This is a genomic window from Deltaproteobacteria bacterium, assembly GCA_019912665.1.
Taxonomy (GTDB): domain Bacteria; phylum Desulfobacterota; class GWC2-55-46; order GWC2-55-46; family GWC2-55-46; genus UBA5799.
Window position 1 is genome coordinate 743,325 of the sequence record JAIOIE010000018.1, and the last position, 115,343, is coordinate 858,667.

Annotated in this window: 96 protein-coding genes, 1 tRNA gene, 4 pseudogenes and 1 riboswitch (2 of these 102 cut by a window edge); of the genes and pseudogenes, 58 read left to right on the forward strand and 43 right to left on the reverse strand. The window is 54.3% G+C overall.

The annotated features are described in order from the left end of the window. From K8I01_08040 to K8I01_08050, 3 genes are all read right to left on the reverse strand, one after another. Positions 1–485, reverse strand: the start of a protein-coding gene (locus tag K8I01_08040) for an SEC-C domain-containing protein (GenBank protein MBZ0220366.1). 577 nt of this gene lie to the left of the window's left edge; the window shows 485 of its 1,062 coding nt (coding positions 1–485); its start codon is at positions 483–485; its stop codon lies beyond the left edge, outside the window. Between the two features lie 214 nt (positions 486–699). After that, positions 700–1,881, reverse strand: a complete 1,182-nt coding sequence (locus tag K8I01_08045) for a hypothetical protein (GenBank protein ID MBZ0220367.1) — start codon at positions 1,879–1,881, stop codon at positions 700–702. A gap of 173 nt (positions 1,882–2,054) precedes the next feature. After that, entirely contained in the window at positions 2,055–2,372 is a 318-nt protein-coding gene (locus K8I01_08050; protein ID MBZ0220368.1) for a helix-turn-helix domain-containing protein, read from the reverse strand. Positions 2,373–2,583: 211 nt separating this feature from the next. Between K8I01_08050 and K8I01_08055 the strand changes: the two genes are divergently transcribed. Both K8I01_08055 and K8I01_08060 read left to right on the forward strand, forming a co-directional pair. Next, positions 2,584–2,985 (forward strand): response regulator, encoded by a 402-nt coding sequence (locus tag K8I01_08055; GenBank protein MBZ0220369.1) that lies wholly within the window; start codon positions 2,584–2,586, stop codon positions 2,983–2,985. Positions 2,986–3,160: 175 nt separating this feature from the next. Beyond that, positions 3,161–3,382, forward strand: coding sequence for a hypothetical protein (locus K8I01_08060; protein MBZ0220370.1), 222 nt, complete (start codon positions 3,161–3,163; stop codon positions 3,380–3,382). Between the two features lie 363 nt (positions 3,383–3,745). Here the strand turns inward: K8I01_08060 and K8I01_08065 are convergent, their stop codons facing one another. Together K8I01_08065 and K8I01_08070 are read right to left on the reverse strand one after the other, a co-directional pair. Continuing rightward, on the reverse strand, positions 3,746–4,576 hold the full coding sequence (locus tag K8I01_08065) for a Fic family protein (protein MBZ0220371.1): 831 nt from the start codon (positions 4,574–4,576) through the stop codon (positions 3,746–3,748). 368 nt (positions 4,577–4,944) lie between these two features. Continuing rightward, the gene (locus K8I01_08070; protein MBZ0220372.1) at positions 4,945–5,256 is read right to left on the reverse strand and encodes a heavy metal-binding domain-containing protein; all 312 of its coding nucleotides are present in this window, start codon (positions 5,254–5,256) and stop codon (positions 4,945–4,947) included. A gap of 256 nt (positions 5,257–5,512) precedes the next feature. Between K8I01_08070 and K8I01_08075 the strand changes: the two genes are divergently transcribed. From K8I01_08075 to K8I01_08085, 3 genes are all read left to right on the forward strand, one after another. Continuing rightward, a complete protein-coding gene (locus tag K8I01_08075; protein ID MBZ0220373.1) occupies positions 5,513–5,719 on the forward strand; it encodes a helix-turn-helix transcriptional regulator in 207 nt (68 codons plus the stop codon). 101 nt (positions 5,720–5,820) lie between these two features. Further along, positions 5,821–6,921, forward strand: a complete 1,101-nt coding sequence (locus tag K8I01_08080; protein MBZ0220374.1) for an SIR2 family protein — start codon at positions 5,821–5,823, stop codon at positions 6,919–6,921. A gap of 2 nt (positions 6,922–6,923) precedes the next feature. Then, positions 6,924–8,663, forward strand: a complete 1,740-nt coding sequence (locus K8I01_08085; protein ID MBZ0220375.1) for an ATP-binding protein — start codon at positions 6,924–6,926, stop codon at positions 8,661–8,663. A 100-nt stretch (positions 8,664–8,763) separates the two neighbouring features. Here the strand turns inward: K8I01_08085 and K8I01_08090 are convergent, their stop codons facing one another. Then, positions 8,764–10,974 carry a DEAD/DEAH box helicase gene (locus K8I01_08090; protein MBZ0220376.1) on the reverse strand — a complete coding sequence of 737 codons (2,211 nt, stop codon included), beginning with the start codon at positions 10,972–10,974 and terminating at the stop codon, positions 8,764–8,766. Further along, positions 10,974–11,537: an ATP-binding protein gene (locus tag K8I01_08095; GenBank protein ID MBZ0220377.1), complete on the reverse strand. Its 564-nt coding sequence runs from the start codon at positions 11,535–11,537 to the stop codon at positions 10,974–10,976. Before K8I01_08095 ends, K8I01_08090 begins: the two co-directional genes overlap by 1 nt. Positions 11,538–11,637: 100 nt before the next feature. Between K8I01_08095 and K8I01_08100 the strand changes: the two genes are divergently transcribed. After that, a protein-coding gene (locus K8I01_08100; GenBank protein MBZ0220378.1) for an IS3 family transposase occupies positions 11,638–12,740 on the forward strand; the annotation gives its coding sequence in 2 pieces (ribosomal slippage) (positions 11,638–11,890 and positions 11,890–12,740; 1,104 coding nt in all). Positions 12,741–12,772: 32 nt separating this feature from the next. Here the strand turns inward: K8I01_08100 and K8I01_08105 are convergent. Next, positions 12,773–13,531, reverse strand: a pseudogene (locus K8I01_08105) (ATP-binding protein). Beyond that, a complete protein-coding gene (locus tag K8I01_08110; GenBank protein MBZ0220379.1) occupies positions 13,506–15,848 on the reverse strand; it encodes a TerB N-terminal domain-containing protein in 2,343 nt (780 codons plus the stop codon). Before K8I01_08110 ends, K8I01_08105 begins: the two are co-directional and overlap by 26 nt. Before the next feature lie 360 nt (positions 15,849–16,208). Between K8I01_08110 and K8I01_08115 the strand changes: the two are divergent. From K8I01_08115 to K8I01_08165, 11 genes and pseudogenes are all read left to right on the forward strand, one after another. Further along, positions 16,209–17,758, forward strand: a pseudogene (locus K8I01_08115) (type I restriction-modification system subunit M). After that, positions 17,748–18,860, forward strand: a complete 1,113-nt coding sequence (locus tag K8I01_08120) for a PDDEXK nuclease domain-containing protein (GenBank protein ID MBZ0220380.1) — start codon at positions 17,748–17,750, stop codon at positions 18,858–18,860. The pseudogene K8I01_08115 and the gene K8I01_08120 overlap by 11 nt, the downstream one beginning before the upstream one ends. A 540-nt stretch (positions 18,861–19,400) precedes the next feature. Then, positions 19,401–20,627, forward strand: coding sequence for a restriction endonuclease subunit S (locus K8I01_08125; GenBank protein MBZ0220381.1), 1,227 nt, complete (start codon positions 19,401–19,403; stop codon positions 20,625–20,627). Beyond that, complete coding sequence (locus tag K8I01_08130; protein MBZ0220382.1) at positions 20,624–21,172, forward strand: hypothetical protein; 549 nt, start codon at positions 20,624–20,626, stop codon at positions 21,170–21,172. Before K8I01_08125 ends, K8I01_08130 begins: the two co-directional genes overlap by 4 nt. A gap of 129 nt (positions 21,173–21,301) precedes the next feature. After that, positions 21,302–22,492: an ATP-binding protein gene (locus K8I01_08135; GenBank protein ID MBZ0220383.1), complete on the forward strand. Its 1,191-nt coding sequence runs from the start codon at positions 21,302–21,304 to the stop codon at positions 22,490–22,492. Between the two features lie 109 nt (positions 22,493–22,601). Continuing rightward, on the forward strand, positions 22,602–24,521 hold the full coding sequence (locus K8I01_08140) for a hypothetical protein (protein ID MBZ0220384.1): 1,920 nt from the start codon (positions 22,602–22,604) through the stop codon (positions 24,519–24,521). Positions 24,522–24,567: 46 nt separating this feature from the next. Next, positions 24,568–25,233 (forward strand): Fic family protein, encoded by a 666-nt coding sequence (locus K8I01_08145; GenBank protein MBZ0220385.1) that lies wholly within the window; start codon positions 24,568–24,570, stop codon positions 25,231–25,233. A 208-nt stretch (positions 25,234–25,441) separates the two neighbouring features. Continuing rightward, positions 25,442–28,516 carry a type I restriction endonuclease subunit R gene (locus tag K8I01_08150; protein MBZ0220386.1) on the forward strand — a complete coding sequence of 1,025 codons (3,075 nt, stop codon included), beginning with the start codon at positions 25,442–25,444 and terminating at the stop codon, positions 28,514–28,516. Positions 28,517–28,601: 85 nt separating this feature from the next. After that, positions 28,602–28,778, forward strand: coding sequence for an SEC-C domain-containing protein (locus K8I01_08155; GenBank protein ID MBZ0220387.1), 177 nt, complete (start codon positions 28,602–28,604; stop codon positions 28,776–28,778). A gap of 94 nt (positions 28,779–28,872) precedes the next feature. After that, positions 28,873–30,633 (forward strand): hypothetical protein, encoded by a 1,761-nt coding sequence (locus tag K8I01_08160; GenBank protein MBZ0220388.1) that lies wholly within the window; start codon positions 28,873–28,875, stop codon positions 30,631–30,633. A 463-nt stretch (positions 30,634–31,096) separates the two neighbouring features. Beyond that, positions 31,097–32,617 (forward strand): hypothetical protein, encoded by a 1,521-nt coding sequence (locus K8I01_08165; GenBank protein ID MBZ0220389.1) that lies wholly within the window; start codon positions 31,097–31,099, stop codon positions 32,615–32,617. A 211-nt stretch (positions 32,618–32,828) separates the two neighbouring features. On the opposite strand, the gene K8I01_08170 is transcribed toward K8I01_08165, so the two are convergent. After that, entirely contained in the window at positions 32,829–33,062 is a 234-nt protein-coding gene (locus tag K8I01_08170; GenBank protein MBZ0220390.1) for a hypothetical protein, read from the reverse strand. A gap of 482 nt (positions 33,063–33,544) precedes the next feature. Between K8I01_08170 and K8I01_08175 the strand changes: the two genes are divergently transcribed. Both K8I01_08175 and K8I01_08180 read left to right on the forward strand, forming a co-directional pair. Then, complete coding sequence (locus K8I01_08175) at positions 33,545–35,386, forward strand: hypothetical protein (protein MBZ0220391.1); 1,842 nt, start codon at positions 33,545–33,547, stop codon at positions 35,384–35,386. Positions 35,387–35,616: 230 nt separating this feature from the next. Next, positions 35,617–36,087, forward strand: a complete 471-nt coding sequence (locus tag K8I01_08180) for an SRPBCC family protein (protein MBZ0220392.1) — start codon at positions 35,617–35,619, stop codon at positions 36,085–36,087. A 69-nt stretch (positions 36,088–36,156) separates the two neighbouring features. Here the strand turns inward: K8I01_08180 and K8I01_08185 are convergent, their stop codons facing one another. The 3 genes from K8I01_08185 to K8I01_08195 all read right to left on the reverse strand — a co-directional run bounded on the left by K8I01_08185 (position 36,157) and on the right by K8I01_08195 (position 37,960). Continuing rightward, a complete protein-coding gene (locus K8I01_08185) occupies positions 36,157–36,702 on the reverse strand; it encodes a hypothetical protein (GenBank protein ID MBZ0220393.1) in 546 nt (181 codons plus the stop codon). Between the two features lie 162 nt (positions 36,703–36,864). Continuing rightward, the gene (locus K8I01_08190; protein MBZ0220394.1) at positions 36,865–37,545 is read right to left on the reverse strand and encodes a hypothetical protein; all 681 of its coding nucleotides are present in this window, start codon (positions 37,543–37,545) and stop codon (positions 36,865–36,867) included. A gap of 16 nt (positions 37,546–37,561) precedes the next feature. After that, positions 37,562–37,960 carry a response regulator gene (locus K8I01_08195; protein ID MBZ0220395.1) on the reverse strand — a complete coding sequence of 133 codons (399 nt, stop codon included), beginning with the start codon at positions 37,958–37,960 and terminating at the stop codon, positions 37,562–37,564. 246 nt (positions 37,961–38,206) lie between these two features. Between K8I01_08195 and K8I01_08200 the strand changes: the two genes are divergently transcribed. Next, the gene (locus K8I01_08200; GenBank protein ID MBZ0220396.1) at positions 38,207–41,269 is read left to right on the forward strand and encodes a sigma 54-interacting transcriptional regulator; all 3,063 of its coding nucleotides are present in this window, start codon (positions 38,207–38,209) and stop codon (positions 41,267–41,269) included. 93 nt (positions 41,270–41,362) lie between these two features. Beyond that, positions 41,363–41,554, forward strand: a riboswitch (cobalamin riboswitch). 150 nt (positions 41,555–41,704) lie between these two features. Further along, on the forward strand, positions 41,705–42,361 hold the full coding sequence (locus K8I01_08205; protein MBZ0220397.1) for an energy-coupling factor ABC transporter permease: 657 nt from the start codon (positions 41,705–41,707) through the stop codon (positions 42,359–42,361). 84 nt (positions 42,362–42,445) lie between these two features. Here the strand turns inward: K8I01_08205 and K8I01_08210 are convergent, their stop codons facing one another. The 5 genes and pseudogenes from K8I01_08210 to K8I01_08230 form a co-directional block, all read right to left on the reverse strand. After that, positions 42,446–45,019: an MEDS domain-containing protein gene (locus K8I01_08210; GenBank protein MBZ0220398.1), complete on the reverse strand. Its 2,574-nt coding sequence runs from the start codon at positions 45,017–45,019 to the stop codon at positions 42,446–42,448. Positions 45,020–45,194: 175 nt separating this feature from the next. Further along, on the reverse strand, positions 45,195–45,632 hold the full coding sequence (locus K8I01_08215; GenBank protein MBZ0220399.1) for a response regulator: 438 nt from the start codon (positions 45,630–45,632) through the stop codon (positions 45,195–45,197). A gap of 332 nt (positions 45,633–45,964) precedes the next feature. Continuing rightward, positions 45,965–46,447 (reverse strand): annotated as a pseudogene (locus K8I01_08220) (PAS domain S-box protein). 444 nt (positions 46,448–46,891) lie between these two features. Further along, positions 46,892–47,131 (reverse strand): annotated as a pseudogene (locus K8I01_08225) (MEDS domain-containing protein). Continuing rightward, entirely contained in the window at positions 47,050–47,427 is a 378-nt protein-coding gene (locus K8I01_08230) for an MEDS domain-containing protein (GenBank protein ID MBZ0220400.1), read from the reverse strand. Before K8I01_08230 ends, K8I01_08225 begins: the two are co-directional and overlap by 82 nt. A 360-nt stretch (positions 47,428–47,787) precedes the next feature. On the opposite strand from K8I01_08230, the gene K8I01_08235 reads away from it, so the two are divergent. Continuing rightward, positions 47,788–48,762, forward strand: a complete 975-nt coding sequence (locus tag K8I01_08235) for a glycosyltransferase (protein MBZ0220401.1) — start codon at positions 47,788–47,790, stop codon at positions 48,760–48,762. Positions 48,763–49,413: 651 nt separating this feature from the next. Here K8I01_08235 and K8I01_08240 read toward each other — a convergent pair. The 23 genes from K8I01_08240 to folD all read right to left on the reverse strand — a co-directional run bounded on the left by K8I01_08240 (position 49,414) and on the right by folD (position 75,738). After that, entirely contained in the window at positions 49,414–50,331 is a 918-nt protein-coding gene (locus K8I01_08240) for a lysophospholipid acyltransferase family protein (protein MBZ0220402.1), read from the reverse strand. Next, positions 50,331–51,395, reverse strand: a complete 1,065-nt coding sequence (gene lpxK, locus K8I01_08245; GenBank protein ID MBZ0220403.1) for a tetraacyldisaccharide 4'-kinase — start codon at positions 51,393–51,395, stop codon at positions 50,331–50,333. Before lpxK ends, K8I01_08240 begins: the two co-directional genes overlap by 1 nt. A 1-nt stretch (position 51,396) precedes the next feature. After that, positions 51,397–52,689: a 3-deoxy-D-manno-octulosonic acid transferase gene (locus K8I01_08250; protein ID MBZ0220404.1), complete on the reverse strand. Its 1,293-nt coding sequence runs from the start codon at positions 52,687–52,689 to the stop codon at positions 51,397–51,399. Between the two features lie 165 nt (positions 52,690–52,854). After that, a complete protein-coding gene (locus tag K8I01_08255; protein MBZ0220405.1) occupies positions 52,855–53,358 on the reverse strand; it encodes a lysophospholipid acyltransferase family protein in 504 nt (167 codons plus the stop codon). 100 nt (positions 53,359–53,458) lie between these two features. Continuing rightward, complete coding sequence (locus tag K8I01_08260; GenBank protein MBZ0220406.1) at positions 53,459–55,213, reverse strand: ATP-binding cassette domain-containing protein; 1,755 nt, start codon at positions 55,211–55,213, stop codon at positions 53,459–53,461. Further along, complete coding sequence (lpxB, locus tag K8I01_08265) at positions 55,210–56,394, reverse strand: lipid-A-disaccharide synthase (GenBank protein MBZ0220407.1); 1,185 nt, start codon at positions 56,392–56,394, stop codon at positions 55,210–55,212. The genes K8I01_08260 and lpxB overlap by 4 nt, the downstream gene beginning before the upstream one ends. Before the next feature lie 139 nt (positions 56,395–56,533). Further along, positions 56,534–57,490, reverse strand: a complete 957-nt coding sequence (locus K8I01_08270) for a Gfo/Idh/MocA family oxidoreductase (protein ID MBZ0220408.1) — start codon at positions 57,488–57,490, stop codon at positions 56,534–56,536. After that, positions 57,468–58,310, reverse strand: a complete 843-nt coding sequence (gene lpxA / locus K8I01_08275; protein ID MBZ0220409.1) for an acyl-ACP--UDP-N-acetylglucosamine O-acyltransferase — start codon at positions 58,308–58,310, stop codon at positions 57,468–57,470. Before lpxA ends, K8I01_08270 begins: the two co-directional genes overlap by 23 nt. 32 nt (positions 58,311–58,342) lie before the next feature. Beyond that, the gene (gene fabZ, locus K8I01_08280) at positions 58,343–58,816 is read right to left on the reverse strand and encodes a 3-hydroxyacyl-ACP dehydratase FabZ (GenBank protein MBZ0220410.1); all 474 of its coding nucleotides are present in this window, start codon (positions 58,814–58,816) and stop codon (positions 58,343–58,345) included. Positions 58,817–58,825: 9 nt separating this feature from the next. Then, on the reverse strand, positions 58,826–59,869 hold the full coding sequence (gene lpxD, locus K8I01_08285; GenBank protein ID MBZ0220411.1) for a UDP-3-O-(3-hydroxymyristoyl)glucosamine N-acyltransferase: 1,044 nt from the start codon (positions 59,867–59,869) through the stop codon (positions 58,826–58,828). A 13-nt stretch (positions 59,870–59,882) separates the two neighbouring features. Then, a complete protein-coding gene (locus K8I01_08290) occupies positions 59,883–60,407 on the reverse strand; it encodes an OmpH family outer membrane protein (GenBank protein ID MBZ0220412.1) in 525 nt (174 codons plus the stop codon). A 33-nt stretch (positions 60,408–60,440) separates the two neighbouring features. Further along, positions 60,441–63,161: an outer membrane protein assembly factor BamA gene (bamA, locus tag K8I01_08295; GenBank protein ID MBZ0220413.1), complete on the reverse strand. Its 2,721-nt coding sequence runs from the start codon at positions 63,159–63,161 to the stop codon at positions 60,441–60,443. 121 nt (positions 63,162–63,282) lie between these two features. Further along, positions 63,283–63,957: an ABC transporter ATP-binding protein gene (locus K8I01_08300; protein ID MBZ0220414.1), complete on the reverse strand. Its 675-nt coding sequence runs from the start codon at positions 63,955–63,957 to the stop codon at positions 63,283–63,285. 37 nt (positions 63,958–63,994) lie between these two features. Continuing rightward, positions 63,995–65,254 carry a lipoprotein-releasing ABC transporter permease subunit gene (locus tag K8I01_08305; protein ID MBZ0220415.1) on the reverse strand — a complete coding sequence of 420 codons (1,260 nt, stop codon included), beginning with the start codon at positions 65,252–65,254 and terminating at the stop codon, positions 63,995–63,997. Between the two features lie 69 nt (positions 65,255–65,323). After that, entirely contained in the window at positions 65,324–66,811 is a 1,488-nt protein-coding gene (lysS, locus tag K8I01_08310; protein MBZ0220416.1) for a lysine--tRNA ligase, read from the reverse strand. A gap of 201 nt (positions 66,812–67,012) precedes the next feature. Continuing rightward, complete coding sequence (gene ald, locus K8I01_08315; protein MBZ0220417.1) at positions 67,013–68,143, reverse strand: alanine dehydrogenase; 1,131 nt, start codon at positions 68,141–68,143, stop codon at positions 67,013–67,015. Between the two features lie 93 nt (positions 68,144–68,236). After that, a complete protein-coding gene (locus K8I01_08320; protein ID MBZ0220418.1) occupies positions 68,237–69,406 on the reverse strand; it encodes an acetoin utilization protein AcuC in 1,170 nt (389 codons plus the stop codon). After that, positions 69,399–70,607 (reverse strand): ABC transporter permease, encoded by a 1,209-nt coding sequence (locus K8I01_08325; protein ID MBZ0220419.1) that lies wholly within the window; start codon positions 70,605–70,607, stop codon positions 69,399–69,401. Before K8I01_08325 ends, K8I01_08320 begins: the two co-directional genes overlap by 8 nt. 38 nt (positions 70,608–70,645) lie before the next feature. Next, positions 70,646–71,308 carry an ABC transporter ATP-binding protein gene (locus tag K8I01_08330; GenBank protein MBZ0220420.1) on the reverse strand — a complete coding sequence of 221 codons (663 nt, stop codon included), beginning with the start codon at positions 71,306–71,308 and terminating at the stop codon, positions 70,646–70,648. Positions 71,309–71,342: 34 nt separating this feature from the next. Then, entirely contained in the window at positions 71,343–72,485 is a 1,143-nt protein-coding gene (locus K8I01_08335; protein ID MBZ0220421.1) for an efflux RND transporter periplasmic adaptor subunit, read from the reverse strand. After that, positions 72,482–73,975, reverse strand: coding sequence for a TolC family protein (locus tag K8I01_08340; protein MBZ0220422.1), 1,494 nt, complete (start codon positions 73,973–73,975; stop codon positions 72,482–72,484). Before K8I01_08340 ends, K8I01_08335 begins: the two co-directional genes overlap by 4 nt. A 138-nt stretch (positions 73,976–74,113) precedes the next feature. Continuing rightward, positions 74,114–74,791: a methylenetetrahydrofolate reductase C-terminal domain-containing protein gene (locus K8I01_08345; GenBank protein ID MBZ0220423.1), complete on the reverse strand. Its 678-nt coding sequence runs from the start codon at positions 74,789–74,791 to the stop codon at positions 74,114–74,116. 89 nt (positions 74,792–74,880) lie between these two features. Beyond that, positions 74,881–75,738, reverse strand: a complete 858-nt coding sequence (folD, locus tag K8I01_08350) for a bifunctional methylenetetrahydrofolate dehydrogenase/methenyltetrahydrofolate cyclohydrolase FolD (GenBank protein ID MBZ0220424.1) — start codon at positions 75,736–75,738, stop codon at positions 74,881–74,883. 321 nt (positions 75,739–76,059) lie between these two features. Here folD and K8I01_08355 point away from each other — a divergent pair, with 321 nt between their 5' ends. Beyond that, positions 76,060–76,371 (forward strand): hypothetical protein, encoded by a 312-nt coding sequence (locus K8I01_08355; protein MBZ0220425.1) that lies wholly within the window; start codon positions 76,060–76,062, stop codon positions 76,369–76,371. A 72-nt stretch (positions 76,372–76,443) separates the two neighbouring features. Next, the gene (locus tag K8I01_08360) at positions 76,444–78,429 is read left to right on the forward strand and encodes a cation:proton antiporter (GenBank protein ID MBZ0220426.1); all 1,986 of its coding nucleotides are present in this window, start codon (positions 76,444–76,446) and stop codon (positions 78,427–78,429) included. A 141-nt stretch (positions 78,430–78,570) separates the two neighbouring features. Here the strand turns inward: K8I01_08360 and K8I01_08365 are convergent, their stop codons facing one another. Together K8I01_08365 and K8I01_08370 are read right to left on the reverse strand one after the other, a co-directional pair. Next, positions 78,571–78,771 carry a hypothetical protein gene (locus K8I01_08365; GenBank protein MBZ0220427.1) on the reverse strand — a complete coding sequence of 67 codons (201 nt, stop codon included), beginning with the start codon at positions 78,769–78,771 and terminating at the stop codon, positions 78,571–78,573. A gap of 89 nt (positions 78,772–78,860) precedes the next feature. Then, positions 78,861–78,937: transfer RNA gene (locus tag K8I01_08370), tRNA-Arg, on the reverse strand. A 510-nt stretch (positions 78,938–79,447) separates the two neighbouring features. Here K8I01_08370 and K8I01_08375 point away from each other — a divergent pair. From K8I01_08375 to K8I01_08540, 34 genes are all read left to right on the forward strand, one after another. Further along, positions 79,448–79,702, forward strand: coding sequence for a SemiSWEET transporter (locus K8I01_08375; GenBank protein ID MBZ0220428.1), 255 nt, complete (start codon positions 79,448–79,450; stop codon positions 79,700–79,702). A gap of 169 nt (positions 79,703–79,871) precedes the next feature. Then, complete coding sequence (gene acpS / locus K8I01_08380) at positions 79,872–80,207, forward strand: holo-ACP synthase (protein MBZ0220429.1); 336 nt, start codon at positions 79,872–79,874, stop codon at positions 80,205–80,207. 196 nt (positions 80,208–80,403) lie between these two features. Then, positions 80,404–81,051: a response regulator transcription factor gene (locus K8I01_08385; protein ID MBZ0220430.1), complete on the forward strand. Its 648-nt coding sequence runs from the start codon at positions 80,404–80,406 to the stop codon at positions 81,049–81,051. A gap of 247 nt (positions 81,052–81,298) precedes the next feature. Then, entirely contained in the window at positions 81,299–81,661 is a 363-nt protein-coding gene (locus K8I01_08390; GenBank protein MBZ0220431.1) for a hypothetical protein, read from the forward strand. A 9-nt stretch (positions 81,662–81,670) separates the two neighbouring features. Further along, positions 81,671–82,255, forward strand: coding sequence for a polysaccharide biosynthesis/export family protein (locus K8I01_08395; protein MBZ0220432.1), 585 nt, complete (start codon positions 81,671–81,673; stop codon positions 82,253–82,255). After that, positions 82,245–83,375 (forward strand): hypothetical protein, encoded by a 1,131-nt coding sequence (locus tag K8I01_08400; protein ID MBZ0220433.1) that lies wholly within the window; start codon positions 82,245–82,247, stop codon positions 83,373–83,375. The genes K8I01_08395 and K8I01_08400 overlap by 11 nt, the downstream gene beginning before the upstream one ends. A 1-nt stretch (position 83,376) precedes the next feature. Further along, positions 83,377–84,885 (forward strand): hypothetical protein, encoded by a 1,509-nt coding sequence (locus K8I01_08405; GenBank protein MBZ0220434.1) that lies wholly within the window; start codon positions 83,377–83,379, stop codon positions 84,883–84,885. Further along, positions 84,882–85,922, forward strand: a complete 1,041-nt coding sequence (locus K8I01_08410) for a P-loop NTPase (protein MBZ0220435.1) — start codon at positions 84,882–84,884, stop codon at positions 85,920–85,922. The genes K8I01_08405 and K8I01_08410 overlap by 4 nt, the downstream gene beginning before the upstream one ends. Then, positions 85,919–86,905 carry a polysaccharide biosynthesis tyrosine autokinase gene (locus tag K8I01_08415; protein MBZ0220436.1) on the forward strand — a complete coding sequence of 329 codons (987 nt, stop codon included), beginning with the start codon at positions 85,919–85,921 and terminating at the stop codon, positions 86,903–86,905. Before K8I01_08410 ends, K8I01_08415 begins: the two co-directional genes overlap by 4 nt. Positions 86,906–86,922: 17 nt before the next feature. After that, complete coding sequence (locus K8I01_08420; GenBank protein MBZ0220437.1) at positions 86,923–88,311, forward strand: TIGR03013 family PEP-CTERM/XrtA system glycosyltransferase; 1,389 nt, start codon at positions 86,923–86,925, stop codon at positions 88,309–88,311. Between the two features lie 45 nt (positions 88,312–88,356). Beyond that, positions 88,357–88,845 (forward strand): hypothetical protein, encoded by a 489-nt coding sequence (locus K8I01_08425; GenBank protein MBZ0220438.1) that lies wholly within the window; start codon positions 88,357–88,359, stop codon positions 88,843–88,845. A gap of 135 nt (positions 88,846–88,980) precedes the next feature. Then, a complete protein-coding gene (gene asnB, locus K8I01_08430) occupies positions 88,981–90,957 on the forward strand; it encodes an asparagine synthase (glutamine-hydrolyzing) (GenBank protein MBZ0220439.1) in 1,977 nt (658 codons plus the stop codon). A gap of 29 nt (positions 90,958–90,986) precedes the next feature. Next, positions 90,987–91,241: an acyl carrier protein gene (locus K8I01_08435; GenBank protein ID MBZ0220440.1), complete on the forward strand. Its 255-nt coding sequence runs from the start codon at positions 90,987–90,989 to the stop codon at positions 91,239–91,241. Positions 91,242–91,246: 5 nt separating this feature from the next. Further along, entirely contained in the window at positions 91,247–92,815 is a 1,569-nt protein-coding gene (locus K8I01_08440; GenBank protein MBZ0220441.1) for an acyl--CoA ligase, read from the forward strand. Next, positions 92,812–93,810, forward strand: coding sequence for a hypothetical protein (locus tag K8I01_08445; GenBank protein MBZ0220442.1), 999 nt, complete (start codon positions 92,812–92,814; stop codon positions 93,808–93,810). Before K8I01_08440 ends, K8I01_08445 begins: the two co-directional genes overlap by 4 nt. A gap of 79 nt (positions 93,811–93,889) precedes the next feature. After that, entirely contained in the window at positions 93,890–95,440 is a 1,551-nt protein-coding gene (locus tag K8I01_08450) for an AMP-binding protein (GenBank protein MBZ0220443.1), read from the forward strand. A gap of 2 nt (positions 95,441–95,442) precedes the next feature. Beyond that, the gene (locus tag K8I01_08455; protein ID MBZ0220444.1) at positions 95,443–96,276 is read left to right on the forward strand and encodes a DUF3473 domain-containing protein; all 834 of its coding nucleotides are present in this window, start codon (positions 95,443–95,445) and stop codon (positions 96,274–96,276) included. Continuing rightward, positions 96,269–97,798: an exosortase W gene (xrtW, locus tag K8I01_08460; GenBank protein MBZ0220445.1), complete on the forward strand. Its 1,530-nt coding sequence runs from the start codon at positions 96,269–96,271 to the stop codon at positions 97,796–97,798. Before K8I01_08455 ends, xrtW begins: the two co-directional genes overlap by 8 nt. After that, complete coding sequence (locus K8I01_08465) at positions 97,795–98,631, forward strand: hypothetical protein (protein MBZ0220446.1); 837 nt, start codon at positions 97,795–97,797, stop codon at positions 98,629–98,631. Before xrtW ends, K8I01_08465 begins: the two co-directional genes overlap by 4 nt. Before the next feature lie 3 nt (positions 98,632–98,634). Continuing rightward, positions 98,635–99,675 (forward strand): FemAB family PEP-CTERM system-associated protein, encoded by a 1,041-nt coding sequence (locus K8I01_08470; GenBank protein MBZ0220447.1) that lies wholly within the window; start codon positions 98,635–98,637, stop codon positions 99,673–99,675. Between the two features lie 4 nt (positions 99,676–99,679). Next, positions 99,680–100,882: a DegT/DnrJ/EryC1/StrS family aminotransferase gene (locus tag K8I01_08475; protein ID MBZ0220448.1), complete on the forward strand. Its 1,203-nt coding sequence runs from the start codon at positions 99,680–99,682 to the stop codon at positions 100,880–100,882. A 2-nt stretch (positions 100,883–100,884) separates the two neighbouring features. After that, complete coding sequence (locus K8I01_08480) at positions 100,885–101,955, forward strand: GNAT family N-acetyltransferase (GenBank protein MBZ0220449.1); 1,071 nt, start codon at positions 100,885–100,887, stop codon at positions 101,953–101,955. A 1-nt stretch (position 101,956) separates the two neighbouring features. Beyond that, a complete protein-coding gene (locus K8I01_08485; protein ID MBZ0220450.1) occupies positions 101,957–104,092 on the forward strand; it encodes a GNAT family N-acetyltransferase in 2,136 nt (711 codons plus the stop codon). Positions 104,093–104,148: 56 nt separating this feature from the next. Beyond that, positions 104,149–105,135 (forward strand): polysaccharide deacetylase family protein, encoded by a 987-nt coding sequence (locus K8I01_08490; protein ID MBZ0220451.1) that lies wholly within the window; start codon positions 104,149–104,151, stop codon positions 105,133–105,135. A gap of 6 nt (positions 105,136–105,141) precedes the next feature. Then, positions 105,142–106,335, forward strand: coding sequence for an ATP-grasp domain-containing protein (locus K8I01_08495; GenBank protein ID MBZ0220452.1), 1,194 nt, complete (start codon positions 105,142–105,144; stop codon positions 106,333–106,335). Positions 106,336–106,338: 3 nt separating this feature from the next. Further along, on the forward strand, positions 106,339–107,094 hold the full coding sequence (locus K8I01_08500) for a PHP domain-containing protein (GenBank protein MBZ0220453.1): 756 nt from the start codon (positions 106,339–106,341) through the stop codon (positions 107,092–107,094). Then, the gene (locus tag K8I01_08505; GenBank protein ID MBZ0220454.1) at positions 107,079–108,239 is read left to right on the forward strand and encodes a glycosyltransferase family 2 protein; all 1,161 of its coding nucleotides are present in this window, start codon (positions 107,079–107,081) and stop codon (positions 108,237–108,239) included. The genes K8I01_08500 and K8I01_08505 overlap by 16 nt, the downstream gene beginning before the upstream one ends. A gap of 1 nt (position 108,240) precedes the next feature. After that, positions 108,241–109,053, forward strand: a complete 813-nt coding sequence (locus tag K8I01_08510; GenBank protein MBZ0220455.1) for an alpha/beta hydrolase — start codon at positions 108,241–108,243, stop codon at positions 109,051–109,053. After that, complete coding sequence (locus tag K8I01_08515; GenBank protein MBZ0220456.1) at positions 109,038–109,982, forward strand: hypothetical protein; 945 nt, start codon at positions 109,038–109,040, stop codon at positions 109,980–109,982. Before K8I01_08510 ends, K8I01_08515 begins: the two co-directional genes overlap by 16 nt. Before the next feature lie 38 nt (positions 109,983–110,020). After that, positions 110,021–110,869: a hypothetical protein gene (locus K8I01_08520; protein ID MBZ0220457.1), complete on the forward strand. Its 849-nt coding sequence runs from the start codon at positions 110,021–110,023 to the stop codon at positions 110,867–110,869. Then, positions 110,847–111,629: a class I SAM-dependent methyltransferase gene (locus K8I01_08525; protein ID MBZ0220458.1), complete on the forward strand. Its 783-nt coding sequence runs from the start codon at positions 110,847–110,849 to the stop codon at positions 111,627–111,629. Before K8I01_08520 ends, K8I01_08525 begins: the two co-directional genes overlap by 23 nt. Beyond that, positions 111,629–113,107, forward strand: a complete 1,479-nt coding sequence (locus tag K8I01_08530) for a lipopolysaccharide biosynthesis protein (protein MBZ0220459.1) — start codon at positions 111,629–111,631, stop codon at positions 113,105–113,107. Before K8I01_08525 ends, K8I01_08530 begins: the two co-directional genes overlap by 1 nt. A gap of 16 nt (positions 113,108–113,123) precedes the next feature. After that, positions 113,124–114,353, forward strand: coding sequence for a glycosyltransferase family 4 protein (locus K8I01_08535; GenBank protein MBZ0220460.1), 1,230 nt, complete (start codon positions 113,124–113,126; stop codon positions 114,351–114,353). Positions 114,354–114,398: 45 nt separating this feature from the next. Then, positions 114,399–115,343: the 5' portion of an O-antigen ligase family protein gene (locus K8I01_08540; GenBank protein ID MBZ0220461.1), read on the forward strand. Its footprint extends 348 nt past the window's final position; 945 of the gene's 1,293 nt are visible here — the first part of the coding sequence; it begins with the start codon at positions 114,399–114,401; its stop codon lies beyond the right edge, outside the window.

Genomic DNA, 115,343 nt, shown 5'->3' on the forward strand with positions numbered 1-115,343 from the left:
TGACAGAACTGCCGTGGTAGGTTACCCTTTGCAGTGGCCTTAAGTCCGTCCGTGCCTATAGCATCGGCAAGGAAAGAAAAGAGTTTCATGACAGGCGCTTCAGACTGACGGTCCAGTTCTTCGGCAAAGGAGGCAATGTCCGGAGAGGAAAAAGGAAAATCCAGAAACCTGTGCATCTGCTCGGGCGACAGGCCGGAGAATTCAACGAGGGGTGTCCGGTTCCTGCGTTCCATGACGCGATTGGCAACCGCCTGCGCCTCAGCGAGAGAGGCTGCCGGGCGGTCAGCGAATTCCTTCCGGATTTCCTCTGCTACTTCCTGAGCTCCTGGGAGTAGCGTCTTGGTGGCCTGTCCAGATATACAGCACTTCTTGAACTTCTTGCCGCTTCCGCAGGGACATGGGTCGTTTCTGCCTGCTTTCATGCGCCCCTCACCAATATGTTTTGGAATATTCAACCAAGGTCGGTTTTGTTGGTTGCCTATGATTCATCATTGAGTAGCATAAAGACTTTTGCTTTAAAGTCTTCAATACGGAAGATTCATCATGTCGCTTTTTTAGCAACCATTGTAGCTAAATCGGCAACATGGTCAAGTCTGGACTATATGAGAATATCTTTATGGTTTACGCAGACGCTGTCTGCGATTTTTTCTTAAGAGCCACTTAGGCGTTTGAAAGACATATCGGCGGCTGTTTTACCATTCACAATTCATCCTTATCAGGAATCGAAGGCCGGCTCTCCATTAAAGGATCAAGGCGGTCTGCCTGTTGGTTCGCCCAGGTAAGCCATTTGTCGAGTTCGCTTCCAGGTTCAATGCCGCCGTTCTTCCGGACGGCATCTTCTTTTACTGCCTGGATGTATTCCCGAATCTGTTTGCTCCTGTGCCAATTCTCTGTTTGATTCAGGAGTCTTTGAAGACGAGCTTCCTCCTCCCGCTTTCGTCTGGCGATCTCCTCCTGACGGCGTTGCTGCTCCTCTCTTCTGCGCGCCTCCTGTTCCCTTTCGATAGCTCTCGTCCTTAGCTCTACAGCATTCTTTATAAGTCCCACTATGAAGTCATTAAGACAGTCCTCAAGTTTTTTCTTTTCGGAATCAGCCCAATTCGTCCGGAGACATCCCCATGTTTTAATCTCAAACGTAAGCCTTCCGGAAGGATTGTGGCTGAATTCGAACTCATTAGCCCAAGGCCTGTCTTTTCTTTCGGCTGGCGAAAGTTTTCGCTTTGTTTGCTTGAGAAACTCCCGCAAACCGAACTCTATGGTCTCTCCAAGAACATACACACAGGTCTTATAAGATTTACGATAGGCGTATTGGTCTTCAGTCACAACGGAGATACGGAAGCCTCTTGCTTCGCATGCTTTGATCAAGGCGTTCATGATGCGTAATGCGCGGGGTAAGCTTTCCTTGCTGACACGCATATTAAGGCACTTATCGCCGTAACCGTTCAAAAGACCTTTGTCGGAACTAAATCGAGAAGGTTCTAAGTTTTTAAAATACTCCAGGGTTTGAGCAACGAGTGGGTGCGGAGACCTAAGGGTGGAAGACACATTTATTCGATTTGCATCGTCCCTTTCGAAAGCTATTCTATCTTCGGCTTCCTTATATTGCTCCTCGTCAATGGGGCGGTTATTCTCTTTCTCCAACTCTATATGGAATTCAATATCTTCGTTTCCATCAAAGGGCGGCAAGGGAGGGGGAGGAGCAGCTTTTCCGAACTCCTTTTTCTGCCAATAGCCGATTGGGGATACGGGGATATTCAACTTAAGACACCTTTTCCTGAGCCCTACATCTGATATTCTATATTTTTTGGCGAGCCGGGTCATGGGCTCAGTCCAAACCTGCTCGTATAGTTCTCTTCTGGTAATCCGTATTTTTTCTGGCATTTAAAAGCCCTACTAATTTACATGATTTATCGGGACTGGACCATAATTTTAGCTGCTTTGAGGCAAGTAACCCGATGCGGAACTGTCAAGGCATGCAGAAAGAAAGGGGGCGATATCCCCAGAGCAGAGGTTAAAGGGTGGAGTTGCCAGATAGTTCGAAGCAGACCACGATATTACCTTAACATGGCTCTTAGAACTTTCACAGTGAGCTTGATTTTTTCTTCATCAGCTTCCTTGATAAATTTCATCAGGGATTCCTTTATTTCTTTCTGACTCCCTTCATGCCCAAAGTCAAAAAGTTCCCACATCTCTACACCCAGCGACCTTGAAATCTTTATAAGCATCTCCAGGGTAGGATTTTCTGTACCCCTCTCCATGCGGCTGAGGTAATTAGGGCTTGTCTCGGCCTTTGCTGCAAGTTCTTCCTGGGATAGGCCCTTGTTTTTCCGAAGCTCCTTGATCCTGAGCCCAATCAACCTTTTTTCGTGCATTTTCATATCCTTGATATTTACCTTTTTTTGAATAAAAATGAATATCCTGTTGGGAACTTTTTATTGACAAAAGAATTCCCAACAGGTATAAAATATTCTTATTGATGTGGTTTTTTAGATATAAATGTGCCTGTAGGACATGATCTGGAGGGTCTGAGAGATTGGGTTTTGTTTTTAAAGCCAGCGCAGTATAATCCATTTGGTTCGCGCTATGGATAAAAACATGGAAGATGTGCGTAGAAAAATCCTCGTGGTCGATGATGAGGAGCTGATAGGCAAAGCGCTCAGGATAATCCTTGCGGAAGAAGGCGCAGTGGAATACGCCAGAAATGGCAGGGAAGCCCTTGGGAAGAGCGCTGTTACATCCTATGACGTATTCATCGTCGATATGAATATGCCTGTCATGAACGGCATGGACTTTTATAAAGAGGCTGTAAAGACCCTTTCCGGGATAAAAGAGAGGATTATATTTTTTACCGGGTCTTGTGAGGAGGATTATTTCTCCTTTTTCAGGAAAAATAATCTGAGATTTCTGGAAAAGCCTTTGGAGCCGAAGGAGCTCAAAGATCTTGTTCGACGGATACTGGAGAGTAAAGTATTGACCGAGCTATAAAAAAGTAAAACCGTCTGCCCAGGTTTTTTATCTAAGAGTTCGACCTTCTCCCATAGCTGCCTTTACCAAACAATATTGACTAAGTTAACCATAAAAACCCGCTCTACTTTGAGCGACGGCTTGAATTCCGATAACGAAGGTAATATCATTCAGGAATAAGCTGGAGGAGGTTCAGATGGGTATCGAATGCAAAACCCCTGAAGTCGATATTGAAGACAAAATGCTCGAAGATGTCTTGAACACTCTTCAGCCGAAGGACGTCGTTATAATCGATACTGACCATTGCAAAACCATCGAAGAGAACGAGTTCGAGATATTTGCCTCTCTCGTTGCACGCGGCAGGTCAAAAGAAGATGCTGCAAGAATCGCTAAGGCCATGGCTTGGGATGATGAGTAATAACAGCTCTCTTACAACTCTCCCTTTGAGAAATTTTTTTTTAAAAAAGGAGTGCGCGATTGGAGTCGTCCTTTAAACAGTCATTTGGAATGCTCAGTATAATTCAGCGGCTCAGTGCAATTTTAGTCTTCTATTAAAAGAAGGTGGCCGCCGAAGATTAATGGCCAAACATCTGCTCAAAGATTCAGTGCCTGTCCATCCTTAAGCGCGATTATTTTAACTATGAAAAAGGTCAGACAAGGTCTGGCCAGTCTTGAAATGCGCATAGTGAATCTCGCCATCAATCAGAATAAATTATCCTCGAATCCACTCGCTTTAATCAAAAATGCTAGCGTCGGGGGGACTCTTGCTTATATAAAGGGCTTACGGCAGTCGATACATCGTAGCCCTGGTCTGGCCCTCCCGGATTACGAGCCCTGTTTCTACGAGTGGTTTGATAATCTGGCTTACGCGCGCCCTTGTAAGGGAGAATGCCTTTTCTATTTCAGGAGCTTTGACGCGTCCCTTATCTCTTAAGAATCTTAAGATGTCTTCCTGCCGCTTTGTAAGCACCATTCGAGGAGCAACAATAGCTATCCTGAGCGAAAGTACGCGTTCCTTTACCGTATTTAAGGTCTCAACTACCCCTTCTGCGACATATTCGAGCCAGTAGCTTAGATCTTCGTCAAGGTCCCTTGCCTGCTGGATTTTCCGATAATAAAGCTGCCTCTCCCGCTCGAAGTACTCGTCGAGGGCGAAGAGATGATGGGTATCAAAGCCTCTTGAGTAAAGGAGCCATATTGCGAGCGCTCTCGAGATGCGTCCGTTGCCGTCAGAAAAGGGATGTATTGAGACAAGGCGGTGATGAGCTATTGCGCATGCAATAACAGGATGCAAGGCTTCCGCTTCCCTGAAATTTATCCAATCGAGCAGCTCCAGTGTGAACGGGCGGGCCTTATCCGGCGGAGGGGGAGTATAGATAGTTATGCCTCTGTGGTCGACTATTTTGTTTTGACGGGTCTTGTAATGCCCGGACTGCACATCTGGCAGGACTTTGCGCGTGAGTACCCGGTGAAGGCGCAAAAGGTCAGACTCCTTTATGGGGGTCTCGGCCTTTCTGTTCCAGACCCAGTTCATGGCTGTAAGGGCGTTGAGTATCTCCTGTTTATCCTTAGCTTTCGCACCGATTTCTTCTCCGCGAGCGAGAGCCTCCACCTCCGGAAGCGTCAGTGGGTTCCCCTCCGATGGCCGTCGAAGAATGGGCTAATCTCGCAGCAGTCTCGCGCTGAAGGATCGGCAGCCACGGAGCGTCCACCACAGCCGAGTTGATCCAGGCCCGGATTTCAGCTGCCTGCGTAACCAAGCTTAAGAGCCTTGGGCTTATATCGAAACGCAGCTTATACATGTTTTGGAATATAGCTTTATGTAAAGTTTATGTCAAGTTTTCTTTGTAAGGGGCCTTCGGGTGACGGCCAGTTCTTAATCATTAGGAAATCAGAAGGTGGACCTAAACGTAAATTACCCTGTTTATTACCCTCTATAATCCTTATTGCCCTTTCTCTGCCTGGTCTGCTTCTGATGTTTTAAACCCTAACTGCCGTCCCGTAATATACGACCTTCGAGACCATCCATTGTGAGCCCTGCTGCTCATAGCTTCCAGTGGTCATCTTGAGATCGACGATGGCGTTTGCGCCCAACTTAATCCCCTGGCGCATGATGTCAGCCAGCGCTTCTTTTTCAGCCTTCCTGAATCCTCTGTCGGTCGACGCAGCCGTTTCAGAGATGCCGGTTACGGTCCCAAGGGCTCCTTTGATATTCCTGTCAGGCAGACTGCTCGAAGTCACGACGGTTATACTGCTCCGGAGTTCATGAATATCTCTGTCGAGCTCGTCCAATGAAGTACGCTTCCGAAAGATGAGGGAGGAAAGAAGGAAAATCCCGACAATAACACCTACTACCAATAATATATCCATATCAACACCACTCCTTCGTTCTAAATGCAATTATTGTATTAAGAATAGCTTTATACCATATAAAATATAGTTGTCAATGATAAAATGTCATTTAACATGAAAAATCTTTCTATTGCATAAAAAGGATTGATGTTATAAAATCCGCCTAACTCATCGCAATATGGAGTAATTTCCCAAAATGATTAAATGCCATCTTTCAAGATTCATGGGCGAACGGAAGATCAAAATCGCCGAGCTTGCCCGGACAACAGGCATTCACCGAAATATGCTCACTCTTCTCTATTTCGAAAACGCCAAAAGAATCGAGTTCGACGTCATGGAAAAACTCTGCCGCTACTTCAATTGCTCGATACAGGATTTATTTGAAATAGTCGATGAAAAGTGAAGAGGGAGTTTACTAGGTGTGTTTGCCTAAATAGACTACAAAAGTAACTGTACAAGTTCTACGGAGGACAACTTAGCCACGATCACATTTGAGAGAATGAGATGACCTTGGAAACATTAACAGAAGACATAGCGATTGAGGGCTTACGGAACTTCTTCCGTGAGAAACCATTTCTTTTCTTTGGGACAGGGATGTCTTGCTCCTTGGACATGCGTTTGGGTATGCCCGCCCTGAAAGATGCCCTTATTGCTGAAATCAAGACTCGTCCTTTGCCTGTTGCACAGGCAAAGGAATGGAAACGTGTTGAAATTGCGCTTCAGACTGGTTCGGATTTAGAATCGGCACTCAATGAAATCAGCGAACAAGATTTGCTGAAAACGATTACCGAGGTTACGGGAGCTTTTGTTGCAACAGTTGATCGTGAATGTGCTTTTCGCATCGCCAAAGGCGAAGTCAAGTGGCCAGCGACCCAGTTCTTGAAAAAAATTGTTGATTCACTTCCGGAAAGCGACCGTATTCTTCACGCTCTAACGCCGAATTATGACATGCTTTTTGAATACGCATGTGATTCCGCACGTATTGCATACACCAATGGATTCTTCGGCGGAGTTGAAAAAAATATGGATTGGCATGCTGTCGATAGGGCTTTGCTCTTGCGGAGGTATGTTAATCAACGAAGGAAACGCAAGGCGGTCTATAAGCATCGGAAGCATGTTCGCCTGTATAAGGTTCATGGTTCCCTGAATTACTTTTTCCACAGAAGCGCAGTCATCGAAAACAACGCTTGGACGTGGGGACCACCTGATTTTGCTCAGCGCGTGATGATAACGCCGGGCTTGTCAAAATACGAAATGCTTCAATGCTACCGGCAGGAATTATTGAAAGCTGCTGATGCCGCGATTGATAGGGAAAACCACTTCCTGTTTCTAGGGTACGGTTTCAATGACAAACATCTTGAGGAATACATCAGACGAAAGCTGGTTACCCAAAGCTGCAAAGGGTTGATTATCACTCGGGACTGCAATTCACGCATTGAATCGTTGCTGTCAGATGCCGCCAATCTCTGGATAGTCTGTAAATCACAAGATGCAAGCTGCGAAGGCACGCGAGTTTTTAATAAGAAGTATTCTGACTGGCTGAACCTTCCTGACAAAAGACTTTGGGAGATAAGCGAGTTTACAACGCATATTCTTGGAGGCTAAACATGGCAATTTTTAATTTTGATAAGTCTCATTCTCTTGGAAAAGTTCGCGCAGTGGACACGCGTAGGGTAGACATCCAAGTGAACAGTGATGAGGACTTGAGAAAGGCGCGAGTCGGACAACTGGTCGCTCTTGCATTGCCTGGAGCGATTGAAGAATGGCTGATTGGCATCATTGATAAGGTGATCAAAACGCCTGTTCTCGAAGAGGATGATGAACTGGAAATGGAAGGAGCGGATGAGACAACCTCTCGGTCCCTTTCACGAGAAATCGTCCTAAATACAGTTAGATTGACTCTGGTTGGCACGGTGAGATTATCCACTGACAGCAGACCTCTTTTCTCACGATCGCTTGTTCAGGTTCCAGAGATTGATGGCACATGCCATATTCTGCGGGATGCTCAACTGCAAGCCTTTATGAGTTTGCTCTCGGTTGCAGGAAAGACGGACCATTCGCTGGAGATGGGCCGATACACGATAGATGAAACCGCAACTGCCTATCTGGATGGCAACAAACTTTTCCAGCGTCATGCGTCTCTTTTGGGTAGTACCGGTTCCGGTAAATCTTGGACGGTTGCTGCTATTCTCGAACAAGCAGCAAAACTCCCATCGGCCAACTTGATCGTGTTCGACCTGCATGGGGAATATCGGGAACTCACCTATGCACGGCATTTGCGTATCCCAGGCCCTGAGGAATTGGGCAAGGCTGATCCCTCATTGCTGTTTTTGCCTTACTGCCTCCTCAACGCCGAGGAGATGCAGGCCATGTTTATTGACCGCAGTGAATTCAGCGCACACAATCAGGTCATGGCATTTCAGGATACGGTGGTCGCTGAGAAGAAGAAGACGCTGGAAACGTTAAAGAAGAATGAAGTACTGAATGCCTTCACTCTCGATAGTCCAGTTCCATTTAAGATTAGCGATGTGCTCGCAGAATTGGATCGCTTGAATAAAGAGATGGTTTCTGGCTCTAGCGGAAAGGATAAGCAGGGGCCATTCTATGGCCAGTTTAGTCGATTGCTTGTTCGCTTGAACAGCAAGATTGGTGACAAGCGCTATGGTTTTTTGTTTCAGGCTCCGGATTCGGAATATGAATACGACGCCATGGCCGCTACGATGAAGCGGCTGATGGACTATTCCGAATCCAACGCCCAAATCAAGGTCATTGACTTCTCCGAGGTTCCTGCGGACATCCTGCCTGTGATTGTTGGACTCGTGGCCCGCATCATCTATCAGGTGCAATTCTGGACGGACCGTGGCAAACGCAAGCCTATGGCTTTTGTCTGCGACGAGGCGCATCTCTATCTACCTAAGAAGGACGGACGAAACCCCGTTGAGCAGCGTGCAATCGAAAACTTTGAGAAGATCGCGAAGGAAGGCCGGAAGTATGGCGTCTCATTGCTAATTGTCAGTCAGCAGCCTTCCGATGTGAGCACAACCATACTGAGCCAATGCAACAATGTCGTCGCCTTGCGCCTAACCAACGGCGACGACCAGGCCACGGTCAAGAGGTTCATGCCGGAAAGTCTTGAAGGACTGATGGACACGCTGCCCATTCTGGATGTTGGCGAGGCGCTGATTGTGGGTGACGCCGTGTTGTTACCGAGCAGAATCCGGATTCATCCCCCCAAAGAGAAGCCGCTCAGTGCGACAATTGATTTCTGGGATGAATGGAGCAAGAAGCCTGAAATTCCCGACTTAACCAAGGCCATCGAGAATATGAGAAGGCAGAATAGGAGTTGAATGGTAATTGTAATAAGACAATGACTGACGCCTTGTCCGACATAGCATTACGACAACGGTGTTTATATCACTAATTTCTGAGATAGATGTGCACCAACGACTAGTGAGCACCTATTATTTGTTTAAGCATGTACTGCGCTCCTTCTAAATCCATCTTTGATGAGAGATAGTCTGCGCACATAAGATCTTCAGAGAGAAAATTATCGTATTTTGCAGAGGGTTTATTTTTGATCGTCCTTGCCAGCTCCAATGCCTCTATTGATTCTTTTGCTACGTTTTTCAGATAGCCCGTGAGTTCTTCTTCGGTCGTATCAAGAACCGTTATAGCTATCCCGTCATTTTCTGCTTTAATGCCGTTATTTCTAAGCAAGGCTGTTATTGTATCCATAACCTTATCCCCTCTCCAGCAAAAGAAAAGCAAATTTTTTCCATTTTGGAGTATATGCTTATTCTCCAATCCGTATCGATTGAAGTAATACCTTGCCTCTCCAAGAAGCTCCTTTGCTGTTGGATCCAGAAAAACGGGGATGTCATTTTCTGTATAGATCTTATACATCTCCTGACGGATACTGTCATGCACCCATCCGGCTTGACCACCGAATGAAGGTGGCCGCCCACCCTTGGCTGGTATCAACTCAATTATTTTCTTTTGCTGATCGATACCAGTAACCTCCCAACGCCTGCCCCCGAATATCAAAAGTGAACCTTCGCTTAGTGGTCGGTCTATTGGCAGCGTCCCTAAAGTTTTTCCTCTTGTTATGAGTCTGTATTCCTCAGGCGTTATAAACGCAGTATAAAAAGAATAATGATTGACAATCTTCTCACCAAGTCTTCCATGCAGCAGCAGCCCATCGTTTGTCTGTGCAAGAAGGCCCTCATTCCCCATGCATCTTAAAAGCTCGATGAACTGTTTCTTATTTAGTAAATCGAATGGTCCATTATTGCAAAGTAAGTCCCAGGCCTGAGAGGCGGTAACACCTCCATATTGAGCGATGAGAGATAATATTTGTTGAATCAGGGTCGAGAGATGGAATGATTTTGCTGGCGGAGGCTCATACCATTTTAAAAGTAACAGTCTAACCATCGCAATGGATTGAACAAGATTGGCTCTTAAAGTGTCCTGGAGAGGGGTACTATTAGTAATCTCCTGCTCAGTAATATAAATTCGAAGAATCGCCGGGTCTCCGCGTCTGCCTGAACGGCCGAGACGCTGCCTCATGCTGGCAACGGATGGAGAAACGCCAATCTGGGCTATGCTGGTAACTGAGCCTATATCGATTCCCATCTCCAAAGTAGAAGTGCATACTATACTGACGGGACGGGATTTGTCCTTTATGGCCGACTCGGCTTCTTCGCGTAATTCCTTTGATAAACTCCCATGGTGAGGCCAGAATTCATTTGGGACCCTGTTTTCCTCACACATCCCGCGTAAATTGTCAGAATATGTCTCTACACTGGCGCGTCTATTCGCGAAAATGAGATTACTGGTGCCACGTAGGGTTTTAAAAAGCGACTCTGCAATGGAAGACTCAACGGATGAATCATCAAAAGTATCTTCCTTTAATTCATTTGAATTTTCGTCAATCTTAATCTCTTTTTCGACATAGCCTTTTAGAAGCAATTTCAATTCCTGGCCGCTTGAACGTGAAACAATCATCCTGACATCTTTACCTTGTCCTGGCCTTAAGAATTCAGCCGCAAGCAACATATCACCTATTGTAGCGCTCAGGCCGATCCTAGGAACCCTGCGTCTTATGGCGATTTCAACGCGGTGTAGTAATGACTGCAGTTGTATGCCTCTTTCAGAACCGATGAATGAATGGAGTTCATCAACTATGACATATAAAAGTCTGCTGAAAATCCTTTTAACATCATGCCCGTAGTTTACGAATATAGCTTCAAGAGATTCGGGAGTAATAAGTAAAATTCCCGCAGGCTCTTTTACAAAGCCCTTTTTTCTGCCAGAGCCTATGTCACCATGCCATGGATAAACTTTTATGTCGAGCTCCTTGCAAAGGTCGCTAATCCTGGAAAACTGGTCATTAATTAGGGCTTTTAGCGGACTAATATAAAGTATAGAGGCTTCAAAGTTATCTGTTTTAAGAAGCCTTGAGCAAATTGGAAGGAATGCTGCTTCGGTCTTGCCGCTTGCCGTTGCAGCGGCTATTATTACATCTGTTTTGCCTTCCAGTATGGGTTGAATGGCCTCTTCCTGGGCTTCGCGCAGCTCTGTCCAGCCTTGCTGCCATATCCATCGCTGAATCTTCTCGTCAAGAAGATAGAACGCTTTTGTCTGCTCGATGTTTTCCATCAAAGTTTGAACTTGGCGAGATCATCATCTCTATTGTCTATTTTGGTCAAATCAGCGGTGGTTTCAGGATTTTCTGATTCCTCTTCAAAAAAACTAAGGTCCGGCATTGTATCAGGGCGAATCTCTACTGTGCCAAGCAGGTCTTGCCATTTTGCATCTCTATTTTGTTCTAAAACAGCTAATAGATTGATGAACGAAGTGATCGTGGTGCGAGGTGTGCGGAAATAGGCGTCTCCGATGCGTTTTGAGCAGTGCTCCATGAACGCCTTAAGGCCTTCATCGGGGAGAAGATATGCCGAAATGTCGCCAAATGCGAACACATGTCTGAGTTTCCCTGTCAGTATATAGAAGTCCTCTTGGGTCAAGTTGTCGAGTCTTAATACCGGGCCGCTGTAATCGGTGAGGCCCTTGACCGCAAAGGTATTTTCAGCAAGCCTGCTCTGAAGAGCCTGATAACTGTAGAGGCCCCTCCTCGTATCCATCAAAAATTCAGGGGTTCCGCCCATGATTATACCAAGACTGGCCGCAGTTCCTTGCAGGCAGTCATTCAATATGCGCAGTATCTGTTCATAATTCGAGTTCCTTGGACCTGCCCCCCGTAAACTGTGCCACTTGTAATTAGAATGGGGTCGTAATAAAACATTCTAAACAAGGAGGCTGGGTATGAAGAAGAGCCGGTACACGGAGGAGCAGATTGTAGGGATTTTGAAGGAGGGGGAGGCCGGTATCGCGGTGTCTGACCTGTGCCGCAAGTACGGGATGAGCGACGCCACCTACTACAACTGGAAGGCCAAGTACGGCGGCATGGCAATAAGCGATGTCCGGCGTCTCAAGGCGCTTGAGGACGAGAACAGGCGCCTTAAGCATCTGGTTGCCGACCTCACGCTCGATAACCAGGCTCTGAAGGCTGTCGTTGCAAAAAACTTCTAAAGCCCAAGGCGCGGCGGGCAGCGGCTCAGTTTGTCGTTGAAAGCTTTGGGCTGAGTCAAAGGCGAGCAAGCGTCCTGACCGGGATAGGCAGGAGCACCTACAGATACCAGCCGCAACCTGATCAGGATGAACAGATTCGCAAGAGGATGAAAGAGCTTGCCGATTTAAAGAAGCGCTTTGGGTGCCGGAGGCTACACTTATTTCTCAAGCGCGAAGGGCTTGTTGTCAATCATAAGCGCACGGAGCGGATATACAGAGAAGAACGTCTCTCACTGCGGATCCGTAAGCGTAAAAAGAGAGCCGCTCAGGTAAGGGTTGAGTTGCCGAAGGCGACGCGTCCCAATGAGCTCTGGGCCATGGATTTCGTGCAGGACACCATGCATAACGGTAGGAAGTTCCGGCTGCTTACCATGCTGGACACGTTTACAAAAGAAAGCCTCAAGATCGAGATTGATACGTCGATTGGCGGCAAACGGGTTGCCGCTGTTTTAACCGAGGTAGGGTCTGTACGCGGGCTTCCTGAGAGCATAGTGGTTGACAACGGCCCTGAGTTCATAAGCAATGCTCTGGATGCATGGGCCTACACGCAGAAGGTGAAGCTGCACTTCACCCGTCCAGGCAAACCCGTTGACAACGCCTATATTGAGAGCTTCAATGGAAGGCTCAGGGACGAATGCCTCAACCAGCACTGGTTTCTTTCACTTGATCATGCACGCAGGATTGTTAATGAATGGCGCAGGGACTATAACGAGGATAGGCCGCACAGTTCACTCGGAAACCTTTCTCCGAATGAATTCGCAAGGCTTCAACAGGAGAAAATGGCTGCATTAGTCTAATTACGAATGGCATTATAGATGGGGGCAGGTCCCCTTGCCTGTGTGTTTGACAGCTTATAAAGATTTACAAGCTCATCAATGCATACAAGAAGACCTTCGAATCCGGCAAGTCTTACGAATCTCGCCATAAGTTTGAGATGGTCATATACTGTAGCATCATCTATTATTGTCCTTACTCCAAGGGCGGTTCTGGCTTCGGTTTTAGTGGAAAACTCGGCCCTCAGCCAGCGTATTGCATCCGATTTAAGCTGCTCGTTCCCCTGGTCATGCCCTTTCCAATATTCGGCAATGACATGGGCGAAGTCATAACCGCCTACCATCTCAGTGAGCTCTGCGAGACGTTCATGTATGATTATTTCAGGCCCTTTGCCTGTCGAGCGAGCCTCTTTCAAAGACTCGGTTACGAACCTCTCGACGATGCTTTGGAGGGCTCCACCTTCCGGTTTTGATCTTGTGGCGATATTACGCATTAGTTCAGCGTATAACGAGCGAGCCTTGCCGCCTGTCGCATGAATGCGCCTGTCAGGGGTCAAGTCGGCGTGGACTGTTACGAGACGCTTTTCAAGGGCGATAGCCCTTATTAAATTCAGAAAAAATGTTTTTCCCGAGCCGTATTCACCAATAACAAATCTTATCGTAGACCCTTTATCGGCTATCCTGTTTATATCGTTCAGGAGGGCTTCGACCTCTTTAACACGACCTACTTGTATCAGGTGCTGTCCAAGACGCGGCACAACCCCGGCCCTTAGAGACTGAATTATGGCGTCACGTTCCCTTTGACGTATTTTCATCTGCAATCTCCCTGGCTATTGTTGGATTAATCTCGATAGGGTCTTCGCCTTCAAAGAAAGGTTCCCCGTAGGTTTCATAAGAAGCGTCATTGATGCTATCAAGAGCACCGTCAAGCATTAGATTCATTGTTGCAGCAATTTTCTCAAGTTCTTCTCTCGACCATGTATCTTTTCCGGCAAGTTTTAACATGAGTCTGGAATTTTCTACATCAAGTCCGGCCACCGTCTTTTCTTTTATATTTTTGGAAGTCTCAACCCGAGCGGTAGAAGAGGCTTCCTCATCTTCCTCGACAAAGATATTACTCAAGAGCGCAGAAACGGCGGCTGTCTCGGCAAGCTTTGCTTCGATGGTTTCCATATCAAGGGAAACAGCGGCTTTTTTCTCAGGGGCTGACGGCAAAGCGTACTTCTTTTCCGCAGATTCCTTTGGTTTTACAGTTACAGGTTCTATAGCAGCCTTATGAGCGTGGCTGTACAGGTCCTGGGCGTTGAGCCCCAATAAATTATAGATTTTACTCAATAACTTTATTTCGTTCGGGTCTATGCTTCCGTCACTCTGGGCTATACCCACCAAAAATCTTCCAATGGTCTCGCGTTCATTTGCATCCAGAGGTTCTATCCGCTTTTTAATTCCCGTAATGCCAGGAGGCGCTGCGAGCAGACATTTGGTATAAGCTTTCAGTCTCACCTTTTCATCCATGCTCAAATGCAATAAGGATTCAAGGTGCTCTTCCAGATGTTTTTCCTCATCAACAGAGATGCTCCCATCAGCATTTGCCACCGCAGCCGACAGGTGAAGAATGCTTGCGGCAGCAAGGTACTCGGAAGTTGGCGCATTGGCGGAATCTTTCTGTACTCTAAACAGGACTGCTTTTTGTTCTGGTTTCGGCAAAGAGCTACCGAATCTTACGTCGGGTTCGATGCCTATGCCTATCTTCGAAAGTAGCTGGGCTAAAGCTACCGATTCACGCTTTGTAAATTTTTCAGTAGCAAAAGAAGGGAAAAGGCCGATAATGGTTTTTAAATCAAATATTGCGGTTTCTTGCGGTAGATTTTTATCAAGCCAGTCAAAGATGTTTTTCAACTCCTCGCTTTGATGTTTGTCTAATAGACAGTCCGGCAATAAAGCGAGCGCCTCATGCGAACTTTTTTCATCAGGATATCTTCCTATAAAGCGGCTATATGCATCCAATTCATCGACGCAAGAGTTGGCGATCTCACGCAATCTTTTAATAGGTCCGGTAACGGCTGTAACATCAGGCAGGTCGGTTTTTATTTCATATTCTTCCGCCCCAGACAATCCCGAACTCGCTGGATGATAGCCGATCTTGAGCTTTGTCTTGTTAGGTTTAAGTTTCAGTCCATCCCCAATTTCGTCTGAATAGCGAATGAGGAACAATCTCCTGAACTCTTCTTTACAACGATATGCTGGCGTCCTTAGTCTGTTTTCAGGGTCGTTTTCAACCCATGCCAGAGCCCAGTCCGCTGGCAGTGGCATGCCATCTATGGCGAGTTGCCCAAGACCAATCTTAAAACTTGTATAGTCTAATTCAATGTCTAAGTTAATAGGGTTCTTGTAAAATTTTGTTTTTAAACCTCTGGCTTGTGCAAAGCTCAGAAGCCCTGTAGCATATCTGTTAAACGAAGCATTATGGCCGTAAATTGAAAGAAGCCGGCTAATTTCGGCTGCTATAAGGTCGGCTTCTTTTCTAGCAGATTCGCTTTTTTCAAAATCAGACAGCAGGCGGCGCTCCAGGCCATAGTAATAAAGGAAGACGTAGCCGATATTTATATCAGGATTCTTCTTGCCATTTGCAAGCCATTCAAGGTAAGCACTGCGAGATTGAGTCGTTATTTCTGAATAAGAAGGCCAATATCTTAAATCCCGTCCCTCTTTATCAGGTGATCCTTTATCTACTGGCAAATCAGGATTGATTAGAGCCGGCTCAACACCCCATTTTGCAACGCTCTTCAACCCTGTTCCGAAATAAAGCAAACCTTCTTTTATTTTATAGCCCTTAACATCGACATACATGCCTGCCGGAGTCCATACGGAATCTGGCGAGACATCCTGTGAGAAATTAGTTGATCTTTCGGCAGGGGTATAACTCGTAGAAACTGTTATGGTAAAAGAAGGTTCGGCCTCATGCTGGCGCTCCCATATTGGGTCTTGAAGTGTATTTGATGCTTTGTGGGTTGAAGGGGCTCCGTTGTTATAGGTTGTCTTAGATTGATTCGGCTTTTTATTTCTAAGAAGGAGAGACCAAATAAGAATCCCGAATACTATCGCAACTATGACAATAAAAATAAATTCCATATTTACGCGATTTGAATTCCATGTTTGATTTTATCAAAATAATTACAATTTTTATGTGTTTTGTCAAATTAAAATCAGAAGGCAAGGCCTAAATCTAAATTACTCTTTTTATTACCCTCTTATGAGCCTTATTGCCCTTTCTTCATCCCGATCTGAAGCATTCAATTATTCATTATCTTTTGAAGGTCCTCTGCTCATTAGACGATAATATCTCCGGTTCTTACAGGTATGAGCCGTTCCGGTATCTGGCAGTATAAATTTATCCGTTAAGACATCAACTGCTGCCCTTTTTGTCTTGCCCTTTTCCTTTAAAATTTATATATTTAAAATGTATTAAACCGTTAATTAAGGAAGATTTTCATGGCACGTCAGACAAAAGACAAAAAGACCCCCAACGGCGGCAATCTCGGCTTTGAGGAAAAGCTCTGGCAGGCCGCTGACAAGATGCGCGGCCATATGGATGCTTCGGAATACAAGCATGTAGTCCTCGGCCTCATCTTCCTTAAATACATATCAGACGCCTTCGAAGAGAAGCATCAGAAGCTTATGGAAGATAAATTTGCCGACCCTGAAGACCGCGACGAATACACCGCTGATAATATCTTCTGGGTTCCGAAGGGTGCCCGCTGGTCTTATCTGCAGGCGAACGCCAAACAACCAACTATCGGCAAGCTCGTTGACGATGCGATGGTTGCCATTGAAAAGGAAAACTCCCAGCTTAAAGGAGTCCTCCCCAAAGACTACGCACGCCCGACCCTTGATAAACATACCCTAGGCGAACTCATCGATTTAATCGGCACTATCGGCCTTGGCGATGCTGAGAGCCGCTCAAAAGACATACTTGGGCGTGTATATGAATACTTCCTTGGACGCTTTGCCGCAGTTGAAGGTAAAAGTGGTGGCGAGTTTTACACTCCTCAGTCCGTCGTAAAAATACTGGTAGAGATGATAGAGCCTTATAAGGGTCGTGTCTTTGACCCATGTTGCGGTTCGGGCGGTATGTTTGTTCAATCGGAAAAGTTCGTCGAGGCCCACGGGGGCAGGAAGGGGGATATCTCCATCTACGGACAGGAGTCAAACCCCACGACATGGCGTCTGTGCAAGATGAATCTTGCGATAAGAGGCATTGACGGCAATATCGGGCCTCACCATGCGGACAGCTTCAGGCAGGATATCCATAAAGACCTTAAGGCGGACTTTATCCTTGCAAATCCTCCCTTTAACATAAGTGACTGGAAAGGCGAGCTCCTGATGTCAGATGGAAATACGGCGCTCCTCCCGTGGGCAACGCGAACTTTGCCTGGGTTCAGCACTTTATCTACCATCTTTCCCCAAGTGGTGTGGCCGGTTTTGTTCTTGCGAACGGGTCCATGAGTTCAAATACAAGCGGCGAAGGCGAGATACGAAAGAACATAATCGAAGCCGACTTGGTAGATTGCATGATAGCTCTACCCGGACAGCTCTTCTATACAACGCCGATTCCTGTGTGCCTCTGGTTTGTAGCCCGTAGTAAGAAAAACGGCAAGTTCCGTGACAGGCGCGGCCAGACGCTCTTTATCGATGCCCGAAAAATGGGCTATTTGATAGACAGAACACACAGGGAATTGTCCGATGAAGAGATTCAACGGATAGGTAAGACCTACCATGCCTGGCGAGGTGAAAAGGAAGCCGGAAAGTATGAAGATATCCCCGGCTTTTGCAAAAGCGCCACAATCGAGGAGATACATAGTCACGGTCACGTCCTCACGCCAGGCAGATACGTCGGAGCCGAAGAGGTAGAGGATGACGGCGAGCCGTTTGAAGAGAAGATGAAGCGCCTTACCGCAAAGCTGAGCGCGCAGTTTAAGGAATCGGAGGGGCTGGAAAAGATTATAAAGGCGAACCTGAAGAGACTGGGGTATGGCGGATAAAAGAAAAACAAAAAAATCCAAATCTGAAATTGTGCAACAGGCTGCTGCACAATTGCTATCAACGAGCTACGCTGAATTGCTCGAAGACCTCAAAGCGCGGATTCGCGCCGCGCAGATCCGCGCAGGTCTTGCAGCCAATAGTGAATTGATCCAGCTCTACTGGAATGTTGGACAGCAAATATTGCTCCGACAACAAAAAGAGGGATGGGGTGCGAAAGTCATTGACCGCCTTGCCCGTGATTTACGCCGTGCATTTCCTGATATGAAGGGATTTTCTCCACGCAATCTCAAATACATGCGGGCGTTTGCCGAAACATATCAGGACAAACAATTTGTGCAACAGGTTGTTGCACAAATCCCCTGGGGGCATAATGTCCGTATTCTTGACCATGTAAAAGAATCGACTCAGCGCGAATGGTATATCCGACAGACCATCCAGCACGGCTGGTCACGAGATATCCTTATCCACCAGATAGAAAGCGGTCTCTACAGGCGGCAGGGAAAAGCCATTACCAATTTCGACCGCACCCTACCCACGCCTCAATCCGAGCTTGCCCGGCAGGTCTTGAAAGATCCGTATGTCTTCGACTTCCTGAGTATCGGTGAGGAGGCAAAGGAACGGGATCTGGAAAAGGCCCTCTTGGAGCAGATAAGGGCTTTCCTGCTTGAGTTGGGCGTCGGGTTTGCCTTTGTCGGTAGTCAGTACCATCTGGAGGTCGGCGGTGAGGATTTCTATATAGACCTTCTATTTTATCATCTCCACCTGCGCTGTTTCGTAGTCATCGAGCTTAAGATTGGGGAATTTCAGCCAGAATACGCTGGCAAGATGAACTTTTATCTTTCGGCGGTGGATGACCTCCTGCGCCATAAAGACGATCATCCGAGCATCGGCATAATCCTGTGCAAGGCCAAAAATAAGGTGATTGCGGAATATGCGCTCCGCGATACCAGAAAGCCGATCGGCGTTTCCGGATACAAACTTACGGAAACCTTGCCGAAGAACCTTAAAGGTGAACTGCCGAGCATTAAGGAACTGGAGGGGTCAATTTCGGCGTCTACTTCTGTATCAGGCTCGCTTACAATAACCAAAGGTGATTCCTGAGGTGATTGACATAATGGATTTGTCACATAAGAAACGGATTTGCGTATCGTAAATTGCAATTTGCCATACACAAGCTTGTTTGTTGTTATCTGACGATACACAATGATTGACCTATAAGGTCACGAATTGTGACCATATAGAAAGGCCGCGGGACGCATCGCAAATACCTGCCTTATGTGTTTTTCCAGAGCAGAGAGTCGCCATGCTTTCCAGCGTACTGAACAGCAAAAGAGCGGTAAAGATAAACATTGAGATTATGCGAGCGTTCGTAGGCTTCGCCAGATGTTCGCTTCTAACGCCGAGTTGATGCGAAAGATGACCGAACTTGAAAAGAAGTATGACGAGCAGTTCAAGGTTGTTTTTTAGGCCATTTATGAATTGATGCAGCCGCCGGGGCCAAAGAAAAGGCAGATCGGGTTCAAGGCCGGGAGTAAAGAGTAGTCTTGAAGTGCCGATTTGGCATTTTAAAACGGCAATGCCTGGTTCGCTATTTATAAGGGATGCCGCAAACGAACAATTCCTATTTGGAAGATTTGAAAGATGCAAGATAAAAGCCCGATGACCCATTTAGAAAATATCTGTGAGATTATCATGGGGCAATCTCCAAAGGGAGAAACATATAATACTATAGGCAACGGGACACCTCTTTTGAATGGTCCAACAGAGTTCGGAGAACATCATCCCAAGCCTGTTTTATATACTACCTCACCTACCAGGCTATGTAAAAAAGGTGACCTGCTTTTCTGCGTTCGCGGTTCGACGACAGGTCGTATGAATTGGGCGGATGCTGAATATTGTATAGGGCGCGGTGTAGGGGCTTTCCGAGCCAAGAGCGATGAAATCGATACTCGATTTATTTATTATACTTTGGTATGTGAATTGCCAAGGCTCCTGTCTCGATGCGCTGGCTCAGTTTTTCCTAATTTATCCCGCTCTGATTTCGAGACTTTTGATGTCGTGTGGCCTGATAGGAACATACGATCAGCCATCGCCCATATCCTCGGTGCGCTGGATGACAAGATAGAGCTTAACAGGCGAATGAACGAGATGCTGGAGGCAATGGCTCGGGCAATCTTCAAGTCCTGGTTCGTGGACTTCGAGCCAATCCCCGGCTTCGGCCCTCACAAAGAATGGCAGGACTCCCCAATCGGCAGGATTCCAAAAGGGTGGGATATTGCCACGCTCGGCGACTTCTCCTCATTGAATCCTGAGGTGTGGTCGAAGGAGACGCGCCCGGATGTAATCAATTATGTCGATCTCTCGAATACGAAATGGGGCCGAATTGAAACAGTCACAATATATGCGAAAGGAGAAGCACCGAGCCGAGCCCAACGTGTATTGCGAGCACAAGACACCATCGTCGGTACCGTGCGCCCCGGTAACGGCTCGTATGCTTTCATTTTAGAAGAAGGATTGACCGGAAGCACCGGGTTCGCAGTACTGAGACCCCTAAAAGCCGAGTATGCTGAGATTGTATATCTCACCGCCACAGCTGCCGACAATATCGAAAGGCTTGCGCACTTGGCGGACGGTGCAGCCTATCCGGCGGTGCGGCCTGATGTCGTTGTTGCAACGCAAATAGTTAAGCCAGTCGATAAAGTACTGAGGGCATTCTCTCACATTGTAGCACCATTGCTTGCCAAGATGTTTGTCAATGAACGAGAATCCCGTACCCTCGGCGCTATCCGCGACGCACTGTTGCCCAAACTCCTATTGGGCGAGATAAGAGTTAAGAATGGGGAGAAGTTTATAGTGGAGCGGACGTGATATTAGAATCTGCACCTTGGAAAGATGAGTTGCTTAAAATCGCTTTTCGTTTAGAAAAACGAAAACAGCAGAGAAGGTGGCTTGAAACTTCATTTGCAAAGCTGGAAATGGAAGTCTTTATTGCAGCTTACTGTATAAGGAAGCTTTTTGAGGCTGCAAAGACTTCCAGTAGTACCACTGCATACCAGTTCAATGTGAAGGCATATCGTTTTATCGGTACGAATATAACAAAAATCAACTGGCATGAATTTGACGAGCATTATGACCTTAGAAAGCCAAAGATCTTCAGGAAAGACGCCTTGTTTATCTGTAACCAGCTTGTCCACAGTTATGTATTTGCACCGGACCTTAAACGAACTGGAGGATTAAGGGGGATTTTCTTCTGCTCTGATCGGGAGCGGCACAGTTGGCTATACCTGCTTGCTATTGACGAATTGATACGATATCTGAAGAAAGTAGGCCGAGATTATCCTAACTACAGTTCATCATGCTTCGACCCAAAAAGGCGTGATTATGTCATCACCCATCAAGAGATGCTTAAATGAAATGAAAGATAAACTCACAGAATCCATCATCGAAGTCGCCCTCGCCGCCATCAGCGATGCCCTGTTGCCAAAGCTCCTGTCGGGTGAGATAAGAGTTAAGTATGCAGAGAAGTTTGTGGAGGCTGTATCATGATTCCCAAAACTTTTGATGCCATCTCAAAGTCTGACATAGAGGCACTTGTCGAAAATCAGGTGAGAGAAGGACGTACTATCGAGTACAAACAGGTTCTTCTTGGTAATTCAGACGAGGAGAAACGGGAGTTTCTATCCGATATCTCATCTTTCGCAAACGCGGGCGGAGGTGATTTGTTATATGGCATTTCGGCAACGGATGGCATCCCACAGGATGCTTTAGGCCTGGAAAGCAATCTCGATGCTGAATTGCTTCGTTTGGAGAACCTAATCCGAGACAGTCTTGACCCTCGTGTGCATGGATTGCGAATGAGAGCGATTGATGGATTCGCAAAAGGTCCTGTCCTGCTCATCCGCATTCCAAGGAGCTGGGCAGGCCCACACATGGTCACATTTAAGAACCTGTCGCGCTTCTTTACACGAAATAGTGCAGGGAAGCATCAAATGGATGTATTGGAGATAAGATCCGCCTGTTTGCTTGCAGATGCCTTGCCTGAAAAGATGAGACGCTTTCGTGACGAACGGCTGGGGAGGATAATCGCAAGCGCGACGCCCGTTCGCATGTTTGAGGGTGCAAAACTTGTGCTCCACATTTTGCCAGTTGCTGCTTTTACGTCGGACGCGAGCATTGAAGTGGCTGTCTTAAAGGCACGCTCTATGAGCAGTCTACGACCTATTGGAGCTTCAGGGTGGAATGACGGGTACAATCTGGACGGCTTTCTTACCTATAGCGGCCCGTATGATAGCGCTGGATCAAGGGCATATTCGTTACTATTCCGAAAAGGGCAAATTGAGGCTGTTTTTGCGGATTTAGTAAGAGAGCGCGATGATCGGAGGTTTATTCCGAGCGTAGCCTATGAAGAATATATTATTCAAGGGGTCTTAGGTTATTTAGGCGTTTTGAAATCGTTAGAGATTCCGAGCCCGCTGGTGCTCTTTGTCTGCATGACAGGGGTGGCAAATGTGCATATGGGTGTTGACACCTTTTATTTTTCACATGGCGGCAGCCCCATAGACCGCGACACGCTGGTTCTGCCTGACATCCTTGTTGATGATTACGAATCCATAAATGATAAAAATGCGGTAGCCGGCGTTCTTCGACCGATTTTTGACGCCGTTTGGAATGCATGCGGTTTTGAGCGCTCTTTCAATTTTGACGATAAAGGAAATTGGAAACCACGTAGATAAAAAGAGCTGGAAAAAACTCTCGCCGCCATTCGCGATGCGCTTTTGCCAAAGTTGCTGTCGGGCGAGATAAAGGTAAAGGATGCGGAGAAGCTTGGGGAGGTAGTTTGACATGGCATTCACGGAGACACTGACAAGCTTAGCAATGCTAAAGGTCAACATTGATCAGGGTAAGGACTACCTCGAATATCTGCGACCTTTTATTCTGCAGATACTTATTGACCAGAAGCCCGACCCCGTGACTGATGTGGTTGTCCGTGATCATCTTCGCACACAATTTGGCCTTGAGATTCCGGAGCGTGTTGCTCAGATTCTATTGAAGCGCATCTCTCGGTCGTATCTACTAAAGCGTGAAACTGGGGTATATCGAATCACGGGTACTTTACCAAACCCTGGGATTACTGCAAAGAAAACTGAAGCAGATCGACACATCAAGGCAGTGGTCTCAAGTCTGATAGAGTTCTCAAAGAACACCGCTAAGCCGATTACAACCGAAGATGAGGCGGTTACAGCCATTTGCGCATTCCTGGCAGAGTTCAATATCCCTTGTCTTCGTGCATACTTGAGAGGTACGGCCATTCCAACTGTCGAGGGCAAACACCATAGCCACATTGTGCTGGTCAGTGAGTATGTCGTACATCTGCAACGCACCAACCCTGAACGTTTTGAAAGCTTCCTCGTGGTGGTTCAAGGGCACATGCTGGCAAACGCCTTGCTTTGCCCAGACCTCCAAAACGCCCCAAAGTCATACAAGGGCGTCACTTTTTATTTAGATACCCCATTGTTGATACGACGGCTTGGGCTTGAGGGTAATCCAAAGCAGGCGGCGGCAGTAGAGCTAATCCGACTGCTGAAGAATCTTGATGCGGCCGTTGCTACGTTCGCACATTCGCGTGATGAACTGGATCGTGTGATCAGGGGCGCAGCCGATCATATAGAAGCACCGAGCGGCCGCGGGGCCATTGTTATGGAAGCAAGACGCAAAGGCACGACCAAATCTGACCTACTGCTCTTGGCAGGACAAATCGATGAGAAGCTCGCCGACTCTGGAATTGAGGTGAAGTGCACACCGAAATATATTGCAAACTTTCAGATCGATGAAACAGCTTTCGCTAAGGTACTTGAGGATGAGGTGTCATACTTTAACTCGCGTGCCATGGATTATGATATCAACTCTGTGCGAAGTATCTATGCACTTAGGGTAAATTCGTCCCCCACGATTGTGGAAAAGTGCGGAGCAGTTCTCGTCAGCAGTAATGAAGGTTTTGCACGGGCAGCATATGAGTACGGACAGCGGCATGAAGAGTCGCGCGAGGTGTCAAGCGTGATCACCGACTTCAGCCTGGCAAACATGGCTTGGTTGAAAGCTCCGATGGGTGCGCCGTCTCTACCGACCGCTGAGATACTCGCATTCTCTTATGCAGCACTTCAGCCCTCAAAGGAGTTGCTTGACAAGTTTTTGGATGAGATGAATAAGTTGGAGAAACAAGGCAAGATTACTGCACGCGATCATCAGCTCCTCAGGAGTAGCACACTTGCACAAGAGGAGATGATGAGCCTGACGCTGGGAGAAGAGACAGCGCTTACCGAGAAGACGGTCACCGAGACACTGCGGCGCGTTTCAGAAGAAATCAAGAAGGAGGAAAGCGAGAAGCTTACAGCCGAGCAAATTGCTCATCGCAAAACTCAAGTTGAGCTTGATGCCGAACGTGTGACGAAAAAGCAAATTCAGGAACGGTTTTTCTGGCGATGTCTGAAGAATGCACAATACTGCGCGTGGGGGATTTCAGGGTTTATCTCTATTCTCATAATTGGTGGCATCATTGCCGGATTCGGGCTCAAAGCGGCAAATCCTGCTCTTGGCTGGGTGCTTCTCGTAGGTTTGTCTGCACTGGCAATTGCGACAATAGCGAATCTTATTTTCGGTGCTACTGTCCAGCAATTGCACAACTACATCGAAGAACGATGTCTTAAATTCTTTTTAAAACGCGTGTTTAAATCAAGCGGGATTGACATCGAGAATAGACTATGACCCCTTCAAGAATCACTGAATCTACCGCTGAAGAGGCTCTTTACGGTTGGCGAGATTGATTATAAAAAAATCTAATCGCTATGACACCTCTGGCTTAACAGAGGCACAGTTTGAGCCTGGTTCGGGTCGGCGTGTGCTCAAGAATTTGCTCGGAATTAAGAGCAAGCGGGAGATGGACCGCATCGAAGCACTTGTTCAGCTTCCTGTTCTGGAGGAACTATCCAGCATCTATGATAAAGACCATAGGTTCACCGCCGCTGATATATGCAGGATTCACGAGATCTGGCTTGGGAGAATATATGAGTGGGCTGGACAATACAGGAGAGTAAATGTCAGCAAGGGAGACTTCCCTTTCGCAGCCGCCGGACATATACCAAGTTTAATGTCAGAGTTTGAAAAGAAGCTTCTTAAGAAATACACTCCTTGTCTTTACTCAGCACATAAAGACATAGTCAAGGCAATTGCTGTTGTCCATACAGAACTGGTTTTGATTCACCCCTTTCGCGAAGGGAACGGCAGGGTTGCCCGTATACTAAGTGCCCTGATGGCGTTACAGGCAGGATTGCCGTCACTGGATTTTACTGGAATTAAGGGGAAGAGAAGACAAGAATACTTTGCGGCGGTAAGGGCTGGTATGGATAATAATTATGAGCCTATGGAAAAGATTTTTAACGCCGTGATTTCCCGGACACTACGGATTCAGAAAGGATAGCTATCTTGCCGGGCTCTTTAACAGCCTTGATTGCTTTGTCGACTGCCGCGTGGACACCTTCGATAGCGGTTGAAGAAGATACAGTAGTATAGAACATGGCTTTACGCTTCTCAGGGTCTTTCAGATAAGGATTCGTTTTTATTAAAGGTTTTTTTACCATATTTTAAGTATACACTAAAAAACCATAGAAATCACCGGGATTTTTAAAATGACCTTATCAAGAATCACCGAATCAACCACTGAAGAAGCTACCCTCGACTGGTTCAATGAACTGGGTTACTCTATCCTCAGCGGCCCTGATATTGCCCCTGGTGAACCGCTCGCCGAAAGGTCGGGTTATGGCGATGTCGTTTTAGAGGGCCGGCTCCGTTCTGCTTTATCCAGAATAAATGCCGCCATTCCTTCAGAAGCTATAGAAGATGCCATCCGTAAGCTCCTGCGAGCTGTCCATGAGTCCCCCCTTCTTTACATCAATAATCACCGCTTCCATAAGGTCCTTACCGATGGGATCGATATTGAATACAAAAATTCTGAAGGACGGATTGTTGGGGACAAAGTCTGGCTCATTGATTTCAATAATCCTGGTAACAACGACTGGCTGGCGGTCAATCAGTTTACGGTTGTCGAGGGACAAAGCAACAGACGCCCTGATGTAGTGGTTTTTATCAACGGGCTCCCTTTAGGGGTTATTGAGCTAAAAAACCCGGCAGACGAAAACGCCACGATAAAGAATGCTTTTAATCAGCTTCAGACTTATAAAAACGAAATCCCCTCCCTTTTTTCCTATAACGAAATTCTTATAGTCTCAGACGGTCTTGAGGCGAGGACTGGCACCCTAACTGCCGATTGGGAATGGTTCATGCCGTGGCGGACTATTGAGGGTGAGGATTTGGCGCCCAAAGGGATGCCGGAGCTTGAGGTGTTAATCAAGGGGATATTCGACAAGTCGAGATTCCTGGATATCCTCAGATACTTTGTTGTTTTTGAGACGGACGGGGCGCTTGTCATAAAGAAGATGGCCGCCTACCATCAGTTCCATGCAGTAAACAGGGCTGTAGACTGCACATTGACTGCGGCTTCTCCGAGGGGAGACAGAAGGGTTGGAGTAGTCTGGCACACGCAGGGAAGCGGCAAAAGCCTGACCATGACCTTTTATGCTGGAAAGATTATTCAGCGCCATGAGATGGAAAACCCCACCCTTATTGTCCTTACTGACAGGAACGACCTTGACGACCAGCTGTTCGGCACTTTTTCAAGGTGTCTGAGCCTCTTGAGGCAGACCCCTGTCCAATCCCGGAGCAGAGAGCACCTTAAAGAACTTTTGAGTGTCGCTTCGGGCGGGGTTGTTTTTACCACTATACAGAAGTTTCTCCCCGAAAAGGGGCTGGATTACCTAAGACTTTCGGATAGAAGCAATATAATCGTCATCGCTGACGAGGCCCACAGGAGCCAATACGATTTCATAGATGGTTTTGCAAGGCACATGAGGGACGCCGTGCCCAAGGCGTCCTTTATCGGCTTTACCGGCACACCCATTGAAGCTGACGACAGAAACACGCCCGCCGTCTTCGGCAACTATATAAGCATATATGACATCCAGCGGGCCGTTGAGGACGGAGCCACTGTGCGTATCTACTATGAGGCGCGCCTTGCGAAGCTTGAGCTGAAGGCAGAGGAGCTCCCCAGGATAGACCCTGAGTTTGAGGAAATAACGGAGGGCGAGGAAGAAGCGACTAAAGAGAAACTCAAGCGGAAATGGGCGCAGTTTGAGGCGATGGTGGGGACTGAAAAGCGCATCGGTCTTGTGGCAGAGGATATTGTTGAGCACTTTGAAAGCAGACTTGAAGCCATGGACGGCAAGGGGATGGTAGTCTGCATGAGCCGCAGGATCTGCATTGACTTGTACAACGCTATTGTGAAACTGCGGCCAGAGTGGCACAGCGAGGACGACGACAGAGGGTTTTTGAAAATTGTAATGACCGGGTCCGCAAGCGACCCTGCGGACTGGCAAAGCCATATCAGAAATAAGGCGCGCAGGGAATCCATGGCCAAGAACTTTAAAAAACCGGACAACCCCTTTAAGTTAGTTATAGTCCGGGACATGTGGCTTACCGGGTTTGACGCCCCCTGCCTCCATACAATGTACATAGATAAACCGATGCGCGGACATGGACTCATGCAAGCGATAGCCCGTGTGAACAGGGTATTTAAGGATAAGCCTGGCGGGCTTGCTGTGGATTATCTTGGCATAGCGGATGAACTCAAAAAGGCCCTTTCGAATTACACTGAAAAAGACCGCGATATTACCGGCATCCCGCAGGAAGAGGCTGTCGCTGTGATGCTGGAGAAATTTGAGATAGTCTCGGCGATATTGCATGGTTTTGACTATTCAGGGTTTCTCAAAGGCGCTCCATCTGAGAAACTGACAACCGTAAAGGAAGCGCTGGAGCATATCCTTGCTCTCGAAGACGGAAAAAATAGGTTTATGCAGGCGGTTACGGAGCTTTCAAGGGCGTTTGCGCTTTCAGTGCCACATGAAAAAGCGATGGCTATTAGGAATGACGTCGGGTTTTTCCAAGCGTTAAGGGGAGCCTTTGCCAAGAATACCGTGACCGACGGCAAAAGCCCGGAGATGCTTGATTCGGCAATACGGCAGATCGTCTCAAAGGCTGTGGCATCCGGAGAGGTAATCGACATCTTCTCTTCAGCGGGCCTCAAGAGGCCGGACATCTCGATTCTGTCGGATGAGTTCCTGGAAGAGGTCCGCAATATGCCGCAGCGTAACCTCGCCTTAGAACTTTTAAAAAAGCTGTTGAACGATGAGATAAAGGCACGCTCCAAAAAGAACCTGGTGCAGGCAAGATCTTTTGCGGAAATGCTTGAGGAAACCGTAAGGAGGTATCAGAACCGTGCCATCGAGGCCGCCCAGGTCATAACCGAGCTTATCGATCTTGCAAAAGACATGAGGGAAGCCCACAAGCGGGGTGAGAAGCTTAATCTTACCGAAGAAGAGGCCGCCTTCTACGATGCACTTGAGACCAACGACAGCGCGGTCCATGTCCTCGGCGACGAAAAGCTGAAAATAATAGCCAGAGAGCTGGTCGAGACTGTAAAAAGAAATGCGACGATAGACTGGACGGTCAAGGAAAGCGTTAAGGCTAAGCTTAGGACTATGGTAAAGCGTATACTCCGGAAATACGGCTATCCACCAGATATGCAGGAGAAGGCGACAAAAACCGTTTTGGAGCAGGCGGAGCTTCTTGGCGCTAACTGGGCAGCGTAAGTAAAGCGATAGTGGACGGCACAGGATTGGATTGCGGTTTTCAAAAGGGGTAATACACTGGGGAAGCGCATGAAAACAGTTTAAAATGACCTTCTGTCCATGCGGAAGTGTTAAGAAGTTTAAGAAATGCTGTATGTCTGGACAGGCCAGCAGGTCTGGGCTCCCTGGGATGCAGGAAATCACAGATGAAATTAAGAAGGAATTCGTGACCACCCTGCAGGCTCTCTCGCCGAGACTCAGGTGGTTGCCAATCGCTTCATAGACGCGTAGGAACAGATCTGACTTGTTGAATTCTCGGATTGTCACCTGAGCAGATGCTAAAGTTTCTGGGTGTTTTTTCTTATAGGAGGCTGTTGATGGCTATTGATATAAATTGGTTTTTGATGACGGATATAAAAAAACGTTCTTTAATCAAGGCATCCTGGACTCCGTTATGCGCGTATGATGAACATACAATAAATGGAGAACCTGGCCATATTGGATATGAGAGAGAATATTTTGGATCGGTTGGTCTTATTTTCCCTATTGATCAGGCACGAGAAGCATTCTTGCTTCAATGGGATGAAGTTATCCCAAAATGGGGGCATAAGCCTTGCGTTGAAAACGGGAAATATTTTCCTGCGGATGTTTATTCTTTTTGCAATGGCTTGCTAGGTACCTATCCTGTATTACAACAGTCATTTGATAGCGGTGAGCCTTGTGTATGGCATCTGTCGCAAGACATCATTTTAGGGCTTGGATTATTACGTGAAAGAGATGGCTGGGTTCGTCCCCAAGAAGACTATTTGGAAGTTGCTCGGCTTAAGCGCATTCAGGAAGGAAAGCCTGTGCGCTTTGAAATACGAACGGAGCATCTCCGCGATTTTCTTTGCGCCAGGGAATCCGGGATATTAATTGTCACATATCATTTGAGAGAAATAATCGTGGACTCTGCACCAGATTTTGGGTGGAAGAACGGAATCGCAAATGAGACTGGAGAAAATTATCATTGGAATGGACATATTCATCCTATTCACGAAGGTGGATTCCCATTCGGAGAAAAGATAGCAGTCTTCCACATGGGTAGAACTAATATCGATCCTAATGACGATATACCGACCTTTGGCATGCCTGGAGAAGATGAATACAAGTCGAGCTCTTGGGTAAGGACGCCTACTGGTCGGCAGCTTTTTAGCATTACGGGTGAAATGTGGAGGACCGAATGGATTCCTCCATTAGAGACTAGTCCTCGGGTCAGAGGTGATAAGGAAGAGTCACACATATCGTTTCAGATCGACAGTGCTGGAACCACTTTAGCTGGTAAGAAGCTTTATGACCATAGAGGATGGATCTGGTTCAAGCCATCAATAATTCGCACTCTGCTGGAAAAGCGAAACGGGGTTCTCGAATGGTATACCGATGAGACTGGTTGTGTTGGCCCTGCTCCTAATATGGGAGTACATTTTGGTGTCAACGAGCTTGGCTTAATTAATGTATTGGCAAAGGATATAGCCTCATTACCAACTATCTATCAGCGCGTATGGGTGGCACACAATATACCTCCTGACGGCCGAGTTTCAAAAGAATTACTAAAGTCGCAGATGGAGGCGGAACCAGCCGATACAAAAGCTCCGGAAGTCATACTAAAAAAGGCGATTGAACATCTTCAGAAAGCGTCCACTTATTTTCTTGGTCGGCCCATGCTCAAAGAGCATCACATTTCAACGAAAATCGATCGTGAAATTCATAGATTCCATGGACAGAGCATGGAAGGCTTGTTTTTTCTTTGCAAAGAGTTGACAAGGTTAATAGTAGAGCGAATAGATGTCGATTTATTAAAGGAGCTTGACCCCGCTGCTGACAAAAAATTAGGCTCTATTAAGCGGCTGGAATATTTCCTTAATTCTAAAGGTTTTGAAGGACGTAAAATCATGGCAGCACTGGCTGGTGTTTACGACTTACGTATAGGGGACTCTCATTTGCCTTCTACAGAGATTACGGAATCTTTGAAACTGCTGGGCATTGGAGACACTGGTGATTACCAGAAAATGGCGAAACAAATAATTCTTTCCGTTGCGTATTCTATAGGGACAATAGGAGATATCATAATAAAGTCTAGCAAAGACAATAGGGCTTAGTTGTCTAAAGCCTTATTAGCACCAGGGGATGAATGGACTTCAATTTAATTCTGAGTAGCTATTAGCGTAACCAAAACGTAACCGAAATCGTCAAAAAAGGCCTTAAACGGCGGAAAATACGTAAAGGACGGAAGGCCGAAAAACATTTATTTTTCAACTATGTGCAGGTAAAAGGCCCGGTTATGATTTTTGATTTAACGCGCTCATAACCCGAAGGTCGCAGGTTCAAATCCTGTCCCCGCTACCAAATTAAACCCCTGAAATCTAAACGGATTTCAGGGGTTTTTCTTTGAAAACTGATTTTCTCTGAATCAACTTGGTTCTGTTTTTAATCTTTAAATAACTAATATAATTTCAAATCCATTTTAACTAAACCTATTCAGATAGGTTTAGTATTTACAAAAAATTATTATTGAGTTATAACAGGTTGCCTTTAAATTTTAATTTCTACTTGGAGACGGTGATGAAAAAGAACACGCTATGTCGATTTTTAAAGAAAGCAAGTTTAATCCTTTCCGCGCCTTTCATAGCATTGGGATTTATGGCAACGATGATGGCCGGGTGTGGCGGCGGTGGCTCTTCAAGCAGTGGCGCAGCTACCGCAACGGGCCTCTTGGTAGATAGCGCCGTTCAAGGGGTAAGCTATGTGTCCGGCGGCCAGTCCGGCGTGACCGGGGCTGACGGCTCTTTTACATATGAGGTCGGGAACACGATTACATTCTCAATAGGCAATATCGTACTCGGCAATGTAGGTATAGAGCCAAAGGGGATCATGACGCCGCTCGATCTGGCGGGAGCAGTAGACGCGACAGACACGGCAGTAGTGAACCTGGCCATTTTTCTTATGACCCTGGACAGCGACCAGGACCCCTCGAACGGGATAGAGATCGAACCGGACGTAAGGACCGCCGCCGCCTCCCCATCTGTCACGCAGATAGATTTTTCTACTGCTAACGTGGGTGATCTTACATCCTTACTAGGCGTGCTCACATCAAGTCCCGTTGTAAGCGCTGAGGATGCTTTGTCCCATGTGTCTGGCAGCATACTTAATCTCTATGCGGGATCGTACACTGGCACATTTGCCGGCGATGATTCAGGGACCTGGAGCGCGACCATCGACTCGGATGGAGTAATAACCGGGACCTTTACCGGAACTAGCAGCGGCACCCTCAGCGGCAGTATCGACACGAGCGGAAGCATGTTCTTCTCTACCAGCGGGAACACTTCCGAAGGCACTGTATTCAGCGGCACCATTGACATTTCTACCGGTTCGGCGGCGGGCACCTGGAGTGATGATGAGGACTCCGGGACGTATGCGGGCAATAAAATATCCTCGATTATAGGCTCTTGGTACAGCGGCACGGGTCCTGACGACCTGGTCGTACTCACCTTTTTTGAAGACGGGACCTACATGTTCTCCCAAGACGGGAATGCCGCGCAGCATGGAGATGAAGGCCAGGATGGAATGGAGCGCGGCACGTATGCCTGGGATTCCAGCACCGGAGCCTTCACGGCATCTCCGGCTGTAGACACAAGCGGTGACTGGGGGCTCTCACATCCTCAGGGCACCGTGACCGTACAGATCAACGGCAATGTAATGACAATGACCGATTCCGTAGAGGGCATATATACCGCAGTTCGCGTTACAAACGGCAGCGGCTCGATTGTCGGCAGCTGGTATAATGGCAGCACCTCTCAGACCAATAATCTTGTCATACTGACTTTTTTTGAGGACGGCACCTACATGTTTTCCCAGGACGGGAATGCCGCGCAGCACGGAGATGGGGGGCAGGATGGAATGGAACGCGGTACTTATGCCTGGGATTCCGGCACAGGGGCCTTCACGGCGACCCCGGCTGTAGACACAAGCGGTGAATGGGGGCTTTCACACCCCGATGGCAGCGTGACGGTGCAGGTCAACGGCAATAATATGACTATGACCGATTCAGGAGGCGGCATTACCGCAACGCGTATCCTGCCATAGCGGTTCAGGTAAATTAAGTTAAGCGGGTTCATATCTGGCACAATAACCAGAGCTCGAGGTTCAACTCCTCTCTCCGCTACCAAATTAAAGCCCCCTGAACCTTTTGGTCCAGGGGGCTTTTGTAATTTCAGGGAGTTATTACAAATGGATGTCGCTGCCTCTATTCTGATTTGTTAGGCTGAGTTCCGCTACTCCCTGCCTTCGGCCTTACTTACGAATCGAGCGAGGATTTTCCCGTATCGCCGCGCATGATCCAGGCGAGCAAGCCTTCCTTGTTCTGGCGAAGCGCGTTCAGAAGCTCTTCGGCTTCCTGCTCCGGCACCTCCTCATTGAATTGAGCGGCATCGGGCAGGTTTTTTACGATCTCGAACCTTTTCAGGAATTCATCTTTTCTCTCGGGGGCGGCCTCCAGGAGGGCCTTAAGAAAGATGTCGCCGTAGGTCATTAAAAGTCTCCTTTGCGGTTTTGGCGCCGGGATTCTTCGCTTTGCTCAGAATGACAGGCTAAAATAGCTTTTCAGCAATTCGCCGATTGATAACTGAGAATAACACTGCGGCAATGCTTTATCAACGATATCGTAATCGGACTATGCGCCAGAGGACTGAAAGAAACCGATCGAATTCCCTGCAATAACAGCCGCAAAAAAAGTAACGGAGCGCCCCGGCTGCCGAATCCGCCACTAAAAACAACATGATGACTACGGCGTGAGCCGTAATAACCTGTTGCATTTCAGGGCTGGATTTCGTATATTGCTTTAAACGCCATAGCCCGGATTACCTGAATTGTTGGGTTAAGCTACGCTTGACCCCAACCTGCGAACATACAACAACCAGGGCCGTTCGATGCTGAAGGCCCTGGTCCGTTGAGAAAATCCCCAAAGTAATTGAAGGACGACATCCGGGCCGGTAATCGCCAGGAGCAGCAGCATTGAGCCGAAGGTTGATTCGATTCGCTATCATTGCCGCCGTCTTTGTCGCGGGCATACTGGGCGGCACGTTTCTCTGGGACAGGATAGTTATTCCCTTCGAGAACCCCTGGGGCGTTATGGGTCCCCTGACCTTAATCTCCTACAACCCGGCCAACAACGTCGTCAGATTCCTTGTTTTCGTCTTCTGTCCGCTCCTCCTGCTGGGGGCCGCATACCTGCTCTCGCCCGGGCGGGTGCGGGGCCTTCTCTTTACGTCTTCGCTCCCGGAAGACAGCGTTCATGGAAGGGGCGGCCGGGGGGCGTTCCTGTTCCTGATGGTCTTTTCGGTGCTGCTTGCTATCTTCCATCCTTTTAACTACTACGGCAAACTCGACACCTTCCACGAGGGGGAGACCCTCGGTGCTGCGGTCGCATACGAGGCGGGGCAGGACCCGTACGAGGACTACATATCCGCCCACGGCGTGTACCAGGACACCCTGCGCCCCCTTATCGCGTTCAAGCTCTTCGGGCGCTCGATAAGCGCGGCGCGCACTTACGAGGGGCTTCACGACATCCTTTCCTTCTCGCTCCTCGGGCTGGTCGCATGGAGGCTCTTTTCGGGCAATGTCGCCTTTGCCTTCGCCGCCGTGCTCCTCGCCTCCGTTTACGTATTCGTGGAGCCCTCGCACGTCCTCATACCGCCACTCCTCGTATGGAGGCAGGCCCTGACTCTCTCCTTCATCCTGGCCGCCCTTTCATTGAACTCGCGGATGCGCAGGGGCGAGAAGGATGGCGCAGGCCTCTTCACGGCCGGTTTTCTCTTCACCTTCATACCGATAGCCTCTTTCCTCTGCTCGATCGACAGGGCGTTCTACATAACGGCGGCATGCGCCGTCCTGCTGCCGTTCCTCTATTTTTTCGGGTTCAGGAGGTCAAGGGCCTTTCTGGCGTCCACGGGATTCGGGGTCCTCGCCGGAGCCGTTCTGCTCGTCGCCACGCTCCAGTCCGGCATCGACGACTTCTTCGAGTTCGTATTCCTGATAATGCCGAGATACAAGGAACTGATGGACGGGCTGGTCTTTCCCTTCAAGATGCCTTCGGCGTACCTCCTGTGCGTCCTTTTGGCCTTGAACGCGTTCTGGGTTGCGTGGAAATTCTTCGGCTGCTTGCGCGTCCACGGGAAGAAAGCGCCGGGGGTCTTCTTCAGGAATAATTTCGCCGGGGTCCTGCTCCTTCTCATCTCACTGGCCGCGTTCAGGGGCGCGCTCGGCAGGGCCGATCTGCCGCATATAGCGTACAGCTCGTACTTCGCCTACCTGCTCCTGATCTATCTTATCTTCACCGCCCTGGCCGCGACTATGCGTGAAAGGATCGGCATGTGGCGGGGCTTGAGCACCGGGGCTGTCGTCCTGGCCGCCGCGGTCTCCGCCTTCGGAGTTTACAAAATATACTCCTACGACCTCCTGAGCCACAAATTCCCCTTGCATGTAAGCGACTCCGAGCTGATACCGGACAGCTATGAAGAGGCGATAGAATACCTCGATGACAATCTCGGCCCGGACGAGTACTTCTTCACCCTAACAAATGAGGGTATCTGGTATTATTTCCTCGACAGGCCCGCCCCCACGCGCTTCCATCTTGTATGGTTCGCCATGCCCCGCTTTTATCAAAAGGAGATAGTAGAGGACCTTAAGGAAAAAGATGTAGAGTTCATTATCGTGTCTAATTCCAACTGGTCCAGCAGGATAGACCTGATAAGCAGCATGAAAAGGCTTCCGATAGTCAGGAAATACATTCTCAAGAATTACGAATACCACGTTGAGATAGACGGCCACGAGATCTGGAGGAGAAAGGATTCTTGACGGGATTTTTAACCAGCCGGCGGGCTGTGAAGAGGTGCCCCTCCTCAGAAAGAGCTTACTTGCTTAATTCCCGAAGAGGATGAAGACTGCGAGGGGCGGTGCGAGTGATGGTTTTGCATTCGGATTCTAAAAAAAACAATTTAAAAATGCATTCCAGCGAGCCACTACCAAACTACCCCCTTAAATCCGCTGTAGTTACAATTTAAACCCGAACAGAAAGGATTTCTCATATGGAGTCCGAGAAACCTCTTCGCGTGAGGCACTGCTATGTCCAGTCCATTTCCGCGCCTCCCGAAAAGGTGTTTCCGCTTTTGTGCCCTGTCCTGGAAGAAAAATGGGTGCCGGGCTGGGCGCCCATGAAGGTGATCACTGAATCAGGCTTTGCCGAAAAGGACTGCGTCTTCATCACGCCGGGAACGCCGCGCCCCTCCATATGGGTCGTCACGAAGCACGACCCCGTGGATTTCGCCCTTGAGATGTACAAGATCACCCCCGAACATACGGTCGGGAAGCTGGAGATAAATCTAAAGCCGAACGGCACCGGCACAGAGGCGCGCGTCTCCTATGATTACACGGCAATAGGCAAGGAGGGCGAAGGCTTTCTCGCGGGTTTTACGACCGAGTGGTATCTTGAGTTCATGAAGCGCTGGGAAAAGGCGATGAACCATTTCCTGCTGACCGGCAGCAAGATCAGCGGCTGATTTTTCCTATTTCCCGCTCGGATTAAAAAGGGGTTACGGCTTTGCCGTAACCCCTTTTTTTAAGCGCCTCTAATGCCCTCGGTGCTCCCGTCTTTCCTTTTCCATTTCCCGGTGGTGCTCCCTTCTGTCCTTCTCCTTTTCTCTCCGCTCTTCCCTTATATCCTTTTCACGTTCACGCCGTTCTTCCCTTACCTTGCTCGCGCGCTCCCACCTCTTCTCTTTTTCCCACTGTCGCCAGTGCTTCTTTAGCTGGCCGTAGGGTATCCTCTCGTGGCCGGGAGGGACGCGCCTGTAATCCGGGGGGAGCTTCAGGAGCACCCTGGGGACGCTTCCTATCTCTATTACGACCCAGGGGTCGCCGAACTCCACGGCCCTGTACCACCCGCCCCTGTGCGGCCTCCACCAGTAGCCGCCGTAGAAGAAGACGTCGTCTATATCAGGGGCGAAATATATGTAAGTGCCGGGGATGACGACAACGGCCGGAGGGGCCTTGACCACTATGGCCGGCGGCGGCGCGTTTATGCCTATGTTTATATTTATTTCCGACAGGGCTGCGGAAGGGGCGAACAGCAGGGCTATTCCGGCGGTTGCGAGCGCAAGCGATAGTCTTTTCATCCATGCCTCTCAGGGTTTATTTTTGTGAAGAATATACCAGCTCGGAATACCACAATTCTGTATCAAAAGCTACATCGGGCGGTCTGGAACGAATTCTTTTCCCTGCGGGAAAGGTTTTTAGCAAGGGGGTAAGCGGGCGGCAGACCAGGTAGTTTTCTGAAACTATTCCCCGGCAGAGGGCTGGAACGGGGCCCCAATTATCCAGCCGTTCTCCCTCGCGCTGAAATGCCTGTTCGCGCCTATTATGATGTGGTCGTGCACTATGAGGTTTACGGCCAGGGCCGCGCCGTCGAGCTCGCGAATGAGGCGCACGTCTTCCATCGACGGCGTGAAATCCCCGCTCGGATGATTATGGGCGAATACCACCGAGCGCGCGTTATGGAGAAAGGCCCTCTCTATCGCCTTTCTCGGATACACCGCGCCCCTGCTTACGGCCCCCTCGTGCAGGGTCTCGACGGCCAGGACCTCGTTTTTCGAGTTCATGTATATGGCGACGAACTTCTCAACCCGTTCGGCGGAAAGGCTGAACTTCAGATAAGCAAGGACGTCCTTCTTGCACCTTATGGCGTCCCTTCCGACTATCTTCTCTCTCAGGATGCCCGAGGCGAGGTTCCTTATGGCTACTATGAGGCAGGCGGGCTTTTCGCCGAGCCTGCCGAGCTCGATGAGCTGCTCAAATGACGCGCCGAAGACCCCCCGCACGCCGCCAAACTTCTTGATTAGCGGCTCCACGGTCTTCTCATCGCCCTTCCCGAATCCGGAAAGCTGAAAGACGACCTCCAGCATCTCGCCGCTTTTCAGGCCTTCTGGATTTTCCTTGAATCTTTCAACGAGGCTCTTCATCAACTGCTTCTGTGAATCAGTCCGGCCCTTTCAATAATAATTGGTATTCCTGGCGCTTCAGTATGGCTTCGACATACTCGATAAGAGAGCTTATCGGGAAGGGCTTCCGCATGAACCGCCCCTTCATAATGGCCCGCTCCCTCATGTCCCCGGGTTCGTTATTCCCGATATAGATGAATCTGTTTTCCAGCTCCGGCCATCTTTCCACTGCCCGGAGGTAAAGGTCAGCTCCCCTCAAATGCGGCAGGTCCAATTCCGTAATCACCATATCGTAAGGCCCGGCTTCGAGCTTCTTCATCGCGCTGAGCCCGTTGGTCACCAGGTCCACGGAAAAACCATGGATCCCAAGCGCCTCGGCGTAGATGGATCCCGTCTTTATGTCGTCGACTATAAGGACCCTTTTCAAATCCCCCATAACCCAGCCCCTTTTTTTCCAAATAAAAGACGACTATCAGATAATACAAGATCCATGCCACACCGAGAGCTGGGCATAACCTTCTTTTTGCATTGAAAATCAGGTATTTTCATTTTTAAACCTAACCCACCGGATTTTTAGTTGTGTACAGGGTTACACCTCCGGTGCTACACTCTGTGTAACACTGTTACACTTCGGACAGGCGGTAATTTATTTTCCGCATTGACGAGAAGCATGAGGGACACTATGGACGTTAAAAAAATGCCGGAAGACACATTCGCCCTGGCGCAAAGGGTGGCGGAACTGGAGGCCAGGCTCGCCGAACGCAGACGTGCCGAGGAAGAGCTCGAGATATACAAGGCGCTCTTCGACGACATAACCGACCTGGCATATATCTGCGACGACAGGGCCAATATACTTTATGTAAACAGGGCCTTTTCCAGGATGACAGGAAAAAGGATCGAAGATTTTATCGGCAGGTCCTTCGCCCCCCTCTTTGACGAAGAAAACCTCAAGGCAGCGATTGCGAACTACTCGAAGACCCTCGAAGGCGAAAGCCCCGTATTCGAGCTCCGCTTCAAGGACACGGGCATCCTCTGCGAGTACAAGAACCTTCCCATGCGGGACGGTAAAGCCAACATCATAGGCGTCATAGGCACTGCCAGGGACGTAACGGAGAGGAAAAAAACGGAGCTGGTTATAAGCCAGAGGGACCGCGTACTCGAAGCCATAAGGTTCTTGACAGAAGAGCTCCTTGAGACGAGCTCCCTTGAAAAGGCCTTTGACGAGATACTTAAGAGGCTCGGCGAGGCCATTGAGGTGAGCAGGGCCTATATATTCGAGAACCACACGGACAGGGACGGCGCCCTGCTTACGAGCCAGCGTTACGAATGGGCCGCGCCGGGCATCTCGCCTCAGATAGAGAACCCGACCCTGCAGGCATATCCATTTCATGAGAACGGGTTTTCAAGATGGGTGAAGGCCATGGAGCGCGGCGAGGCGGTCCAGGGGCACATAAGCGGCTTCCCTGAAAGCGAAAAACCTTTACTGGAAAATCAGGGGATCAGGTCCATAGCCGTTGTCCCCATATTCGTTGAAAACAGGTGGTGGGGCTTTATCGGCTTCGACGAATGCGAAAAGGAACGGGAATGGGCCCCTGTGGTCATCGACGCGCTGAAGGCCGCTGCCGGCGCAATCGGCTCGGCCATGCAGCGGAGGCTCATGGAGGAGCGCCTGAAGAAAACCGCCGCCTCGCTTGCCGAGGCACAGCGGCTTTCATCCATCGGGAGCTGGGAGTGGGACATCTCCAAGGACGTAATCTCCTGGTCAGAGGGCCTTTTCGAGATATTCGGCATAGGGCCGGAGCGGCTGGAAAAAGACGCGTACATCGCCTTCCTTGAATGCATCCACCCCGGGGACAGGGAGGCCGTGGACCGGGTAATCCGGAACGCGTTCGCGGATAAAAAACCCTTCGAGTTCGAAAGCAGGATCATCCGCCCTTCGGGGGAGGTAAGGAGTATACTCTCGCGCGGAGAGGTCTTCTGTAACGACTCCGGCGAGCCGGTAAAGATGCTCGGCACGGGACAGGACCTGACTGAAAGGAAACTCGCGGACGAGCGGCTCAAGGAATCGGAAGAGAAGTTCAGGGTCATGTTCGAGAACTCGAATGACGGGCTCCTCCTTGCAGACCCGCAGACCCTAAAGTTCTATGTCGGGAACAAACGGATCCGCGAAATGCTCGGATACAACGAGGAGGAACTCCTGAGGCTCGGCGTCTTCGACATACACCAGGAGAAAGACTACCCGTTTCTGGCCGGGGAGTTCGAGCAGATAAGGAATGGCGCCACCCCGGTAGCAAGGAGCGTTGCGGTAAAAAGAAAGGACGGGAGCATCTTCTACGCCGATATCATCACCTCTCATATCAGGCTCTCCGGCAGGCATTTCGTCCTGGGGGCGTTCAGGGACGTGACCGACCGCATGGCCACAGAGGAAGAGCTCCATAAATATAAGAGCAACCTTGAGGCGATATTCAGGAGCGTGAAGGAAGCCATAATATCCGTCGACCTGGAGATGAGAGTCACGGAGGTGAACGAGGCCGCCGGAGATATCTGCGGGATTACCCGCGCTGGCATCGGAAGCGGCCTTAAAGGCCTGGCCGGGTCCTGCTCGTTCAAGTGCATGGGTGCCCTCGAAGAGACTATAAGGACGAAAAGGCCCGTCGAGCTATTCCGGCTTGAATGCGGCAGGGCAGGCAAGCCCCGCCAAACCGTAACGCTCAACACCTACCCCCTTATCGACGGCTCCGGACAGTTTGCCGGGGCGGTACTGGTGGTGAGCGACGAAACGAGGCTTGCGGACCTCGAAAAGGACCTCGGCGAGAGGAGGCAGCTCCATAAGATAATCGGTAAAAACGAGAGGATGATGGAGCTCTTCCGACTCATAGAAAACCTCGCCGACATCGACACGACCGTCCTCATAACCGGCGAGAGCGGGACGGGCAAGGAACTGGTCGCCGAGGCTCTTCATTATACGGGGATACGGAGCGGCAAGCCTCTCGTAAAGGTAAACTGCTCGGCCATCCCGGAGCACCTCCTCGAAAGCGAGCTCTTCGGGCACATAAAGGGCGCCTTCACCGGGGCCGTGAAGGACAGGGCCGGCAGGTTCGAACTCGCGGACTGCGGCACCATCTTCCTGGACGAGATAGGCGACATTTCCCCAGGCACGCAGCTCCGTCTTCTCCGGGTCATACAGGAAAAGGAGTTCGAACGCCTCGGAGACTCCACTACCATCAGGATGGACGTAAGGGTCATAGCCGCGACGAACAAGGAGCTGGCGGAAAAGGTCCGGAGAGGGGAGTTCAGGGAGGACCTCTATTACCGCCTCAAGGTGGTCGAGCTCACGGTGCCTCCCCTCAGGGAGCGCCTTGACGACCTTCCGCTCCTCGAGGAGCATTTCATCCGGAAATTCAATAAGAAGTTCAAGAAGGAGATAACGGGCCTCTCTCCCGATATCCATAAGATATTCATGGAATACCCCTGGCCCGGGAACATCCGCGAGCTCGAGCACGCGTTCGAGCACGCATTCATCGTATGCCGCGAAAATATCATCTCGACAGGCGACCTGCCGCAGGCGCTTCGCGACTACTCCAAGAACAGGGCTCCTTTCAAAAAATACGACAAGGCCGATGAAAGGGACTTCATACTGAAGACCCTTGAGGACACGGACTGGAACAAGCAGAAGGCCGCCGGAAGGCTCGGCATGAGCAGGACGACCCTGTACCGTAAACTCGAAAAATACCGGCTGGGATAATAGTCCCTTGCTGGGGGGCATTTTTTACGCATTGACCGCATTTTTCCTTGTAGAAAAAAAGTGCCTTGACAACCTGTCCGGCTTTAGCGTAGACTTGCCACCTAAAATCTGGGCGGCCCTGCAGGGCCTTAATAGGGAAGAACGGTGCGAAACCGTCGCGGACCCGCCGCTGTAACCGGGGACGAAAGCCGCAGTCAAGGAAGCCACTGTCCGGAAAGGACGGGAAGGCGCGGCGAGTAGGACGAACTGGGAGCCAGAAGACCTGCCCCGATAATCATAGACATGCCCGCCTCCGTGGTTGGAGGCAAGGCTTATATTCGAGGATGAAAAACGGCATCCCGGACCTCTTGCCATGAGGTCCGGGATTTTTTTTAAGTACGGAGGGGGAATAGACGTTTTCGGCTCATATCCAACCACAAGAAAGGGGAAATTGAAATGCACATCGAACCGGGGTTTGTATCGGCTGCAAAGGTAATGGGGGCGAACGCCGCCGCATTGGGCCTCCTTGGCCTCTATCTGAAAGGCCTGGTCCGTCAGCCGATGGATATCGTAAAGGCCCTGCTGGCTGCGGTCTTCTTTTCCATCTTCATGCAGAGCTTTCACCTGAGCGTGGGCCCTTCGGAGCTTCACTTCATAGGCGCCATGTCCATATATCTTACGCTCGGTTTTTTACCGACGATGTTCGGCTTCGCCGTGGGGCTCCTTTTCCAGGGGCTCGTTTTTACGCCTACCGACCTGCCGCACCTTGCGGTCAATTCCCTATCTCTCATAGCGCCTCTCATGGCTGTCCACTATGCTGCGGGGAAGGATCTCTTCGAAGGACCTTCCGGGAAAAGGCTCTCCTGGCCTGCGATTTTGAAGCTCGACGGCATCTATTACGGCGGGGTCACGGCAATGGTGGGCTTCTGGCTCTTTATCGGCGAGGTAGAGACGCCGTTTTCAGCCTGGCTCTCTTTTGCGGCCTCGTACCTTGCGGTCGTAGCCGTTGAGCCCTTTATCACTCTCTTGACCATAAAAACCCTCAAGAGATACGAGAGCGCACCGGTTGTAAGGAGCCTTTTTGTTGCGCATAAATTAAGGCTCGGGGCATAGGGCGGAAAAGGAAAACCGGGGAAGACGTATTCTCCCCGGTTTTTTAGTAAATCGCGAGAAAAAAACTCCAAGAGGGACCCTGGCTCAGGCGGCAAGCACCCCCGCCTTCCCGACATTTTCCTTTTCGGGGATGGTAAAATAGAAGCTCGCCCCCTCCCCGGGCGCGGATTCCACCCAGATCCTGCCGCCGTGCCTGACGATGATCTTCTTGCAGATGGCCAGCCCGATGCCGGTGCCCGGATATTCCTTGCCGTGCAGCCGCTGGAATACCTTGAAGATCCGGTCCGCGGACCCGGACTCCATTCCTATGCCGTTGTCCTTCACGCAAAAAACCCACTCGCCATGCTTCTGACTGGCTGATATTTCGACTACAGGCGCCTGTCCCGGTTTCCTGAACTTGAGGGCGTTTTCGATAAGGTTCTGAAATACCCTCACGAGCTGTGTTGCGTCTCCGCGCACGGTCGGGAGGACCCCTATCCGCCTTACATCGGCCTTGGATTCCCTTATCGCCGCCGCGAGGTTCGAAAGCGCCGTTTCGCAGGCCTCCATGCTGTCTATTTCCTCCAGCGGCCTGGCGCGGCTCGTGACCCTCGAATACGCCAGTATGTCATTGATCATCGCGCTCATGCGCTTTGCGCCGTCCACGGCATAATAGATATATTCGTCCGCGGTATGGTCAAGATTCGACTTGTAGCGGGATTCGAAGAGCTGCATGTAGCTCGCGACCATCCTGAGCGGCTCCTGAAGGTCGTGGGAGATGACGTACGCGAACTGCTCAAGCTCCTTGTTGGAGCCGGCTAGCTTTTCGAGGGCGCTTAAGAGCTCGGCCTCTGTCCCTTTCCTCGTGGCCACCTCTTTCCTGAGCGATTCGTTAAGGTCGGAGAGCTCCGCTGTCCTTTCGAGGACCCTCTGTTCGAGCTCGTCCTTTGCTTTCCGGAGCTCCTCTTCCGTCCGCTTCCTTTCGGTAATATCCCTCAATATCTCGAGCTTGGATATGCTGCCGTCCTGGTTTCTCAAAGGAGTATCGAGCAGGTCGAATGTCCTTCCGGTATTCGGGTCGGTCCATTCCCAGTGTACCGTCTCTCCTTTGAAGACGCGCTCATTGGGGCACCAGGGGCAGACGCTCTGGCGCCCGTGGAAATATGAATAGCATTTCCTGCCCTCTACGGGCCCGAACTGCTTAAGGAGCACCGGGTTTATGTACTCTATATCGAAACCCCTGTTCGTGATGTAGACGCCGTCGTCCATGGCCTCCAGGATGCTCAGGAGCCTGTTCCTCTCGGATTTCGCGGCCTCTTCCGCCTTTTTCCTTTCGGTTATATCGGTGAAGATCGTGACGAAATATTGCGGCCTCGGGCTGTATGCGGATACTGAAAACCATTTGCCCAACGCCTCGCCGTAGGTCTCGAACTCCCTTCCCTCCCCGGTCAGAGCGATTTTCCCGTATATGTCGATGAAATCGGGTTTTGCCTCCCTGAAGCCCGGGACGACTTCGGTCACCCTCCTCCCTATCACGTCCTCCCTCTTGAGGCCCGTTATGCGCTCGAACGCCCTATTCACGTTCAGGAAAATGTAATCGACCGGCTCGTTGTGTTCGCCGAGGATTATCCTGTGGTAGGCCGCCCCGTCGATCATGTTGTCGAAAAGCGAATGGTACTTCGCCTCGCTCTCCTGCAGAGCCTCCTCCTGGCGCTTCCGCATGGTGATGTCCCTGTAGACGCAGTAGAGGTACTGCTTCCCGGCGATCTCCATCGCCTTTACGTTGACTACGACGTCGCGGAGCTCCCCGGCCTTGGTGCGGTGCTTGGTCTCGAATTCGCTCTTCCCGTAGCGGAGGATCTTCCGGATATGGGCTTCGGTCTGCCCGGGGGTCTCTATCGCCTCGTAGTCCTGCACCCGCTTCGAGGCGAACTCCTCCCGGGAATAGCCGAGCTGGGCGCAGATGGAATCGTTAAAGTCTACCGGGAGCGAAGTCTCAGGGTCCAGCACCACGATACCGTATGGAGACTGCTCGAAAAGGGTCCTGAAACGGCTCTCGTATTCCTTGAGCCTGTGTTCAGCCTCCTTGAGCGTGGAGCTCTCTATAAGGGTCCACTTCCCGCCGCGCCGGATGAGGGCGAACCTGTGATTGCTTACGACGTCGATGACGTCGGAGAGAGTGCATCTCTCGAGGGAGTAGGTGCATATGGCCATCATCCTGTATCTGCCTATGACGCCGTTCACGACCCTCTCGTAATCCGTGAACTCCTCCCAATCCTTCCGTTCGAGCCAGAAGGTATTGCCCGTAAGGCGAAGACCGTCAAAACCCCTCTCAAGGGCCTTCTCGAGCTTGTCTACCCAGTCCGCGAGGACCCTGTCCTGGTCGAAATAGCCGTCCTTCAGGTACCACAGGGTGTGCGGGATTATCTCTATCCGGCCCTCGGATAAGTATCTCTCGAAATCCGGGACAGCCCTCTTCATGGCATCGATAGCCTCGTCCGCCCCAAGGGGCTCGGAGGTGATCCAAAGGCAGAACTCGTTATTCTCCAGGCCGGATTTGAAGTAAGGGACCAGGATATCCAGGAGGTCCTGCTTATCAGTATAGAACTGGCAGAAATGAGTACCCCACGGCACGTCGCCTATTATCTCGATGCCGGTCTTTCTGATGCTTCCGTCCATTTTTCGTTCCTGAGCTTTTTTAAAACGTGACGCGCCGTAGAAATCGGCTAACCAGTTGATTCCATTCGAATTATATCACAGTCAGGTGCCGGCAAAAAATGAATTCCAGAGTAGAAGCCAGGACAGGAAGGCTGAGTACAAGGAGCGGCATGAATGAGAAATAAATGATTCTCCGCTACTCTTTTTTTGGCAGCTTTACTATGGACAGCCAGAAGTCTTCTATGGACCTTATTACGTCAAAGAACTGGTAAAGGTCGACCGGCTTGGTTATGTAGCAGTTGGCGTGGAGCGCATAGCTCCTTAGCACGTCTTCATCCGATTTGGAGGTCGTGAGCACCACTACCGGTATGACCTTTAGGACCGGGTCGGACTTAAGCTCCTTAAGGACCTCCCTGCCGTCCTTCCTTGGGAGATTGAGGTCAAGGAGGATGAGGTCAGGGATCGGTGCCCCGGCAAAGCGCCCCTTTCTCTTCAGAAAATCCATGGCTTCGACCCCGTCGGAAACGACGTGGAGCTTATTGTGAATGCGTCCCTCCTTTAGAGCTTCCTCAATGAGGCGTACGTCGCCGGGGTTGTCCTCGACAAGGAGTATTTCTATCTCTGAATTATCCATGAATAAATTATACCTCTTCAGGCCAGAACCGGCCGGCATTCGCCAAAAACCTATTTCTTCAAGCTGCGAGAAGATACTGGAGTCCATCTATTTGGGTTTTCACAGGAAGACTGACCCATTAATAAGAGCGGCTACATTTCCTTCTTATTCTCTTTCTCAAACTCGGGATAAAACTTCCTGAAGCAATCGGGGCACATGCTATGGGTGAATTCAGCCTCGGAGTGCTCGTGCACGTACTTTTCAACGGAATCCCAAAACCCCTGGTCGTTTCTTATCTTCTTGCATGAGGCGCAGATTGGGAGAAGCCCTTTCAGCACTTTTACCTTGGCCTGGGCTTCCGAGAGGTTCCTGTTGAGACTTATAAGCTCGTCTTCCGCCTTTTTCCGTTCGGTAATATCGAACACTATCGAATTGCTCATCACAAAACGACCGTCCCTGTCCTTTATTGCCGTGGCGCTAAGAAGCACAGGGAACCTGGCGCCGTCCTTCCGGACAAATTCAAACTCGAGGTCACGCACGAGACCGGTTTTCAGGAGACGCGGGAAATTCTGCAGGAATAGATCGAGGCTCTCAGGGGCTATCACGTCCGTGAGCTTCATCTTGCCGACCACTTCCTCGCGCGCATAGCCCAGCCATTTAAGCTCGGTATCGTTTATCCGGACGAATCTCCCGTCCGAATCCAGCGAATGATACCCGCACGGCGCGGCGTTATAAAGCGCCTCTACGGCGAGCTTACTCTCGGTTATATCGACCACGGTGCCACGTAGTCCCGTCGTGCGACCCTCGGGGTCCCTCTTCGCCTCCCCCCTGGCTATTACCCACCTCCTCGCGCCGGCCGGACGCGCAAGCTCCAATTCGAGCTCGTAAACCTCCCCGCCCTTCATCACAAGCCCGACCGCATTCCTGAGACGTTCAGCGCTCTCAGGCGCATATAACTTCAAATGACCTTCGTAGTCGGGAGGAGGCGTTGCCGGGTCCATCCCGAATATCCGGTAAGTCCCCTTAGACCAGGCGACCAGGTCTTCCGCGGCGTCCCATTCCCAGCTTCCCATCTTCCCCGTCCGCTCGATCTCGTCAAGCTTAAGCTCGGTATTCCTTAACGCCTCTCCTGTTTCATCCCAAAGCTCCTTTATCGTTTCGCGCTCGAAAATCTCGTAAAGGAGCCTCTCGACCTCCAGGAAGGGCTGCTCCGGGAGGAGCATCTCATCAGGTGGGACATAATAGAAATTCCTGCTTACGCGCCCCCTGTAGATTAAAATCGGGTGAGTGCGTATTACGCTCATGATTATCCCGGGGCTGAACCGCTTGTAATCATACTGGCAGATGGCCAGCGCATCGTTTTCGGGGAGGAAATAGTTAAGCTTTGCCTCATACTCTATGAGGCGCTCGGACCCGGGGTCCCCCCCGAGCATCCAGGTCATCTCCCCCGTCGCCCTGAGCGCGGAATATCCCTCCGCCTTCGCCGAATCGGTCGCTTCCTTAAGGAGCCTATCATCCAGTCCGGGTCAAAATACCCCTGCTTGAGATACGCATCTCTTTTACTGAGGACGGACAGCGCCCCGGACCTTAATGCTCCGTCCGCGTCTATGCCGCCACTGGCCAAAGCCTTAAGCACATCAGCGGCCGTATGTTCGTCGGCTATGTAGACGCATTTTTCGCCGCGCTCAAGACCTGCGCGCATAAAGGGGATTATTGCCGCAAACTGCTCTTCCGGCGTTTCGTATATGAGCGCGAGGTGGTCGTGCCGCCCGAGCTTCTCTATGGCCGCGACAAGGCTTTTATAAGAATTTGTCATTGATTTCATTCTCTATTATAACAACTACATCAATTATCCTTCCAACACATTCGCATGCTGATTAGCTCAACGCCCTTGGCTCGCCCCTGGCTTACGGGCAGCACAACCGAATTCCTTACCGGCTTGGGCCAGCATGGATGTAAAATCCTTTTTCAGGCCGCTAATCCTTTTCGGCCCGGCGAATTTCCTTGCAACCTCATGATTACAGGGCTTTTCCTTAAGCCCTGCCCCGGACCTTCCGTAAAAAGTATTTACATCCGGGCTTCCGGATACCCTGCCTTTCTCGGGTAAATGCGGGTCTTTTAAAAGTGGTACGGTAATTGCGTCCGGAAAAAGTAACAACCTTGGGGGGGGGTGCCTATGAAAAAACCGCGCTTGAGCATCGGACTGCCGGTCTATAATGGCGCAAGATACCTTTTCTGCTGTCTCGATTCGATACTCTCGCAGAGCTATGAGGATTTCGAGCTTATCATATCCGATAACGCCTCCACGGACTCGACACAGGATATCTGCCTGAAGTACGCTTCGAAGGACAAGCGGATCAAATATTTCCGGAACCCCAGGAACCTCGGGGCTTCGGTCAACTTCAATGCCACCTTCCATAAATCCCAGGGTGAGTTTTTCAAATGGGCCTCCTACGACGATTTATGCGCCCCGGGCTTTTTCTCTGAATGCATGGAACTCCTTGAAAACGACCGCTCGGCCGTATTGAGCCATCCCCGGACCATGCGCATCGACGCAGATGGGCGGGAGCTTGGAATCTACGACCTGGAGCTACGCACCGCCTCCGAAAACCCGGTCGAGCGCTTCCGAGACCTCCTCCTTATAAAGCACGCCTGTTTCCAGGTTTTCGGCATTATAAGGAGCGAGGTCCTGAGGAAGACGAAGCTCATACACAATTACTCGGGCTCCGACAGGGTGCTCCTGGCCGAGCTTTCCCTTTACGGAAGGTTCTGGGGGGTGCCAGAACCGCTGTTCTTGAGGAGGAGCCATCCCCATGAATCGGTCAGGCTTTTCCCTGACGCGAACCGCCGCTACGAATGGTTCGACCCCTCATTGGCAGGAAGGACCAACTTCACTCAATGGAGACTCCTTGCCGAGTATGTGAATTCCGTTAACAGGTCTCCCATCCCGGCCAGAGATAAAGCCGCATGCTATCTCCTTATCAAGAAATGGACAGCCATGCATTGGAGGCACTTCGCGCATGATATTAAGAACGCCGGAAAGGACATGCTCCACTTGGAGGCCTTCTCGCGGTTAATGCAGAGCGGGCTCCGCGCTACGAGGCATGGCGTGGTCTCTGTCTCGGGTATTTTAGGGATATACAGGAAGTGATCGATGGATTTTGATTAAAAAGAGAAGACGGGCAAAAACAAAAAAACCTTTTCAGAAGTTTTTTCGTTTTTTGAATTTTCTTTTTAAGAAAAAAAGGAAATCCGGGAAGCTGTATGCCAATTTAAAAAGACAAACATTGCATGGACTGCTTTCAGCCAATCCGTAGGTTTCCTGAAGGCTTTTTTTCAACGCCCTGCTAGCCGCCGTCTTTTAAGGCCTCGGCCATTTGGGGCATAGCCTTCAGGGCCTCTTTAGGTGGTTTGCACGCACCTTGCGGATGGGGGTCCAAGGACCCTGGCTCCAGCCCATGCAACGCTTGTCTTTCTATTTATATTTTATCAGCTAGAAGGAACTGACGCAACTGCAACTTTTTATGAGTTTTAAAAGGCGCATCCAACGGAGAAAAGACCAAGACAGCAAGTGGCGGCCCAAGGGAACGGTTCAGGCGTCCCTCCAAGGGAAATACTCACGTATTCCCTTGAGGGCTTGCTCACCCCGCTCCGGTAGGACCCCTAGCGGGAACTGTAGCTCATCTCCATCAGATGCGCCTTTTATGTTTTTACTGTCTTTCCTCTCAGCCTTTTATTATTTATCTTTCTATAATTATATTATCCCTATTGAAAATACTTGTCAATTTTATCCGGGGCCGATTTAAGAGGCCGGCTTGCCGGCCAGGCCTTCCTCGCTACCCTCGACGGCATCGCCCGGTGCGGGCCTGGTCTTCCACCTGTTATGGACCCAGAACCACTCTTCCGGATGTCTTCTGACCATCTCCTCCACTACCCTGGCGAACCTGGCGGTATTTACGGCAGCGTCCTTTTCCCTGTCTCCTGTAGAAGCGACCTCGACCTCTTTTTGCACCTCTATCAGATGGCCGGGGCCCCGCCTCCGTATGAAGACCGGGACAACGGGAGCGCCGCTTGCGAGCGCAAGGAGCGCGGGACCTTTGTTCGAGCAGGCCGGCACGCCGAAGAAATCCACGAAGAAGCCCTCGCTTCTCGTAACGTTCTGGTCAACGAGTATGGCCACGGCCGAGTTCCGGGCAAGGCCCTTCATGAGCTTCCGCATGGCGCCCTTCTTGTAGACTATCCTGTTCCCCGACCGGGTCCTCACCCATGTCACGAACCTCTCGAAGAGGCTGTTATCGAGCTCCCGGACGACTATCTCCGGCCTGTATCCCCTGAGGCCCAGGCACGCTCCGAGTAGCTCCCAGTTCCCGAAGTGCGCGGTGAGTATGATTACGCCCTTGCCCCTGGCAAGCGCCCTCTCCATGTTTTCGAGCCCGGTCCACTGGACGAGTTTATCCATCTTTCCGCGGCTCAGCCACGGGAGCCTCGTGAACTCCAGGAGCATTATCGAAAGATTCCTGAATACATTTCTCGCTATCCTCATCTTTTCGGCCTGCCCGAGCGCCGGTCCGAATGCCCGATCGAGGTTACCGAGCGCGATATTTCGGTGCTTCTTGAGAACGCGGAAAGCGATGCTTCCCAGCGCGCCGCCAAGCAAAAATACAGTCCGGTAAGGCATGTGGCCGAGAAGAAATGAGAGGGCCTTCAGTAGGAGGAGCATCAGAGGACACCCTTCAAGACCGGGGCAAGCGAGGACTCGAGGAGCCGCTTCTCTATATCCACCTTGACCCTGAGCGCGAAGACCGGCGTCCGCTTTTTTATAGCCTTGAGCTTTACCCCGTCCTTTTCCGTGGTAACGACCAGGTCCGCGCCCCGGGCCTTCTCAGCAATGGCCGAGGAGTCCATGTCCGTGTAAGAGTGGTGGTCCGGGAATTCAAGCGAGGAGGAGACTATGCATCCCAGCTCATTGAGGCTTCCAAGGAACGAGCCGGGTTTCGCGATGCCTGAAACGGCAGCGACCTTCTGCCCCTTTAGCGATTCGAGAGGAAGCTCCTTGCCGGAATCTATATCATAGAGCGAGTCTGGCCTGTAGGAAAAGACGATGTAGGGGACCGAGTGCTCTCTCAGGAGTTCGAGGGTCCTGCCCTCCGGTTTTCCCCCCTTCACCAGCGCGAAATCCGCCCTCTTTAGCCCCGAGACCGGCTCGCGTAGCACCCCCCTCGGGAGGAGATAGCCGTTCCCGAAGCCCTCTTTCGAGTCCATGAGGACTATATTGATGTCCCGTTCAAGGCGCACGTGCTGGAAGGCGTCGTCGAGTATGATGACGTGAGGGGAGAACCTTTCGAGCGCGAAGAGCCCGGCCCTCACCCGGTCCGGGGAGACTACTACAGGCACACCGTGAAGCCTCGTTGCCATAAGGTACGGCTCGTCACCGGCCTCTGCCGGGCCCATGAGCACGCCTTCCGTGTCGGAGACGACCGAAACGCCCCTGGCGCTCCCCCCGTAGCCGCGGCTCAAGACCGCCACCCTCTTGCCGTCCTTCCTGAAAAACTCGGCAAGGAATATGGTCACAGGCGTCTTCCCCGTGCCGCCGACCGTGAGGTTCCCGACGGATACCACCTTCGCGGGGATCCTGTGAGTGGGGAATATGCCCGACCTGTAGGAAAAGAGCCTGGCCCGCACCCCTAGGCCATAGGCAAGGGACGCGGCGTAAAGGAGCGCGCGGGGCCCGAACCCGAGCCTTTCACCCCTCATGCCGGCCTCTATCTTCCGTACTATGGACACCTTATCTCCTGAGGAGTTTTTCGATAGCAGAGGCTGCGCGCTCGGAAGCGCCTCTATTCTCCTCGACCACGCCCCGCGCCTTCCTGCCCGTCCTTTTCCTGAGCACCTCATTCGAAAGTAGCCCGTTGAGCGCGGGACCAAGCCCGTTATCGCTCCCGGCCCGTACGCCCCCGCCCTCCTTTTCAAGGAGCTCGGCCATGCCGAGGTAGGCGGCAAGGTGCGGCCCGTAGACCACGGGCACGCCATAGTACGCGGGCTCAAGGAGGTTATGCCCGCCGATGCCGGGGACAAGCGAGCCCCCGACGATAGCGATATCCGAGAGCGAGTAGACGGTCATGAGCTCGCCGATTGTGTCGAGAAGGACGATATCCGCGCCCCCTCCCCCTTCTACCCTTGACCGCCTCGCGTAAGCGAGGCCGCTCTTCCTGAGTATGGATTCGACCTCGTTGAACCTCTCGGGATGCCTCGGGGCGAGTACGAGCCTGAGCCCCGGGAACTTCCCCTTGAGCTCCCTGAACGCGGAAAGTACTATCTCCTCCTCGCCCGGGTGGGTCGAGCCCGCGGCTATGACGAGCGTTCCAGGGCCTCCGCCCAGGGCCTCTCTTAACTCAGCCAGAAGCCGGGGGTCCGTTACCGGGGGCGCGAGGTCGAATTTGAGGTTACCGGCAAGCTTGACACGCTCTTCCGACACGCCGACGGACACGGCCTTTTCCATGTCCTCGCCCGTCCTTGCAAGAAATAGGCTCACCTCGTTAAAAACGTCCCTGAAAAGGAAGGAGAGCTTTCTGAACCTTTTGGCCGACTTATCAGAGATGGTGCCGTTAACCACCACGACCGGCGCTCCGGCCCTCCGCATGGCCCTGAACGCGTTCGGCCATATCTCCTTCTCGACCACGATGAAAAGAGAGGGTTTCACAAGCGAAATGGCTCGCCGGACCGACCAGGAAAGGTCGAGCGGGTAGTAGATGAGCGCGTCGATTAGCCCCTTTCCTTCCTTTTCGGCGGTCCTCTGGCCTGTGGTCGTCACCGTTGAGAAGAGAATCTTTATGTCTGGCCGCCTCCGTTTGAGGAGCTTCAGGACCGGGAGCACGGCTTTCGTTTCCCCGACCGATACGGCGTGCACCCACACCACCCTCCCTTTTCCCAGGTTTCTGAGTTTCCTTTTCCTTATGAACCCGAACCTCTCGGGGATGCCCTCCCTGTACTTGCGAAAGGTGAGCATTTTAAAAAGGAAGTACGGGATTAATAACAGGGTTGCCGCGAAGAGGAGTGTGTTATAGAGGAAATATGCCATCGAGGACGAGTTACTTCTTGAAGCGGTTGTCCGCGGCAGAGGTGATCTCAATCAGGGTCTTCTCCAGTCTGGCCCTTGCACTTTCCATCTCCCCGGGGTCCGCGTCATTTCCGACCTCCACAGGCTCGCCGCATATGAAGACCCCCCTGGAGAACGGGTAAGGGACTATAAAGCCGTCCCAGCTGCCAAATGTTTTTTTTTTGAGGCCCCGAAGGTAATGGGGAGTATGGGGAGGCCCGTTGCCTTGGCTATCTGTATGGCCCCCATCTGCGCCTTCATGGCCGGTCCCTTGGGGCCGTCCGGCGTGATTGCCAGGTCGCTACCCTCGCGGGCGGCCCTAAGGAGCCCCTTGATTCCCGCTACCCACCCTCTTGTGGTGGAGCCGCGGACCGAATCCATGCGGAAGCTGCGGACCGTGCGGGCGATAAGCTCGCCGTCCTTGCTCTGGCTGACCATTATCGATATTTTCTTCCCCAGGTAGCAGTAGGGCATCATGAGGAGCCGGCCGTGCCAGAAAGCGATCATGACCTGCGCGCCCCTGGAAGCGTATTCGCGGTAGCGGTCATAGCCCACGTAGTCGACCCGCATGGTGGCCCGAAGGAGCCTGATTACCCAGGCCGCCAGGAAAGGCAGCGCGGCCATTACGAATTTTTCACTCAACCTGCTCATCTCGATAATTTGGGCCTATTCCGCCGGGATGTCGCCGAAACGGTTTGCGGCGCTCATAAATTAGCACGGCACGGGAATTTTCTCAATAGGCTCGCGCCCATTATCCTTCAAACTGCATGGAATAAAGACGCGAATACTCCCCCCCGGAGGAGACGAGCTCCTCGTGCCTGCCCGTCTCCTTAATGGAGCCGCCCGAGAGGACCACTATCCTGTCCGCTCCCCTTACGGTCGAGAGCCTGTGGGCTATTACGAATGTGGTGCGGCCGGATATGAGGTTCGAAAGGGCCTTCTGCACCTCCATTTCGGACTCGGTATCGAGGGCCGAGGTGGCCTCGTCGAGTATGAGTATGGGGGCGTCCTTGAGTATTGCCCTGGCTATCGATATCCTCTGCCTCTCCCCGCCCGATAGCTTCAAGCCGCTGTCGCCGACCACGGTATCATAGCCCTGCGGGAGCCTCGTTATGAAGTCGTGCGCGTTTGCAGCCTTTGCGGCGGCAATTATTTCCTCGTCGCTCCTCTCAACGCCGTAGGCGATATTTCTCTTTACGGTGTCATTAAAGAGGATCACCTGCTGGGAGACTATCGCCACCATGGACCTCAGGGACCTAAGCGAAAGTTCACGTATGTCCCTTCCGTCCATGAGTATGGCCCCTTCGGTAACGTCGTAGAACCTGGGGATGAGGTTAACGAAAGTGGACTTGCCCGCGCCGGAGCTTCCGACTATCGCTACGACCTCTCCCCTCCTTACGCTTAAGTCGATGCCCCTCAAGACCCATTCGGCGCCGTACCTGAAACCCACGCCCCTGAACTCGATAGAGTCCGGCGCGCCCGCCTGAAGGCCATTGTCCCCGACCTTCTCTCCAGGCCTGTCGATTATCTCGAAGACCCTGGCAGCGGCGGCAAGGCCCTGCTGGATATTGAGGTTCACCCCGTTAAGCGCCTTTATGGGCTGGTAAAACATTATTACCGCCGCGAAAAAGGAGATGAACGCCTCGGGCTCGAGGGTGCCCTGGCTTATCCTGTAGGCCGCGTACCATATGGTGACGGCAAAGGCAACGGCCCCGATGGTCTCCATGAGGGGCGAGGAGAGGGAGCGGACCTTGGCGGTCTTTATCTGGTTACGGGTGTAGCTTTCGTTCTCGGCCTGGAACCGCCCGGACTCGTACCCCTCCATGCAGAAGGCCTTGACTATCCGTATCCCGGCTATTGCCTCGTGGAGGAGCGCCGTCATCGCGCCCATGGTTATCTGCCCCTGTGTCGAGACCTTCTTCATTCTCTTCCCGAGCTTCTGCATGGGGTATACCGAAAGGGGGAGCGCAACCCCTGCAGCCAGTGCGAGCTGCCAGTCGAGGCTTACTACCACCGCGCCGAGGACGATAATGGTGAGACTCTGCTTAAGGACCTGCGTGACCGCCTCGGAGGTCGAGGTCTGTATCATGTTGACATCGTGGGTTATGCGAGAGGTGAGGACCCCGGTAGAGGTATCGGAAAAAAAGCCGAGCGGCTGATCTAATATGTGTGAGTAGAGCTTTTTTCTCAGGTCGCGGACAACACCCTGCCCCACGTACGCCATGAAGTAGGACTGGCCGTAAGAGCTTACGCCCTTCACCGCCGCAACGAGAATAATCGCGAAGGGTATGGCGAGCATCATCATGTCCCTGGGGACGGTGAAGAGGTCGAAGGGGACGAGTTTCACATCGCCGCTGCCGTTTGTGAAAAGGAACTTCATCACCGGGCCTATGAGGTAGGCCATCGCGCCGTTCGAAAGGGCGAAGGCGACCATGCACACGAAGGCCATCACGAAATGGACCTTGTAGCGCGGCAAAAGCCTGAGTATACGGATATAGGTGTTCATGTCCTCCGAACCAGGTCCGGGCTTACGTGGTAGTCGTGGTAGTCGAGATTGGTGATGAGGTTGTAGATTGTCCTGGCCGCCTTCTCTGCGGCCCCTCCCCTCCCGAGGTTTTTCCGTATCTGGTCGTAGCCCCTCAATATCTCTTCTCTCCGGGGTTCTTCGAGTATGGAAAGGACCTTTCCTGCTATGCCCTCCGGGCTGGCCTCGTCCTGGAGGAGCTCGGGGACCACCTCGCGCCCGGCGACAATGTTAGGAAGGCCCGCGTGGGAGAGATTGACGAGCCTCTTTGCTATGCCGTAGGAGAGGGCCGCCATTTTATAGACGATGACCATGGGCGTGCCTATGAGCGCGGTCTCGAGGGTCGCCGTACCCGAGGCGACAACGGCCGCGTCAGACGCCCGGAGCGATTCGTACATCCGCCCCCGCACTATCCTTATGTCTGCCTTTGCGTCCTTGAGAGCCGCGTGGAAGAGCCCGTCCTCTATGCTCCGGGCCGCGGGCAAGAGGAATACGGCCTTTCCGTCAAGCTTCTCCGAGAGTATGCGGGCCGCCTCGGCCATTGGGCCGATGAGCCTTCTGACCTCGCCCGTGCGGCTCCCGGGGAGAAGCGAGACGACCCGGTCGCGGTTTTCGAGCCCCAGGGCCGCCCTCGCCTCTTCCCTCGTAAGATCGCATCTGACGGCATCGGCAAGGGGATGGCCGACGTACTCGACATCGACCCCGGCCTCCCTGTAGATATAATACTCGAAGGGGAAGACGACCAGCATCTTGTTCACGAGGCGGGCGATCTTTTTAAGCCTCCCCTTCCTCCATGCCCAGACCTGGGGGCTTATGTAGTAGATGACCGGGACCCCGAGCCTCCTTGCCTCTTTCGCGATCCTCAGGTTGAAATCAGGAAAGTCTATGAGGACGACCGCGTCGAAATGCTCGCCCCGGAGCTGGCGCTTCAGGGTACTTATTGATTTGAGTATCCTGGGGAGCCTGGACGCCACCTCCACAACCCCGACGACCGAGACCTCGCGGGAATCGAGACCCACGAGCCCCTCTTCCTTCATGCGCCAACCGCCCATGCCGGCCACGTTGAGTCCGCCCGGGACAAGCTTCTTCAATGCCCTTATGAGGGCCGCGCCGTGGAGGTCGCCTGACTCCTCCCCGCTTACCATCAGTATGCTTTTATCCATTAGGCACGAAAGAACTCGCGAGCAAGCCGGAAAAAGGCCGGTCCGGCGGGGTCAGCTAAATTTTGAACCAAGGGCGCGCAGCCCTGTAAAGCGCTCTTGCTTTGCGCAATATCCTGTTCCTGCCGGTCTTCAAGACCGGCTAAGGCGTCCTGAGCGTGGATTTGGAGGCCTCCCGTATCCTTTCGGCAAGCTCAAGGGCCCTCATCCCGTCCCTGCCCGAGACTACCGGCGGCTTCCCGTCCTTCACTGAAATAATGAAGCTCTTAAGCTCCTCGAGGAGCGAATCCTTCTTTTCGACCTTCACGTCCTCAGCGGCCTGGGTAGCGACCGGGCCGCTCCCGGGAACCGTCCTGTCAATATAGAGTGCCTGGGCCGCGTAGTCTATTGTGATTACCGCGCCCGGCTGGTAGACCGTTATCTTCCGTACCCGCTCCCTCGCGACCCTGCTCGCGGTAATGCCGGCCGCACAGCCGTTCCGGAACGCGACCCGGGCGCTCGCGAAATCGGCCTTCCCCGGAGACACCACCGGCAGGGCCGTAGCCTCTACATGCTCCGGCTCCGACCCGGCGATCGAGAGGACGAGGTCGATATCGTGTATCATCACGTCGAGGATGACGTCCACGTCCGTGCTCCTGTTCGGGTAGGGAGAGGTCCTTACTGCCTCTATGTAGAGCGGGTCCCTTATGACGTCCTTGAGGGCAAGCATGGCCCCATTGAACCTCTCGATGTGCCCGGCCTGCAATACGGCCCCGGCCCTTTCGGCCTCCCTTACGAGCTCCATCGCCGCCCTCGAATCAGCGGCAAGGGGCTTCTCCATCATCACATGGACGCCCCTTGAAAGGAACTCCATCCCGATCGAGTGGTGGAATTCGGTGGGAGTCGCTATGCTTACGGCGTCCACGAGCCCGAAAAGCTCGCCGCGGCTCCTGAAGGCCTTTGTTCCGACCTCTTTCGCGACAGCCTCGGCGCGCTCGGGGTCCGTGTCGACCACGCCCACGAGCTCGGCGTCCTCTATCGCGGCGTACTTCTGGGCGTGGAACCTGCCGAGGTACCCTACCCCTATTACAGCTACCTTAATCCTCTTCCGGGAGCTCACTTTTCCTCTTCGTCCTTTCGCGCGCTATGCCCCTCTTCGAGCCCTTAATGAAATCCGCGAACCGCCTTGCGTGGACGGAATCCGGCATTTCGGCTACGAGCCTGTCAACGGCCTCCGCGGTAGAGATGGCGGACCTGAAGATTATGTCGTAAGACCTCTTTATCTCCTCGATGGCCTCCTTCGGGAAACCCTGCCTTCTTATGCCCACGGCATTGAGCCTGTACACCCTGGCCCTGTTCCCCACGGCCATGACGTAAGGGGGGATATCCTTGCTTACCGCCGAGGCGCCGCCTATTATGCAGTACGCCCCGATTCTCACGTGCTGGTGGACCGCCACCAGGCCGCCCACTATGGCGTTGTCATCTATCGAGACGTGGCCGCCGAGGGTCGCCGAGTTCGCCATTATGACGTTATTCCCAATGCGGCAGTCGTGCGCGATGTGCACGTAATTCATGAAAAGGTTGTTGTTTCCGCACACGGTCATGAGCCTGTCCTTGGTGGTGGCCCGGTGTATCGTCACGAACTCCCTGATGGTGTTCCCGTCCCCTATGATGGTCTCGGTCTTCTGCCCCTTATATCCCAGGTCCTGCGGGGCAGCGCCTATTGAGACGAACTGGAATATGTCATTGCCCTTTCCGATGGTCGTCCACTTGTCTATGACCACGTGGGCGCCGACCTTCGTGTCCTCGCCTATTCTAACCCCTTCGCCTATGACCGTGAACGGGCCTATCTCCACCCCGGGCGCCAGCTCCGCCGTGGGATGGACGGATGCGGTCGGGTCGATACGGACTTTCTTTAGGGACGCAACTGACTCGCTCATTTTATGAAGTACGCCTTTCGTAGTTGGATGGATTATTTTTCCATTATGGTGGCCATGAGCTCTGCCTCGGCCACGAGGTTCCCTTCCACGTACGCCTCTCCCTTGAAGACCCAGATGACCCCCCTGCACTTGGTCACTGTGAGCGAGAACTCGAGGGAGTCCCCCGGGAGGACCGGCTTCCTGAACCTGGCCTTGTCTATGCCCATGAAGTAGACCACCTTGTTCTTGACGTCCGCCGACTTGAAGGCAAGCACCCCGCCGACCTGGGCCATGGCCTCGATTATGAGTACGCCCGGCATGATGGGGTGACCCGGGAAATGGCCGTTGAAGAAGGGCTCGTTTATGGTGACGTTCTTAAGCCCCCTGGCGGATTTGCCCGGTTCGAGCTCGAGTATCCTGTCTATCAGGAGAAAGGGATAGCGGTGCGGCAGGATGCTCATTATCTCGTTCGTGTCCAGTAGCGCGGCCTTTGAGACCGGTGCCTCTGCCTGCAAAGTGTCGGTCATATCTCCTCCTTATTCCTTTTCCGCCTTGTCGGCCTCGAGCCCGGCTATCCTTTTTTCGAGCTCCGCGATCTTTTTCTTGAGTTCCGGAAGTTTCGAGTAGACGTTCTGGGCCCGGAGCCAATCCGTATGCGGAATGGCAGGGTAGCCGGTGTATATGCTCCGTGGAGGCACGTCCTGGGCAACGCCTGACCTGGCGCCTATACCCACGTCGTCGCCTATCGATATATGCCCGTTCACCCCTGACTGGCCGCCGATTTGTACGCGGCTACCAACGGTCGCGGAGCCCGCTATACCGGCCTGGGCGACTATGACCGTGTCCTCGCCTACCTTGACGTTATGGGCTATCTGCACGAGGTTGTCTATCTTGGTCCCCCTGCCGATGACGGTCTCCCCCATGGTGGCCCTGTCTATTGTGACGCACGCGCCTATCTCGACGTCGTCGCCTATCCTTACCATCCCTGCCTGGGGCATCTTTACGTATTTCGCCTTGTCCCTGGCGTAGCCGAACCCATCGCTCCCGATTACTGAATTGCAGTGTATGATTACTCGGGCGCCTATCCGGCAGTTTTCCCTTATCGCGACACCGGGGTAGATGACGCAGTCAGGCCCTATCTCCGCGCCCCTGCCCACGTAAACGCCAGGGAAAAGGACGGTCCTGTCGCCCACGCTCGCGCCGTCCTCCACGACCGCGAAGGCCTGGATCGACACCCGTGCGCCGAGCTTCGCGCCCGGATGCACCTCGGCCCCCGGGTGTACGCCAGGCAACGGGAGGGCCTGGGGCCTGAGCACCCCGAGTATCCTGGCAAAGGCGAGCTCGGGGTTTTCGGCGATGATGAGGTTAAGCCCCTCCGGCGCCCCTCCGGCACTCCTTACGACGACCGCGGATGCGCGGGCCTTTGAAAGGAGTCCGACGTGTTTATTCCCGGCCGCGAAGGAAATATCGCCCGGACCAGCCGCCCCAAGGGGCGCGGCCCCGGTTATGATCGAGCTCCCATCGCCCCTGACCGTGCCGCCGACAAGCGTGGCAAGCTCTGAAAGGCGCTTCCCCGGCATCTCCGTCACCCCTTTACTTTTTCCCCTTCCTGCCATTATGTATCTTTATGACCTCGTCCGTTATGTCGAGGTCCTTCGGCGCGTAGAGTATGCCGCCCACGGACCTTTCAAAGACGAAGGTCATTCCCTTTTTCTTCGCGATCTCCTCGACTATGCCCCGGAGATCGTCTATTATCCTCGCCTCGGTATCCTGCTTCCTCTTGTTAAGCTCCTCGCCGTACTCCATGAACTTCTTCTGGAAGTCGGCCGACCTGGCCTTGAACTCCTTTTCCTTGGAGTCCCTGGTCTCCTTGTTCCAGACGGCTCCCTTGGTGTCCAGCTCGTCCTTGAGCTTCTTAAGCGACTCCTGCTCCTTGTTGAGCTCGGATTCGAGCTTCTCGGCCTCGTTCTTAAGGTCGTCCTTTGCCTTCATTCCCGCGTCGCATTCGTTAAGCGCCCTCTGCAAATTGGCGTAGCCTATCTTCTGCTCGGCGGCCAGGGCCTGGCCGGATACGAAAAGCGCAATTGCGATTATAACCGCGCCCAGTACTTTTGTCATTCTCATCATCTTTCTCCTTTTTTTATGAGGAAATCAGAACAGGGTCCCTATGGCGAAATCCCACTCCGACCTGCTCTCGTCTTCGTCGGGGTCGAGATTGAACCCCAGCTCTATCCTTATGGGCCCTATGGGGGAGAACCACCGGAGGCCCGCCCCCACTGATGTTTTTAAATCGTCCAGGTCAATCGAGTCCAGGTAAGCGTTCCCGGCGTCGAAAAAGACGAGCCCCCTTATGCTCTGCTCCGCGAAGAGCGGGAAGAGGTACTCGGCGTTGAAGACCAGCATGGACCTTCCGCCGATAAGGTCTCCGGTCGCGGCGTCCCTGGGGCTTATAGACCTCGTCTGGAAGCCCCTTATCGTGTTTATGCCGCCGAGGAAATACCTCTCGTAGACCGGGGGCTCCCTGCCCTCGTAGCCCTGGACGTGGCCTGCCGAGCCGTGGAGCGAGAGCACGGTATCCCAAGGCAGGGGGAAGAACTTGACCGCTTCGGCCTCGTACTTGACGTAATAGCTCGTGCCGCCGAGCGGGCCGCCCGCGAACTCCGTCGTGAGCGTGACGACCGAGCCCTCGGACGGGAAGAAGGCGTCGTTCCTGGAATCCCTCCGGACCTGGAGCCTTATGCTGCTCTCGGTGCTCGTGCCCTCCTGCTCCTTTATGAGCGAGGACGCGGTGTCGGCGACGTCGGTTATATGGACGTCCTCGAGCTTGTAGGTTATATAACCCCTCGTATACCTCTTCGTAAGCGGAAACCCGGCCCGCAGGTTGAAACCCTGCTTGCTCAGGTCGAAATCCGGGTACTCCCTTTCAGTATTATAGATATCGAAGCCCGCGGATATGGGCCTGTCAAAGAGCCACGGCTCGGTTATCCCGAACACGTATCGCGAGCTCGAGGCGCTCACGGTGCCCGAGAGGTCGAGCTTAAGCCCGGTGCCCATGAAGTTTGACTGAGAGATGGACGCGGTGCCGATGATCTTGTCGACCGAGCTGTAGCCGAGGCCCACGGAGATGGACCCCGTCGGCCTTTCCTTCACGCCCACGCCCAGGTTCATCCTGTCCGCCGCGCTCCCCCTTGTCTCGGTTATCTGCACGTCATCGAAATATCCGAGCCTACGGAGGTTCCCGCGCGCCCTCTTAAGCTCGGTCGAGGAGTAGAGCTCGCCTTCGCCTATGGGGATCTCCCTCCTTACGACCTTGTCCCTGGTACGGGTGTTTCCTGTGATCTCTATCTTCTCTATGTAGACCAGCTCGTTCTTTGCAATATCAAGCGTTATGTCGATTGTGCGGGCCTCCTGGTCGACCCTGGTGCCCGGCCTGACCTCCGCGTACGCGTAGCCCTTCTCGCCATAAATATCGGTAACCGCCTCTATGCCTCTGGCGAGCTTGCTCCTGCTGAAGATTTGGCCGGTTTCGAGGCCGAGCTTGTCGAGTATCTCCTCCTTTGGGACCAGGAGGTCGCCTGTGGCGTCGAGCTTCCCTATCCTGAACCGGGCACCCTCGGAGAGGGCTATCGTTATATAGAACCAGCGCTTGTCCTCGCTTAGCAGAACTCTCGAATCAAGTATGTCCGCGTTAATGTACCCGTTGTCGAAATAATGGTTCATGACGAGGGCCAGGTCGTTCTGGTAGATGAACTCGTTGAACTTCCCGGACTTTGTGAGGGCGGTAAAGAACCCCACCTCCTTCGTGTTCATGACTTTTTTTAGCTTGGAATCGGTGAAAGCCTCGTTCCCGATGATGGTTATCCTCTTTACCTTGACCTCAGGCCCCTCCTCTATCCTGAATGCCACGGTGGCATCGGTCCCGTCGCTCTCGACCAGAGGGGTGACGGTCGCGAGGTAGAAGCCCTCGTCCTCGTATAGCTTCTTTATCCTCTCGGCGTCCCCGGCGAGGAGCACCCTGTCGAGCACCCTGTTCGTCCGGAGCGTCACAGTCTCCTCAAGCTGCTCGAGCTTTATCTCCTTATTCCCCCGGTACTCTATCCGCCTTACGAAGGGCAGCTCCTTTACTATGAAGGCGAGGACCCTGCCGGACGCCGTCTCGGAGAGTACGGCGGAGACGTCGTCAAAGTAGCCGGTAGCGTATATGGCCCTTATGTCCTCCCTTACCGTGTCGTGGGAAAAGGGCTCGCCCTCCCTGCTCCTCACCTTCTGGAGGACCGCTTCGGAGTCGACCCTCCTATTTCCGGAGACGACGATCCTGTCTACTATGCCCTCTTTCTCTACGGGCCTCTCCCGGAGCGCCGAGGCCATGGCCAGAGGCATCTCGGCGGCCTTTGCCCTTATCCTTCGAAGGAGCTCGGCCTCGGACACCGAGCTTTCGAAATAAAAGGCCTTGGGGGCGCCGTCCTTAAGGTCTAGTATCCTCCAGTCCGCGCTTGAGGTCCGGCCCACCCTGGTGATTGAGCCGAGCACCGCGAAATCAGCTCCTAGCTTGGAAGCTATATCGAAGGCGGCCTCCTCACCGAAGCGGGCCACGCCCTTTTCCAGCATGAGCCGCCTCGTCTCCTCGATGCCTACGACCTCTATCCCGGCGCTCCCGTCGAGGGTAGAGGCGAGCGCCTCCATGATATTCCTCCGGAGCGTCGAGATGTCCTCCTCGGCGTGCATCTCAAACGGGAGCACCAGCACTCTCAAGCCCTCTGCAAAAGACAGGGAGGGGATGAGGAGAAAAAGGAGCGTGAATAAAAGACGGGAAAGGAAGGCCAGTGACCCGGTTACGGTCCGGGCCGGCCCCGTTGAATTCCAAAACGCCATGCTTCGCGTGCCCTTCTTCTTCTGAGGACTGCCGTTCACAAAAGGCGCCTCGATTCGCCTGATGACCCCGAACCGCCGGGCCATGTACAAGTAAAAAACTGCGACTCCTTATTGTCTGCGGCTATTCCTCGATTATCCTGCCGTCGACCATCTTAAGCCGCCTTCCGAGCCTGGAGGCCAGATTCTCGTTATGCGTCACTATGACCATGGCCGTCCCCATGGTGCGGTTAAGCTCAAATAGAAGATTAAAGACCTCTTCCCCGGTGTGGGTGTCGAGGTTCCCGGTCGGCTCGTCAGCCAGTATGACCTCCGGAGACTGCATGAGTGCGCGGACTATGGCAGCCCGTTGCTGTTCGCCCCCGGAAAGCTCCCCCGGCTTGTGAGCGAGCCTCGCTCCGAGGCCCACATCAGCCAGGAGCTTTGCCGCCCTCTCCCTTGCGGCGTTAAGGCCGCCCCCTCCTATGAGCGCCGGGAGCATGACATTCTCAAGCGCCGTGAACTCCGGCAGGAGGTGGTGGAACTGGAAGACGAACCCCATGTGCCTGTTCCGGAAGGCCGCAAGCCTTCTGTCGTCATACCCGAAGACCTGCTCGCCCTTGAAGGATACTTCCCCGGAGGTCGGCCGGTCGAGCGCGCCGAGTATGTTCAAGAGCGTGGACTTACCCGCGCCCGAGGCGCCCACCACGGCTATGGTCTCGCCCTTTGCTATCGAAAGGTCGATGCCCTTCAGGACCTCGACCCTCTTTCCCGAATCCCCGTATGTCTTCCTGAGCCCTGCTGCCCTTATGAGTTCCATGTTACGGTTTCCTGAGCGGAAAGCCCGTCCGGCCCGCTCATTCGTATCTCAGCCCCTCGACCGGGTCGAACCTCGACGCCTGCCAGGACGGGTAAAGTGTGGCGAGAAAGCTTATGCCTATCGAGATGGCGACTATTGTCGCCACGACCAGCGGCTCGACCTTCGACGGGAAGGTGTCGATGTAGTAGATGGAAGGGGGGAGCACTTGAAACTGGAATACCCTCTCGATGAACTGTATGAGCTTTTCCAGATTGAGGGCCGCCGCGACCCCCAGGACCGTGCCTAAAGTCGTGCCGGTGACCCCTATTACTATGCCCTCCACCATGAATATCCGCATTATGCCGCCCGAGGTGGCCCCCAGGCTTTTGAGTATCGCTATGTCCTTGCCCTTTTCCATTACGACCATTATGAGGGTGCTTATGATGTTCATGGCCGCTACCAGTATTATGAGCGTGAGGATTATGAACATGGCCGCCTTCTCGAGCTTGAGGGCCGAGAAGAGGTTCCTGTTCATCTCCATCCAGGTGCGGGTCCAGTAGGGCCCGCGTAGCTCCATCATTATGAGGTCCGCTGTCTCCTCAGCCTTGTAGATGTCCTTTATCTTGACCTCCACGCCGGAGACGGCGTCCCCCATCCTGAAAAAGCTCTGGGCATTCTCGATTGATATGAAGGCAAGGGACGAATCGTACTCGTACATGCCGAGCTCGAACACTCCGGCCACCCTGAAGGCCGCCATCCTGGGGACCGGCCCGGCCGGGGTCATGGTGCCCATGGGCGATATGACGCTTATGTCGTCGCCCACGGAAACGCCGAGGTTCCTCGCAAGCTCCCGACCGATGAGTATGCCGGGTTCGCCGGAGCCTTCGCCGAGAGCGGGCCTCAAGCCCTCCATCGTGCCTTCCTTCACCTTGTCCGGCAGGACCGCGACTTCGCCTATCGTCTCAAGCTCGAGCCCCCTTATGACCGCGCCGACGACCCCTCCGGGCGCGGATATCATTGCCTGGTTGTAGGTAAAGGGGGTCGCGCCCACGACGCCGTTCACTTTGCGCACCTTTTCGGCGACCTCCGCGTACCCGGACATGGGCGAGCCGAGCTCGGTCACCACCACGTTGGCGTTTATGCCGAGGATCTTCTCCCTCAGGTTCTCCTCGAAGCCGGTCATTACGGATAGGACTATTATGAGGGCCGTTACGCCGACCGTTATGCCGGCTATGGAGATGAAGGTTATGACCGAGATAAAGGTCTGCTTCCTCTTGGCCTTGAGGTAACGTAGACCTATGAAAAGCTCGTATGACATCCGTGTCCCGTCTCTCCGGGATATTAACCCGGCTGTATTAAAAAACCCTCAATGAAGGGTTAAAAAGGCTCACCTTCTGAGCTGCGGGAATAGTATCACGTCCCTTATCGATGGCGAATCGGTCATGAGCATAACAAGCCTGTCTATGCCTATGCCCTCCCCTGCGGTGGGCGGCATCCCGTACTCGAGGGCGCGGACAAAGTCCTCGTCCATCTCGTGCGCCTCGGCGTCCCCGGCCGCCTTCTCCTTAAGCTGCGCAAGGAATCTTTCTTTCTGGTCGATGGGGTCGTTAAGCTCGGAGAAGGCGTTAGCGATCTCCCTCCCGGCGACCAGGAGCTCGAACCGGTCGACTATGGAAGGGTCCCCGGCGTTCTTCCTCGAAAGCGGGGATACGTCCAGCGGGTAATGCGTTACGAAGGTGGGCTGGATGAACTTGGGCTCGGCAACTTCCTCAAATATCTCTGTTATCACCTTGCCGTGACTCAGGCCCTCGGGTATGCTCAAACCGAGCTTTTTGGAAAATAGGACCGCCTTCTCATAGCTCCCGAAAATGTCCTCGGACGCATCCGAGTACCTTAAAATGGCGTCCCTTACGGAGATCCGGGTCCAGGGCGGGGTGAAATCTATCTCGGTCCCCTGGTAAGTTATCTTCGACGAGCCCGTAAGCTCAATCGCGAGGGCGCTTATCATCTCCTCGGTTAGGCGCATGAGGTCCTCGAAAGTCGCGTACGCCTGGTAGAACTCGAGCATCGTGAACTCGGGGTTGTGCTGGGTCGATATGCCCTCGTTCCTGAAGTTCCTGTTTATCTCGAAGACGCGCTCGAGCCCGGCGACGATAAGCCTCTTCAAATAAAGCTCAGGCGCTATCCTCATGTAGAGCTCCATCTGGAGCGCGTTATGGAAGGTCTTGAAGGGCTTTGCCGCGGCACCGCCCGGGATTGGCTGGAGCATGGGGGTCTCTACCTCCATGAACTCCCTTTTGGCGAGGAAGTCCCGTATGAATTTTATTATGCGGGACCTCTTTACGAAGACCTCCCTCACCTCGGGGTTGACCATGAGGTCTAGGTACCTCTGCCTGTACCTGGCCTCGACGTCGGTGAGGCCGTGCCATTTCTCGGGGAGCGGGTGAAGGCCCTTGGCAAGGAGGCGGAGCTTCGTAGCCTCTATAGTAAGCTCGTTGGTTTTGGTCCTGAATACGCGCCCCTCTACCCCGATGATGTCGCCCATGTCGCAGAGCTTGAACAGGGCGGAGCCCTCCTCGCCGAGGAGGTCTTTTTTAAGGTAGGCCTGTATGCGGCCGGTCCTGTCCTGAAGGTGCACGAAAGAGGCCTTGCCGAAGTCCCTCTTGGCCATTATGCGGCCCGCAATCGAGACGGTCTCGTCCTTTCGGGCCTCGAGCCCTTCGACGTCGAGCCCGCCGAATTCCTCTATTACAGAGGCGGCGGTCCGGGTAGGCTTAAAGTCGTTGGGGTACGGGTCGACCCCGGCCTCTTTCAGGGCCCCGAGCTTTTCGAGCCGCTGCTGGTACTCCACACTCTTCACTTCCACTATGGACACCTCAAAAAAAAGGGATTGCGGGGTTCGTCCGCAGAGAGCTCCGTCCGGAGAAAATCCAGCCCAAAAGGCGGATTTTCCCAATCAGGACAGGCCTGAAGATTAATGTTAAAAGTTATCTCATTTAATAGTGTGAGTCAAGGTAAAACCGCGGATTTTCAGGCGGTTATTGGGGGAATTGGCTGCTTGGAGCTACCGCGGCAATCAGGCCGAGAGTCCGCCATCTGCCTTGAGAGACACCTCTTCATAAGGCCTTCCGAGCGAGGCGGCCACGTTCCGGTGCACGACCTTTCCATCGAGCACATTGGCGCCGCGCCTAAGGGGCTCTGACGAGGCCAGGGCCTTTTTGACGCCCTGGTTCGACATGGCAAGGACATAGGGTAGGGTAGCGTTCGTGAGGGCGAAGGTCGAGGTCCTCGGGACAGCCCCTGGCATGTTGGCGACCCCGTAATGGAGCACCCCTTCCTCAAAATAGACCGGGTCGGAATGGGTGGTGGGCCTTATGGACTCCACACAGCCGCCCTGGTCGACCGAAACGTCGACTATGACCGAGCCCTTTTTCATGAGCCGGAGCATGCCCCTTGTTACAAGCCTCGGGGTCCTTGAGCCAGGTATGTGGACCGCGCCTATCATGAGGTCTGTGCGGCTTGAGCACATCTCTATATTATGGGAGTTGGAATAGAGCGTTTCCACCTTTACGCCAAAGAGGTCGTCAAGGTATCTCAGGCGGGCCGCGTTCGTATCGAGGACGGTTACGCGCGCTCCCAGGCCAACGGCCATCTTCGCGGCATTCACGCCCGCGACCCCGGCGCCTATTATCGTGACTGCCCCGGCCTCGACTCCGGGGACCCCGCTTAAAAGTACGCCCCTGCCGCCCTCCGGCTTAAGAAGGTAATGCGCGCCTGCCTGAACCGCGAGCCTCCCGGCCACCTCGCTCATGGGCGCGAGCACCGGGAGCGTGTGGTCCTGAAGCTCTATTGTCTCATAGGCAATCGCGGCTACCCCTTTATCTATGAGCTCCCCGGCAAGGCGATGGTCAGCGGCAAGATGGAAAAAAGTGAATACGGCAAGGCCGGGCCGGAGGTACGCATACTCCTCGGGCCTCGGCTCCTTTACCTTTACGATAAGCTCCGAGCGCGACCATACTTCGGAGGCGGACTGGACCACTTCCGCGCCCGCGCCCCTGTATTCGTCGTCCGTTATGGAGCTTCCGAGTCCGGCCCCTTTTTCGACCAGGACCGTGTGGCCGGCCTCCTTGAGGGCCCTTGCGCCCGCGGGCACAAGACCCACCCGGAACTCGTTGTCCTTTATCTCCCTGGGTACGCCGACTATCATCCTCGCCCTACCGAAAGACTTTGATTTTCAATAACTTGGAGCGCCCTCACAAGGGACAGGCTACCAGTTTTGGGGCAGGTAGTCAAGGCCGTCTCAGACCTGCTTCTCCCTGGTTTCCCGCATGAGCGGAAAGACCGTGTGCTTCAGGTAATAGAGGTCGGCCTCCACGGTCTTCATCTCCTCGTCCCGGAGCGTGAAGGGCGTAATGGGTGTGTCCCGGAGATAGGCGCTACGGAAGATGTCGCCGTTCCTCCTGAGAAAGTCCTCAGGGATGACGTCGCGGGCGCTAAGCCCGTTCATTATGCCCCAAGCGAGCGTCCACGCCCTCGCGACGTTGGAGAGGTCGTAGCCGCCTCCGCCCAGGGCGACCCAGGGGAGCCTGAAGGAACGGAAACGCTCGATCATTTTCTCGAAACTATTGGTCGTAAGGCTCAGGTGCGTAAGGGGGTCTGTTTCGAAGGAATCCACCCCGAGCTGGGTTACCAGCACGTCCGGCTGGAACTCCTCTATGAAGGGCGGGACCACCTCCTCGAATGCCTTAAGGTAAAGCTCGTCGCCTGTAGAAGGCGGAAGCGGCATATTGACCGAGAAGCCCCTGCCGCTACCCACCCCTATGTCGGTGACGAACCCAGTGCCGGGAAAGAGCCATTGCCCGCTCTCGTGGAGCGATATGGTCAGCACCCTGTCGGTATCGTAGAAGGCATACTCGACACCATCGCCGTGATGGGCGTCTATATCCACATAGGCGACGCGCTTTCCGAGGTTTACGAGGTGTTTTATGGCGATCGCGGCGTCGTTTATGTAACAGAAACCCGAGGCCCTGCCGGGCATGGCGTGGTGGAGCCCGCCCGCGATGTTGAAGGCCGTCTCGGCCTTGCCCTCTGCCACGAGTTCCGCGGCCTGAATGGAGGCGCCGGCAGACAGGGCCGACCACTCGTACATCCCGTTGAAGACCGGGTTGTCGGCGAACCCGAGGCCGTGGAGCGACCCGCCCACCGGTATAATCCCCGTGTTAGCCTCCTTCAGGACCCTCACGTAATCCGGGGTATGAAAGAGGAGGAGGTCGGATTCGCTTGCATGGGCGGCCTCGACAATAGCAGACGAGTTGAGCCCCAGGAGGCCCAATTCCCTTATGAGCTCATAAGTGAGGCGGAGCCTCACGGGCTTCATCGGATGGTCTATGCCGTAGTAAAAGGAGCCGAACCTGTCGGAGTAAACAAAGGCGGTCCTGGCCTTTCCGCCCCTTGCCCGCTGCCTACTCATACCTTAGCGCCTCTATGGGGTCCATGAGCGAGGCCTTCCGCGCGGGGTATATGCCGAACACCAGCCCAACGAGCGCGGAAAAAAGGAAGCCCAGCCCAACGGACCAGATTGTGATGACCGTCTCCCACTCGCCGAACCTCGAAAGGAGGACCGCCATTGACGAGCCCGCGGCAACACCAATGAGTCCGCCTGTTATGGTTATGACCAGCGCCTCTATGAGGAACTGCCTGAGTATGTCGCTCCGCCTTGCGCCGACAGCCATTCTCACGCCTATTTCCCTCGTCCTTTCGGTCACGGAAACGAGCATGATGTTCATAACGCCTATGCCGCCCACGAGGAGCGATACCGCCGCTATGCCGGAAAGGAGGACGGTAAAGGTCTGCGAGGTCTCCTCCAGCGTCCTTACCATCTCGGTAAAGTCCCTTATGGTGAAATCCGAAACGGCGCCTGGGGCGATCCTGTGCCTCTCACGGAGGAGCCGCTCGAGGTCCTCTTTCACCTTGGGTATAAGGGACGCGTCCTCGACCTGGATGTTTATGTCGTTCAGGTAGACCTGGCTGAATATCCGCCTCTGGGCGGTCGATATGGGGATAAAGACCTGGTCGTCCGGGTCCGACCAGGAGCTCTGCCCCTTTGGAAGCATTACTCCTATCACCGTGAACGTCTGCCCCTGTATCTTTATCTCCTCTCCAAGGGCCGGACTGTCCCCGAAAAGGTCCTGCCTGACGGTATTTCCGAGCACCGCGACCCTTCTCATCACCTTGATATCAGTTTCGTCCAGGAAATGCCCTTCCGCAACCTGAAAATTATTTATGCCGGGATATTCGGTAGTTGTGCCGGTTATCATCGTGTTCGTGTTCCTGTTCCCGTACTTTACCTGGCTTGAGCGGCCCGCGACAGGCGCAAGCGCCCGTATGCCGGACACCTCCCTTGCTACGGCCTCGGCGTCCTTAAGGGTGAGGGTCTCGACCGCGCCTGTCCTTATGTGCCCCATCCTTGCCGAGCCGGGGCGGACCCTCAAGAGGTTGGTGCCGAACCTGGAGATGGACTCCATTACCTGCTGTTTCGCGCCCTCGCCTATGGAAAGCATGGAGATTATCGAGGCAACGCCGATTATGATTCCTAGCATCGTGAGCGCGGTGCGCATCTTGTTGGCCAGGATGCCCCTGAACGCAACTTTTATTACCTGTGCGAGTACCATAATCTATCGCATTCCGGCCAAAGGGCTAAAAGGCCGCCTCATGCCGCGGAGAGCACCTTTCCGTCCTTTAGCGTTATCACCCTCTCGGAATGGGCCGCTATTTCGTTGTCATGCGTTACGACCACGAGGGTCGAGCCTTTTCTGTGAAGGTCCTTGAAGAGCTCCATGACCTCTCTGCCTGTGCGCGAATCGAGGTTGCCGGTCGGCTCGTCGCAGAGTATTATGGGCGGCCTCATGACGATCGCCCGCGCGATCGCAACGCGCTGCCTCTGCCCGCCGGAGAGCTCGTTGGGCCTGTGCCCCATCCTGTTCTCGAGGCCGACCTCCCTCAAGGCCTCTGCCGCTATCCGGGCCGTTCCCTCCGCCCCGGCGTAGAGCAATGGAAGCTCGACGTTCTCAAGCGCGGTCTGCCTTGCAAGGAGGTTAAAGCTCTGGAAGACGAAACCGATGTTCCTGTTCCTTACGGCCGCAAGGCCGTCGTCGTCCATCTCCTCGACCCTTATCCCGTTAAGGGTGTAGGCGCCGCCCGTGGGCCTGTCAAGGCACCCTATTATATTCATGAGAGTGGATTTGCCGCTCCCGGAAGGGCCCATTATGGACACGAACTCGCCTTTTTTTATGCGGAGGTCAACAGAGGAGAGGGCCTCAACGCGCTGGCCGCCCAGAAAATAAGTCTTTATTATACCCTTAAGCTCTATCATCTCGATGGTCGGAGGAGGCTCATGACCGGACGCCTCAGATGAGGAACCTTCTCCTCCGGTTGTCCTTTCTATCGGGACTCACGGGCGATGTTACGACCTCGGCCCCCTCGCCGATGCCGCCCCTTATCTCTATTAAAGCCCCGTCGGTCTCTCCTGTCTCGACCTGCACGAACTCCTGCTCCTTGCCCTTGACCACGTATACCCCGGACTTCCTGTTAAGCGTCTTTATCGCTTCCCTCGGTACAAGGAGCACGCCGCTTCTCGTGCTTGTCACTATCTTGACGTCGGCGGTCATGCCGGGCTTAAGGAGCGCCTTGTCCTCATCGGTGACCCTCACTACCACGTCGAAGACCGTTACAGCCATCTCTGTCCTACCCTTGGGCGCGACCCGCTCGACCGCCCCCCGGAACTTCTTTCCCGGCAGGGAGTCGGCCCTCACTTCCACTTCCTGCCCCGGCTTTATCTTCGAGATATCCACCTCGTCTATGTGCGCCGTGACGAAGATATCATCCAGATTGGCTATGCTGAATATCTGCGTGCCGTCCGAGGCCGATGAGATGGTCGAGGATATCACCTGCCCCCTGTCCACTAATTTTTTGAGTATCGTCCCGGTAAAAGGCGACTTTATCTTAGTGTCCGCGAGCCTGTCCCTGGCCTCTTTAAGCGCCTCTACGGACTGCAAGAGCTCGGCTTCTGCGAGCTTCACGTCGGCCCCGGCCTTCTCAAAGGCTATCTCGGAATCGTCCAGCTCCTGCCTTGAGACGATGCCGTCGCCGTAGAGCCTTTTCTGCCTGGAGAGCCTTACCCCGGCGTCCTTAAGTGCTATCCTGGCCTTCTCAAGCCTGGCCTCGGCCATGAGGAGCACCGCTTCCGCCTGCTTTGCCCTGGCCTCCTCGGTCTCGGGGTCGAGGCTTACGACCACCTCGCCTTTTTTTACAAGGTCGCCTTCGTTAAACGGGAAGTCTATTATCTCGCCTCCGGCCTTGCTCTTTACAATGACCTCGACATCCGGGTTTATTACGCCGTTGGCTGCGGCCTCTATCTTCAAATCCCCTATCCCGGCCCTTGCGGTCTTCAAATCTTGCGCCTCGGGGCTATTCCCGAGGCCCCGCCATAATAACGCGACGACTGCCAGGACAACGACGGCCCCGAGCCCATATATTATCTTCTTCCTCATCTCACCTCTGACGCATCTTTGATGTTGATGCCCAGCTCCTCAAGGAGGGTCCCCTTCTCCCTGTAAAACCTGAGAAGCGTTAGATTATACCCCGAAACAGCGTCGAGGCGCTTAAGCCTCGACTGGAGGAGGTCGTCCTGAATCCTCAAGACGTTGAAGGTCGTTGACCTTCCTGCCTCAAGCTTTCTCTCCTCTGCCGCGAGCGTTTCCTCCGCGAGCGCCACAGACTCATCCGCTGCTTCGAGCCTTTTTCTGTCCGTGTCTATCGCCTTTATGGCCTCGTCGAGCCCGAGGACGATATCCTGCTCAATGCGCCTGAGGAGCATCTTGAGCTGCATAGCTTCAATGCCTGTAACCTCCTGGGAGCCCCTGGCAAACCTATTCCCGAGAGGGTAGCTGAAAGCGAGTCCCACGAGCCACTGGGGGTTGGCGTCAATACCGCTAAAAGAATCGGAGAAGGACTCGCCAAGACCGCTATAACCGAACCTGGCCTCGACGTCCACGGCAGGATAGCCGAGGTTCTTCGCGTACCTTGCCTGAATGCTGTTCCTTTCGAGGGCGGCCCTGGCCTCAAGGTACTCGGGCCTGGTCTCCAGCGCTTTTGCTACCGAGGCCTCGAGACCTTCCCCCGAGGTCTTTAGCGTCCCGTCCCCTGCCGGGACGACCTCCGTGCCGGCCATTGCATAGGGGTCGCCCGCGATGAGCGACTTAAGCGAGCGCTCTCTTGCCTGGACCGCCTTCCTCGCAATGAGCACGTCCTCTTTCCTCGACGCAGCTGCCGCCTCGGCCTGCACGAGCTCGAGCCGGGAGATAACGCCCGCCTCCAGGCGCTTCCTGCTCGCTTCGAGAAGGGCCTCGGCCAGCCTTAGCGATTCCGTCCGCACGTCCAGCGCCAGCCGGGCGTTCATGAGGCCCCACCATGCCTCGCCGTAAAGAGTGACCGCGTCCAGAAGGGCGCGCTTAAGCGCTTCCTCGGATATCTGCCTTTCCTTCTTTAAAAGGTTTATCTCGAGTAGGTTCGAGTCGCCGTAGCCCCTGAGAAGGGGCTGACGGATCGATACCCCGGTAAAGGATTCGTATTCGAACTCCTGGCCGCTCAGGGTGTCGGCTGTCCAGGAAGAACTTGCCTCGAGCGTGTACTGGGTGCCGAGGCCCGTCCGCCCGGTAACACCTGCGTTGAGATTATAGGACTCGGACTCTATGGAGCGGAGCCCGCCCGCGGCAACGCTCGAACGCGAACTCAGGGGGGTGGTTATGTCCTGTCTTGAGAGCGAGCCGAAGACCGCCGGGTCGAAGGCCCCATAGGCGCTCAAGACCCTTCCGTCGATCAATACAGGCTCAAGCCTCCTCACGCCAAGGTCAAGGTTATTGTCGATGAGCATGAGGATTCCGCTTCTGAAGCCCAGATGAAGGGTCTCTGCAGAGGCCGGCGCGCCTGAAAGGAGTGTCAGGAACGATGCAAGGACGGTTAGTATGAGGATGTTAGGCATCGGAATCAAAACGTAACTAGAGGGGGCAAGGTTCCGTAAGCGGGCCCCCTGAATCCCGGCGTACAAGCTGTCAAAATCCCGGGAAGGCGCCCAAAGCACAAAAAAGCTGCGGAGACTTCCCCTGAGAAGGCCTCTTGGTCAAGCCTTGCGGCCTGCGGGCCGGGCAGGCTCCCTCAAAAGCGTCTTTCTCGGCCTTATGCCGACGGAGTGGTCCTTGGGAGGGGCCGTTTTTCTAAGGAGGTCAAGCCGATTCTGTTTTTCAAGCCGCCTGTATATGCGCACCCAGGCGCACTCGCATTCGATGTTGACCTCGCACATGCCGTCTGCAACGCCGCCGCACGGGCCGTTAAGCAGGCCCTTGGGGCATTCGGTGTGCGGGCATATGCCGCCGGTAGCGGCCAGCACGCATTCGCCGCAGAGGGAGCACCCCTCGAAGAACCTGCCCACCCGCTCGACTGTTGCGAGAAAGATGGAGTCCAGGGCCGGGAGAACGGGCTGCGTCTCTTCGGCCACGTCCGCGACGGTCCGGACGCCTGCCCCGCAGGCGAGCACGAGCACCGCTTCGGCGTCCTTAAGCCGCTCGTTCTCCCTGTAGGCCTTCAAGACGAGCTGCCTGTAGCAGGTCTCTTCCGGGAGCGAGCTCCCAAGGACCCTTACGCCCTTCTCCTCGAGGAGGCGGGCCATCTCCTCGAGCTCCTTTTTCCCGCCGGTAGAGCACTGCTCGGCGCAGGAGTCGCAGCCGAAGAGGTATACGGTCTTTTTACCCTCGAGAGACCCGAGGATCTCCTGTATGTCTTTCTTTTCGGTGATTATCATTTTAAGGGGAAAGAGAGCAACTTAATTAAACGCGACTGAAAGAGCAGCGAAAAGAAAGAATATGTTTCGCCGGAAGCCAATAGCCTCCCTTATGAGGCGCTTCGTTTCGCGGCTTCCACCGTGTTTTTAAGGAGCATGGCTATGGTCATGGGGCCCACCCCGCCCGGGACCGGCGTTATGAAGCCGGCCCGTTTTGATGCGCCCTCGAAATCTACGTCGCCCACGAGCTTGCCCTCGGGGGTCCGGTTTATGCCCACGTCGATGACAACGGCCCCTTCCTTTATCCAGTCACCGCGGACGAATTCGGCCCTGCCAACGGCCGCTACCACCACGTCCGCGCTGCGTACCCTTTCCGGCAGGTCCCTTGTCTTGGAATGGCAGATGGTCACGGTCGCGTTTCTTCTAAGGAGCATCATGGACATGGGCTTACCGACTATGTTGCTCCTTCCGATGACGACCGCGTCCTTGCCGGAGAGATCTATTCCGGTGGAATCTATGAGGCGCATTACGCCATACGGGGTGCAGGGCTGGAGCACCGGGTTCCCGATCATGAGCCGGCCTATGTTGTAGGGATGGAAACCGTCGACGTCCTTCCGGGGAGATATCTCCTCGAGGATCGTCTCCTCGTTTATCTGTTTCGGGAGAGGGAGCTGGACGAGTATGCCGTGCACATTCCTCGATGCGTTCAGGTCCCTTATTAGACGAAGGAGCTCTTCCTGGGTTGCAGATTGAGGGAGGGCGTGCTTATCCGATTTTATTCCGACCTCTTCGCATGCCTTGACCTTGTTCCGCACATAGAGCTGGGAGGCCTGGTTTTCGCCTACCAGGACCACCGTCAGGCCGGGGACTATGCCGGACTCCTCCTTTAAGGCAAGTATCTCGGATTTGAGCTCCGCCCTTACCTGGGCGGCAATTTCCTTTCCGTCAATAATCGCGGCTGTCTTCATTAATGTCCCGTAGGCGCTCTGTTTTTCAAAGGAGTATACTTTAAAACACCTTGTAATGCAAAGAAAATTGAAGACTTCTGCAAACCGTGCCTTTTTCGGCACTGTAGAGCAGCGGTTTCGACCGGGAAGGGGGCAATTCGTCTTGACACCGCATGAAGGCGGTGATTTATTATCGGGGTTTAGCCATAACTTGGTTTTACAGGGGCCTTGCGGGCGCGGTCTTGCAGATTGAGAATAGTACCGAAGGAGCGCTCAGCAGCCCTCTGCCGGTCCGGCCAAAAACCCATTTTTCTCTGGAATGCACGAAGGAAAGGGGGGATAATGAATTTTCTGGAGAGCGTTAACGAGGAGCTCAAGAAGGCGGTCGAAGAAGGCTGGGCTGCCTTGAAGGAGAGCGCCCAGTCCGGGAAGCTCCGTCTTAAGCTCTATAACCTCAACAGGGAGGCCGAGAAGCGTTTCAGGGAGATCGGCGGGATAGTGTACGAATCGGAAAAGCTCCATAAGGATGACCCGCTCAAAAGCCCCGAATTGCAAAGGCTTGTTGCCGAGATCAGGCAGATAGAGGCGGAAACGGAAGCACTTCGAGAAGAGATGAGGAAAGTCAAAGGCAAGGAGCCGTCAATAACGAAATAGCACGTCTCCATTCATGCAGCCCACCTTTGCGCTGCCCGAACCATCGGGCCCGAATAACAGCCTTTTAAGTATATGGAAAACATACCGCTTCTAAGGGACATAGTCGTCTTGCTTGCGGTCTCGGTGCCGCTAAGCATGATCCTTTCGAGGGCCGGCCTGCCTACGGTTGTGGGGTTCCTCATAACAGGAATAGTCATCGGCCCCTACGGGTTCGGGCTTGTACGGGACGTGCACACCGTGGAGCTCCTTGCCCAGGTCGGGGTGGTGCTCCTTCTTTTCACCATCGGGCTAGAGTTCTCGATTTCAAAGCTCCTTAATATCAGGCGCGAGGGCCTTATCGGCGGCGGACTTCAGGTGGGGCTCACGGTGCTTTGCGTCGCGGGCCTCTCCCTTATTCTCGGGCAGGACCTCAAGGTCGCCGTGCTCCTGGGCTTCGTGGTGTCCCTTTCATCTACAGCGATAGTCCTTAAGCTCCTGGCCGACAGGGGAGACGTGAATACGCCTCAAGGCAACTTTTCGGTCGGGGTTCTCATATTCCAGGACCTGGCCGTGGTCCTCATGGTCATGGTCCTCCAGTCCATCGGGCTCAACGGAGGGGCCTCTCCGCTCGATATTTCGAAAAAGCTCGGGGTCTCGTTCGCGGCTTTCGCCGTGATCGTAGCCGGGGTCGTGTGGCTCATACCCAGGCTCTTCGACCAGGTCGTGAAGCTCCGGAATAGAGAGGTCTTCATCCTCACAATCGTCCTCGTCTGCCTGGGCACGGCCTGGTTCACCTCTCTTTTCGGCCTCTCGCTCGCCCTCGGGGCCTTCATAGCCGGGCTCGCCATATCGGAATCCGAGTACAGCAACCAGATAGTAGCGGAGGTAATCCCGTTCAGGGACACCTTCTCAAGCCTCTTCTTCATCTCAATAGGGATGCTACTGGACCTGAGGTTCTTTATCGGCCACATAGGCTGGGTGGCGCTCCTGGTAATGGTCATCGTAGCGGCCAAGGCGCTGGTCGTAATAGGCATAGGGCGGGTATTGAAGTACCCGTTCAGGCTCTCGATCATAGTGGGCCTGAACCTCGCGCAGATAGGCGAGTTCTCCTTCATACTCATAAAGATGGGGCAGGACTACAACCTCCTTAACGAGGTCCTTTACCAGTCCTTCCTGGCCTCGGCCATCATAACAATGGCCCTTACGCCCTTCATATACCAGAGGTCGGCGAGGCTGGCCTTTGACCTCGGAAAGCTCCTCGGCATGGGCGGCGGGCATCCGGGGCAGAAAAAGACCCATCTCTCGAACCATGTCATAATAATCGGCTACGGACTCAACGGGCGGAACCTCGCCCGGGTCTTGAAGGAGACCGGCATCCCCCACGCCATCATGGAGATGAACATGGAGCGGGTGAAGGCGGCCAAGGCCGAGGGGCACAGCGCCTACTTCGGGGACGCGAGCCACCCTGAGGTCTTCAAGAAATTGGGGGTCGAGAAGGCAAAGATGGTGGTTACCGCCATATCAGACCCCATAAGCACAAGGGCGATCGTAAAGACGGCGAGAGAGATAAGCCCGACCATCTCCATAATAGTGAGGACCAGGTTCGTGAAGGAGGTGGAGGACCTTTACAGGCTCGGCGCGAACCAGGTCATCCCCGAGGAGTTCGAGACCTCTGTTGAGATATTCGCGCGGGTGCTTAAGGACTACAGGGTCCCCACCAATATAATCCAGAACCAGATCGACCTTATCCGGCAGGAAGGGTATGCGATGCTACGGAACCCGGCGCTCTCGACCGACAGGTTATCCAGGCTCTCGGCCATACTGGAGAAGACGGTCATGGATACCTTCTATGTGGATGAGGCCTGTTCGGTTGCCGGGTCGACCTTGAGGGAACTGTATTTCAGGAAAAGGACCGGCGCAACCGTCATAGCCGTAGCCAGGGGAAACGGGGCTAACACTAACCCGGGGCCGGAATTCAGGATAGAGAAGGGGGATATACTGGTACTTTTAGGGAGCCACGCCCAGCTCGCCGCGGCCTTTCAGATACTGAACGAGAAGTGCCCTGTCACCAGGGCATGAACTCTTTTGGCTTGTAATAAATACCCAAAGACCCCGGACCTCTTCCGCTCGCCCCCGGGCCAGGCCCGGTGATAACCCTAATAAGAAAGGGGGCTATGAGCCCCCCCCCTTCTCTGAGTTGAAAAACAGCGCTTTATGCTGTTAATCCTTTTCTTTCTTTTCAGGTATGCCGCTCAATGCCTCTTCAGGTTCCGGAAAAGGCCCGTTCGAATACCGGCACGGTCCGGTCTTCAGGAAACAGGACTGGATGAGCTTCCTCTTCTCGTACTGGTTATAGCAGAGCCAGCTCTCTTTTCCGTTCTCGTTCTTTATTATGGTAAGGAACTTGCAGCGGCTGTCCATGTAAAAACCCCTGATCTGATGGTAACATTTATGCAGGCAGGGGTCAATGGAGGGTAGCTAAGGCCTGGAGGACAGGAAAGGTGGAAAATTGGCGCGCCCGGAGGGATTCGAACCCCCGACCCTCTGATTCGTAGTCAGATGCTCTGTCCAGCTGAGCCACGGGCGCTTATGCTTGCTTTGGAATGGGAATGCCCCGAGGGGCCAGAAAACTTTTTGGAACCAAAAGGCAGGCCCAAAATGACAGCCTTCCCTTGTTCGTTCAAAGATTTTAACATCTGGGGATTTTCAGTCAAGAGATTAGTATCGGCGTTCTCAGGGAATTAGATTCTGGGACTTGCGTCCCGGCCTTAAAAAGAGACCTCAGCTGGACATGGCTGACGGGTCTTCTCAGGCAACATGATAACAAAAAAGGCAGTGAGCTTTTCGCTCGCCTGCCTTTTTCCTTGCAAGGCGTCCGGGCCTGAGCCCATCCCCAGCCCCGCTCCGGACCCGGACGCCTTGCAAGGCATGTCATTTGATTCAAGTAACCTGGACTAAACACCTGCATTATATACCGGGAGCCGAATGGTTTAAACTGTACCCAAGTACAGTCCGCGTCCGGCCCGCGTATTTGCCTTTGCAACTCTCCGCACAATCAAATAGAATAAGAGGACGGCTATGAATTTCGGAGGCATGGATGGACTCAATAACATTACTGGGGCTACTGGGCGGGACCCTTACTACCGCATCCTTTTTCCCCCAGGTGGTAAAGACGATAAAGACCCGCTCGACAAAGGACGTTTCGTTTGCGATGTTCCTGCTCCTTTCAGTAGGGATAACCATTTGGATAATCTACGGGATCAAGATAGGCTCCGTCCCGGTCGTGATAGCGAATTCGGTTTCGCTCGTCTTTTCGCTTATCATCCTTATACTCAAGCTGGTATATAGATAGGCTGTAAATGGAATTTTTTACATTGTACCGGGGGGCAAGGTGCCTCGTTCTATTTGCCGTGGCCGAGATGTATGATATGATCGCATCAAATTCCCCCTCAAACTTTCGAAGTTGAAGGCAAGGCAGGCGCCGGGACCGGTCTGTGGACAACTTTTCTTCTGGAATAGATGTGGTTTCCCTGAAAAGGGCCGAAAGGACTTTTTCAAACGCCCGTTTCCTTAAATCGGTCTTTACAGACCGGGAAATCGAGACTGCGTTTTCCATGAGGGAGCCGGAGAGGCACCTTGCCGGCAGGTTCGCGGCCAAGGAGGCCTTTGTAAAGGCCCTCTCAAAAGGCATCCTCTCGGGCATCAGTCTGAGAGACGTAGAGATCACTGCAACGCCCGGCTACCCTCCGGCTTTCAAGCTCGGCAGGGAGCCCGAAAATCTTGTGGCCGGGAGGAGCATCCACTTAAGCCTCTCATATACAAGTGATTTCGCATTCGCTCTCGTCGTCATAGGCTGACTGGCCCTGATTAAAATTCGGGGCTCAAAAATATTTAACAATTCTATTTTTCCTCCGAAATATGCAGTATACAAGCCGCACCTTGTTTTCCGTTTGAAAAAATGTGCTATACTGTTTTAGAATGCTCGTCAAAACACAGCCTGCTTTCAAGAAATCATGAATCTGCGTTCCAGTTGAACCGCACCGGAGGATGTAGTTGGCACAAGTAGTAGTCGCGATGAGCAATGTCCTTTTATCAGAAGGTATTGCCAAGCTGATAGAATCCGAAAAAGAACTCTCCGTTTCCAGAATACTCGCGCCCGGTAGGGAGTATTCCAACGCGGAGCTTCAGTCACTGGGTTCGTCTATCGTCATTACGGATTTTATGACCCTGCACAATTCTTTTCCCGGCCTTGAGGAAGCCGCGAAAAGGCCCCTTTTCATACTCATTGATACGGATTGCGGCAGGGAAAACCTCGTCTCGGCTGTCCTCAGGAAAAAGATTAACGGGGTCCTTCTCGGGGATTCGAGCCCGGAGCTCCTTATAAAGGCGATAAAGGCCGTCGCGAAAGGCGACATCTGGCTTGACAAGCAGACATTCAAGAACATACTCCACGGCATCAACGCGCTGGGGAGCGAGAAAAACTCCCTGTCCCCCAGGGAAAAGGAAATAGTCCAGCTTACGGGCAAGGGGCTAAGGAACAAGGAGATAGCCCAGCAGCTTAATATAAGCGAGACGACGGTAAAAACGCACCTTAACAGGATCTTCCAGAAGCTGAACATAAAAGCCCGTTCCGAGCTCATAAGCTATGCGATCAAGAACCACGCCATGAATAACCACCACCTGAGAAATACTTTACAATAAAGCCGAAGCCCTCCCCCTTTTACTCCCTGTAAGCCCCACATAATAAACGCTTTTCTGAAGTCCTGCATCCGTATGTATCAATCCTGACAGCCGATGGCACCAGCTTGTCAATACAACCAAAGGACTACTCCCTCCTAAAAAGGTTGTACTACCTATTTCATGATTTTGTATACCTTTGAAGGATTGCCAATTCCCTTAACCGCGACTATTATAGGCCGTCCACAATACGTTTCAGGGTAAGGGCCTGTTGAAAAAATCCAAGGACATTACCAGTACGCGCGTCTGCCCGTCTTGCGGTAAGGCCTTCATCTGGTTCGTAGAGACGCCGCTGGCATGCCCGTACTGCGGCTACCTGCACCATGAAAAAAGAGGTGAAAACAGGACCGCCCTGGAGAGGACGTTCGAACTGAGGCTGGGAGGAAAGGTCTTCCCGGCAGACCTCCTCGATTATTCGCCTTCCGGAGTGAGGCTTTCCTGTCCGGAGCGCATAGGCACGGACACGCTCGTGTCCATAAATATAACCGAATTGGGCATTCACAGGTCCGCAAGGGCCGTCTGGGCCCTGTCGCTATCGCCGGGGGTGGCGATAGCAGGATTTAAATTCATCTGAGGGGAAGTCATGTTCTCAAGACACATACTTAAGACGCTCACAATCGCGCTTTTTGCGCTCTTCCTGGCCAATACGCCAGCCTATGCCTCCGGGGAAGCAGGCGGGCCCGAATACCAGATAGGACCCGAGGACTTACTCGAAATAGTGGTCTGGAGAAATACCGAGTTGTCAAGACAGGTCACGGTGAGGCCCGACGGCAGGATAACGCTGCCGCTCATAGGCGAGCTTACCGCCGCAGGGCTTACGCCAGAAGAACTCAGGGCAGAGATTGTCGAGCGGCTCAAGGAGTACCAGCAGAGCGCGGTCGTCGCATCGGTCATAGTGCAGAGCGTCAACAGCTACAGGATATACGTCCTCGGGCAGGTGCAGGTGCCTGGAAGCTATACCCTGAAGTCCAGGACCACGGTCCTCCAGGCGCTCTCGCTCGCCGGGGGGTTCAGCCAGTTCGCGTCCAAGAACAAGATAGTGCTCATAAGGAAACGGTCAGACGGGCTCGACGACAAGATCCAGGTCAAGTTCAACGACCTGGTCTACGATGAAAAGAGCCGCGCGAACGAGTACCTTTTGCCGGGAGATACGATTTTTGTTCCGTAGGCTGCTCCTTACCGGTCTTCTTTTGGCAATCCCGGCCGGAGAGGCCTGGGCATGGGTCGCAAAGCCGTCATTATCGACCGAGTTCCGGTTCGAGAAGAACTCAGGTGTTGCAGCGGACGGGAGCGGCTCGGGTGATGACAGCATCCTCAGGGCATCTCCCAGGCTCGAAATGGAAAGCAGCAGCATGAACGTCGGATTCAACGCGGGATACGGGTTTACCGGGAACTATTATCTGGACGACCACGACAGGGACTGGGTAGCCCACAACGCCGTAGCGGGACTTGAAATGAGGATTTCACCTTTGTCGCAACTGCAGGCCGGATACGATTTCACGTACACAAGGGAGCCGAGGGAGGCTACCGCGACAGGCATCGAGGCTTTCCGGACCGAGGGTATCCGCTCGCATAACGCCAGCGTGAACGGATCGAGAACGATAAGCCCGAGGCTCACGGGCAGCCTCTCGCTTTCCGGGAACGTCCTCGAATTCGAAGACCCCTCTGCCGTGGACAGCAGGACTTATTCGGCCGGCGCAGCCGGGGAGTTCCGCTGGACTGAAAGGACGAGCCTCACCCAGTCATATGAGTACACGAATCTCACTTACGATAACGGCCCGTCGACTGAGATACAGAGCCACTCGCTCAGCGCGGGCTTTTCAACCCGGCACTCGGAGAGCCTTACCTATAACCTTTCCGCTGGCCTGATCTACTCGACGGGGATTAGCGAGCATTCCGACTGGAGGGCCTCCGCAGGCCTTTCAAAATCGTTCCAGCGGGGTTCCGTTTCGGCCTCCTACTCGAGAGGCGTATCGGACAGCTCCGGGTTGACCGATGAGCTCAACATAAGCGAGACCGTCAGCGCCGGCTTCTCCCGGAACTTAAGCGATGCAGCCTCTTTGACTTTGACCACCGGCTATGCAAGGAACAGGACGAAGCCGGCAGGCACTGTGGACCTCAAGTCCTATTCGGCAGACGCCGGAGTACGCTGGCAGGTCAAGCGCTGGGCGATAATCGGCGCAGGCATAAGCCACTTTAACCAGCTTTCCGAGGGGATAACCGGCTCGGACGCAGAGAGGAACGCCTTTTACCTGAACTTGACGGTACATAGCGAATACAGGCCCTGAGATGGAAAACTTCAACATCATATCTTTTCTTGAGGCGGCATACAGGCGCAAGTGGCTGGTCATTGCGCCCGCCGCGCTGGGCTCCTTTATAGCCGCCATAATAGCCTGGCTCATGCCTTCTTATTACCTCTCGACGACCCTGATACTCGTCGAGCAGCAGCAGGTGCCCGCGTCTTATGTGACACCTACGGACGTAACGCCCTTCAACCAGCGCCTCAATACGATCCGCCAGCAGATACTCAGCAGGCCGAACCTGGAGCGCATCATAAACGAGTTCAACCTGTACCAGACAAACGACGGGCTCCTCGAAAGGGCGGCTTCGAAGGTTGGCATGGACATGAGCAGGCAGCTAAGCCGCGAGAGCGCTCTTAACCGCCTGGTATCGAGCCTCGAGATACGGCTCGTGGGGGAGAGGAGGGCAGAGGACGCGTTCAGCATAAGCTACTCGGGCACCGACCCTTACACCACCATGCAGGTAACGAGCGCCCTCGCGTCCATGTTCATAAACGAGAACCTGAAGCGGAGAGAGATGTACGCAGAGGGGACCTCGGAGTTCCTGTCAGACGAGCTGGCGCGGGCGAAAAGCGAGCTTGAGGCCCAGGAGCGCGCCGTAAGGGATTTCAAGGAAAGGTACATGGGAGGGCTCCCGCAGCAGCTTGACGCGAACCTCCGGACCCTCGACAGGCTCCAGCTCGACCTCCAGGCGGTACGCCTCGAAATAAAAGGCGCGGAGGACAGGAAAGTCCAGCTCGAAACCCAGCTTAATTCGCCTGTCGGCGCCGTATCAGGCCCCCAGGTCAATCCCCTGATAGTGGAGATGGAGAGCCTGCAAAGGGAGCTTACGCAGCTCCTTTCGCAATATAACGATAACTACCCTGACGTGATAATCATAAGGAACAGGCTCAAGGAGCTTGGAAGCCTCCTTGCGTCGAACAGAACCGGATCTGCCGAAAGCACGGCGGTAGAGATACCAGGTCCCGAGATAAGAAACCCCGAGGCCTATAACAATCTAGTCTCGCTAGAATCGCAGCTACGCTCCCTCAGGATGAGGGAGCGCGAATTGAGCGAGAACATCCGCGCGCTTGAGAAGCGGGTCGACGCGACCCCCGCGAACGAGCAGAGGTTCACGGACCTCAACAGGAATTACGAGATATCCTTTGCCAATTACCAGAACCTTCTTGAAAAGAGCCTGAACGCGCGCCTTGCCGAAAACCTCGAAAAGAGGCAAAAAGGCGAACGGTTCAGGATAATCGACCCGGCAAACCTGCCCGAGAGGCCTTACAAGCCGAAGCGGAGCCTGATCGCGCTTGCCGGCACCGCCCTTGGGGCCGGTCTCGGTTTCGGCATCATTTTCCTCCTTGAGTACATGAGCCCGGCCTTCAGGAAACCCGAGGAGTTCGAGGGACTGCTGGACTTCCAGGTCCTTGCCTCGATCCCGGCTTTCGAGCCGGAGCCCCATGAAAAAACTGGCAGGTTCGGCAGAATAAGCGGAGGGGGCGGGAGGAGATGAGTTTTCTTTCGAGATTCCTCGGCAGGAAGAAACAAGCTCTGTCCGAACAAACATCCCCTTCCGGCCGCCTATCCATAGTCGGGAAAAGGTCCCGGCCGCTCTCCCGCATATGGACCGTCGGCGGGGGCAAAGGCGGCGTGGGCAAAAGCATAGTCGCTGCCAACTTCGCGACACTCCTTGCCGGCTCCGGACGGAGGACGCTAATCGTAGACGCGGACTTCGGGGCGGCCAACCTGCATACCCTTTTCGGGATACAGGGCTCGAACCCGTCCCTTTCGAGCTTCCTTAAATCGGAGGTCACGGATATCAGGAGGCTCATAACCGGAACAGGTATCCAGGACCTCGATATAATTACAGGGGCGATGGACTCTTTGAACATAGCGGACGTGGACGCCTCGTCCCTTATGCGCCTGCAGAGGGCCATCTCGGAGCTCGATTACGACCATGTCGTACTCGACCTCTCGCCCGGCACGTCATCCGACGTGCTCGACTGCTTTCTGATGTCGGACGAAGGGGTACTCGTGACCACGCCAGAGCCCACCTCAATAGAGAACACGTACCGGTTCATGAAATGCCTGTTCCTCCGGAGGATACGGGCGATCATAAACTCCGGCGAGCCTGGACGCCTGAAGGAGACGCTTAAGGCGGCCCTGGAGCGCGACCCGAGGATGGGCACCGTCTCGGAATTCATCAAGAACTTCAGATTAAGCGCCGGAGCCGAAACGGCTCCGGAGGAGATCCTTGGCGGCATGGGAGCCCACCTCGTCGTCAACAGGACCAGGCTTCCGGAGGACCGCGCCATCGGGCCGCATATGCAGAGGGCCTGCATGAACTACTTCGGCGTGCGTTTCAACCACCTGGGCGACATCGGCCAGGACACATCAATTGAGGATTCCGTCCGTACGAGAAGTCCTCTCGTCAGGGACTATCCCGGGACACCCGCGGCGCTCTCTCTTATCTCCTGTTTCCGGAAGCTCGCCTCTATCGAGCAGGAGAAGGCCGGGCAGGAGGCCGCTAAAGGGCTTATGCAGATATGAACCAGCGCTTCAAGGACGACTACTACGAACTGCTCGATATCGCCTCCGGGGCGGCTACCTCCGAGATAGAAGAGGCTTACAAAAAGGCCCTTTCTGACCTGAGCGGCGACTCTGTGGCCATCTACTCGCTTTACACCCCGGAGGAAAAGGAAGAGCTTATCTCGAGGCTCAATGAGGCATATGAGGTCTTGAGCGACCCTGAACGGAGGGCTGCGTATGACACCGGGGCCGCAGGGAAACCGGAACCGGCCGTAACGCGCGAATTCGAGCTGGGCGACCTCGGCCCCGCTGTCGACACCCGCCACTTTAAGAGGTACGGGAAGACTACGGGCTTTGTAAGGCCGCCGGTCACGGCCTCGGACGACAACTCGATCATAACGGAACAGTACCGGATCCTCTATTCGAGGATACACCGGATGGCCGACGAGGGGCCGCTTAAGGTAATAGCCGTGACCAGCGCCGTAAAGGGAGAGGGGAAATCCGTAACCTCGCTCAACCTGGCGTATATCACGGCCTGCGAGTTCAAGAAAAGGGTGCTCCTCGTCGAATGCGACCTGCGGAAATCCTCTACCCTCTCGAAGATTATAGAGCGCGAGGAGGCGTGCGGGCTGGCGGAGGTGCTCGAGGGCAGGGCCGACATACGGGACGCCGTCTGCCGCGTGGACGGGACAAGCCTGTACGTACTTACCTCGGGCACGTGCTCCAGGAGCTCATCCGAGCTCATAGACTCGCCTTATCTTAAGTCGCTCCTTAAGGGATTCAGGGACGAATTCGATTACGTATTCGTGGACACCCCCCCGATACTGCCACTGGCGGACATGAACATCATTACGAGGCTTGTGGACGGGACGATACTGGTCGTAAGGGCCGGGGCCACCCCCAAGAAAGTAGTCCTCAATGCGGCCCAATCCCTCTCAGAGGGACGGTTCATAGGCATAGTGCTTAACGGCGCCGAGGCCGCGCTGGCCAGCTACTATTATTAGGAGGAGATAGGGACCACATGCTTTTCAACAGGCACCCTTCCAAGCGACTGCTGTACATAGGCCTTATCGAAGGCCTTCTCATATTCCTTGCCGCGCTCGGGTCGGTGGCGATACGCCTCTCTTTCGACGGCGGCGCCATGGTCGAATACGACCCCAACTACATGAAGAGCCTGGTGCTGACTGCGACGTACCTGGTCACCTTTTACTATTTCGACCTCTACACGCCCGACATGTACAGGCCGAGCCGCTATATGTTCTCCCGGCTCATAAAAGGCATGATCGTAGCGGCAATAATACAGTTCAGCATCTTCTACATCTTCCCGTCCCTCAAGATATGGCGGGGCATACTGCTAATAAACATGCTCATAATGCCCTCGGCCATCATATTCTTCCGGCTCGTCTTCTCGAAGATACTGAAGATAAAGCTGCCGGGAAAGCGCGTCCTCATCATCGGCGCGGGCGAGCTCGCGAAGAAGATCGGGAGCGAGATATACACGAAGCCCGAGCACGGCCTTAAGCTCGTGGGGTTCATCGACGACGACCCGACCAAATACGGGGTCTCCATCGTAAACCCGGGCGTTATCGGCGGATACGGCGACATCTCAAGGCTCGCTGTCGAGCAGAATATCGACCTCATAATAGTCGCGCTCCCTGACAGGAGGGCCAAGCTCCCCATGTCCGCCCTCCTCGACTGCAAGCTCAAGGGCATATCCGTCGAGGAGAGCGAGACCTTTAAGGAAAGGCTCACCGGCAAGATACCCCTTGACCACCTGAAGCCGAGCTGGATGGTATTCTCGGACGGCTTCAGATCGCTCAGGTCCAGGAAGTTCGTCAAGAGGTCCCTCGACGTCGTGTTCGCGTTCCTCTGGCTTGTGGTAGCGGCGCCGGTAATGCTCCTTACCGCTGCAATAATAAAGCTCGAATCGAGGGGGCCGGTCATATTCAAGCAGATAAGGGTGGGCGAGCACGGGAAGGAGTTCAACATCTACAAATTCCGCTCGATGCGCCAGGACGCGGAAGCCAAGACCGGGCCGGTGTGGGCTGTGGCCAATGACGACAGGGTCACCCTGGTGGGGCGCATAATCAGGAAGCTCCGGATAGACGAGCTCCCGCAGCTCGTAAACGTCCTTAAAGGAGACATGAGCTTCGTCGGCCCGAGGCCCGAGCGCCCGTATTTCGTCAACAAGCTCCGGGAGGAGATCCCCTACTACAACATAAGGACGGTCGTTAAGCCCGGGCTTACCGGCTGGGCGCAGATAAAATATCCCTACGGCGCGAACCTGGAGGACGCCGTCGAGAAGCTTCAGTACGAAATATTTTATATAAAAAACATGTCCCCTCTCCTCGACCTCATGATAATGTTCTGGACCATAAAGGTCGTGCTCACCGGCAAGGGGGCGAGATAAGGCTACGGAACCTCCTTCTTTCTGCCGATATAGAAAGATAGAAAAATGATGAACTGGTACGCCATATACACGAAGCCGGGCTGCGAGGACAGGGTATCCTCCCGGCTTAACGGGGCCGGGCTCAGCGTCCTTAACCCGCTCCTCAAAGAGCGCAAACTCTACCGCAGGAAGCTTCAGGAGGTGGTCTCGCCCCTCTTCCCCTGCTATATATTCGCCGAGCTCGATATGCCTGCCCATTATCGCCTCATAAGATATACGAGGGGGGTAAGGCAGATAGTCGGCAACGAAGCCGCGCCCCTGCCCGTTCCGGAAGCTGTCATAGGCTCGATCCTGAGCAGGATGGAAAACGGCGTAGTGTCGGTCAGGCGCGAGGAATTCAGCCTTGGCGAGAGCGTGGCCATAAAGGGAGGGCCCTTCGAGGGGTTCGAGGCGCTATTCGAGCGGGAGATGAGCGGCTCCGAGAGGGTGAGCATACTCCTCAAGGCCCTGAACGCCCGGATAATACTGGACAGGGCCCTTCTGGCAAGGATTTAGGCATCGAGTACCAGGGCAGCGGAACCAACGCTGCCTTTAAAAAAGCACCTTGTATCGCCAATCGAAAATAGCCTGTTCAACGGGTGCAAAAAATCCAATTGCACCTGAACGGCGGTAGCCTGCCCGAAATCTGACATGTGCGGAATTGCCGGAATAACCGGAGACAACCTGGCTCTCGGCCAGGAGGCCTTGAAATCGATGCTCTCGATGCTCCGCCATCGGGGACCGGACGACTTCGGCTTCTATAACGACGGACGCGCGGCCATGGGGCACACGAGGCTCAGCATAATAGACCTCGATGGCGGGCGCCAGCCAATGTCCAACGAGGATGGTAGCGTCTGGATTTCCTTTAATGGGGAGATCTTCAATTACATCGAGCTCCGGGACGAGCTCTCGAGAAGAGGGCACCGTTTTTCCACAAACTCCGATACCGAGGTCATAATCCACCTCTATGAGGAGCTCGGAGACAGATGCGTTCTCCGTCTTAACGGCCAGTTCGCCTTTGCGATATGGGACAAAAACCGCTCCGAGCTCTTTATTGCACGCGATAGGCTCGGGATAAGGCCCCTTTTCTACTGCTCGCATGCCGGCCGCTTCTATTTCGCTTCCGAGATAAAGGCCCTCTTCGCCGGAGGGCCTGTTCCGAGGGAGATAGACCCTGCGGCGCTGAACGAGATATTCACCCTGTGGTGCAGCGTGCCGCCGAAGACCGCCTTCAAAGGGATAAAGGAGCTTCCTCCCGCTCACTGGATGAAGGTAAAGGACGGGGCAATCGCGTCGATCGAGCGCTACTGGGACGTGCCGCTCGGCGAAGAGCCGCTCGACATCGGCATAGAGGCGGCGGCGGAGGGACTCTACGATATTCTCTCGGATGCGACCCGGCTGCAGCTACGGGCTGACGTGCCGGTCGGGGCTTATTTAAGCGGCGGGCTCGACTCATCGATAACCGCCGCCCTTATAACGAAAATGTCAGGCGCCCGCCCGCATACCTTTTCCGTTGCGTTCGAGGACGGGGCATATGACGAGAGCCGATATCAGCACGAGATGGCCCGCTCGCTCGGGACCGAGCACCACGAGATACGGTGCTCGTACTCCGACATAAGCGGGGTATTCCCGGAGGTCGTCTGGTGCGCCGAGAAGCCTGTTCTAAGGACCGCGCCTGCCCCGCTTTTCATACTCTCGCGCCTGGTGAGGGAGACCGGGCTCAAAGTAGTCCTTACCGGCGAGGGAGCTGACGAGGCGGCCGGGGGATACGACATTTTCAAGGAGACGAAAATAAGGGAGTTCTGGGCTCGCGAGCCGGAATCCAGGCTTCGCCCCCTGCTCCTTAAAAAGCTCTATCCGTACCTGAGCGCATTTCAAGGGCAGTCGGACGCGTACAGGGAGGCTTTCTTTAATGGAGGTCTCTCCGACGTCTCAGACCCGTTCTTCTCTCACCGTCCGAGATGGCAGACCACTTCAAGGCTTAAGGCCTTCTTCTCGAAGGACCTACTGGCCGGAGGCCCTGTAAAAAGCCCCGAGGAGCGGCTTAATATACTTATGCCCCAGGGATTCGAAAGCTGGATGGCGCTCGCCAGGGCACAATACATCGAGACGGCAAGCCTGCTGCCGGGCTACATACTCTCTTCCCAGGGCGACAGGGTGCTGATGGGTAACTCGGTGGAAGGGCGCTACCCTTTCCTCGACCACAGGGTCGTGGAGTACTGCGCCAGGTTGCCGCTTCGACATAAGATGCGCGGCCTCGACGAGAAGCACGTACTTAAACGGATGGCCCGTGACATGCTTCCCGTCTCCATCCTTAAGAGGACCAAGCAGCCTTATCTCGCTCCGGACAGCAAGAGCTTCTTTGCCGGGGGCAAGGTGCCCGATTACGTTCTGGAGCTCCTCTCGGAGGGGTCGCTCAAGGATTCCGGGTACTTCGACCCCAAATCCGTGGGGCTCCTCGTCAAGAAATGCCGCAGAGGTGCGGTGAGCGGCTTCAGGGACAACATGGCCCTGGTCGGAATTCTCTCAACGCAACTCCTGCACAATATGTTCGTAACAGGGTTCGAGGGCCGGGCTGCAGCCGGGCGCGACGCGGGCCTCACGACGCCGGCCCCCACTGCTTTATAAGCTGCCAATTTCAAGGAGGGTTTCAGCCGATGCACGATAGGATAAGAGAGTTCATCTTCGAGAACTTCCTTTTCAATGCCGAGGGGAGCGCGCTCGACAACGACGCCTCGTTCCTCGAGACAGGCATAATAGACTCGACCGGGATGCTCGAGCTCGTGAACTGGATACAGGAGACCTACGGGTTCGAGGTGGACGACACCGAGCTCGTCCCCGAGAACCTCGACAGCGTAAACCGGCTCGCCATCTACATAGCAAAGAAGGCGCAGGCAGAGACCCGGGCCTGAATTAAATGCTCGTACACGAATACCTGATACGTTCAGCCGAACGCTTCCCCGAGAAGACTGCCCTGGTCCACGGCGGCCGGCGGACCTCGTACTCCGAGCTCCTGTCGGCGGCCTCGTCCGTCTCCGCATGGCTCAGGCACGCTGGTGTTGAAAAAGGCGACAGGGTGGCGATACTGAACGATGACCCGAAGGAATACATAAGCTCTTATTTCGGCATCCTCATGTCGGGCGGGATAGTCGTTGCGCTTAATACCGATACTTCGGCCAGGACGCTTGGGGCCCAGATAAGCGGTTGCGGCGTTTCTGCTGCGATAACCCAGGCGAAGTTCATGGACTACTTCAGGGAGCTCGGAAGGGGGACCCCGTCGCTTAAGTCCGTTGCGGCGTCCGGCATAGAGCCCTCGGATAAAGGGGATGAGGGGCATGCCCTGTTCGACCTTAAGGACGCCTTCGGCTTCCCGCCCGGCAACCGGACCCCGTCCATGCAATCGGATCTCGCACAGGTCATCTATACATCCGGCACGACGGGCGGCTCAAGCGCGGTGACGCTCAGGCACTCGAACCTCGTTGCCAATACCGCTTCCATAATCGAATATCTCCACCTAGGCGAGAACGACAGCGTAATGGCAGTGCTGCCTTTTTTCTATTCCTACGGCAACTCGGTCATGCTTACCCATATCGCCGCAGGAGGCAGGCTCGTCATCAACCAGAACTTCCTTTACCCGAACACCATACTCGACCAGATGGCGGCCGAGGAGGTGACGGGCTTTTCCGGCGTGCCTTCGACCTATGCGATACTCCTTAACCGCTCCGCCCTCAGGCGCTACAAGTTCCCGGCCTTGAGGTACATGACGCAGGCTGGCGGGGCAATGCCGCCACGGTTCGCGCGCGAGATGAAGTCCATCTTCCCGGAAGTGGACTTCTATGTGATGTACGGCCAGACAGAGGCCTCGGCCAGGCTTTCCTATCTTGAGCCTGAAGAGCTCCTGAGGAAAGCGGGCTCAGTCGGAAAAGCCATACCCGGCGTTCGGCTGGAGGTCCTCGGCGAAGGCGGCGAGCCTGTCAGGCCGGGCGAAACCGGCGAAATAGTCGCGAGCGGGGAAAACATAATGGCCGGGTACTGGGGGGAGCCAGAAAAGACCGCAAGAGTGCTCAGGGACGGAAAGCTCTGGACAGGCGACCTCGCCAGGGTCGACGAGGAAGGATTCATTTATATAGTCAGCCGGAAGAGCGACATAATAAAATGCGGTTCCCACAGGGTCCATCCGGCTGAAATAGAAGAGGCCCTGGCCGAGCATGCCGCCGTGCACGAGTCCGCGGTCATAGGCGTGGAAGACGAGATACTCGGGGAGGCGCTTAAGGCCCTTGTCGTATTGAAAACCGGATACCAGTGCTCCCGGAAGGAACTACTTCAGCACTGCAAAACACTCCTTCCCTCGTACAAGGTCCCGCAGCATATAGAATTCATCCCGGAGCTCCCGAAGACCTTGAGCGGCAAGATAAAACGCGCGCTTTTAAAGACCCCTTCCGCCCCGGGGTCAATAGACCAGCGAAGCCAAAAGGAGGCCGGATGACCACGGTCTGCGGAAATTGCGTACTTCCATCAACCTTCCCAGGCATAAGCTTCGACGCCTCGGACGTCTGCTGCTTCTGCCGTAACCACAAGCCTGAAAGCTCCGGCGAAAGCGCCATGCGGAAGTTCGAGGAGAAATTCCTGAAGCTCGCGGCCGAGCACGGGGGCAAGGGCAACTATGACGTGCTCATGGCCTATAGCGGCGGCAAGGACAGCACCTACACCATGGACCTCTTCGTCAGGAAATACAATCTCAGGGTGCTCGCATTCACTTTCGACAATACCTTCGTATCGGAGAAGGCGTTCTCGAATATGAAAAAGGTATGCGAAAACCTCGGCGCCGACCACATCGTATACAGGCCGGACCCTAACATGCTCCGCGCGATCTTCAGCGCCGCTGCGGAGCGGGAGCTCTATTCAGCCAAGACCCTTGAGCGCGCGAGCACCATTTGCACGAGCTGCATAGGCCTCGTGAAGGCCCTGATACTCAGGACGGCCATCGAGCGGGGGATAGCCATGGTCGGTTTCGGCTGGTCTCCGGGGCAGGCTCCCATACAATCCTCGGTCATGAGGACGAACCCTTCCCTTATGCGCCTTACGCAAAAGGCCATCCAAGAGCCCCTGAGGGCGATAGCAGGCGACCGGGTCGACCCGTTCTTCCTTACAGAGGAGCACTACGGCATGCCTGAGCGGTTCCCGTGGAACGTACACCCCCTCGCCTTCAACCACTATGACGAGGACATGATAATTGAGAGGAACTCGGAGCTGGGCTGGGAGAAGCCCGACGACACGGACGCAAACTCCACGAACTGCCTCCTTAACGCGTACGCAAACCAGCTTCACAAGGAACGGTACGGGTTCCATCCGTATGTCTGGGAAATAGCGAACATGGTGCGCTCCGGCGCGATGACGCGCGAAAAGGGCCTTGAGAAGATTGATGCCATGGAAGACCCTGCGATGGTCGAACACGCCCGCAGGGAATTAGGCCGGGGATAGAGCAAGAAGCCTTCGGTCCCGGCATGTAGATGCCCGCCTGCTCCCGCAGTAGCTTACTGCAGAACCGCCCTCCCCTATTATGACCGTCGACAGATTCCTGGAAGATAGCGCCCGGGTGCATCCGGACAGGGAGGCCCTTGTCACAAAGGAGGGCCGCTTCACCTACGGACGCCTCGGTACGATGGCCTCCGCATTTTCTTCAGCCCTCGTCTCTGGAGGCCTGAAAAAAGGCGACCGCGTATGCATTCTCCTGGAAAACTCAGCGGAGCTAGTGGCCGCGATTTTCGGGGTGCTCAGGGCAGGAGGGGTTTTCGTTCTTCTTAATCCCACGACCAAGGCGCGCAAATGCGGGTACATCCTTAACGACTGCCGGGCTTCCGCGCTTGTGACCACCTATGAAAAGGCCCACGTCATAGCGGAAGCCGCAGGGTCGTCGCCCTCGCTTGGAAGGATATGGCTTTCCGGGCAGGAGGCGGAGCTTCCTGCCTCTCTTTCAAGGATAAGCGCGAGCCTCCGGGCGGCCTTCATGCCGGGAGGCGGCCTTCTGCCGGCGAGCAGGCCCGGCCCCCAAGACCTCGCTTCCATAATATACACCTCAGGCTCGACCGGCAAGCCCAAGGGGGTCACAATGGCCCATTCGAACATGGTCGCCGCTGCAGACTCCATCATCAGCTACCTTGGGATTACCCGTGACGACGTCATCCTCAATACCCTGCCGATGTCTTTTGATTACGGCCTCTACCAGGTCCTCATGGGCTTCAGGGCGGGAGCCAGGGTCATCCTTGAGAAATTCCTGTACTCCTGGGACATACTGAAGACCATAGAAAAGGAACGGGTGACCGGGTTCCCCATTGTGCCGACAATATCCTCGATACTCCTCAAGACCGAGGATTTCAAGGGCTTGAGCTTCGACGGACTCAGGTACTTGACAAACACCGGGGCGGCTCTTCCTGTCCAGCACATAAAAAGACTTCGCGAGATATTCCCGAAAACGAAGATATTCTCGATGTACGGCCTTACGGAATGCAAGAGGGTGTCGTATCTACCGCCTGAAGAGCTCGACAGGCGCCCTTTATCGGTCGGGAAGCCGATGCCGAACACGGAGGCGTACGTGGTAGACGGCGAAGGGAAAAAGGTTGCGCCTGGCGTCACAGGCGAGCTCGTAGTAAAAGGGCCTAACGTTATGGCAGGGTATTGGGGCCTGCCGGAGGAGACCGCGAAAGCACTCCGGCCCGACGCCGGCGGCGATACGGTCCTCTATACAGGCGACCTCTTCAGGACCGACGAGGAAGGGTTCCTTTACTTCGTTGGCCGGAAGGACGAGATCCTGAAATGCCGGGGCGAGAAGGTGAGCCCCAGGGAGGTGGAAGAGGTCTTGCAGGGGCATGAAGGGGTGGCCCAGGCCGCGGTCGCGGGGGTCCCTGACGCTGTCCTCGGGACTGCGCTCAAGGCATTCGTGGTCCCGATAAAGGGACGCGAGCTTACGCAAAAGGAGCTAATGCAGCACTGTTCAAGGCACCTCGAGGACTTCATGGTCCCGAAATACATCGTATTCATGGAGGAACTGCCGAAAAACGAAAACGGCAAGGTGGACAGGCCGCTCCTTGCCGAAGCCGGGGCCGCAGGGTGAATATCCGGAACGCATTGACGATAGACGTCGAGGACTACTACATGGTGACCGGCTTCGCCGACAGGGTCAGGTTCGAAGACTGGCCTAAGTTCGAAAGCAGGGTAGCCATGAGCACGAGAAAAATCCTCTGTCTCCTCTCCAGATACGGGGTCAAGGCCACCTTTTTCGTCCTCGGCTGGGTGGCTGAAAACGATCCGCGCCTCGTAAGGGAGATCAATTCCGAGGGGCACGAGGTGGCCTGCCACGGCTACAACCACCGTCTGATATATGATACGACGCCGGATGAGTTCAGGGAGGACATCCGGAGGTCAAAGAGCATACTCGAGGACATCTCCGGGAACGCGGTTTCAGGCTACAGGGCCGCGAGCTACTCGGTTACCAAAAAAACGCTCTGGGCCCTCGACATACTGATGGAGGAAGGCTTTCTTTACGACTCGAGCATTTTCCCCATACATCACGACAGGTACGGCATACCGGATGCCTGCCGGTTTCCCTACGAAATAAAAAGGAACGGCGGCACTCTCATGGAGTTCCCCCCGTCCACGCTCCGGCTCCTGGGCCAGAACCTGCCCGTGGCAGGCGGCGGCTACCTAAGGCTTGCTCCCTCCTGGTTTACAAGGGCGGCGGCGAGGAGGATAAACTCCAGGGAGCAGAAACCGGTGATCTTCTATATACACCCCTGGGAGATGGACGAGGGGCAGCCGAGGCTCAGGGCCGGCTCTCTTTCCGCGTTCAGGCATTACATAAACATAAAGAGCACGTCAGCCAAGCTCGAAGGGCTCATGAGGGAGTTCCGCTTCAAGCCCCTCTCGGCATTCCTGGATGGAAATGCATAGCGAAGGCAGAATCCTCCCGTCGCCTTTTCAGCTCAAGCTGGGCGCGCTCGCGGTCCTTTTCGCGCTCGCCTACGGCGGAGCGATTTCCCATATGGTGAGGACATGGAGCACCAGCAACACCTACTCCCACGGATTCCTGGTGCCGTTTATAAGTCTTTATTTCATATGGAAGAAAAGGGGATCCCTGAGCTCGTTACCTTCCAGGCCGAGCCTCGTAGCTGGTCCCGTCGCAGTTGCGGCGACTTCCATTCTCCTTGCAGCCGGGCACGTAAGCAGCCTTGTCATAGTCCAGCAGATATCCATAGTACTCGCAATACCCGGCCTCGTCCTGATGCTAATGGGCTGGAGCTTTCTACGGGCACTTGCGCTCCCGCTCTCGTATCTCCTTCTCATGGTGCCGGCGCTCGATGTCCTTATAGAGCGCATCCAGTTCCCTTTCCAGCTCCTTACGGCGAGGATGGCGGCCGAATTTCTGCAGCTCTTCAATTTTCCCGTTTACCTCAACAGGCAGTTCATAGAGATGCCGAACATAACTCTCGAGGTTGCCAGGGCTTGCAGCGGCGTTCAGTACCTCGTCGCCATAATAGCGCTCGCGATACCGCTCGCCTACCTGAACCATACCGGGCGCACAAGGCTCCTTCTTCTCGCCCTTGCCGTCGTCATAGGCATAGTTACAAACTGGTTCCGGGTCATACTCATAGCGCTCTGGAGCTATGCGGGCGGCGAGGTCCTCCACGGGCCAATGCACGTATTCCAGGGCCTTTTTGTCGCCGTTGCCGGTTTTTTTATCCTCTTCATCATCTCCCTGGCCCTGACCTGGTCCGGGAGGCGGTCCGGCCAGTCCGGCCCTGAGGGGAAATCGGCCGCGCCATACGGTGTCTTTTCCATGTCGAATGCCGCTTTCGTATCCGGAGCGCTTTTATTAGCGGCGACGGCGGCGTACATACACCTCTACAGGATAGAGCCGGTCCACCTTGCCGAGCCTCTAAGGAGGCTCCCCCTGGAGATTGCGGACTGGAAGGGCGCTGACAGGGCTTCGCGCGGCGAGCTTCCTTTTCTCATGAAGGGCGCGGATTCCGAGCTCTACAGGACGTACACAGGCCCGTCGGGCAGTGAGGTCCGGGTCTATGTGGCATATTTCACGGCACAGACCCAGGGAAAGGAACTGGTCCGCCATGAGCACGCAGCAATGTTCGGCTCCGAACGCCTAATCGAGCTGCCGTACGGCGAAGGAGCGGTCAGCGCCAACCTTGCCGCATATTCAGGCACGAGCGATTACCTGGTACTCTACTGGTACAGCATAAATGGAAGGCACATAACCGGTAAAATCAAAGCCAAGCTCCTGACCCTCATGGACGGGGTCTTTCGGAAGCGGACCAACGGCGCTGTTGTAATGATATTCTGGGACGCCATGGCCGAAGGGGGAGCGGAGCTTGACCCCGAGCGGGCGGGCTTCATAAAGGCCCTGCTCCCGGCAATAGAATCAAGGATAGGGGAATTTGATACAGGAGAAAGGGCATGAAGAAAATACTCTTGGCGGCGATGCTGTCCCTCACGGCCGTCTTCGCCGCGTCATACGGAGGAGCTGCAATGGCGGAAGGAGCCAAAACCGGAAACATAGACTCTCTAACTGAAAGGGGCTGGTCAAGCCTTTCAAAGAAGAGGATTTACTTCGGGCACCAGTCCGTGGGGAATAATATCATGGACGGAATATCCGACGTCATGAAGGAGCGCCCTTCCGTAAAGCTCATGGTCTCCGAGACAAGCGATCCGCGCGCCTTTGGAGGCCCGGTCTTCGCGCATTCGAAGGTCGGGAAGAACCAGGACCCGCTCTCAAAGAACGCCGAATTCGCCAGATTCGTCGAGGCCGGCATAGGCGGGAGGGCCGATTTCGCCTTTTTCAAATACTGCTATATCGATATCAATTCGGGCACGGACGTGAAAACGCTCTTTAACGAATATCGGAAGACACTCGCGACGCTCAAGGCGAAATACCCGAAGACCACGTTTATCCATGTCACGGTCCCCCTGACAGTCGTCCAAACGGGATGGAAAGTGGCGGTCAAGAAAGTGCTCGGGCGGCCCATAGGCGGATACGCTGACAATATCAGGCGGAACGAATTCAACGAACTTCTTTTGAAGGAATACTCCGGCAAGGAGCCCGTATTCGACCTGGCAGCCGTGGAATCGTCCGGGCCGGATGATAAAAAAACAGGCTTCAGCGCGAACGGGCGGCATTACCTTTCCATGGCGCCGGAATACGCAAGCGACGGCAGGCACCTGGGCGAGAGGGGGAGGAAGCTGGTTGCCGAGGAACTCCTCGCGTTCCTTGCGGACCTCGCTATCAAGAACTAGGGGATGCAGGGGCTTGAGGTCATAGCCTGCGGTCCGGAGCAGGCCCGCGAATGGGACTCCTTCCTTTCGGAGAGGAGCGGCTCGTCTTTTTACCACCTTTTCGGCTGGAAGGCCGTAAACGAGGAGAGCTTCGGCCACAGCACCTTTTTTCTCGCAGCGACGCGGGACGGCAGGATACGGGGGGTATTCCCCCTCGTATACATCAAAAGCCGCGTTTTCGGGCGGATCCTCTGCTCCATGCCCTTTGTAAACTACGGCGGCCCGTGCGCCGCTGACGGCGAATCCGAGGCCGCTCTCCTTGAGCGGGCCGTTTCCATTTCCGGCGAGCTTAAGGCCGACTACATGGAGATAAGGTGCATAAGGAGGCTCCCCGGGGACCTCCCCGCCTCGGAGCACAAGGTGAGCCTCACGATAGAGCTGTCCCCTGGCGCGGACGCGCTATGGAACAAGCTCAGCACGAAGCAGCGCACAAACGTACGGAGGGCATATAAGAACGGGCTAGAGGCGCGCTCCGGGGGAGCAGAATTGCTGGAAGGCTTCTACGCGCTCTTTGCCGAAAGCTGGAGGGACCTCGGCACGCCCGTTTACCATATCGACTACTTCAGGCGCATCCTCCGCGAGTTCCCGGACAAGACACGCATATTCCTCGCGTGCATGAGGGACGGCACGCCGGTGGCCGGCGCGTTCAATGGGCATTTCAACGGAACGGTCGAGGGTATGTGGGCGGCTTCGCCGGCCCGGTACCGTCAGCTTCAGGCCAATTACGTATTGTATTGGGAGATGATAAAGGATGCCTGCGAAAACGGCTTCTCGAAATACCATCTCGGGAGGTCCACCGCGGACTCCGGCGGAGAGGCCTTCAAGTCCAAGTGGAACGCCTCTCCCACACAGCTCTATTGGCATTACCACACAATGAACGGCGGCCCAATGCCGGGCCTTAATACCGGGAACCCCAAATACCGCATGGCGATAAACGCGTGGAAGCGCCTCCCGGTCCGGTTTACGAACCTCTTGGGCCCGCTCTTCGCGGGGCAGATACCCTGAGCCGATGAGACGCCTTGCCCCTTCCGGGACGCCGGTCAATATGCGGGACATCATAGCCGCCTGCATAGGCGGAGCAGCGGCGCCAAAGAGGACGCTCGAAGATTTCAGGGCCGCCATATGCTCGAAGTTCAAAGTCAGGCACTGCTTTTTCGTTTCGTCGGGCCGGGCCGCGCTCTGCGTCCTGCTTGGCGTTTTGAAAGAGCTAGCCCCTGGCGACCGGGACGAGATCGTCATACCCTCGTACACCTGTTATTCCGTGCCCTCTACCATAGCAAAGAGCGGCCTCAAGGTGCTTGTGCGCGATATAGACCCGGAAACTCTCGATTACAGCATCCCCGGGCTTAAGGAGACAGACTGGAAGAGAGTCCTTTGCGTAATGACCGCGAACCTTTACGGCATCCCGAACAATTTACCCGAGATAGGCCGCATCGCGAAGGAGAACGGGGCCTTTCTTATCGATGACGCGTCGCAGTGCATGGGGGGCATGGTCGGAAGCCGTTTTTCAGGGACTTTCGGGGAGGCCGGGGTCTTCAGCCTCGACAAGGGAAAGAACATCACCACGATGCAAGGGGGCATCATAGTAACGGACTCCGATGAAATAGCCTCACTCGTCGATATACGGGTCGCAGCCCTCCCCTCCCCTCCGACCTCGAGCGTGATCTCATGTTCCATGAAGCTCTTGGCCTATGCCGCGTTCCTCAACCCGAGGATGTACTGGCTCCCTGAAAGCCTGCCGTTTCTTAACCTCGGCACAACCATATATACCACCGAGTACCCGGTAGAGGGCTACAGCGCACTCCTAGGCGGGTTCGGGGCTTCGCTTTTCAGGAGGTTCGACGAGATAACCGCGGCACGGGTGAGGAACGGGCTCGCTTACCATGAGGCCCTGTCGGGAGTGAAAGGGCTTGAGCGGATTTCGATAAGGACTGACTCGAAGCCGGTCTATCTCCGATATCCGGCGCTGGTAAGGGACAAAGGCAGGCGCCGCTCCATACTCGCCAGGCTCAAGAAAAACGGCATAGGCGCCACCGCCTCCTTTCCCCGCTCCGTTATCGATCTCGAAGAGATCGGCGGCATACTCAGTGCCGGGAGCTCGGGAAAGAACGGGCGAGAGCTTGCCGAAAAAATAATAACGCTCCCTACGCACCCGTTCGTCACCGGAAATGACATCGATAGGGCCGTTTCGGTCCTGAAGGGGTCCGCATAGCAGTGGACATACGCATCGCGACCCGCATCGAGGACATAGGCATATCTCCTGAAGAGTGGAATAGCCTTCTCTCCGGGAGCGAGACCAACACGGTCTTCCAGACCTATGAATGGTTCAAGTCGTGGTGGGACGTCTTCGGTAAGGAAAATCGGCTGTTCCTCGTATCCGTTATCGGCCCTCATGGAGACCTCATGGCGATTGCGCCGCTCATGCTCTCGTCCCGCACCGGCAGAAGGACCGTCCGGTTCGTGGGAGACGACAAGGCGGATTACCTGGACATTATCAGCGGGCCGGAAAAGCAGAAGAGCATAGAATGCGTGATGGAGGCGCTCATTCTAAATAAAAACGAGTGGGACTGCATCTCATTGAGAAATATCCCCGAGGACTCCATTACCTGCAGGGAATTAAAAAGGATATCGCTGGAGACGAACATACGGACCATAACGAGCCAGATATCCTGCCCCACCCTCGTAATAGCCGGCCGGGAAAAAGACGCTGGCAGGATACTCAGGAAGAAGACCTTAAAACGCCGCTTCAATCACCTTAGAAAGAACGGTGAACTGGCCTTCAGGCATATACGGGATGAAAGCGAGGCGCTCCGGTGCCTCGAAATCTTCTTTGACCAGCACATGAAAAGAAGGGCGCTGGCCGGGGATGCGAGTCTTTTTTCGGACCAGCGTAACAGGGACTTCTACGCAACGCTTACGAAAGAGCTCCTCGGCAAAGGCTGGCTACTCTTTTCAGCCCTGGAATTCAACGGGTCTCCCATAGCATTCCATTTCGGTTTCGATTACGGCTCGAGGGTCCTATGGTACAAGCCTTCGTTCGATATCGAGTTCTCCCGGCGCTCCCCGGGCCAGGTCATGCTTATGCACCTTATAAATTACGCGATTGAGAACGGGCGGGCTGAATTCGACTTCACGATCGGGAACGAACCGTTCAAAAGCCAGTTCACAAACCACATGCGCATGAACACGCAGTTGAACCTCTACAAGAGAAACCCGGCATACCTCATCGACCTCTCAAAGCACTACATCCTTAAATCATTCAAAAAGACCAGAAGAACGAAATAGCGTGAGAGTAAGCATAATCATACCGACCTACAACAGGGCCCGCCTGGTCTGCCATGCCATAGACAGCATACTGGCGCAGGACTACAAAGACTACGAAATAATAGTGGTCGACGACGGCTCCACTGACTCGACCCCCCAAGTCCTCCGCAAATACTCCGGGGCCATAAAATACTTAAGACAGGAGAACAGAGGCTTCGGGGCGGCGAGGAACCGCGGGCTAGACGAGGCCAAAGGCGAATACCTGGCCTTCCTGGATTCCGACGACCTCTGGACCGCCGAAAAGCTCTCCATTCAGGTGGAAATAATGGACCGCCTGAGCGAGGCGGCGTTCGTCTTCTCGGACTTCCTCATCCTCAAGCCGTCCGGGGACCTTATCAATGAAGGGCTCCGGACATGGCACAAGAGGAGGACGCCGTGGGAAGAGATCTACTCCGGAAAAGCGCATTCCTCCGCGCTCCTGCAACGCGCCCGGAACGGGTTCGATATCTATACCGGAAATATATACAGGGAGCTCCTTCAGGAACCCTACGTGCTCCCCAGCAGCGCCATGGTACGCAGAAGCATGCTCAAACCCGGCATAATCTTCACTGTCGGCGACCCCCTCTATGCGGATTGGGATTTTTTCGCGAGGCTCGCGAGGGACCATTCCGCCTGCTTCCTCGATACCGCGACGGCCATAAACAGGAGCCATGACGACCCGGTAAGGCTCACGACCAACTGCGGCACCCTAAGGACGGCCGAGTGCAGGCTGTCCCTGATAGAAAGGGTATGGGAGCAGGATGCCGAGTTCATGGTAAGAAACCGGGAGCTGGTGGAAAAAATCGAGGCGCAGCAGCTTTCAATCGTCGCCACCCAGCTTCTCTTTGAAAAGAAGGCGCCTGAAGCGAGGGCCGCGCTTAAAAGGATTTCGGCTATGGGCAAAGGATCGGGCGCCACACGGCTCCTTGAGCTTTTCGCGTATAGCCCCGGAGGTCCGGCCGCGCTTACGGCGGCAAGGGGGCTTAGGAGACGGATTCGGGGGAAATCCGACTGCAGAGCGCGAACGGACAGCGATTCTTTTAAAACGGAGGTCATAACCGGCCCTGAGGGCCTGCGCGCTCTCTCGGAGGAATGGGACACACTCGCAGCCCGATACAAGAGCCCTCTTGCGAGCCATGACTGGGCCCTCTCCTGCGCGGAGGCTTTCCATGACGTAATGCCCACCAGGGTGCTCCTGGTCCGGAACGGAGGCAAGGCGGCGGCAATCGCCCCGCTCGGTTTGACGGGCAGGGGCTCAAAAAGGCTCGAACTCCTCGGCTCGCCTTTTCTGTCCGAGCCCGGGGCCATTCTCCTGGATGAAAACGAGGGCTCCCGGCCCGCCCTCTTTAAGGCGCTATCCGAGACAGGATACCCGGCCCTCCTAAGGCGGCTTCCGGCTTCCGAGGCACCAGGGCAGCTTAAGGAAAAATTCAGTGCGGCCTGCTTCTGCATCTACAGCCCGGCGCCTCCTGCGCCTTACGCCTGCATAGGCAAAAGCCTTGATCAGCTAAGAGCGCTCTCCCCGAGAAGAAGGTATGACATCCGGAGGGCAAGGAAGAGGGCTGAGGCGCACGGCCCTGTATCGGTACAAATCTCCTGCCCTGAGCCGTCCGGACTTGAACGCGCGCTCGATAAAGTATTCCGGACCGAGGCGGCAGGCTGGAAGGGCAGGAACGGCTCATCCATGCTTCACAACCAGATGCTCGGACGCTTTTTCCGCGCCTACTCGCGGCGCGCCTGCAGAAGCGGCATTTTGAGGGTATGCACGCTTGACATCGGCGGGCAGACAGCCGCAGCGCAGCTTGCAGTCGAATCAGACGGGTCCTTCTGGGTCCTGAAGATCGGTTATGATGAGAAGTGGGGGCGCTGCTCCCCCGGAATCCAGCTCACGTTCGAATGCATGAAATACGCATCCATGAGGAATCTCAGCGCTTATGAGTTCCTCGGCACTGTCGAGCCCTGGCTTATGCCCTTTGAGAGCGGCAGGCGCGAGCACATCAATCTTTCCGTTTACCCGCTCTCCCTTCCGGGCATGCTGGCCCTGGGGAAGGACGCGCCGCGTCATGTCGCCAAAAGACTGCGCGGCAGGCTCCGCTTGCAGGGCGAGGCCCTCTCATAGGCGGGATACGGACGGAATACGTGATAAGGGCCAAACTGAAATTGGCTTTTAAGAGGATGGTATCCGCTATCCTCTACTACTCCGGAGCCCTCCGCGTCCTGAAGCTCATTCTTCTCAGGCGGAGAGCCGTGGTACTCATGTACCACAGGGTGCTCACAAGAGAGGAAATCAAGAGGACGTTTTCGCACGCGGGCATCGTGGTGGAGAAGGAAGTCTTCGAGAAGCATATGCGGTTTATTAAAAAGGAATTCACAGTCGTCGGAGAGGAAGAGTTCAATTCCCGCCTGAAGGAAGGGAATCCCTTTGAGACGGCCACCTGTCTCGTGACCTTCGACGACGGCTGGCTGGATAACGCCACCAATGCCTTCCCGGTGCTTAAGGAGCACGGCATACCTGCGCTGGTTTTCCTGAGCGCGGGACATATGGGGTCCGAAGAGCCCTTCTGGCAGGAGCGCATGAAAGCCATGCTGGAGACGATCTCCGACGAGAATACTACCGGGGGGATTCGACTGCTCGAATCCTACGGATTAAGCGCGAGCTTAAGCAGAAGAGAGCTTTCAGCCGGTATCAGCAATTTCGTCTACAGCCGGAAATCCTGCGAGCCTGGGCGCATAACAGGGATTCTGCGGGACATATCCGCGCATGTCGGAACCAAGCCGGCGCAGAAGACGGACAGGTTCCTGGATTGGGGCCATGTGAAATCGATGATGTCGTCCCGCATCGGCTTCGGGTCGCACGGCGTAAGCCATAGCCTCCTTACAATGATACCGGCGGCAGAGGCCGATTTCGAAATAGGAGAGTCGAGGCGGGTCATCGAAAAGAGGACGGGCAGGGCTCCGGATTCGTTCAGCTACCCGAATGGCGATTTTAACGACGGCACGGCGGCCCTGGCCAGGAAACACGGGTACGCGGTGGCATTCACCACGAAACGGGGGTTCGTCAGGCACACGGACGACCCCTTCAGGCTCAAGAGGGTCAACATACATAACGACGCTACGATGACCGTCCCCATGTTTTTCTGCAGGATGCTCGGGGTCTTCTGAGAATACGTGAAGGTACTTGTAACAGACGGCGATAACAGGGCAGCCCTGGCAATTACGCGCTCATTGGGCAAAGCCGGCCACCATGTGGTCGTGGGCGAGAGGAAGGAGACCTCCCTCTCCTCGGTTTCATCCTCTTGCCGCGGCAGGTTCGTCTATCCCGACCCAGTTTCCCACCCGCGCGGGTTCATTGAGGCCCTCCTCGGGCGGGCAGCAGAGGAGGGAATCGACGTCATTATGCCTGTGTCCGACATCTCGACGCTCCTCGTTACAGGCCACCGGCATATGTTCACGAAGAGCAGGATCCCGTTCGCGTCTTTCGAGACGCTGGACATGGCGGCACGGAAGGACCGGCTTTTCGAGACAGCCAGGGAACTCAATATACCTGTGCCCAGGACGGTCGTCTTGAAGAGGAATGGGGAAGGCCACAAAGGAAACCTGGATATTGATTTCCCGGTCGTGGTAAAGCCCCACAGGTCCAGGATACAGGGCCCGGACGGGAAATGGCTTTCGGCCTCGGTAAGCTACGCCTCCGACCGGAATGAGCTTCTTAATGTGCTCGGGATGAAAAAAGGCCAGTATCCCCTTCTCCTGCAGGAAAGGATACAAGGCCCCGGCATAGGCGTATTCGCCTGCTATGACCGTGGTGCGCTCAAGGCCATATTCAGCCATAGAAGGCTCAGGGAGAAGCCGCCGTCCGGCGGTGTAAGCGTCCTATGCGAGAGCATCCCTGTGCCAGCCCTGGCAAGGGAGTATACCGAGGCCCTCCTGGGGAGGCTCGGCTGGCACGGTGTCGCCATGGTGGAGTTCAAGCTGGATGAAAGGGACGGCGTACCGAAGCTCATGGAGATAAACGGCCGCTTCTGGGGCTCGCTCCAGCTTGCTATCGATGCCGGCGTGGACTTCCCGTCCATGCTGATGGATATCGCAATGGGGCGGGAAGTGCGGCCGTGTTTCGAGTACAGGACCGGGGTCAGGACGCGCTGGTTCTGGGGAGATGTCGACTCGCTCCTTATGGTGCTCCTTAAAAATAGACGGTCGCTCCAGCTCCCGCCAGATCATCCCGGCAAGCTCGGCTCGATATTGAGGTTCCTGAAACCGTCCCTGAACGGCACTCATCTCGATGTATTGAGGCTCAATGACCCGCGGCCCTGGTTTCACGAGACCTCCATGTGGTTCAGGAACCAGCTGGGCAGGGGGTGACCGGTGCGGGGCGTATTTCACGCACATTCCACCTATTCGCATGACGGCAGGTGCACCCTCCCGGAGCTCGTCTCTCTCTGCACGGCGCGGGGGCTTGGGTTCATCGCGCTTTCGGAACACGCTGAAGATATGAACGCGGCCAGGATGGACGCCTTCACATCGGAGTGCAAAGAGCTATCAAAGACCGGGGTCATCCTTCTGCCCGGTCTCGAGTTCGGATTCAGCGAGTACCCCAAACTGCACCTCCTGGGCATAGGCGTAACCAGCTATATCCCGCCCTCAGACATTTCGCTGACGATAGGATCCATAAGGGAACAAGGCGGGCTAGCGGTCCTGGCGCATCCTGCCAGAAACGGCCACTTCGTTCCGGAGGATCTAAAAGGGAAGCTCGATGGCATCGAGGTCTGGAACGCGGCGTATGACAGCCGCTATCTCCCCCATCACAGGTCCATAATGCTATACCGTTCGTTAAAGGAAATGAATCCTTCCATGCTGGCCTTCGGGGGGCTGGATTTCCATACGGCCCGGAACTTCAGGGAGCTTGATACAGTGGTCAAAGGCAGTCCTGCCGACGCCAAAGAGCTCCTTAACCTGCTTCGGAATGGAAGCTTCACAAGCAAGGGGAGGCTCTGTACCATAGGCTCCAGGCAGGAATTCGGATATATGACAGCGGGCGGGATACGGCTTGGCAGGGTGCTCCTTGAAGGGGCCGATGCACTTGCATCGCTTGCGAGAGGGAACAGGTGGCGCAAATACTGAATACAACCGGGGTCGCAGAGTTCGTTTTCTGGTTTTCCCTCGCGGCCGTTTTTTACGCTTACTTCGGCTATCCCGTACTCCTCTATCTCCTTTCAGGCCTTATGCGAAAAAGGATTTACGTGGAAAAAAGGGATTACACGCCGGCGGTATCGCTCCTCATACCGGTCCATAACGAGGAATCCGTAATCGAACGGAAGCTCAGGAACACCCTCGAAATCGACTATCCCCCGGACAGGCTCGAAGTCGTCATAATATCCGACGGCTCCACGGACCGCACCAAAGAGATAGTCGAGCGGAACCTCTCCGGGAATATGCGCTTCCTCGAGCTCCCGATGAGAAGCGGCAAGGCCGCTGCGCTTAATTACGGCCTTAAGTCCGCGACAGGCGAAATAGTCGTATTCTCCGACAGCTCCATAATGCTCGACAAAAACGCTATCAAAAGCATAGTATTGAAATTCCAGGACCCGTCCGTCGGGTGCGTATCGGGCGAGGACCACATAGACGAGCCCGGCGGAGAGGGGCTCTACGGCAGGTACGAGCTCTTCCTCCGGAACCTCGAATCGAGGGTGCATTCCATAGTAGGCGCGAGCGGCTCATTTTACGCGGAGAGAAGGGATGTTTGCGAGCCTTTCAGGGAGGGACTGGCCCCGGATTTCCTCTCGGTGCTGAATATAGTCGGCAAGGGCTACAGGGCAATTACAGAACCTGCGGCTTTCGGGACCATGACGAGCGTAAAGAGCGCGAAGGACGAGTTCCGGAGGAAGGCCAGGACGCTTGTGAGGGGCATGGCGGCGCTCTTCGGCAATGCCCGCCTTATGAACCCCCTAAGGACCGGCGTCTTCTCGCTGGAGCTCCTGTCGCACAAGGTGGCGCGCTGGCTGGTCCCGTTCTTCATGGTCTCGCTACTCGTATCCAACGCGTTTCTCCTCCGGAGCCTGCCCTATTCGACCTTCTTCGCGCTCCAGGCCTCTTTCTACGCCCTTGCCGGCCTCGCCATTTTCCGTATCGGCGGCCTGCATGAAAGGACCCTCGGCAGGGTCCCGCTTTATTTTACCACCGTGAACGCGGCCATCCTCTACGCCTGGTTCCTTTACGCGACTGGCATTCGCATGGAGATATGGAACCCCTCCAAAAGGCAGGCCTGAGATGACCGAAAGACCTCTCTTTTTTAAAAACGGCGCCTGCAGCCTCTTCGGGGTCCTGCACGAGCCTGGCGATACAGGGAAAGGCCCGGCCTTCGTCTTATGCTCGCCTTTTGCCGAGGAGAAGCTCTGGGCCCACAGGGTATTCGTCAACTTCGCCCGCGAGCTCTCCGGCCGCGGCCATACCGTGCTCAGGTTCGACTACATGGGAAATGGCGACAGCGACGGCGATTTCGAGGATACGACCGCCGAGACATATATCTCTGATATAAAGGCGGCAGCCGATTTCACTCTGAATTCCGCGGGAGAAAAGGAGGGGCTGTGCCTTTTGGGCCTGGGCCTCGGCGGAACTTTTGCCGCGCTCGCGGCCGAGGAGCTCTCTGCTACTACCGGCCTCATCCTGTGGAACCCTGTCGTGAACGGGGCCGCCTACATGCAGGAGACGCTCAAGATAAACCTCACTACCCAGATGTCCGTGTACAAGGAGATCCGCCAGACAAGGGCGGAGCTCGTTCGCATGATGTCCGTGGGCGAAACCGTAAACGTGGACGGCTACGAGATGTCGAACGCGCTCTACGAGCAGGTCTCCGCGATAAACCTCGCCGGGGAGAAAAAACGGTTCTCCGGGCGGACTCTTGTTGTCGAGATAAGCCGCAAGGAGAAGGAGCCCGGGAAAGAAACTGTCCAGCTTGCCTCTGCATACGATAACGCGACTGTGTCTAACGTAGTCGAGGAGCCCTTCTGGAAGGAGATAAAGACATACTACGCGAGAGCCGAAAACCTCTTCAGGGTAACCCTGGCATGGCTGGAACGATGAGCGAGATGCGCCCCGTCGTATTCAGAAGCAGGGATGGGCTCGGCCTCCACGGGATGCTCCACCTGCCCGCCGGAAAGCCCAGGCAGCAGGGAATCATCATCTTGAGTCCGGGGATAAAGAGCAGGGTCGCGCCGCACAGGCTGTACGTAAAGATGTCCCGGCGCTTCGTGGAGCTCGGCTTCGCTGTCTTCAGGTTCGACCCCGAGGGCATGGGCGATTCGGAAGGAGAGATAAACGAGAGGCTGGCGGCCGACGTTTACGGCTCCATCCAGGCGGGGCGGTTCGCGGATAATACGGCTTCCGCAATGGACTGGATGCAGAAGGAGCTCGGAATAAAGAGGTTCGTCCTTTCGGGCCTCTGCGGCGGGGCTATAACGGGGCTCCTCTCAGGGGCCGGGGACAAAAGGGTTGATTCGCTACTGGGGCTCGGCATCCCAGTAATACTGGACGGGTCGGGCGTGGACAGGACCAGGCACATGTCAAAAGGGCAGCTTGAGGAAATTCGTAAGGGCTACTTCAGAAAGGCGCTCGACCCCAAGGCGTGGGCAAGGCTCCTCTCTTTCAAGAGCGACTACAGGCTTCTGGTGAAATCGCTGGCCCTAAGCCTGTCCGGGAAAAAGAAAAAGCCGATGCCTGCCGGCACAGCAAAAAAAGCCGCAACTCCGGACAACTTCAATCCCTTGTTCCCGGACGCCTTCAGCCGCATGGCGGAAAAAAGGAAGATCTGCCTCGTCTTCAGCGAGGCGGACAGGCTCTACTGGGAGTTCGAGGAGAAGTTCGCAGCCACCCACGGGGACTCTATCGCAAGGGCGGGAAAAAACCTGGAAATACATATTACCAAAAACGCCAACCATGTGTTCACCTTCAGGGAATGGCAGGAGAGCGCCCTGGAGACCATGTGCAACTGGCTGGAAAGGCAGAACGCATGATCGACCGCACGGAGCAAGGAAACGTGTTTCGCAGGACGATGCGCGTCGCAAAGCACAATGCCGCGTCGGTATTCGTATTCAGCAAGTTGCTCGAGTATCTGTGCAGGGACGTGGAGTCATACGTTTTTGTCGCCAATTCCGGCCGGTGCGGCTCCGTAACGCTCAGTAAGATATTCGAGACAGTGGAGGGCGGAATAAGCCTGCATGAGCCGGCCCCGGTCATGTTCAACGATTACGCTTCCGGGACGGACAGAAAAAAGTATTTCCGCGACCTCTTCTACAAGAAAAAAAGGATATACGTAAACACGGCCGCCAAGGGGCACAGGTATTATTTCGAGACCAATCACCAGTTCGTAAAGAACTTCATCGACCCCGCGGTCGAGTACTACGGGGAGCGTATCCGCATACTTCACCTCGTAAGAGACCCTGTCAGCGTAGCCTCTTCCTTTTACCAGGTAAACACGATACCCGGCCAGTGGGAGGGCGGCGGCGTCCTGTACCTTATCGACCCGCGCGAGAGCGATAATATCATCAGCGCCGCCGACCTCCTGTACGGGTCTAAGGAGTTCAGCCACGACATATACAAATGCCTGTGGTACTGGTACGAGGTCGAGGCTCGAACAAAGGCCGCGAAGCTCCGGCACGGGGGTATTCCCTTCTACAGATTGAAAACCGAGGAGCTGAATGACCCCGGGGCGGTGCTAAAGATGTTCAAGGGGCTCGCTATTGAAGTAGACCCGGCCAGGCTTAATGCAGTGGTCGGCGTAAAGGCCAACACAAGGACGAGCGAAAAGGTGAAAAGGTTTGATAAAGCGGAATGCGCCGAAATGAATGAGAAGCTCCTTTTTCAGCTCGAGAAGCGGTATGGCAAAGACTTCTGGGCATAAGGCGGCAGCGAGGATGCGCGTCTCGGACGACCCGAGCAGGGAGAGACTTCTCCTTTATGACGAAATCGTCCGGGAAATCAGCTCTTTCGGGGGGGAGCTCCAGGGCTGGTTCGGAGATTACGCGAGACAGCAGCGGAATCGGATAGCCTGCGACCTTGACATAATCGGGCGTTTTCTGGCCAGGGACCAAAGAATACTCGAGCTGGGCTCGATGCCTTTCCTTACGACAATAGCCCTGCGCCGGCTCGGATACGACGTGCGAGGGGTTGATATCCACCCGGAAAGGTTCAAAAAGACGATCGAGGGCTCCGGCATAACCGTCGACGAATGCGATATCGAGCGAAAGGCCCTCCCTTACGAGGACCGGACCTTCGATTCCGTCCTTTTTTTCGAGATATTCGAGCACCTGAGGATAAACCCCGTTTTTACGCTCTCGGAGGCCTACAGGGTCCTAAAGCCCGGCGGATCGTTCCTCCTCACTACACCCAATCTCAAGTCCCTCGCGGGGATGTACGACCTGCTGGTCAGAGACAGGACCGGGGCGGACCCTTTCAAGGAATACGGGAAGCTTGAAGAGATCGGGCACATGGGGCACGTGCGGCTCTACACGGCCGCGGAGGTCGCTTCCCTGCTGGAAAATATCGGATTCAAGGTGAGCGGCGTCTTTTTCAGGGGCAGGTATAATTCGAAAATGATGCGCATGATAACCGGATTCGCCCCTTCCCTGAAACCCATGATAATGGTGAGCGCATCAAAGTAATGCAGATCGTCAGGAGATTAAAAGCGCTGTCCGAATTCCTCAGCAGCCATGATGGCAACCTGCAGAAAAAGACCGTCCGCTCAGGGGTCCTCGTCGGCTTCAACAGCGTAATCATAAACTCCCTTGGCTTCATTAGGACTATCATACTGGCACGCCTGCTGGCTCCCGAAGTCTTCGGTCTGATGAGCATTTGCCTGATAGTCGTAAAAGCGGCGGAGATATTCACCGAGACGGGCTTCGGAGCGGCGCTTATCCACCGCAAGGACCACTTCGAGGCATCAAGGGACACGGCATTTACAATGTCCATAATAAGGGGATGCGTACTGGCTATTTCCGTCTTTTTTCTGTCTCCCCTCATCGCGGCATATTACGACAACATCCTCCTCGAAGACCTCATCAAGGTAGCCGCCCTGATACTCTTTTTCCACGGGACGCAGAACATAAATATCATAGCTTTCCAGAAGGAGCTCGACTTCAGGAGGATAGCCGTACTCGAGCTGACCAGGGCTGCCTCCGCATTCCTCCTCCTGGTGGGACTTGCCTATTACCTCGGGAACATCTGGTCGCTCGTTATCGGATATGTCGCGGTGGCGGCGGTCGATTCCGTCCTGACTTACATCATTATACCCGGGCGGCCCAGGATAAGGTTCAAACTTTCGACAGCTCGGGAGCTCTTTGCATACGGCAAATATATAACCGGGCTTTCGATAGTCGTCTTCATTGCGGCCGAGCTGGACAATCTGGTGATAGGCAAGGTGCTCGGCATGGAGATGCTCGGATTCTATGTGATCGCGTTCACTCTCGCCAACCTGCCGACCACGCATATTTCCAAGGTGACGTCCAGGGTCATGTTCCCGTCCTACAGCAAGCTGCAGGACGACCCCCATGCGCTTCGCGAAGCATACCTCAAGGTGCTTAAGCTCGTCGCGAGCATATCGATCCCTGCCGGCGCGGGGCTGGCCGTGCTGTCCCTGGAAATAGTCAGCGTGCTCTACGGAGAAAGGTGGGCTTATTCAGCCGGGCCGCTCCGGATACTGTGCGTCTACGGCTGCATAATGGCGATCATGTCGCTGAACGGGTACATCTTCAACGCAATCGGGAAGCCTAACATCCCTTTTTATTTCAACGCGGCGCGGCTTGTTCTCATCGCTATCCTTATCTATCCCATGACCGCCTGGCTGGGGCTATACGGCGCTGCCATAGCCGTCACCCTTCCGCTTGCGCTTCAGTTCGCATCCATCACATTCGTTTTCGCCAGGACGCTCGGCCTTGAGGTCATGAGGATTGTAAAAATCCTGTCCTATGTCCTTTTTTCAACGCTCGTCATGATCTTGGTCCTGATGCTATACAGAAAAGTGGTCCATCATGCCGATATATATACCCTCGCCCTCGGAATCGCGATCGGTATCAGCACCTACGCCGCGCTGAACGCGAGGGACCTGAGGAGCATTTTCGCAAGGAGGATCCTCAATCACTGAGGATAGGAGAGGGCCGATGGAGAAGAGGACCATCCTATATGTCGAGGGCAGCTCCGACGGGACCGTGGGCGGTTCGCATTTCTGCCTGCTCGACATAGTGACGCGGCTGGACAGGACCGCCTACAACCCGGTCGTGGTATTTTACAACGATAACAGGCTAGTGCCTGAATTCCGCCAAGCCGGATGCAAAGTGATAATGCTCAAGAAGCGGCGCGCCTTGAATTTCCTCGCGAAGCATAATAAGGGCGCTCGAAATCCCCTTTCCGGTCTCGTATCCAGGCCCTTGCTGATAATCCAAAAAGCCCTCAATTACATGATAACCTTTATTTTGCCCGGGCTGTCGAGCTGGAAGGTTATCGTAAGAGAACGGGCCGACCTTGTTCACCTCAATAATACTCTTGTGCTTTCAGAGCATTGGATCCTGGCATCCCTCTTTACAAAGGCGAAAATCATCGCCCACGAGAGGGGCATCAACACATTCTTCCCCCCCCTGACCAAGTCCTGGGGAAGGTTTCTCGTCGCCATCATCTGCATATCCGGGGCGGTACTCGCAAATCTTAAGAAGCATGGCTTCCCGCCCTCTCAGCTGAGGATGATATACGACGGTCTTGACCCGGATGCATTCAGCGCCAGGGTAAACCGAGGCAGGCCGGACGTCCTGGCCGAATTCGGGATCAGCCAGGGTTCCCCGGTGATAGGGATAATCGGGAACATAAAGGAATGGAAGGGACAAAAGACCGTAATCCTCGCTATGAAGACAGTTCTCAAGAGGCATCCGGACGCCAAATGCCTCATCATAGGAGGTTTGTCCGACCGCGCGAGCGACAGCGCGTATTATGAAAGCCTGCTGGGGATCGTGCAGGAGGAGGGACTGGGCCAGAATGTGATATTTACGGGTCAGAGAAGCGATATCGCCTCCCTGGTAAATGCGCTCGACCTCGTCATCCACGCCTCCATAGAACCCGAGCCGTTTGGGAGGGTAAACCTCGAAGGCATGGCGCTTTCCAAGCCGGTAATATCCACCACGCTCGGCGCCGGACCTGAGATAATCGTGCACGGGGTGACCGGTTACACCGTGCCCCCGGGCGAGCCGGAGCCCCTGGCCCAATCCATATTATCCATCCTTGACTCCCCGGAACGAGCGGCCCGGATGGGCGAGGCCGGGAGGGAAAGGCTGATGGAAAAGTTCCATATTTCGGGAAACATCAGGGGAATAGAAACGGTCTATAAGGAAGTCCTGGCCTGAGCTCTCGTCGGCGATTGCGGCACCCCTTCGGATTTAAATAGATTCATGACCCTGGCTTTTATAGGATACCTCTCGATATTAAGCGTCGAGTACTTCGGGTTGGGCAATCACCTGCCTGTCTTGAAGCACCTGCATTATTCGCTTTTCGTTTCAGCAATGATTTTTGCATACCTCTTCATCAAAGGCGGGAACAAGGGGGTGCAGGACTTTTTTGAAAAGGGCCAGACCCGGCTCTTCCTCATCTTCATGACTTTAACCTTTTTCTCGGTCTTTTACGGCCTGGTAAGGCTGTACGGTTTCAATAACTTGAAGGCCCAGATCGGATATTTCATGCTCTTCGCATCCGGTTATTTCCTGGCCAAGGAACAGAAAAGGCTGGAAACACTGGCTTTATTCCTGCTTTCAATCCACCTTTGCCTCGTCCTGATAAACTTCAAAAACTTTTTTTCCGAGGCAAGGACAGAAAGCTTCAATGCCGGCTACTTCCTCGGAGACGGCAATGATTTCGGCTGGGGCCTCAACATAGTCCTCCCGTTCGCGGTCTATGCGCTGGTCAAGAACACCGGCATTATAAAGAAGGGGTTTTTCCTCCTGTGCTCGATTGCCATATCGGTCGGGATACTCGGGACCCTGTCAAGAGGGGCCACTCTCGCGTTCTCAATTTCCATCCTCTATTTCATACTGAAATCGAAAAACAGGGTTTTAGGCGTGGCCGCCTGCATATTTATCGCCGCGGGAATCTTTTTCTTCGCTCCTCCCAAGTATTTCGAAAGAATGGAAACAATCGTCCAGTATTCCTCCGACAGCTCCGCCATGGGCAGGATAGGCGCGTGGAAGGCGGCCATCGGCATGGCTACCGAGCACCCGCTGGGCGTAGGCGCCGGGAGTTTCAACTCGGCATATGGACGGTTCTACAGGCCTACCGACGCAATCTCCAACAGATGGATTTCCGCTCACAGCATCTACTTCGTCGTGCTGGGCGAATATGGT

Bases quoted from the DNA above. Each gene is read 5' to 3' on its own strand.
- K8I01_08190 (MBZ0220394.1), bottom strand. From the start codon at position 37,545: ATGAAGAGCCTCGTTGAAAGATTCAAGGAAAATCCAGAAGGCCTGAAA.
- K8I01_08125 (MBZ0220381.1), top strand. From the start codon at position 19,401: ATGCAAGATAAAAGCCCGATGACCCATTTAGAAAATATCTGTGAGATT.
- K8I01_08435 (MBZ0220440.1), top strand. From the start codon at position 90,987: ATGCACGATAGGATAAGAGAGTTCATCTTCGAGAACTTCCTTTTCAAT.
- K8I01_08415 (MBZ0220436.1), top strand. From the start codon at position 85,919: ATGAACCAGCGCTTCAAGGACGACTACTACGAACTGCTCGATATCGCC.
- K8I01_08320 (MBZ0220418.1), bottom strand. From the start codon at position 69,406: ATGAGTAGGCAGCGGGCAAGGGGCGGAAAGGCCAGGACCGCCTTTGTT.
- K8I01_08160 (MBZ0220388.1), top strand. From the start codon at position 28,873: ATGGCTATTGATATAAATTGGTTTTTGATGACGGATATAAAAAAACGT.
- K8I01_08405 (MBZ0220434.1), top strand. From the start codon at position 83,377: ATGGAAAACTTCAACATCATATCTTTTCTTGAGGCGGCATACAGGCGC.
- K8I01_08250 (MBZ0220404.1), bottom strand. From the start codon at position 52,689: ATGGCATATTTCCTCTATAACACACTCCTCTTCGCGGCAACCCTGTTA.
- K8I01_08535 (MBZ0220460.1), top strand. From the start codon at position 113,124: ATGGAGAAGAGGACCATCCTATATGTCGAGGGCAGCTCCGACGGGACC.
- K8I01_08060 (MBZ0220370.1), top strand. From the start codon at position 3,161: ATGGGTATCGAATGCAAAACCCCTGAAGTCGATATTGAAGACAAAATG.
- ald (MBZ0220417.1), bottom strand. From the start codon at position 68,143: ATGATAGTCGGCGTACCCAGGGAGATAAAGGACAACGAGTTCCGGGTG.
- K8I01_08140 (MBZ0220384.1), top strand. From the start codon at position 22,602: ATGGCATTCACGGAGACACTGACAAGCTTAGCAATGCTAAAGGTCAAC.
- K8I01_08195 (MBZ0220395.1), bottom strand. From the start codon at position 37,960: ATGGGGGATTTGAAAAGGGTCCTTATAGTCGACGACATAAAGACGGGA.
- K8I01_08325 (MBZ0220419.1), bottom strand. From the start codon at position 70,607: ATGGTACTCGCACAGGTAATAAAAGTTGCGTTCAGGGGCATCCTGGCC.
- K8I01_08180 (MBZ0220392.1), top strand. From the start codon at position 35,617: ATGGAGTCCGAGAAACCTCTTCGCGTGAGGCACTGCTATGTCCAGTCC.
- K8I01_08090 (MBZ0220376.1), bottom strand. From the start codon at position 10,974: ATGGAAAACATCGAGCAGACAAAAGCGTTCTATCTTCTTGACGAGAAG.
- K8I01_08170 (MBZ0220390.1), bottom strand. From the start codon at position 33,062: ATGACCTACGGCGACATCTTTCTTAAGGCCCTCCTGGAGGCCGCCCCC.
- K8I01_08230 (MBZ0220400.1), bottom strand. From the start codon at position 47,427: ATGACAAATTCTTATAAAAGCCTTGTCGCGGCCATAGAGAAGCTCGGG.
- K8I01_08440 (MBZ0220441.1), top strand. From the start codon at position 91,247: ATGCTCGTACACGAATACCTGATACGTTCAGCCGAACGCTTCCCCGAG.
- K8I01_08375 (MBZ0220428.1), top strand. From the start codon at position 79,448: ATGGACTCAATAACATTACTGGGGCTACTGGGCGGGACCCTTACTACC.
- asnB (MBZ0220439.1), top strand. From the start codon at position 88,981: ATGTGCGGAATTGCCGGAATAACCGGAGACAACCTGGCTCTCGGCCAG.
- K8I01_08520 (MBZ0220457.1), top strand. From the start codon at position 110,021: ATGCGCGTCGCAAAGCACAATGCCGCGTCGGTATTCGTATTCAGCAAG.
- K8I01_08085 (MBZ0220375.1), top strand. From the start codon at position 6,924: ATGGCAATTTTTAATTTTGATAAGTCTCATTCTCTTGGAAAAGTTCGC.
- K8I01_08255 (MBZ0220405.1), bottom strand. From the start codon at position 53,358: ATGAGCAGGTTGAGTGAAAAATTCGTAATGGCCGCGCTGCCTTTCCTG.
- K8I01_08165 (MBZ0220389.1), top strand. From the start codon at position 31,097: ATGAAAAAGAACACGCTATGTCGATTTTTAAAGAAAGCAAGTTTAATC.
- K8I01_08475 (MBZ0220448.1), top strand. From the start codon at position 99,680: ATGAGACGCCTTGCCCCTTCCGGGACGCCGGTCAATATGCGGGACATC.
- K8I01_08365 (MBZ0220427.1), bottom strand. From the start codon at position 78,771: ATGGACAGCCGCTGCAAGTTCCTTACCATAATAAAGAACGAGAACGGA.
- K8I01_08155 (MBZ0220387.1), top strand. From the start codon at position 28,602: ATGACCTTCTGTCCATGCGGAAGTGTTAAGAAGTTTAAGAAATGCTGT.
- K8I01_08150 (MBZ0220386.1), top strand. From the start codon at position 25,442: ATGACCTTATCAAGAATCACCGAATCAACCACTGAAGAAGCTACCCTC.
- K8I01_08205 (MBZ0220397.1), top strand. From the start codon at position 41,705: ATGCACATCGAACCGGGGTTTGTATCGGCTGCAAAGGTAATGGGGGCG.
- K8I01_08050 (MBZ0220368.1), bottom strand. From the start codon at position 2,372: ATGCACGAAAAAAGGTTGATTGGGCTCAGGATCAAGGAGCTTCGGAAA.
- K8I01_08340 (MBZ0220422.1), bottom strand. From the start codon at position 73,975: ATGCCTAACATCCTCATACTAACCGTCCTTGCATCGTTCCTGACACTC.
- K8I01_08055 (MBZ0220369.1), top strand. From the start codon at position 2,584: ATGGATAAAAACATGGAAGATGTGCGTAGAAAAATCCTCGTGGTCGAT.
- K8I01_08360 (MBZ0220426.1), top strand. From the start codon at position 76,444: ATGGAAAACATACCGCTTCTAAGGGACATAGTCGTCTTGCTTGCGGTC.
- lpxB (MBZ0220407.1), bottom strand. From the start codon at position 56,394: ATGGATAAAAGCATACTGATGGTAAGCGGGGAGGAGTCAGGCGACCTC.
- folD (MBZ0220424.1), bottom strand. From the start codon at position 75,738: ATGAAGACAGCCGCGATTATTGACGGAAAGGAAATTGCCGCCCAGGTA.
- K8I01_08200 (MBZ0220396.1), top strand. From the start codon at position 38,207: ATGGACGTTAAAAAAATGCCGGAAGACACATTCGCCCTGGCGCAAAGG.
- K8I01_08395 (MBZ0220432.1), top strand. From the start codon at position 81,671: ATGTTCTCAAGACACATACTTAAGACGCTCACAATCGCGCTTTTTGCG.
- K8I01_08305 (MBZ0220415.1), bottom strand. From the start codon at position 65,254: ATGTCATACGAGCTTTTCATAGGTCTACGTTACCTCAAGGCCAAGAGG.
- K8I01_08135 (MBZ0220383.1), top strand. From the start codon at position 21,302: ATGATTCCCAAAACTTTTGATGCCATCTCAAAGTCTGACATAGAGGCA.
- K8I01_08080 (MBZ0220374.1), top strand. From the start codon at position 5,821: ATGACCTTGGAAACATTAACAGAAGACATAGCGATTGAGGGCTTACGG.
- K8I01_08330 (MBZ0220420.1), bottom strand. From the start codon at position 71,308: ATGATAGAGCTTAAGGGTATAATAAAGACTTATTTTCTGGGCGGCCAG.
- bamA (MBZ0220413.1), bottom strand. From the start codon at position 63,161: ATGGCGTTTTGGAATTCAACGGGGCCGGCCCGGACCGTAACCGGGTCA.
- K8I01_08345 (MBZ0220423.1), bottom strand. From the start codon at position 74,791: ATGATAATCACCGAAAAGAAAGACATACAGGAGATCCTCGGGTCTCTC.
- K8I01_08240 (MBZ0220402.1), bottom strand. From the start codon at position 50,331: ATGCTCCTCCTACTGAAGGCCCTCTCATTTCTTCTCGGCCACATGCCT.
- K8I01_08450 (MBZ0220443.1), top strand. From the start codon at position 93,890: ATGACCGTCGACAGATTCCTGGAAGATAGCGCCCGGGTGCATCCGGAC.
- K8I01_08185 (MBZ0220393.1), bottom strand. From the start codon at position 36,702: ATGAAAAGACTATCGCTTGCGCTCGCAACCGCCGGAATAGCCCTGCTG.
- K8I01_08420 (MBZ0220437.1), top strand. From the start codon at position 86,923: ATGCTTTTCAACAGGCACCCTTCCAAGCGACTGCTGTACATAGGCCTT.
- K8I01_08355 (MBZ0220425.1), top strand. From the start codon at position 76,060: ATGAATTTTCTGGAGAGCGTTAACGAGGAGCTCAAGAAGGCGGTCGAA.
- K8I01_08465 (MBZ0220446.1), top strand. From the start codon at position 97,795: ATGAAGAAAATACTCTTGGCGGCGATGCTGTCCCTCACGGCCGTCTTC.
- K8I01_08445 (MBZ0220442.1), top strand. From the start codon at position 92,812: ATGACCACGGTCTGCGGAAATTGCGTACTTCCATCAACCTTCCCAGGC.
- K8I01_08120 (MBZ0220380.1), top strand. From the start codon at position 17,748: ATGGCGGATAAAAGAAAAACAAAAAAATCCAAATCTGAAATTGTGCAA.
- fabZ (MBZ0220410.1), bottom strand. From the start codon at position 58,816: ATGACCGACACTTTGCAGGCAGAGGCACCGGTCTCAAAGGCCGCGCTA.
- K8I01_08075 (MBZ0220373.1), top strand. From the start codon at position 5,513: ATGATTAAATGCCATCTTTCAAGATTCATGGGCGAACGGAAGATCAAA.
- K8I01_08290 (MBZ0220412.1), bottom strand. From the start codon at position 60,407: ATGACAAAAGTACTGGGCGCGGTTATAATCGCAATTGCGCTTTTCGTA.
- xrtW (MBZ0220445.1), top strand. From the start codon at position 96,269: ATGCATAGCGAAGGCAGAATCCTCCCGTCGCCTTTTCAGCTCAAGCTG.
- lpxA (MBZ0220409.1), bottom strand. From the start codon at position 58,310: ATGAGCGAGTCAGTTGCGTCCCTAAAGAAAGTCCGTATCGACCCGACC.
- K8I01_08215 (MBZ0220399.1), bottom strand. From the start codon at position 45,632: ATGGATAATTCAGAGATAGAAATACTCCTTGTCGAGGACAACCCCGGC.
- K8I01_08510 (MBZ0220455.1), top strand. From the start codon at position 108,241: ATGACCGAAAGACCTCTCTTTTTTAAAAACGGCGCCTGCAGCCTCTTC.
- K8I01_08425 (MBZ0220438.1), top strand. From the start codon at position 88,357: ATGATGAACTGGTACGCCATATACACGAAGCCGGGCTGCGAGGACAGG.
- K8I01_08300 (MBZ0220414.1), bottom strand. From the start codon at position 63,957: ATGGAACTCATAAGGGCAGCAGGGCTCAGGAAGACATACGGGGATTCG.
- K8I01_08260 (MBZ0220406.1), bottom strand. From the start codon at position 55,213: ATGAACACCTATATCCGTATACTCAGGCTTTTGCCGCGCTACAAGGTC.
- K8I01_08335 (MBZ0220421.1), bottom strand. From the start codon at position 72,485: ATGAGGAAGAAGATAATATATGGGCTCGGGGCCGTCGTTGTCCTGGCA.
- K8I01_08045 (MBZ0220367.1), bottom strand. From the start codon at position 1,881: ATGCCAGAAAAAATACGGATTACCAGAAGAGAACTATACGAGCAGGTT.
- K8I01_08470 (MBZ0220447.1), top strand. From the start codon at position 98,635: ATGCAGGGGCTTGAGGTCATAGCCTGCGGTCCGGAGCAGGCCCGCGAA.
- K8I01_08515 (MBZ0220456.1), top strand. From the start codon at position 109,038: ATGGCTGGAACGATGAGCGAGATGCGCCCCGTCGTATTCAGAAGCAGG.
- K8I01_08490 (MBZ0220451.1), top strand. From the start codon at position 104,149: ATGGTATCCGCTATCCTCTACTACTCCGGAGCCCTCCGCGTCCTGAAG.
- K8I01_08410 (MBZ0220435.1), top strand. From the start codon at position 84,882: ATGAGTTTTCTTTCGAGATTCCTCGGCAGGAAGAAACAAGCTCTGTCC.
- K8I01_08530 (MBZ0220459.1), top strand. From the start codon at position 111,629: ATGCAGATCGTCAGGAGATTAAAAGCGCTGTCCGAATTCCTCAGCAGC.
- K8I01_08525 (MBZ0220458.1), top strand. From the start codon at position 110,847: ATGGCAAAGACTTCTGGGCATAAGGCGGCAGCGAGGATGCGCGTCTCG.
- K8I01_08110 (MBZ0220379.1), bottom strand. From the start codon at position 15,848: ATGGAATTTATTTTTATTGTCATAGTTGCGATAGTATTCGGGATTCTT.
- K8I01_08235 (MBZ0220401.1), top strand. From the start codon at position 47,788: ATGAAAAAACCGCGCTTGAGCATCGGACTGCCGGTCTATAATGGCGCA.
- K8I01_08210 (MBZ0220398.1), bottom strand. From the start codon at position 45,019: ATGGACGGAAGCATCAGAAAGACCGGCATCGAGATAATAGGCGACGTG.
- lpxD (MBZ0220411.1), bottom strand. From the start codon at position 59,869: ATGCCGGGGAAGCGCCTTTCAGAGCTTGCCACGCTTGTCGGCGGCACG.